Annotated in this window: 100 protein-coding genes (1 of these 100 cut by a window edge); 50 read left to right on the top strand and 50 right to left on the bottom strand. The window is 69.6% G+C overall.

From position 1 onward, the window contains the following. The 5 genes from N5095_RS12680 to N5095_RS12700 form a co-directional block, all read right to left on the bottom strand. Nucleotides 1–196 carry the 5' end (the start) of an NADH-quinone oxidoreductase subunit B gene (locus N5095_RS12680; RefSeq protein WP_267623252.1) on the bottom strand. It extends 506 nt beyond the left edge of the window, so only the first 196 of its 702 coding nucleotides appear in the window; the start codon lies at nucleotides 194–196; its stop codon lies beyond the left edge, outside the window. Then, nucleotides 193–606, bottom strand: coding sequence for an NADH-quinone oxidoreductase subunit A (locus N5095_RS12685; RefSeq protein ID WP_267623253.1), 414 nt, complete (start codon nucleotides 604–606; stop codon nucleotides 193–195). Before N5095_RS12685 ends, N5095_RS12680 begins: the two co-directional genes overlap by 4 nt. Nucleotides 607–858: 252 nt before the next feature. Further along, the gene (gene purE, locus N5095_RS12690) at nucleotides 859–1473 is read right to left on the bottom strand and encodes a 5-(carboxyamino)imidazole ribonucleotide mutase (RefSeq protein WP_267623254.1); all 615 of its coding nucleotides are present in this window, start codon (nucleotides 1471–1473) and stop codon (nucleotides 859–861) included. 140 nt (nucleotides 1474–1613) lie between these two features. Beyond that, nucleotides 1614–2840, bottom strand: a complete 1227-nt coding sequence (locus N5095_RS12695; protein WP_267623255.1) for a 5-(carboxyamino)imidazole ribonucleotide synthase — start codon at nucleotides 2838–2840, stop codon at nucleotides 1614–1616. Between the two features lie 274 nt (nucleotides 2841–3114). Next, a complete protein-coding gene (locus N5095_RS12700; RefSeq protein WP_267623256.1) occupies nucleotides 3115–5160 on the bottom strand; it encodes a flippase activity-associated protein Agl23 in 2046 nt (681 codons plus the stop codon). Between the two features lie 164 nt (nucleotides 5161–5324). Between N5095_RS12700 and N5095_RS12705 the strand changes: the two genes are divergently transcribed. From N5095_RS12705 to N5095_RS12720, 4 genes are all read left to right on the top strand, one after another. Beyond that, nucleotides 5325–5963 carry a hypothetical protein gene (locus tag N5095_RS12705; protein WP_267623257.1) on the top strand — a complete coding sequence of 213 codons (639 nt, stop codon included), beginning with the start codon at nucleotides 5325–5327 and terminating at the stop codon, nucleotides 5961–5963. A gap of 476 nt (nucleotides 5964–6439) precedes the next feature. Continuing rightward, nucleotides 6440–6727: a hypothetical protein gene (locus N5095_RS12710; RefSeq protein ID WP_267623258.1), complete on the top strand. Its 288-nt coding sequence runs from the start codon at nucleotides 6440–6442 to the stop codon at nucleotides 6725–6727. A gap of 131 nt (nucleotides 6728–6858) precedes the next feature. Beyond that, a complete protein-coding gene (ribH, locus tag N5095_RS12715) occupies nucleotides 6859–7263 on the top strand; it encodes a 6,7-dimethyl-8-ribityllumazine synthase (protein ID WP_267623259.1) in 405 nt (134 codons plus the stop codon). Next, nucleotides 7260–8414, top strand: a complete 1155-nt coding sequence (locus N5095_RS12720) for a pyridoxal phosphate-dependent aminotransferase (protein WP_267623260.1) — start codon at nucleotides 7260–7262, stop codon at nucleotides 8412–8414. The genes ribH and N5095_RS12720 overlap by 4 nt, the downstream gene beginning before the upstream one ends. Nucleotides 8415–8438: 24 nt before the next feature. Here N5095_RS12720 and N5095_RS12725 read toward each other — a convergent pair whose 3' ends face one another. From N5095_RS12725 to N5095_RS12735, 3 genes are all read right to left on the bottom strand, one after another. Continuing rightward, entirely contained in the window at nucleotides 8439–8777 is a 339-nt protein-coding gene (locus tag N5095_RS12725) for a hypothetical protein (protein WP_267623261.1), read from the bottom strand. An 89-nt stretch (nucleotides 8778–8866) separates the two neighbouring features. After that, nucleotides 8867–9241, bottom strand: a complete 375-nt coding sequence (locus N5095_RS12730) for an AzlD domain-containing protein (RefSeq protein WP_267623262.1) — start codon at nucleotides 9239–9241, stop codon at nucleotides 8867–8869. Then, nucleotides 9238–10020 carry an AzlC family ABC transporter permease gene (locus N5095_RS12735; protein ID WP_390203443.1) on the bottom strand — a complete coding sequence of 261 codons (783 nt, stop codon included), beginning with the start codon at nucleotides 10018–10020 and terminating at the stop codon, nucleotides 9238–9240. The genes N5095_RS12730 and N5095_RS12735 overlap by 4 nt, the downstream gene beginning before the upstream one ends. A 204-nt stretch (nucleotides 10021–10224) precedes the next feature. On the opposite strand from N5095_RS12735, the gene pyk reads away from it, so the two are divergent. The 5 genes from pyk to N5095_RS12760 all read left to right on the top strand — a co-directional run bounded on the left by pyk (nucleotide 10225) and on the right by N5095_RS12760 (nucleotide 15140). Next, nucleotides 10225–11988 carry a pyruvate kinase gene (gene pyk, locus N5095_RS12740; RefSeq protein ID WP_267623264.1) on the top strand — a complete coding sequence of 588 codons (1764 nt, stop codon included), beginning with the start codon at nucleotides 10225–10227 and terminating at the stop codon, nucleotides 11986–11988. Between the two features lie 100 nt (nucleotides 11989–12088). Continuing rightward, nucleotides 12089–12334 (top strand): DUF7312 domain-containing protein, encoded by a 246-nt coding sequence (locus N5095_RS12745; protein WP_267623265.1) that lies wholly within the window; start codon nucleotides 12089–12091, stop codon nucleotides 12332–12334. A gap of 84 nt (nucleotides 12335–12418) precedes the next feature. Then, a complete protein-coding gene (locus N5095_RS12750) occupies nucleotides 12419–13066 on the top strand; it encodes an NfeD family protein (RefSeq protein WP_267623266.1) in 648 nt (215 codons plus the stop codon). Between the two features lie 126 nt (nucleotides 13067–13192). Then, entirely contained in the window at nucleotides 13193–14449 is a 1257-nt protein-coding gene (locus tag N5095_RS12755) for an SPFH domain-containing protein (protein WP_267623267.1), read from the top strand. Between the two features lie 58 nt (nucleotides 14450–14507). Further along, nucleotides 14508–15140, top strand: a complete 633-nt coding sequence (locus N5095_RS12760) for a winged helix-turn-helix transcriptional regulator (protein ID WP_267623268.1) — start codon at nucleotides 14508–14510, stop codon at nucleotides 15138–15140. 17 nt (nucleotides 15141–15157) lie between these two features. On the opposite strand, the gene N5095_RS12765 is transcribed toward N5095_RS12760, so the two are convergent. From N5095_RS12765 to N5095_RS12785, 5 genes are all read right to left on the bottom strand, one after another. Beyond that, nucleotides 15158–15829, bottom strand: a complete 672-nt coding sequence (locus N5095_RS12765) for an HAD family hydrolase (protein ID WP_267623269.1) — start codon at nucleotides 15827–15829, stop codon at nucleotides 15158–15160. Nucleotides 15830–16081: 252 nt separating this feature from the next. Further along, entirely contained in the window at nucleotides 16082–16345 is a 264-nt protein-coding gene (locus tag N5095_RS12770; RefSeq protein WP_267623270.1) for a DUF7123 family protein, read from the bottom strand. A gap of 197 nt (nucleotides 16346–16542) precedes the next feature. Further along, nucleotides 16543–16962 carry a DUF7575 domain-containing protein gene (locus N5095_RS12775; RefSeq protein ID WP_267623271.1) on the bottom strand — a complete coding sequence of 140 codons (420 nt, stop codon included), beginning with the start codon at nucleotides 16960–16962 and terminating at the stop codon, nucleotides 16543–16545. 107 nt (nucleotides 16963–17069) lie between these two features. After that, nucleotides 17070–17762 carry a type I 3-dehydroquinate dehydratase gene (locus N5095_RS12780; RefSeq protein WP_267623272.1) on the bottom strand — a complete coding sequence of 231 codons (693 nt, stop codon included), beginning with the start codon at nucleotides 17760–17762 and terminating at the stop codon, nucleotides 17070–17072. A 219-nt stretch (nucleotides 17763–17981) separates the two neighbouring features. Next, a complete protein-coding gene (locus N5095_RS12785; protein WP_267623273.1) occupies nucleotides 17982–19151 on the bottom strand; it encodes a DNA-methyltransferase in 1170 nt (389 codons plus the stop codon). Nucleotides 19152–19394: 243 nt separating this feature from the next. Between N5095_RS12785 and yjjX the strand changes: the two genes are divergently transcribed. Beyond that, on the top strand, nucleotides 19395–19949 hold the full coding sequence (gene yjjX, locus N5095_RS12790) for an inosine/xanthosine triphosphatase (RefSeq protein ID WP_267623274.1): 555 nt from the start codon (nucleotides 19395–19397) through the stop codon (nucleotides 19947–19949). Nucleotides 19950–19965: 16 nt separating this feature from the next. Here the strand turns inward: yjjX and N5095_RS12795 are convergent, their stop codons facing one another. Continuing rightward, nucleotides 19966–21855: a flippase-like domain-containing protein gene (locus N5095_RS12795; protein WP_267623275.1), complete on the bottom strand. Its 1890-nt coding sequence runs from the start codon at nucleotides 21853–21855 to the stop codon at nucleotides 19966–19968. A gap of 186 nt (nucleotides 21856–22041) precedes the next feature. On the opposite strand from N5095_RS12795, the gene N5095_RS12800 reads away from it, so the two are divergent. From N5095_RS12800 to N5095_RS12810, 3 genes are all read left to right on the top strand, one after another. After that, complete coding sequence (locus N5095_RS12800; RefSeq protein WP_267623276.1) at nucleotides 22042–22569, top strand: FlaD/FlaE family flagellar protein; 528 nt, start codon at nucleotides 22042–22044, stop codon at nucleotides 22567–22569. A gap of 109 nt (nucleotides 22570–22678) precedes the next feature. Next, the gene (locus N5095_RS12805) at nucleotides 22679–23797 is read left to right on the top strand and encodes an actin-like salactin (RefSeq protein ID WP_267623277.1); all 1119 of its coding nucleotides are present in this window, start codon (nucleotides 22679–22681) and stop codon (nucleotides 23795–23797) included. A 13-nt stretch (nucleotides 23798–23810) separates the two neighbouring features. Further along, complete coding sequence (locus tag N5095_RS12810) at nucleotides 23811–24839, top strand: hypothetical protein (RefSeq protein ID WP_267623278.1); 1029 nt, start codon at nucleotides 23811–23813, stop codon at nucleotides 24837–24839. A gap of 54 nt (nucleotides 24840–24893) precedes the next feature. Here the strand turns inward: N5095_RS12810 and N5095_RS12815 are convergent, their stop codons facing one another. Continuing rightward, nucleotides 24894–25697: a sugar phosphate isomerase/epimerase family protein gene (locus N5095_RS12815; protein WP_267623279.1), complete on the bottom strand. Its 804-nt coding sequence runs from the start codon at nucleotides 25695–25697 to the stop codon at nucleotides 24894–24896. 65 nt (nucleotides 25698–25762) lie between these two features. On the opposite strand from N5095_RS12815, the gene N5095_RS12820 reads away from it, so the two are divergent. Both N5095_RS12820 and N5095_RS12825 read left to right on the top strand, forming a co-directional pair. Beyond that, complete coding sequence (locus N5095_RS12820) at nucleotides 25763–26275, top strand: DUF8048 family protein (RefSeq protein ID WP_267623280.1); 513 nt, start codon at nucleotides 25763–25765, stop codon at nucleotides 26273–26275. Nucleotides 26276–26371: 96 nt separating this feature from the next. Beyond that, nucleotides 26372–26905, top strand: coding sequence for a GNAT family N-acetyltransferase (locus N5095_RS12825; protein WP_267623281.1), 534 nt, complete (start codon nucleotides 26372–26374; stop codon nucleotides 26903–26905). Here the strand turns inward: N5095_RS12825 and N5095_RS12830 are convergent, their stop codons facing one another. The 3 genes from N5095_RS12830 to N5095_RS12840 all read right to left on the bottom strand — a co-directional run bounded on the left by N5095_RS12830 (nucleotide 26906) and on the right by N5095_RS12840 (nucleotide 28838). After that, a complete protein-coding gene (locus tag N5095_RS12830) occupies nucleotides 26906–27127 on the bottom strand; it encodes a hypothetical protein (RefSeq protein ID WP_267623282.1) in 222 nt (73 codons plus the stop codon). A 49-nt stretch (nucleotides 27128–27176) separates the two neighbouring features. Continuing rightward, nucleotides 27177–28316 (bottom strand): acyl-CoA dehydrogenase family protein, encoded by a 1140-nt coding sequence (locus N5095_RS12835; RefSeq protein WP_267623283.1) that lies wholly within the window; start codon nucleotides 28314–28316, stop codon nucleotides 27177–27179. 240 nt (nucleotides 28317–28556) lie between these two features. Then, entirely contained in the window at nucleotides 28557–28838 is a 282-nt protein-coding gene (locus N5095_RS12840; RefSeq protein WP_267623284.1) for a HalOD1 output domain-containing protein, read from the bottom strand. Between the two features lie 275 nt (nucleotides 28839–29113). Here N5095_RS12840 and N5095_RS12845 point away from each other — a divergent pair, with 275 nt between their 5' ends. After that, on the top strand, nucleotides 29114–29938 hold the full coding sequence (locus tag N5095_RS12845; protein WP_267623285.1) for an RIO1 family regulatory kinase/ATPase domain-containing protein: 825 nt from the start codon (nucleotides 29114–29116) through the stop codon (nucleotides 29936–29938). A 57-nt stretch (nucleotides 29939–29995) separates the two neighbouring features. Here N5095_RS12845 and N5095_RS12850 read toward each other — a convergent pair whose 3' ends face one another. From N5095_RS12850 to N5095_RS12860, 3 genes are all read right to left on the bottom strand, one after another. Next, nucleotides 29996–30454 (bottom strand): DUF4112 domain-containing protein, encoded by a 459-nt coding sequence (locus N5095_RS12850; protein ID WP_267623286.1) that lies wholly within the window; start codon nucleotides 30452–30454, stop codon nucleotides 29996–29998. A gap of 88 nt (nucleotides 30455–30542) precedes the next feature. Then, nucleotides 30543–31643 (bottom strand): NAD(P)/FAD-dependent oxidoreductase, encoded by a 1101-nt coding sequence (locus N5095_RS12855; protein ID WP_267623287.1) that lies wholly within the window; start codon nucleotides 31641–31643, stop codon nucleotides 30543–30545. An 80-nt stretch (nucleotides 31644–31723) separates the two neighbouring features. Further along, nucleotides 31724–33139: a hypothetical protein gene (locus tag N5095_RS12860; RefSeq protein ID WP_267623288.1), complete on the bottom strand. Its 1416-nt coding sequence runs from the start codon at nucleotides 33137–33139 to the stop codon at nucleotides 31724–31726. 136 nt (nucleotides 33140–33275) lie between these two features. Between N5095_RS12860 and N5095_RS12865 the strand changes: the two genes are divergently transcribed. Continuing rightward, nucleotides 33276–34814 carry an aldehyde dehydrogenase family protein gene (locus N5095_RS12865; protein WP_267623289.1) on the top strand — a complete coding sequence of 513 codons (1539 nt, stop codon included), beginning with the start codon at nucleotides 33276–33278 and terminating at the stop codon, nucleotides 34812–34814. 282 nt (nucleotides 34815–35096) lie between these two features. On the opposite strand, the gene N5095_RS12870 is transcribed toward N5095_RS12865, so the two are convergent. Further along, entirely contained in the window at nucleotides 35097–35759 is a 663-nt protein-coding gene (locus N5095_RS12870; protein ID WP_267623290.1) for an FxLYD domain-containing protein, read from the bottom strand. Between the two features lie 215 nt (nucleotides 35760–35974). Here N5095_RS12870 and N5095_RS12875 point away from each other — a divergent pair, with 215 nt between their 5' ends. Continuing rightward, entirely contained in the window at nucleotides 35975–36646 is a 672-nt protein-coding gene (locus tag N5095_RS12875) for a hypothetical protein (RefSeq protein ID WP_267623291.1), read from the top strand. Between the two features lie 605 nt (nucleotides 36647–37251). Here N5095_RS12875 and N5095_RS12880 read toward each other — a convergent pair. The 4 genes from N5095_RS12880 to N5095_RS12895 all read right to left on the bottom strand — a co-directional run bounded on the left by N5095_RS12880 (nucleotide 37252) and on the right by N5095_RS12895 (nucleotide 39157). Further along, the gene (locus N5095_RS12880) at nucleotides 37252–38061 is read right to left on the bottom strand and encodes a carbon-nitrogen family hydrolase (protein WP_267623292.1); all 810 of its coding nucleotides are present in this window, start codon (nucleotides 38059–38061) and stop codon (nucleotides 37252–37254) included. Next, nucleotides 38058–38489: an SRPBCC family protein gene (locus tag N5095_RS12885; protein ID WP_267623293.1), complete on the bottom strand. Its 432-nt coding sequence runs from the start codon at nucleotides 38487–38489 to the stop codon at nucleotides 38058–38060. Before N5095_RS12885 ends, N5095_RS12880 begins: the two co-directional genes overlap by 4 nt. 149 nt (nucleotides 38490–38638) lie before the next feature. Beyond that, the gene (locus N5095_RS12890; RefSeq protein ID WP_267623294.1) at nucleotides 38639–38863 is read right to left on the bottom strand and encodes a DUF7123 family protein; all 225 of its coding nucleotides are present in this window, start codon (nucleotides 38861–38863) and stop codon (nucleotides 38639–38641) included. Between the two features lie 114 nt (nucleotides 38864–38977). Then, nucleotides 38978–39157 (bottom strand): DUF7525 family protein, encoded by a 180-nt coding sequence (locus N5095_RS12895; protein WP_267623295.1) that lies wholly within the window; start codon nucleotides 39155–39157, stop codon nucleotides 38978–38980. A 146-nt stretch (nucleotides 39158–39303) separates the two neighbouring features. Here N5095_RS12895 and N5095_RS12900 point away from each other — a divergent pair, with 146 nt between their 5' ends. Together N5095_RS12900 and N5095_RS12905 are read left to right on the top strand one after the other, a co-directional pair. Further along, nucleotides 39304–40500 carry an LEA/WHy family protein gene (locus N5095_RS12900; protein ID WP_267623296.1) on the top strand — a complete coding sequence of 399 codons (1197 nt, stop codon included), beginning with the start codon at nucleotides 39304–39306 and terminating at the stop codon, nucleotides 40498–40500. A gap of 136 nt (nucleotides 40501–40636) precedes the next feature. Next, on the top strand, nucleotides 40637–41101 hold the full coding sequence (locus N5095_RS12905) for a DUF7528 family protein (protein WP_267623297.1): 465 nt from the start codon (nucleotides 40637–40639) through the stop codon (nucleotides 41099–41101). A 413-nt stretch (nucleotides 41102–41514) separates the two neighbouring features. On the opposite strand, the gene N5095_RS12910 is transcribed toward N5095_RS12905, so the two are convergent. From N5095_RS12910 to N5095_RS12935, 6 genes are all read right to left on the bottom strand, one after another. Beyond that, nucleotides 41515–42549: a phosphate signaling complex PhoU family protein gene (locus N5095_RS12910; RefSeq protein ID WP_267623298.1), complete on the bottom strand. Its 1035-nt coding sequence runs from the start codon at nucleotides 42547–42549 to the stop codon at nucleotides 41515–41517. A gap of 138 nt (nucleotides 42550–42687) precedes the next feature. Continuing rightward, on the bottom strand, nucleotides 42688–43821 hold the full coding sequence (locus N5095_RS12915) for an ATP-NAD kinase family protein (RefSeq protein WP_267623299.1): 1134 nt from the start codon (nucleotides 43819–43821) through the stop codon (nucleotides 42688–42690). A 484-nt stretch (nucleotides 43822–44305) separates the two neighbouring features. Next, nucleotides 44306–45004: a competence/damage-inducible protein A gene (locus tag N5095_RS12920; protein ID WP_267623300.1), complete on the bottom strand. Its 699-nt coding sequence runs from the start codon at nucleotides 45002–45004 to the stop codon at nucleotides 44306–44308. A 90-nt stretch (nucleotides 45005–45094) separates the two neighbouring features. Further along, nucleotides 45095–45913 carry a DUF5803 family protein gene (locus tag N5095_RS12925; RefSeq protein WP_267623301.1) on the bottom strand — a complete coding sequence of 273 codons (819 nt, stop codon included), beginning with the start codon at nucleotides 45911–45913 and terminating at the stop codon, nucleotides 45095–45097. Between the two features lies 1 nt (nucleotide 45914). Next, nucleotides 45915–46592 (bottom strand): DUF2110 family protein, encoded by a 678-nt coding sequence (locus tag N5095_RS12930; protein ID WP_267623302.1) that lies wholly within the window; start codon nucleotides 46590–46592, stop codon nucleotides 45915–45917. Then, nucleotides 46592–47125 (bottom strand): transcription factor, encoded by a 534-nt coding sequence (locus tag N5095_RS12935; RefSeq protein WP_267623303.1) that lies wholly within the window; start codon nucleotides 47123–47125, stop codon nucleotides 46592–46594. The genes N5095_RS12930 and N5095_RS12935 overlap by 1 nt, the downstream gene beginning before the upstream one ends. 158 nt (nucleotides 47126–47283) lie before the next feature. Between N5095_RS12935 and N5095_RS12940 the strand changes: the two genes are divergently transcribed. Then, complete coding sequence (locus N5095_RS12940; RefSeq protein WP_267623304.1) at nucleotides 47284–47556, top strand: hypothetical protein; 273 nt, start codon at nucleotides 47284–47286, stop codon at nucleotides 47554–47556. An 83-nt stretch (nucleotides 47557–47639) separates the two neighbouring features. Here N5095_RS12940 and N5095_RS12945 read toward each other — a convergent pair whose 3' ends face one another. Further along, nucleotides 47640–48614, bottom strand: coding sequence for a PhzF family phenazine biosynthesis protein (locus tag N5095_RS12945; protein ID WP_267623305.1), 975 nt, complete (start codon nucleotides 48612–48614; stop codon nucleotides 47640–47642). 307 nt (nucleotides 48615–48921) lie between these two features. After that, the gene (locus N5095_RS12950; protein ID WP_267623307.1) at nucleotides 48922–49365 is read right to left on the bottom strand and encodes a nucleoside deaminase; all 444 of its coding nucleotides are present in this window, start codon (nucleotides 49363–49365) and stop codon (nucleotides 48922–48924) included. A 129-nt stretch (nucleotides 49366–49494) separates the two neighbouring features. Between N5095_RS12950 and ppsA the strand changes: the two genes are divergently transcribed. From ppsA to metG, 9 genes are all read left to right on the top strand, one after another. Further along, a complete protein-coding gene (gene ppsA / locus N5095_RS12955) occupies nucleotides 49495–51837 on the top strand; it encodes a phosphoenolpyruvate synthase (protein ID WP_267623308.1) in 2343 nt (780 codons plus the stop codon). A gap of 168 nt (nucleotides 51838–52005) precedes the next feature. Further along, a complete protein-coding gene (locus N5095_RS12960) occupies nucleotides 52006–52767 on the top strand; it encodes a CPBP family intramembrane glutamic endopeptidase (RefSeq protein ID WP_267623309.1) in 762 nt (253 codons plus the stop codon). A 152-nt stretch (nucleotides 52768–52919) separates the two neighbouring features. Further along, nucleotides 52920–53774, top strand: coding sequence for a CPBP family intramembrane glutamic endopeptidase (locus N5095_RS12965; protein ID WP_267623310.1), 855 nt, complete (start codon nucleotides 52920–52922; stop codon nucleotides 53772–53774). 117 nt (nucleotides 53775–53891) lie between these two features. After that, a complete protein-coding gene (gene mfnA / locus N5095_RS12970) occupies nucleotides 53892–54995 on the top strand; it encodes a tyrosine decarboxylase MfnA (protein WP_267623311.1) in 1104 nt (367 codons plus the stop codon). Nucleotides 54996–55070: 75 nt separating this feature from the next. After that, entirely contained in the window at nucleotides 55071–55967 is an 897-nt protein-coding gene (locus N5095_RS12975) for a GIDE domain-containing protein (protein ID WP_267623312.1), read from the top strand. 219 nt (nucleotides 55968–56186) lie between these two features. After that, the gene (locus N5095_RS12980) at nucleotides 56187–56705 is read left to right on the top strand and encodes a YqaA family protein (protein WP_267624475.1); all 519 of its coding nucleotides are present in this window, start codon (nucleotides 56187–56189) and stop codon (nucleotides 56703–56705) included. Nucleotides 56706–56793: 88 nt separating this feature from the next. Beyond that, entirely contained in the window at nucleotides 56794–57471 is a 678-nt protein-coding gene (locus tag N5095_RS12985; protein WP_267623313.1) for a LiaF transmembrane domain-containing protein, read from the top strand. Between the two features lie 203 nt (nucleotides 57472–57674). Next, on the top strand, nucleotides 57675–58490 hold the full coding sequence (locus N5095_RS12990) for a DUF4397 domain-containing protein (RefSeq protein ID WP_267623314.1): 816 nt from the start codon (nucleotides 57675–57677) through the stop codon (nucleotides 58488–58490). A gap of 290 nt (nucleotides 58491–58780) precedes the next feature. Beyond that, on the top strand, nucleotides 58781–60922 hold the full coding sequence (gene metG / locus N5095_RS12995) for a methionine--tRNA ligase (protein ID WP_267623315.1): 2142 nt from the start codon (nucleotides 58781–58783) through the stop codon (nucleotides 60920–60922). A gap of 230 nt (nucleotides 60923–61152) precedes the next feature. Here metG and N5095_RS13000 read toward each other — a convergent pair whose 3' ends face one another. From N5095_RS13000 to N5095_RS13010, 3 genes are all read right to left on the bottom strand, one after another. Continuing rightward, a complete protein-coding gene (locus tag N5095_RS13000; protein WP_267623316.1) occupies nucleotides 61153–61539 on the bottom strand; it encodes a DUF2267 domain-containing protein in 387 nt (128 codons plus the stop codon). A 65-nt stretch (nucleotides 61540–61604) separates the two neighbouring features. Continuing rightward, nucleotides 61605–61838 carry a hypothetical protein gene (locus N5095_RS13005; protein ID WP_267623317.1) on the bottom strand — a complete coding sequence of 78 codons (234 nt, stop codon included), beginning with the start codon at nucleotides 61836–61838 and terminating at the stop codon, nucleotides 61605–61607. 85 nt (nucleotides 61839–61923) lie between these two features. Further along, the gene (locus tag N5095_RS13010; protein WP_267623318.1) at nucleotides 61924–62172 is read right to left on the bottom strand and encodes a hypothetical protein; all 249 of its coding nucleotides are present in this window, start codon (nucleotides 62170–62172) and stop codon (nucleotides 61924–61926) included. Between the two features lie 100 nt (nucleotides 62173–62272). Between N5095_RS13010 and N5095_RS13015 the strand changes: the two genes are divergently transcribed. Next, the gene (locus N5095_RS13015; protein WP_267623319.1) at nucleotides 62273–63235 is read left to right on the top strand and encodes a carbohydrate kinase family protein; all 963 of its coding nucleotides are present in this window, start codon (nucleotides 62273–62275) and stop codon (nucleotides 63233–63235) included. A 57-nt stretch (nucleotides 63236–63292) separates the two neighbouring features. Here the strand turns inward: N5095_RS13015 and N5095_RS13020 are convergent, their stop codons facing one another. Continuing rightward, nucleotides 63293–64654 (bottom strand): MFS transporter, encoded by a 1362-nt coding sequence (locus tag N5095_RS13020; protein ID WP_267623320.1) that lies wholly within the window; start codon nucleotides 64652–64654, stop codon nucleotides 63293–63295. A gap of 200 nt (nucleotides 64655–64854) precedes the next feature. Between N5095_RS13020 and N5095_RS13025 the strand changes: the two genes are divergently transcribed. Next, on the top strand, nucleotides 64855–66486 hold the full coding sequence (locus tag N5095_RS13025) for a uracil-xanthine permease family protein (protein WP_267623321.1): 1632 nt from the start codon (nucleotides 64855–64857) through the stop codon (nucleotides 66484–66486). A 263-nt stretch (nucleotides 66487–66749) separates the two neighbouring features. Here N5095_RS13025 and N5095_RS13030 read toward each other — a convergent pair whose 3' ends face one another. Further along, a complete protein-coding gene (locus N5095_RS13030) occupies nucleotides 66750–67070 on the bottom strand; it encodes a hypothetical protein (protein WP_267623322.1) in 321 nt (106 codons plus the stop codon). Nucleotides 67071–67229: 159 nt separating this feature from the next. On the opposite strand from N5095_RS13030, the gene N5095_RS13035 reads away from it, so the two are divergent. Further along, a complete protein-coding gene (locus tag N5095_RS13035; RefSeq protein WP_267623323.1) occupies nucleotides 67230–67601 on the top strand; it encodes a methylglyoxal synthase in 372 nt (123 codons plus the stop codon). Between the two features lie 57 nt (nucleotides 67602–67658). Next, nucleotides 67659–68048: a DUF7332 family protein gene (locus N5095_RS13040; RefSeq protein ID WP_267623324.1), complete on the top strand. Its 390-nt coding sequence runs from the start codon at nucleotides 67659–67661 to the stop codon at nucleotides 68046–68048. Between the two features lie 33 nt (nucleotides 68049–68081). On the opposite strand, the gene N5095_RS13045 is transcribed toward N5095_RS13040, so the two are convergent. Continuing rightward, nucleotides 68082–68888 (bottom strand): endonuclease III domain-containing protein, encoded by an 807-nt coding sequence (locus N5095_RS13045; protein ID WP_267623325.1) that lies wholly within the window; start codon nucleotides 68886–68888, stop codon nucleotides 68082–68084. Nucleotides 68889–68963: 75 nt separating this feature from the next. Next, nucleotides 68964–69377, bottom strand: a complete 414-nt coding sequence (locus N5095_RS13050; RefSeq protein WP_267623326.1) for a DUF371 domain-containing protein — start codon at nucleotides 69375–69377, stop codon at nucleotides 68964–68966. A 319-nt stretch (nucleotides 69378–69696) separates the two neighbouring features. Here N5095_RS13050 and N5095_RS13055 point away from each other — a divergent pair, with 319 nt between their 5' ends. From N5095_RS13055 to N5095_RS13070, 4 genes are all read left to right on the top strand, one after another. Continuing rightward, nucleotides 69697–70608 carry a coiled-coil protein gene (locus tag N5095_RS13055; RefSeq protein ID WP_267623327.1) on the top strand — a complete coding sequence of 304 codons (912 nt, stop codon included), beginning with the start codon at nucleotides 69697–69699 and terminating at the stop codon, nucleotides 70606–70608. A 378-nt stretch (nucleotides 70609–70986) separates the two neighbouring features. Next, nucleotides 70987–71931 (top strand): signal peptide peptidase SppA, encoded by a 945-nt coding sequence (gene sppA, locus N5095_RS13060; RefSeq protein WP_267624476.1) that lies wholly within the window; start codon nucleotides 70987–70989, stop codon nucleotides 71929–71931. A 136-nt stretch (nucleotides 71932–72067) separates the two neighbouring features. Further along, entirely contained in the window at nucleotides 72068–73201 is a 1134-nt protein-coding gene (locus tag N5095_RS13065; RefSeq protein ID WP_267623329.1) for a DUF373 family protein, read from the top strand. Between the two features lie 69 nt (nucleotides 73202–73270). After that, nucleotides 73271–73861, top strand: coding sequence for a hypothetical protein (locus N5095_RS13070; protein ID WP_267623331.1), 591 nt, complete (start codon nucleotides 73271–73273; stop codon nucleotides 73859–73861). A gap of 118 nt (nucleotides 73862–73979) precedes the next feature. Here the strand turns inward: N5095_RS13070 and N5095_RS13075 are convergent, their stop codons facing one another. Then, nucleotides 73980–74741, bottom strand: coding sequence for a hypothetical protein (locus tag N5095_RS13075; RefSeq protein ID WP_267623332.1), 762 nt, complete (start codon nucleotides 74739–74741; stop codon nucleotides 73980–73982). 161 nt (nucleotides 74742–74902) lie between these two features. After that, nucleotides 74903–75733: an aldo/keto reductase gene (locus tag N5095_RS13080; RefSeq protein WP_390203172.1), complete on the bottom strand. Its 831-nt coding sequence runs from the start codon at nucleotides 75731–75733 to the stop codon at nucleotides 74903–74905. 206 nt (nucleotides 75734–75939) lie between these two features. Here N5095_RS13080 and N5095_RS13085 point away from each other — a divergent pair, with 206 nt between their 5' ends. The 7 genes from N5095_RS13085 to trxA all read left to right on the top strand — a co-directional run bounded on the left by N5095_RS13085 (nucleotide 75940) and on the right by trxA (nucleotide 80279). Next, nucleotides 75940–76449, top strand: coding sequence for a macro domain-containing protein (locus N5095_RS13085; protein ID WP_267623333.1), 510 nt, complete (start codon nucleotides 75940–75942; stop codon nucleotides 76447–76449). 48 nt (nucleotides 76450–76497) lie between these two features. After that, nucleotides 76498–76947, top strand: coding sequence for a DUF6069 family protein (locus N5095_RS13090; protein WP_267623334.1), 450 nt, complete (start codon nucleotides 76498–76500; stop codon nucleotides 76945–76947). A 38-nt stretch (nucleotides 76948–76985) separates the two neighbouring features. Continuing rightward, nucleotides 76986–77297 carry a DUF8145 family protein gene (locus tag N5095_RS22250; RefSeq protein ID WP_303651728.1) on the top strand — a complete coding sequence of 104 codons (312 nt, stop codon included), beginning with the start codon at nucleotides 76986–76988 and terminating at the stop codon, nucleotides 77295–77297. Nucleotides 77298–77590: 293 nt separating this feature from the next. Continuing rightward, complete coding sequence (locus N5095_RS13100) at nucleotides 77591–78949, top strand: oxidoreductase (protein WP_267623335.1); 1359 nt, start codon at nucleotides 77591–77593, stop codon at nucleotides 78947–78949. Between the two features lie 62 nt (nucleotides 78950–79011). Beyond that, entirely contained in the window at nucleotides 79012–79392 is a 381-nt protein-coding gene (locus N5095_RS13105; protein ID WP_267624478.1) for a winged helix-turn-helix domain-containing protein, read from the top strand. Then, the gene (locus N5095_RS13110) at nucleotides 79392–79700 is read left to right on the top strand and encodes a DUF7521 family protein (RefSeq protein WP_267623336.1); all 309 of its coding nucleotides are present in this window, start codon (nucleotides 79392–79394) and stop codon (nucleotides 79698–79700) included. Before N5095_RS13105 ends, N5095_RS13110 begins: the two co-directional genes overlap by 1 nt. A gap of 129 nt (nucleotides 79701–79829) precedes the next feature. Next, nucleotides 79830–80279, top strand: a complete 450-nt coding sequence (gene trxA, locus N5095_RS13115; protein ID WP_267623337.1) for a thioredoxin — start codon at nucleotides 79830–79832, stop codon at nucleotides 80277–80279. Nucleotides 80280–80300: 21 nt separating this feature from the next. Here the strand turns inward: trxA and N5095_RS13120 are convergent, their stop codons facing one another. From N5095_RS13120 to N5095_RS13130, 3 genes are all read right to left on the bottom strand, one after another. After that, on the bottom strand, nucleotides 80301–82292 hold the full coding sequence (locus N5095_RS13120; protein ID WP_267623338.1) for a DEAD/DEAH box helicase: 1992 nt from the start codon (nucleotides 82290–82292) through the stop codon (nucleotides 80301–80303). A 99-nt stretch (nucleotides 82293–82391) separates the two neighbouring features. Continuing rightward, on the bottom strand, nucleotides 82392–83057 hold the full coding sequence (locus N5095_RS13125) for a DedA family protein (protein WP_267623340.1): 666 nt from the start codon (nucleotides 83055–83057) through the stop codon (nucleotides 82392–82394). Between the two features lie 117 nt (nucleotides 83058–83174). Continuing rightward, entirely contained in the window at nucleotides 83175–84593 is a 1419-nt protein-coding gene (locus N5095_RS13130) for a geranylgeranyl reductase family protein (RefSeq protein ID WP_267623341.1), read from the bottom strand. A 144-nt stretch (nucleotides 84594–84737) separates the two neighbouring features. Here N5095_RS13130 and N5095_RS13135 point away from each other — a divergent pair, with 144 nt between their 5' ends. Together N5095_RS13135 and N5095_RS13140 are read left to right on the top strand one after the other, a co-directional pair. Next, a complete protein-coding gene (locus N5095_RS13135) occupies nucleotides 84738–85409 on the top strand; it encodes a DUF6517 family protein (RefSeq protein WP_267623342.1) in 672 nt (223 codons plus the stop codon). 42 nt (nucleotides 85410–85451) lie between these two features. Further along, entirely contained in the window at nucleotides 85452–85748 is a 297-nt protein-coding gene (locus N5095_RS13140; protein WP_267623343.1) for a hypothetical protein, read from the top strand. A 194-nt stretch (nucleotides 85749–85942) separates the two neighbouring features. Here N5095_RS13140 and N5095_RS13145 read toward each other — a convergent pair whose 3' ends face one another. Together N5095_RS13145 and N5095_RS13150 are read right to left on the bottom strand one after the other, a co-directional pair. Further along, nucleotides 85943–86809: a 2-oxoacid:ferredoxin oxidoreductase subunit beta gene (locus tag N5095_RS13145; protein ID WP_267623344.1), complete on the bottom strand. Its 867-nt coding sequence runs from the start codon at nucleotides 86807–86809 to the stop codon at nucleotides 85943–85945. 3 nt (nucleotides 86810–86812) lie between these two features. Beyond that, nucleotides 86813–88573, bottom strand: a complete 1761-nt coding sequence (locus N5095_RS13150; RefSeq protein ID WP_267623345.1) for a 2-oxoacid:acceptor oxidoreductase subunit alpha — start codon at nucleotides 88571–88573, stop codon at nucleotides 86813–86815. 130 nt (nucleotides 88574–88703) lie between these two features. On the opposite strand from N5095_RS13150, the gene N5095_RS13155 reads away from it, so the two are divergent. Both N5095_RS13155 and N5095_RS13160 read left to right on the top strand, forming a co-directional pair. Continuing rightward, nucleotides 88704–89351: an FAD-dependent oxidoreductase gene (locus N5095_RS13155; protein WP_267623346.1), complete on the top strand. Its 648-nt coding sequence runs from the start codon at nucleotides 88704–88706 to the stop codon at nucleotides 89349–89351. A 92-nt stretch (nucleotides 89352–89443) separates the two neighbouring features. Beyond that, nucleotides 89444–89941, top strand: a complete 498-nt coding sequence (locus N5095_RS13160) for a LabA-like NYN domain-containing protein (protein WP_267623347.1) — start codon at nucleotides 89444–89446, stop codon at nucleotides 89939–89941. Nucleotides 89942–89984: 43 nt separating this feature from the next. Here the strand turns inward: N5095_RS13160 and N5095_RS13165 are convergent, their stop codons facing one another. Then, nucleotides 89985–90905 (bottom strand): DUF7847 domain-containing protein, encoded by a 921-nt coding sequence (locus N5095_RS13165; RefSeq protein ID WP_267623348.1) that lies wholly within the window; start codon nucleotides 90903–90905, stop codon nucleotides 89985–89987. A gap of 196 nt (nucleotides 90906–91101) precedes the next feature. On the opposite strand from N5095_RS13165, the gene N5095_RS13170 reads away from it, so the two are divergent. Then, complete coding sequence (locus N5095_RS13170) at nucleotides 91102–91629, top strand: PUA domain-containing protein (RefSeq protein ID WP_267623349.1); 528 nt, start codon at nucleotides 91102–91104, stop codon at nucleotides 91627–91629. A 30-nt stretch (nucleotides 91630–91659) separates the two neighbouring features. On the opposite strand, the gene N5095_RS13175 is transcribed toward N5095_RS13170, so the two are convergent. Next, a complete protein-coding gene (locus N5095_RS13175; RefSeq protein WP_267623350.1) occupies nucleotides 91660–92742 on the bottom strand; it encodes a presenilin family intramembrane aspartyl protease PSH in 1083 nt (360 codons plus the stop codon). Nucleotides 92743–92852 lie beyond the last annotated feature (110 nt).

Here is a 92852-nt window from a genome sequence, read left to right on the forward strand (position 1 = left end):
ACTGCAGCATGAACATCGACGACCCCCGCACCCAGTTCATGAACTTGTCGAACTTCGTGAGGATGAACGGAGAGGAGCCGAACGCTTCGCGAAGCTTCGAGTTGAAGCGGTTGTCCTGCCCCGTAATGCGGGAATCGCGGGTCTCGGTCTGTACTCGTGTGGTGTCTGCGACGAACGTATCTTTGTCGCTGCTCATGATTCTCCCTCTACTTTCCGGCTGGTCGCGCGCGGGCTCTTGACCCACTCGACCGCGCCGTTACGCCACGCCCAGACGAGAGGCATAGTCAAGATCCCGATGAAGAGAAGCATCGGGAAGAGAACTTTCCCGAGCCCGACGCCGCTCTCCAGTGCGGACCGGTAGATGACGGTCCACGGGAAGATGAGGACGGTCTCGATGTCGAAGATGACGAACAACAGCGCAACCATGTAGTACTGGATGTTGAACCGGATGCGCGTCGTCCCCGTCGGAATCTCACCGCTCTCGTAGATGGCGCTCTTTCCTTGTTCGGGTACGCTCGGACGTAGGATGGCCGACACCGCCATCATCCCTAACGGGATGCCGACCCCCATCACCGCCAGAGCCCCGATGGCTATCCATGGATTCATAACCGTAAGTCTCCGTAACGTCCGCCGGTTAGAAGCGCTCCCCTATAAACGTTGATTGTTTCTCGCCCCGCCGAATTCGGATGTTTGAGGGCTTCTCGTGGCCGTTTTCGGGAGGGGTCGGAAAGGAAACCAGTGCTTTATCCTGTTCGGCCGCAGACAGCCGTCTCGACACCGATTTCGGTGACGACAGCGACCCCTGTCGTCATCGGGGCGCCTTGATATGACAGGGCCGACCCGCGACGGCACCGCTCGCTACTCGCGGTCGGCTCGGAACCCCTCGACACCGCGGTCGTGGAGGGCCGCCGAGACTTCGGCCACGTCGCCTCGGAGGTCGTCGTGGGACGCGACGAGTCGCTCGCGGAGGACGTCGTGTTCTCGCGCGAGTACCTGCACCGCCGACAGCGCGGCGTTGAACGACTTGCCGGCGTCGACGGCGACGATGGGCGCCCCGGTCGGCATCCCGATGACCGAGTCGACGGATTTCTCCTGGACCGGGACGCCGATGACGGGCAGCGGGTACGCGAGCGAGGCGGTCATGTTCGGGAGGTCCGCGGACTTCCCGCCCGCGCCGGCGACGAGTACGTCGAGCCCGCGGTCCGCAGCGGTCTCCGCGTACGCGTACATGAGGTCGGGCGTTCGGTGGGCGGAGACGACGTACGTCTCGTAGGTGAACCGCTCCTCGGGCGGGTCCTCGAAGTCGGTCTGTTCGGCGAACCCCAGTTCGTCGAGCGCCTCGTGGGCGCCGCTCATCGCGTCGAGGTCCGAGTCAGAACCCATGATGATTCCCACGTCGGGGGTCGTCTCGGGGTCGCGGTGCTGGTCGGCTTCCGATTCGAGTCTGTCGATGAGGTCGGTGACGGTGGTCATGATTTGTGGGTTCTAGAAGGGCTGGCGACGGCGGTACGGTGATTCCCTACGGAAGCCCCACCCGATGTGGGTCGGCGGCGCGGCCGTCGCTCCGGCGGATTCTCGATGGGGGTCCGTCTCGCCGGCTGGTTCGACGCGCATCAGTCGGTCCGGAACGTCATCCGGTCGCGAACCTCCCGCGCCCGAGCGAGCAGGTCGTCGCGGGCGCTCTCGTCCTCCGGGTCGGCGTCGGCCGTCGCCGTGATGTGGCCCATCTTCCGGAGCGGGCGGGCCTCGCGCTTGCCGTACCAGTGGAGGCTGACGTTCTCGGCGGCGAGCGCGGCGTCGACACCCCGGAGTTCCGCCGTTGTGGGCTCCTCCACGTCGCCGAGGATGTTCGCCGAGACCGTCGGGGCACGCAGGGCGGTCGACCCGAGCGGCCAGCCGAGCACCGCGCGGACGTGCTGTTCGAACTGGGAGGTTCGGGCGCCCTCGATGGTCCAGTGCCCGGAGTTGTGCGGGCGCGGGGCGATTTCGTTGACCAGAATCTCGCCGTCGCTGTCTCGCGGGCCTCGCCCGCTCGACGTTCCCGAGCCGCGTTGTGGCTCGCACTCGAACAGTTCGATGCCGAACACCCCCCGACCGTCGAGCACGGCGAGCACGTCCTCGGCGACTTCGTGGGCGCGCTCTGCGACCGCGTCGCTCGTCCGGGCGGGGGCCACGGTCTCGCGCAGAATCTCCGCCTCGTGCACGTTCTCCCCGAGCGGGAACTGTCGGGTCCCGTTCTCGCCGCGGACGCCGACCACCGACACCTCGCGTTCGAAGTCGATCAGTTCCTCGGCGACCGCGGGGGCGTTTCCGATGTCGGCGAGCGCGGCCTCCGGGTCGTCGCCGGGCTCGACCGGAACGTTCCCCCGACCGTCGTAGCCGCCGGTGCGGGCCTTGAGCATGACGCCGCCGGACGGCGCGAACGCCTCGAGCGCCTCCCGGAGGTCGTCGGCGTCGTCGACGCGGCGGTAGCGGGGGACGGGCACGCCCGCCTCGTCGAGCGTCTGTTTCTCGAGGAGCTTGTCGCCGGTCGTCCGGAGCGCCTCGGGAGAGGGGTGGACCGGGACGTCGTACTCCTCGCGCACGCTCGCGAGCAGGTCGGGGTCCGCGAGCTCGATTTCGAACGTCAGGGCGTCGACGCGCTCGGCCAGCGACCGGACGGCGTCCGCGTCGTCGAACGCCCCGGCGACGGCGTCGGCGACCCGTCCCGCCGGCGGCTCCGGCGTCGGGTCCAGCACGACCACGTCGACTCCGAGCGGCGACGCCGCCTCGGCGAGCATCCGCCCGAGCTGGCCGCCGCCGACCACGCCGAGGGTCGGACCGGGTACGGATATCGTCACGCGCGACGGTACCGGACGAACCTGCATAAGAGTTGCCGTCGGCGACCACTCGATATGCACGTCAATGCATACACTGCAGCCTGAAGCAGCGACGGCTCTGACGGAACCGAACCGGTTCCGAGTGGACTCCGGACCGGCCCCGACCAGAACCGACACCGACTCCGGCTCCGAATCGGCTTCGGGCCGGCTCCGAACCAACTCCGAATCGGCTTCGGGCCGGCTCCGAACCAACTCCGAATCGACTTCGGACCGACTCCGACCGACTTCGGACCGACTACGCCGACGCCGCCCGCCGCGCCGCGACCGCCGAGGGCCGAACGACGTCGGCCGCTCCGGGAGCGGTAGCCACACTCCCGGGAGCGCCGATTACACCCCCGGAGATGGACTGGCGGCCGTCGTCGGGAGCGTCGCGGTCGGTCCGCGTCGACGCCCGCAACGCGGACCGGTCGACGAAGATTACGACGTGCTCCCCCCAGAGCTTGAACCGGTGTTCACGCTTCTCGTACCCCGGGAGGTGCGGTTCGATATCCGACGCGTTCCACCGGTAGGCGACCACGACCGGCGGGGCGTCGTCGAGCACCGCCGCGGTCGAGGCGTTCGGGTGCGAACTCGTCACGTTCGCGCCGTAGGATTCGAAGTACCACGGGATCGGGAGCCGGCTGTGCCAGGCGGGACCGCCGGGTGGCATCCGCTGGAGGCTGGATTCGTCTTTCACGTAGAACAGCGCGTCACTCATGTCGGACCGGTCGCAGGCTCCACCCGCGGGGTTGCAGGTGCCGAAGAACAGCACGTCCTCGCCCGGGTTGGTCCGGGAGACGCGCTCGACGTCCGCCAGCGTCTCCTTCAGGTCGTTCTCGGGCTGGGCCCACTGGAGTAGCTCCTTCTGGTCCTCGCTCGCGGCGTTCACGTAGGTCGCGTTGGCGCCGACGACCCCGACCATCGCGGCGAGAACGACGAGTGCGGCGATACCGGTGCCGACCGCGTCGTCGACGGAGAGCGAACGCCGGGCGACCCGGTAGACGTACCCGCCGCCGACGCCCGCCGGGATGGCGAAGGCGACGACGACGTGCACCGCGGCCCACGGCGCCTGGATGTCGGTCGCGATGGGGTAGCCGACGAGCGAGGCGACGCCCCAGTACATCGAGAACGCGACGAGGTCGCGCGGGCGGTCCTCGCCGTACCCGTCGGCGACGAACCCGATGAGCGCGAACACCAGCAGGACGCCGGAGCCGTACACGAGCGTCTCGACCAGGTCCTTCGCGTAGGGCGCGTAGTCGTGGCTCTGGTGGGTCCCGGACGCCCACGTCGAGTAGAACTTCTCCCACGAGCCGACGGTCGCCGTCTCGAACACCCCGGGCAACTGCGTGGGGTTCGCGAGCGCCGTCCACAGCTCCGGGCGCGGGGCGTAGAAGAAGACAGTGACCGCGAGGAACGCGAGCACGGCCCCGACGGAGTAGACGCCGACGAGGCCGACGCCCGTCCACAGGTCGCCGGCCCACGCCGACAGCCGGCGCCTCGTCCGCCGGAGTTCGCCCGCGAGGACGGCCCTGACGTTCAGGAGCGGCTCCGTCTCGGATTCGGCCTCCCCACCCCAGTCCGCGTCCGCGCTCGGGCCGGCGTCCTCGCCTCCGTCCGGAACCGACGGCGGGGTCGATTCGGCAGCGTGGGTCGGGGACCGACGTGACTCCGACGCCGACCTCGCCTCGCGCGTGCGTCGGACGAGGTAGTGGTCGAAGAGGAGGACGCCCGCGCCGGCGAAACAGGCCAAGTAGAGCAGGCCGTTCTCCTTCGCCGCGAGGCCGGTCGCGAAGGCGGCGCCCGCCGGGACGAAGTAGGCGGGGTTGCGCCGGTCGATGCCGCGGACGACGAAGCCGAGCGCGAACACGGAGAACACGGCGACGATGACGTCGCTGCGCATGAACCGCGAGTAGTAGACGAGCAGGGGGTCGGCGGCGAGAAACAGCGAGAGCGCGACCGTCTCGGCATTTCTGAGCCGGTCACGGAAGAGGAGGGCGGCGAGGGGGAACAGCCCACCGACGACCGCGACGACGAGGCGGGCGCTGAAGTCGGTCGGCGGGAGGACCGTGAACACGTAGTCGTTGACGACCGGGAGGAAGGGTCCGTGGATGATGGGTCGGTAGAAGAACTCCCCGTTCTCGTGGTACCGGAGAATCCAGTAGCCGACCCGACCTTCGTCCCAGTGCATGACTCGCGCGCCGAGGCCGACGAGGCGGACGGCGAGGGCGAGTGCGGCCACCGCGAGCACCCCGAGTGCGGTCGCATCGAGGCCGCCGCGGGAGCCGACTCCGTCGGTTCGCATACCCGGTACCTCCGGACCGACGACTACAACTCTTGTGCTCTGCGTCGGCGAGAGCGGACGGGGATGCGCCTCCGACACCGTCGCGTCGCGCAGACCGCCGTAGCGGCCTCGGACGGCGCTTAGCCGGTGCATAGTAAACCCCGACGCGCCGGAACCGTCGGTGCATGCGAAGACGCCGCCTCCTCGGAGCCCTCGGCGCACTCGTCGGACTGGCCGGCTGTGGTGCCGGTACCGACGGTGGGTCGACGGTCCACACCGTCGGCCCGAACGCGACGAGCGACACCGACGAGGGCGCCGCCGACGCCGGCGCCGAAGGGACGACTGCGGACACGACCGCCACCGCGACCGGGACGGACGGGTCGAGTGGGACAGACGAGACGAGTGGGACGGGCGAATCGAGCGGGACGAACGGGACCGGCGGCGCGGGCACGGGTGACGGGTCGGCTTCCGACGGCGCCGCTGGTGCGAGCGGGAACGGAACGGGGAACGGAACGGGCGGAGGCGGACCCGACGAGAGCGGCGGCGGCCCCGGGAACGGCTCGGGGAGCGGTGCAGGCGGGGGCCCGAACGGCACCGGTGCCGGAGGCGGTACCCGGACCGGGGCGAACGGGACCGGCGCCGCCGACGGTGGTGGGACGAACAACGGGACGACGGGCGACCGGGCGCTCGGCAACGGGACGAGCGACGGAACAGTCGGCAACGGAACGGCCGGTAACGGAACTGGGGGCACCGCCGGAGGGAACGGGACCGGGGACCGGAGCGAAGACGACACCGGGAACGGCTCGAGCGGCGGCGCGTTCTAGTCGGCCGCGGTCGGGGACGGTGTGGGATTCGCCAACAGACATATGCCGACCCCCGCCGTACCGTAGGTTGCAACCTGAGACGTACGCTTCGTCTACGATGGAGCGGTCGTCGGGTTGCGGCATTCCGGCACTCGCCCCCCGGCGGGTGTTTTCGAGCGCGTCACACCCCTCAGATACGTATATATCGATGCCCTTCGTAGAGGACGCCGTCTGCTCAGTCACTGGGCAGACATCGGAATGCCGCAACCCTTCGCGGGGTTTTCCCGAGCGGGGCGGCTTCCGCGGAATGTAGGCAGTTACCGTCCGCCACGCGGGTGGTATCGCGCCTGCACTCTGTCACGGACTCCGAGCCCGTGCGAACGCACGTCTCGTACGCCTCGAGCGATGCGACTGGTCGGTGGATTACTGAGGACTCCCGGACGGTTTCCCGACGACCACCGGAACCGATTCCCACCCCGGCCCCGACTGACGGCACGATGAGTGACCACGACGAGCACGGCACCGGCGAGGACTCGACGGACGTGGACGCTGAAGCGCGCGACCAGGCCGGCGACCTCGAGTCGGTCGCGCTGCCCATCACGGTGTCTGTCGACGTCGCCGAGACCATCCTCGAAGAGCTCGAAGCCGGCCGGTCCGTCGAGGCGGAGCTGGACCCGGAGCTGATGCCGCAGCTCGCGGAGCGAATCCGGTGGCAACTGGCGCACGGCCGACGAATCACGGAGCTCGTGGCCGAGTACGACGACGAGCGCGAATCGGAGGAGTAGGTCGCGAGCGGGTCGGCCCCGGCGGACGGCGAGGGCGAGCCGACCACGCCGGGTCGGCGACCTGTCGCCGACCCGGCATCCGGATTACGGGTATGGAACCTTTCTTTTAGCGGGACCGTGAACCGACGCGCATGGTCGCACTCGGACTGGTGGTCGCGCGCTTCAACGCGTCGGTCACCGAAGAGATGGAAGCATCGGCTCGCGACGCCGCTCAGGACCGCGGCGCCGACGTGGTCGAGACGGTACACGTCCCGGGCGCGTACGACGCCCCGCTCGCCGCGGACCGCCTCGCCCGCCGCGACGACGTCGACGCCGTCGCCGTCGTCGGCGCCATCGTCACCGGCGATACGAACCACGACGAGGTCATCGGACAGGCCGCCGCCGACGCGCTCACGCGAGTGAGCCTCGACCGCGACAAACCGGTCACCTTCGGCGTGAGCGGTCCCGGTCAGAGCGGCGCTGAGGCCCGGGATCGCGTCGGGAAGGGCGCCGAAGCGGTGGACGCCGCCGCCGACCTCACGGAGGCCCTGCCATGAGCTTCGAGTTCGACTTCGCCGAGCGCGTCGAGCGCGTCGAGCCGAGCGCGACGCTCGCCATCAGCAACGCCGCGAACGAACTCCGGGCGCAGGGTGAGGACGTCGTCGACCTCTCGGTCGGCGCCCCCGACTTCCCCACCCCGGAGAACGTCACGCAGGCCGGCAAGGACGCCATGGACGCCGGCCACACCGGCTACACCTCCTCGAACGGCGTCCCCGAACTGAAGGAGGCCATCGCCGAGAAACTGCAGGGTGACGGCGTCGACGCCGCGCCCGGCGAGGTCATCGTCACGCCCGGCGCGAAGCAGGCGCTGTACGAGACGGTCCAGACCCTCGTCGACGACGGGGACGAGGTCGTCCTGTTCGATCCAGCGTGGGTCTCCTACGAGGCGATGGTCAAGCTCGCCGGCGGGTCGCTGAACCGCGTCGACACCGCGCCGTACGACTTCCAGCTCGAACCCGCCCTCGACGACTTCGCGGAGGCCGTCTCCGACGACACCGAACTCGTCGTCGTCAACTCCCCGTCGAACCCGACGGGCGCGGTGTACTCCGACGCGGCCCTCGAAGGCGTGGCCGACCTCGCCGTCGACCACGACTTCGCCGTCATCTCCGACGAGATATACGAGAAAATCACCTACGGCGTCGAGCCGACCAGCCTCGCGACGTTCGACGGGATGAGAGAGCGGACGGTGACCATCAACGGGTTCTCGAAGGCGTACTCGATGACGGGGTGGCGCCTCGGCTACCTCCACGCGCCGGAGGAGCTGATTTCGCAGGCCGGTAAGCTCCACTCGCACTCGGTGTCGTGTGCGACGAACTTCGTCCAGCGCGCGGGCATCGAGGCGCTCCGCAACACCGACGACGCCGTCGAGGAGATGGTCGGCGCCTTCGAGGAGCGCCGGGACCTGCTCGTCGACCGTTTCGGCGACCTCGGCGTCGACGTGGCCGTCCCCGACGGCGCGTTCTACATGATGCTCCCGGTCGACGAGGACGACTCGGCGTGGTGTGAGGAGGTCATCGAGGAGGCCCACGTCGCCACGGTTCCGGGGAGCGCGTTCGGCTCTCCCGGCTACGCGCGCATCTCCTACGCCGCGAGCACCGAACGGCTGAACGAGGCCGTCGACCGCCTCGACGCGGGCGGCTTCTTCTGAGCCGGTAGCTCCCCGTTTTCGACGTCAGCGACCGACCGAGCCGTCGCCGCCGTCGTCGCTCTCGACGGTGGTGTCGCTACCATCGGCACCGACGTCGGCCGTCCGGTCGCCGCCGAGGTCGGTCGTCCGGTCGCTGCCGAGACCGCTACCGTCTCGCCGCCCGACACGGGAGGCGAGCCCGTCGGCCCGCTCGCGCACGCCCCAGGACTCCGAGCCGAGGTCGTCGCGACCCCAGTAGCGGTAGCAGGCGTAGACGAGCAGCGGGATGCCGACGAACTGCGTGACCAGCGGAATCGGGACGAAGAGGACGAGCACGCCGAGCGCTCCGACGGCGAACGTCAGCTTGTCGGGTCGGTGTATCACGTCGACATCGAGACGGGCCGAACGGGTAAACGACGTGGCGGAGTTCGAAACGCGGGGGTCGGGGAGCCGAGAGTAGCGGGCCGACCGACTCAGCCCAGCGCCTGTACGACCCACAGCGCGACCATCCCGACGCCGATGGTCGCGAGCACGTTCTCCGTGCGCCACGCGACCAGCGCCGCGACCGCGCCGGCGACGAGCTTCGGCGTCTCGAAGTCGAGTCCGAGGCCGAGGCGGGACACCGCCACCGGCGCCGAGGCCGGGTCGGCCGACAGAGCGAGAAACGCGGGGGCGACGAGCGCCGCGAGCACCGCGGCGGGGACGAACCTGAGGAGGCCGACGACGCGGTCGGGCACCTCGTCGACCCGGCCGAACAGGAGGACGAACGACAGCCGGAGGGCGAACGTCCCGAGGCCGGCGGCGAGGACGACGAGCCAGATTTCGCCTGCGGTGTAGGAGGTGCTCACCGGCTCTCACCGCCGTTCGTGTGCTCGGCGGCGCCGCCGTCCGTTTCGGGCCGGTCCTCGACGGCCGACCCGCCCTCGACCGTGGGGAACGTCCCCCGCCGGAGTTCGAGGGCCGCCCCGGCGACGACGCCGACCAGCGCGCCGGCGACGAGCCCGAAGTTGAACGGGAGCGGCGCGGCGACGACCCCCACGAGCGCGCCGACGACGGCGGCGACGGCGGTCGCTCGGTCGTCGAGCGCGTGAAAGAGGAGCGCCATGAACGTCAGCGGCACCGCGAACTCGAGCGAGAGCCCGTCGGGGACGCGGGCGCCGAGGAGGGCGCCGAGGACGGTCGTGACCTGCCAGACGACCCAGAGGGTCGCCGCGGCGCCGAAGTAGTACCACCAGCGACTCCGGGTCTCGGGGGTCGTCTCGCCGTACTCGGTGACGGAGAGCGCGTACGCATGGTCGGTGAGGACGTACGCCGCGAGCCACTTCGCCCCCGCCGAGAAACGACGGAAGTGCGGGGCGATGGAGGCGCTGTACATCACCAGCCGGAGGTTGATGACGAGCGCCGTCGCGACCGCGACGACGACGGGCGCGTCCCGTGAGACGAGGTCGATGGCGGCGAGTTGGGAGGCGCCGGCGAAGACGACGACCGACATGGCGACCGTCTGTACGACGGAGAGTCCGGCGTTCACCCCGGCCGCGCCGGCGACGAGCCCGAACGGAGCGATTCCGAGGAGGATGGGGGCGACCGCCCGCGCGCCGGCGAGAAAATCGTCGCGGCCGTCGCTCACCGGCTCCTCCCCGGTGCTCTCTCGCGGCTCCGCCTTCCGCACGTGACCCGTCGTCTGAACACGGCGGTTGTTGGTCGACGCCCGCCATGAACGCCTCGGAGTCGGCTGGACTCGCCACGTCGCTCCCGAGCCACCCCATGAGATATTTACTCGCACAGGCGTAGCACCGCCGGGCTTTTTGAATCGGTGCGCGTACCGCCCGACATGAGAAACGCGAAAATCGTCTGTACGCTCGGGCCCGCCTCGGACGACCGGGGGACGATTCGGGACCTCGTCGACGCCGGCATGTCGGTGGCGCGGCTCAACGCCAGCCACGGGACGCCGGAGCACCGCGCCGAAGTCATCGACCGCATCCGCACCGTCGACGCGGCGACGGAGCCGCCGGTCGCCGCCATGGTCGACCTGCAGGGACCGGAGGTCAGGACCGCACCGCTCGACGAGCCCATCCACCTCGACACCGGCTCCGAGGTGCGCTTCGTCGAGGGCGACGACGCCACCTCCGAGGAGGTCGGCCTCTCGTACTCCATCTCAGCGGCCGAACGGGGCGACCGCATCCTGCTCGACGACGGCCGCATCGAGGCGACCGTCGAGCGCGTCGACGGCGAGACCGTAATCGGTACCGTCGTCTCCGGCGGCGACCTGGGCGGCCGGAAGGGCGTGAACCTCCCGGGCGTCGCGCTCGACATCGACCTCATCACGGAGAAAGACTGGAAGGAACTGGAGGTCGCCGTCGAGAAGGAGGCCGACTTCGTCGCCGCCTCGTTCGTCCGGAGCGCCGAGGACGTGTACGCCATCAGCGACGCGCTCGACGAGCTCGGCGACGGCGGGGTCGACATCCCCATCGTCGCGAAAATCGAGCGCGCCGGCGCCGTCGACAACCTCGACGGCATCGTCGACGCCGCCTACGGCGTGATGGTCGCCCGCGGCGACCTCGGCGTCGAGTGCCCGCTGGAGGACGTGCCGATGATTCAGAAGCGCATCATCCGCAAGTGCGTCGAGACGGGAACGCCCGTCATCACGGCCACGGAGATGCTGGACTCGATGGTCCACGCCCGCCGACCCACCCGCGCGGAGGCCTCAGACGTGGCGAACGCCGTCCTCGACGGCACCGACGCGGTGATGCTCTCCGGCGAGACGGCGGTGGGCGACCACCCCGTCCGCGTCGTCGAGACGATGGACCGCATCGTCCGACAGGTCGAGGACAGCGAGGAGTACTACGAGTCCCGCGAACAGCGCGTCCCGACCGCCGGCGAGGACTCGCGAACGGAAGCGCTCGCGCGTTCCGCCCGCTATCTCGCCCGCGACATCGGGGCGTCGGCGGTCGTCGCCGCCTCCGAGTCCGGCTACACGGCCAGGCGGACCGCGCAGTTCCGTCCGCCGGTGCCGGTCGTGGCGACGACGCCGAACGACCGCGTGCGGCGTCAGCTCACCCTCTCGTGGGGCGTCGCGCCGCGGTACGCCGAGTACGCCGAGGGCGTCGACTCCATCATCGAGGGCGCCGTCGACGCCGCGATGGACGGCGGCGTCGCCGAGAGCGGCGACACGGTCGTCGTGCTCTCGGGGATGATGACCGAACTGGAGGGGACGAACTCGACGAACATGCTGAAGGTCCACGTCGCCGCCGAGTCCATCGCCCACGGGCGGAAGATCGTCGGCGGCCGCGTCGCCGGCCCCGTCTTCCGCTCGACCGACGGCGACCTCTCTGCCGCCCCGAAGGGCGCGCTGCTCGTCCTCCCCGCGGAGTTCGACGGGGAGTTCGACGGCGACGCCCGGAAACTCGGCGGCATCGTCGACGCCCGCGCCGGCATGACGGGCTACCCGGCGCTCGTCGCCCGCGAACTCGACATCCCGATGGTGAGCGGCGCCCCGCTCCCCGACGAACTGCGCGACGGCGAGACCGTCACCCTCGACGCCGAACGCGGCGTCGTCTACGAGGGCGACGTGCTGACGCCGGGCCGGGGCCGGTAGTCGTCGCCGCCGACCACGCGGTGTCGTGTCGGCCGACGCGTCGGTGACCGCGTCGCGAGACCCCGGAATCCCTTTGTCGTCCCCGCGGATACGAACGAGTATGAGCGACAGGAGCGGTCGGCGCCGCGACGGGCCGAGCGCCGGCGACGGCGACGGGGACGGCGACGGCGAGGGCGAAGAGGGGGAGTGGCGCTTCGGACTCGACGAGGTTGGCGAGGACGCCGAACCGGAGCGCGAGCCACGAGAGCCGCTCGAACCGGAGTCGGTGTCGGTCGAGAACGCCTTCTTCGTCCTCGTCGGCGCGCTGGCGACGGTCCTGCTGTTCTGGGCGCTGGCGATGCCCTGAGCGGGTCAGGGCGGACGGTCGGCGGCGGGCGGACCGCCGGGGTCCGTCCAAAGGGTTAATCGGTCGGCTTCCCTACCCGTCGACATGGACCGAGCGCGTGCCATCGTCCTCCAGTCGGGCCTCGTCGGTCCCGACACCCTTCCCCTCCTCCTCGTCATCGCCGGCATCGGCCTCTCCATCGCGGAGGCGTTCGCCCCCGGCGCCCACTTCATCGTCGTCGGCGTTGCCCTGCTGGCCGCGGGGCTCGTCGGCCTCCTACTGGGCTCGTTCGCGAGCCCCATCGTCCTCGCGCTGCTCGTCTTTCTGTTCGGCGCGCTGGCGCTGTACGGCTACCGCGAGTTCGACCTCTACGGCGGGAAGGGGACGGGCCAGACCTCCGACTCCGACTCGCTGACGGGGAAAACCGGCCGCGTCACCGAGCGCGTCACGCCCACCGAGGGACAGATAAAGCTCGACGAAGGGGGGTTCAACCCCTTCTACGCGGCACGGTCGGTCGACGGCGAGATTCCCGTCGGCAACGAGGTGATGGTCGTCGACCCCGGCGGCGGCAACGTCGTCACCGTCGAGTCCCTCGACGTCGTCGAGCGCGACGAAATCGACCGCGAGCTGGCGCGAGAGCGCGAGCGGTCGGCCGCCCGAAACGGGGACGACGGCGAGGCGGCGTCGGAAGACGCCGGGACGGGCGGGGACGAGTCGGAGCGCGAAGCCGAAACCGAGTCCGAGCGCAACTGAAGCGCTCGAGGGTCGCGCCGGCGTGGCGACGAGAGCCACCGAGGCGCCCGAAACGGGCCGTTTACTCCTGTCGACCGCCCGACGCGCAGGGGAAGTATTATCCCTGCGACATACCAAGCGTCCGATATGGCCCCCGTATCAGCCATCGTGCCGTTGCAGGCCCTTGGTATCGGCGTGGCAGTCGTCGGACTGCTGTTGCTGATCCTCGCGGTCGTCGTCGTGTTCTCGATGGTCGAGATCGTGAACGCCTACGAGAAGCGTGCCCTCACCGTGTTCGGCGAGTACCGGAAGCTCCTCGAACCCGGCATCAACTTCGTGCCGCCGTTCGTCTCCCGGACGTACCCCTTCGACATGCGCACCCAGACGCTCGACGTGCCGCGTCAGGAGGCCATCACCCGGGACAACTCGCCCGTGACCGCCGACGCCGTCGTCTACATCAAGGTGATGGACGCGAAGAAGGCGTTCCTCGAAGTCGAGGAGTACAAGGTCGCCGTCTCCAACCTCGCTCAGACCACCCTCCGTGCCGTCCTGGGCGACATGGAACTCGACGACACGCTGAACAAGCGCCAGGAGATCAACGCCCGCATCCGCCGCGAACTCGACGAGCCAACCGACGAGTGGGGGATTCGCGTCGAGTCCGTCGAGGTGCGCGAAGTGAACCCGAGCGCCGACGTCCAGCAGGCGATGGAGCAGCAGACCTCCGCCGAGCGCCGCCGGCGCGCCATGATTCTCGAGGCGCAGGGTGAGCGCCGCAGTGCCGTGGAGTCCGCGGAGGGTGAGAAGCAGTCGAACATCATCCGCGCCCAGGGTGAGAAGCAGTCCCAGATTCTGGAAGCGCAGGGTGACGCCATCTCGACCGTCCTGCGTGCGAAGTCCGCCGAGTCGATGGGCGAGCGCGCCATCATCGACAAGGGGATGGAGACGCTCGAGAACATCGGCCAGTCCGAGTCGACGACGTTCGTCCTGCCCCAGGAGCTCACCAGCCTCGTCGGCCGGTACGGCAAGCAGCTCTCCGGCAGCGACGTACAGGAGAAGGCCGGCCTCGACTCGCTCGACTTCGACGAGGAGACCCGCGAGCTCATCGGTCTCGACGACATCGAGGAGATAATCGGACAGATAGACGAGGCCGCCGAGATGGACGTCGAACAGCTCGAACAGGAGGCCGAAGCCGTCAAGGCCGGCGAAGGTGCCGACATGAAGAGCGCCGAGGAGGTCATCTCCGAGGCGAACGAGGAGGACGGTCTCGGCGACGGGTCGACCGCCGGCGGGAGCACGGCCAGCGCCGACGACACCGGTACCGCCACTGCCGACACCGCCGACGGCGCCGCCGCGGACGGCGAATCGGCCGCGACGGACCGCGAGCCCGAGCCCGAGACGGAGTAGCGGCCGGGCCGACACGCAGCCGAAGCTTTTTCTTCACGAGCCGTCTACCCCGAAGCAGATGCCACGGGGGGAGGACTCGTCCGTCGACGAGGGGAAGCGGGCTACGCTCCGTCGGTTCGCGGCGCTCGGAGCGGCGACGCCGCTGGTCGGGCTCGGCGACGCGAAGGATGCCGACGGCGACGGCGCCGACCGTAGCGACGCCCGCGACGCCATCGTCGGCTACCTCGCCGCGACCCCCGGCGCGCACTTCTCGAAGATTCGCGACGACCTCCAACTGGGCACCGGTGAGACCCAGCACCACCTCCGGCGGCTGGGCTCGGCGGGAGTGGTCACGTCGCGCAAGGACGGCGACTACAGCCGGTTCTTCCCGACGGGTCGCTTCTCGGAGTACGAGCAGGTCGCGCTGGGGTACCTCCGGCGTTCGACTCCCCGCGGGATGCTCATCGAACTCCTGCGGGACCCCGACGCGACCGGGAGCGACCTCGCCGACGCGCTCGACGTGTCGCGCGCCACCGTCTCGAACTACGCCGCCGACCTCGACGAGGCGGGGCTGATGACCCGCGAGGACGGGTACGCCGTCGCCAAGCCGGAGGTCGTCATCACGCTCCTTCTCAGGTACGCCGACTCCTTCGGCGCCGACGCCGCGACGTTCGCGGCCGAGGCGGACCGGTACATTCGGTTCGATCCGTAGCCGGTCCCACCAGCCCGTCAGCCCGTCGGACGTAACTCCGTCAACGCCGTCAGCGACTCGACTTCGTACGTCGGCTCCCGCTCCAACGTCACGTCCCGATTGTGCGAGCGACGAACGAACGCCGCGTCCATCTCCGCCCGGTCGGCGGCGACCACGTCGCTCTCGCGGTCGCCGACGTACAGCGAGTCTTCGGCCGCGACGCCGAGGTCGTCGAGCGTCTCGCGGAGGTAGTGCGGATCGGGCTTCTTGCGTTCGTACCCCTCGACGGTCGGGTCGCGTCCCCGGAGCACCGACGCCGACTCGGCGAACCCGACCCAGTCGGCGACGAACTCGACGGTCGCCTGTCGGTTGTTGCTGACGACGGCGATTTCGTGCGTCTCGGCGAGCGTCGAGAGGACCGCGGCGTCGTCGTAGGGGGCGCGGTCGCCCGCGTCGAGGCGCTCGTGTTCGAGTTCGCTCGCGCGCGCCTCCCGGTCGGCCCAGAAGGCGTCGGGGTCGAGTCCCTCGGCCGCGGCGGCGTCGAGGATGTCGCAGTGAGCGCCGTCGTGGTGGTCGAGGAGGTCGTCGGGCACGTCGGTGACGCCGGCGTCGGCGAACAACTCGCGCGTCGCGTCGTGGTAGAGCGTCGGGTCCGTTCCACGGCCGTCGAGCAACACCCCGTCCATGTCGAACAGAATCGCGTCGTACATTCGAGCGCTCGCGCTTGGGGAGGCGAGAGCAAACCGTTTCCGGGGACTGGGCGGGGTCCGGTCGAGGCCGGTGCGAGGTCTGGACCGGCCGCTGTCGACGTCACGTCCGAGTCGAGCGCTGGTCCGGACGGGGCGGAGGGCCACCGGCGAGTGACTGGGCGGTGGGACGATGCCAGCCCAGTGCGGTAACGCCGGCCCGGTGGGGCGATACCGGTGGCCGACTCGGTGAGATGACGCCGAGGCGAGCGGCGGTCAGACCGTAACCTTCCAGGTCGTCCCCGAGGAGTAGCCCCACTTCTCGACGGACACGTCGAACTCGCCGTCGAGCAGAGGCGACATGTTGGCACCGACCTCCTTCGCCGTCAGGTCGAGCTCCTCGGCGATGAGCCGGGACTTGAAGTAGGTCTTCGTCGCCCCCTCCTCGCGGAGGTAGGCGAGGATTCGACGCTGTTTGTCGGTGAGGTCGGTGGTGGGGTCGGCAGCGGTTGCGGCGCCGGTCGCGGAAGTCGCGCTCATACATCTACGGAGGAGAGTATCTCCAAAAGGGGATTTGGTACGGGAGGTTAACACGGCGCCGTCGAGCGGTTTTTGCGTCGTGTGAAGGACGTGACCGGTGTGGCACCCCCGCCAGCGGACGACGACGAGGTCGACAGGTACAGTCGGCTAACGGGCCTGACGGTCGAGAGAGCGGGGGAGCGTGGCTGGCGACGGGGTCAGTGGTGTGGCTCGTCGGGACGCGGGTCCTCGAACTCGAGCGTACACCAGTGACAGAACCCCATCTCGGGGTCGACGGGCCGGGCACAGGCGGGGCAGGTCGGTCCCTCGGTCCCCGCGTGACTCCGCCGGCCGAGGACGTACGCGTCGAATATCGAGAGCGAGAGCAGCACGAACAGTGTGACGACGACCCACCGGGGCCACTGCTGGACGTCGAGCAGGAACCCCGGCTCCATGAGTCGGGCCGGGTCGAACGCCATCGTGAGGAGTACCAGCGAGGCGCCCGCAGAGAGCGCGAACCAGGCGACGGCGCGTCGCCACTCGCGTAGGAAGAGGTGGCCGAGGCCGGCGACGCCGACGACGGCGCCGATGGCGCCGATCATGGCGGCCACGAACGCACGACGGCTCGTATCGGTCATTGCACGTCCTACGAACCGGATGTGGGATAAAGACCGGGGGTCCGAGACTCGAAACTGATACTGCCAGGGGTCGGCGGCGGCGCCGTCGACAGCCGCGACGCCGTCGCTCAGTCGCCCCCGAGCAGGTCCACCAGCGTCCGGAGCGTCCCGAGGTCGTACTGGCCCGGCGCGGTGGCGTCGGCCGGGTCGACCGGCGCGTAGCCGATTCGCGACCCGTAGACGGGGGCGACGGCGCGGGTGTGCCGTCCCGGCTCCCCCATCGCCATCGTGGCCGGCGTCCCGCCGTCGGCCGCGACCGCGTAGGTCGCCTGCAACAGCGCGAGCGCGTCGCCGCGGTCGGTCGCCGTCGTCGCGAGCTTCCCCACGTCGCCGGCGTCGCAGGCGGCCGAGAGCTGTTCGCGGAGCGCGTCGGGACGCGCCGTCCCCTCGAAGTCGTGGACCGAGGCGACGACGGCGACGCCCGACTCCCGGGCGTGCTCGCGCAGCGCGTCCGCCTCCGCCGCGTCGACGCCGCCCCGTCCCTCGAAGCAGGCCGCTTCGACGTCGACCGCCTCGACGGCGTCGTGGTCGACCGCCTCGGCGAGGACGGCGAGTCGCCCCTCGTCGTCGGCCTCGCCGCCCTCCCACGTCGCCCGGTTGGTCGCGAGAAGCGGCAGCGTCCCGTCGTAGTCGTCGAGCGCCGCGAGCGGGTCGTCCGCGAGGTCCATTCGGAACTCCACGGCGTCAGCGTCGTCGCGGGCGGCGGCCTCGTCGTCGAGGTCCGCCGTCGAGGCCGCGAGCACGAACGAATCGAACTCCATAGTCCGACCTCCGGCGCCGGCGACAAAACGCTGTCTCACCCGCGCGGACGAAGCGCCGGCGCGGGACGGGGTGGGAAGCGGGGAAGAAGGAAAAGAGAAGAGCGGAGGGAATGGGAGGAAAGCGGACAGGGAGGAGAGCAGAGGGGAGGAAAGCGGACAGGGAGGAGAGCAGAGGGGAGGAGAGCAGAGGAGAGGAAAACGGAGGGGATACCGGGCGCGTCACCCCTCGAAGGGGGTGTAGTCGACGCGGTACCGACGGGCGGGTGCGGTGGTCTCGCGGGTGCCACCCTCGCCCGAGTCGGTGTCGTCGATGCGGTCGACGCCGTCGACGGCGTAGAACCGGATGCGGCGCTCCTGCTTCGTGACGACGGGCACGTCGTAGTGGACCGCCTCGTAGTTCGGGTCGCGGTCGCGGTCGGCGAGGAAGTCGCGGTGTCGCTCGAGGCGGGCGCTGAGGTGCCGGTCGGAGCGCTCGGCGAGACCGCTCCGGCGGTCGTCGAAGGCGGCGACGAAGTCGGGGTCGAGTTCGTAGCCGACCGAGTCACGAGCCGCGAGCATCGCGGCGAGGGTCGTCGTCCCCGTCCCCCAGAAGGGGTCGAGGACGGTGTCGCCGTACGCGGAGTACATCCGAACCAACCGGAGCGGGAGTTCGAGGGGGTACGCCGCAGAGCGGTCGCGGACGTCCGTCGCCCCCTCCGATTCGGTCGCGTCGTCCGCGTCACCCGCTCCCCCGGTGCCCCCCGCTCCGGTGCCGGCTCCGCTGTCGGCCGCGTCCTCGCGGTCGGCGAGCGTCTGCGTCGTCCCGCCCAACTCCCACAGGTCGGAGAACCAGCGGTTGCGCTCCTCCCAGAAGAAGGCGCTCTCGTAGCGGGCGTCGTCGCCGGGGGGGAACCGGCGGGTCTCCCCCTTCCGGAAGACGAGGACGTACTCGTGTTCGAGCGTGACGTAGGCGTTCGAGGGGAGCATCCCCGAACCCATGAACTTCGTGAGGCTGTTGGTCGGCTTGCGCCAGAGGATATCGGGGAGCGCTCGTAGGCCCCGTTCACGGAGGGCGGCGAGGACGCGGGCGTGATTGGGGTACTGCCGGAACCCGTCGTCGAGCGAGCGGGTCGCGTCGCCGACGTTGACGCAGGCGATTCCCCCCGGCGCGAGCACCCGAACGACCTCGTCCCAGACGGCGTCGAGCGTCTCGTGCATCCGCTCGAACGCCGTCTCCCCGTCGCCGCGGTCGAGCGCGTCCCGGACCGCCGGCTCCTGCTCGGCGAACAGGTCGTCCCACATCTCTATCATCGGGTACGGCGGGGAGGTGACGACGAGGTCGACGGCGCCGTCGTCGACGGCGGCCATGTCGGCGGCGTCGGCGACGTAGAGGCGGTGCTCGGTTCGCACTGCGTAGCGGTTGGTGTGGAGGGTACTAGTCTTTTCGCCGAGTTGGGGGGTACTCTGAAAACGGCGGCGTGTCGACGGAGACGGAACTGTACCGGCGTCCCACGGAGGCCCCCGCTCCCTTCCGGAGCTTCACCCTACGTCGGCTGGCCGGTTAGTCGCCGTTGGCGCCACGAACGGTGAGTCGTCGCTCGCAGTCGCGTCCGGTTCCGACAGCCCGATGTGGGTCGGCGTCGGACCGCGACCATGACCACTCGAGTCGGCGTCGGCAGCGGCAACCCGGTGAAGCGACGGGCGGTCGAAGCGGTGTTGAACGACGGGAACGGCGGCTTCGCCGAGGCGTCGGTGGAGGCCGTCCCGGTCGACTCCGGCGTGAGCGAACAGCCCGAGGGCCACGCGGAGACCCTCGAAGGCGCCGAGAACCGCGCGCGGGCCGTCGTCGAGGCGGGGTCGGACCTCGGAGTCGGCGTGGAGGGCGGCGTGGCGACGTTGGACGCCGGTGCCGGAGACGCCCGAGGCGACCTCTACCTCGTCATGTGGGCCGCCGTCACCGACGGCGACCGCTGGGGCCGGGGGTCGGGGCCGGCGCTCGCGCTCCCCGCTGACGTCGCCGAGCGCGTGCGCGACGGCGAGGAACTCGGCCCGGTGATGGACGACACGCTCGGCGAGGAGCACGTCGCGCGAAAGCAGGGTGCGGTCGGGGCGTTCACCGGCGGTCGCGTCGACCGCGCGGACGCGTTGGCGACGGCGGTCGCGGGGGCGCTCGGACCGTTCGTCACGGACCACTACCGAACGCGCTGACGGACGCCGCCGGGACTCAGTCCTGGGCGGACTCCGCGCCCTCGACCCGCTCTCCCACGTCCGCGGACTCGTCGACCGCGGTGGTGAGCGAGACGTTGAGCGACGCCATCGAGACGACCCCGCCGGCGAGGGTGACGAGGTTCTTCACGGCGTGGTCGACGAACGCGGCGCCGACCACGACGGCGGGAGAGATGGCCGGGACGAGGACGACGACGAGCACGGTGAAGGCGGCCTCGTACAGTCCGATGCCGCCGGGCGACAGCGGGAGCACCTTCGCGAGGTTGCCGACGCTCACCGCGAAGAAGGAGACGGCGAGCAGGTAGCCGAGCGGGACGCCGGCGGGGATTCCGAACGCCAGCAGGACGAGGAACGCGGTGAGCACGTCGAGCGTCCAGATGGCGAGACTCGACAGGCCGACGCGGGCGAACGCGCCGGGCGTGCCGGCCGCCCGCTGGAGGTCGCCGACGAACCGCTCGACGACCCCGGCGACCATGTCCGCGTAGGAGTCGTCACTGAGGCGAGCGACGACCGGGCGCACGAGGTTGCGCTCGGAGCGCGCGGAGGCGACGATGGCGACGACGGCGCCGACCGCGGCGACGCCGACGAACGCGGCGACGCCGGCCGCGACGCGAGCCGCGTTCTTGTCCACGTCGCCGACGGTGCCCGAGCCGGTGATGCCGACGATTAGCTCCGTGGTGCGGCCGGTGGCGACGAGTCCGACGAAGACGAGGCCAGCGAGTGCGACCAGCGAGAGCAGGTCGAACACCCGCTCTGCGGCGAGGGAGGCGAACCCGGAGGCGTACGGGATGCGCCGGCGGGCCTTCACGACGTACGCGCGCACGGCGTCGCCGGCGCGGGCCGGGAAGACGAGGTTCCCCGTCTGGCTGATGAAGATGGCCCCCGTCAGGAAGCCGACCGACTCGCGATACCCCAACTCGGAGAGGATGTCGCGGTAGCGCGTCCCCCGGAGGGGCCACGAGAACAGGTAGACCAGCGCCGCGCCGGCGATGAGCGCCGGGTCGGCCTCGCTGGCGCGGGCGACAACCTGCTCGAAGTCGATGTACAGCGTCATCAGCCCGACCGCGACGACCGTCATCAGGATGCCGACGGCCATCGAGACCTTCCGAGTGATACGGGGTTGAACCGACAGCTCCCACCACGTCCGGAGAACCTGACTCCCCATCCCGAGCACGTCGCGGACGAGGTCGACTTTCGTGTCACCCTTCGGCGTCCAGTCGACCGGGAACTCGGCGACGCGGTACCCCCGACGCTGAGCGCGCACGAGCAGTTCGGTGTCCCAGAACCAGTGGTTGTCGCGGATGTCGTGGTGGAGCACCTCGAACGCCTCCCGCGAGACGGCCTTGAATCCGCACTGGTGGTCACGTAGGGAAGACCGGAGGAAGAGCCGCACGAACCCGTTGTAGACGCGGCTCGGGACGCCCCGTTTCGGCGGTCGGTCCGCGGTGCGGCCGGGCATCCAGCGCGAGCCGGTCGCCACGTCGGCCTCGCCGGAGCGCACCGTCTCGACGAGCTCCTCGAGGTGACGCATGTCGGTCGCGAGGTCGGTGTCGAAGTACACCAGCACGTCGCCGTCGGCGGCGGCGAAGGCCCGCTCCAAGGCGCCGCCGCGACCGAGGCGCTCGTCGCTGTGGAAGTGTCGGACCCGGGCGTCCTCGGCGGCGAGGCGACCGGCGATGTCGGGCGTGGCGTCGTCACAGCCGTCCTCCGCAACCATCACCTCGAAGCTCCCGCTCGGAAGGAAGCGTGAGAGCGTCGACAGCGTCTCGCGGACCGTCCCCTCAATGGTCTGCGCCTCGTTGTACGCGGGGAGGACGACGCTCACCTCGACGCTCGCGGGGGACCGGCGAGCCTCAGGTGCGTCGGCCGCGGCGGCCGGGCCACTCATTGGGAGCCTCTCACCCCGGCGAGTGTAAGAACTTTCTGTCTCGCCGGAGGTCGGCCGTCTCCCGCTCCGAGATGCGCTGTGGCGACGAGACGCTCCGTCCGGACGGTTCGACCCCGAAAACCAGTTGTCCAGATTATCAATCAGTACGCCGAACATTTTTCACGGTGGACTGTGAGAGGCCAGTCGATGAGCCTCGACCCGCGCGACTACGACCTCACCGAGCTCCGGTCGGTTGCCGGCGGCGAGTTCGTCGCCGACCCCGACGCGAGCGGCGACGAACCCACCGACGAGAGCACCGTATCGCCGGGTGAGCGGCTCCGCCGCCGGGAGCGCGACCGCGAACTGCTGACGCTCGCGGCCGCCGACGGCGACAGCGTCGAACGCCCCTTCGTCGACCGAATCCCGGTGTCGCGGGCCGCAGAGCGGGTCGTCTTCGACTGGCTCGACTTCCTGCTCACCGTCGGCGGCGAGACGGGTGCACGCGACGCCCTCACCTACTACGAACGCGTCGAGTGGCTCGGCACGTCCGCCCGGGAGTCCCTCGAACGCTACTTGGACGGGTTCCCCGAGGCCCACCGCGGCGGCGAGGGCCGCGTCACGCTCGACGACCATCGCGAGAGCCTCGCCTTTGTCGCCCGTATCCGCGCCTTCGACGCGCCGCGCCGGCGACGCGAGGCGCTGCGAGACGCCCGCACGCCGGCCGACGGCGAGTAGTCCCTCGGTGGTCGAGCGGCGCCGAATCCTGTCACCGAGTTGTATTCAGATATTTACCAGTGATAAATTGAAAGTCAGGTTTTTCAATAAGGAGTGGGTCGGCCCTCGTATGGCACCCGAAACCGAAACGGACGCAGCCCCGAACGCAGCCGCGGACGACGCCGAGGCTTCGAGTTCCGACGCGGCGTTCGGCGACGAGTCGAGCGCCGCCCAGCGAACCGCGGTCGGCGTCAAACTCGGCAGTACCCGGACCGTACTCTCGATGGGTCGCGACGAGGAACGACGCGTCGTGAAGACGCTCACCTGTCTCGCCACGTACGAGGACGCCCTCACGGGCGACGAGCGCGTCCTCTACGGCGAGACGGCCGCCGCCGAGTACCCCGACCGCGTCCAGTACATGCTCCGCTCCGGCCTCCCGGAGGACGACGAGCGCGCCGAACTCACCGAGCGCTTCTTCGCCGAACTGCTCCGTTCGGAGTCGGTTCCCGAGGACAGCGGCGTCGTCTACGCCATCCCGACCATCGACAACGAGCCCGGGCTGGAGAACCTCGGCGCGGTCGTCGAGGACAGCGAAATCGGCTCCGAGGGCGTCCGTTCGTACCCCGAGTCGCTCTGTGGCGCCATCCCGGCGATGGGCGACGGCCTCGAAGCCATCAACGACATCTTCGTCTCCATCAACCTCGGCTCGACGAACCTCGAGGCCTGTGCGTACCGCCGCGGCGAGCAGCTCGCCCCGTGGGCGACGGGCGCCGTCACCGGCGTCGGCGTCGACCGGGCCATCACGGGCTACGTCGAGGAGGAGACCCAGCGCCGGGTCACCGTCGACCAGCAGACCGCCCGCGAGTACAAGGAACAGCACGCCGACTTCGTCGACTACGAGCCGTTCACGGACATCGTCCAGCAGCCCGGCGGCGGCTCCCACGAGTTCACCATCGAGTGGGCGGTCATGGACGCCGTCGACGAGTTCGTCGACGCCGCCGTCGAGGCCGTCGCCGACGACTTCCTCCCCGGCGTCGCCCAGGAGCACGTCCGCGTCTACCGCCGCGCCCTCGACCGACCCATCGTCCTCACGGGCGGGATGGCCTGCATCCCCGGCCTCGTCGAGGAGTTCGAGACCCGTCTGAGCGAGACGCTCGACCGCGAGGTCACCTGCGTCGCCCCCGACGACCCCGAGCTGGCGGCCGCCGAGGGCGCCCAGCGCATCGCCGAGCGCCTGCTCGAGAACTGAGCTGAACCGACCGATGGCCGCCGGCGCCGACGGAACGGACGGTCGTCACCCCGCCGAGAGCGACGCCGGCGGGGCCACCGGCGGCGACGCCGACGACGGTACCGACGCTACACCGGTCTCCGGTCCGGAGCGGTGGTGTTACGCCGGCGAGAAGCCCGTCGAGACCGTCCCGGTCGCGGACGGGTGGGCCGCCGTCACGACCCACCGACTCCTCCTCTCCGACCCGAGCGACGGCGGGTCGAACCTCCTCGCCGTCGACCGGCCGAACGTGACCGACGTGCGCGTCGACGCGGCCGGCACGACGCGGTACCTCGAACACCTCCCCGACCTCGTCGTCTACACGCTCGTCCTCCTCGGCGGCCGGGCCGGGCTCGCCTTCGTCGACTTCGGTTCGACGCTGTCGACGAGCATCCCGTCGGGGACCGGAATCGGCGGGCTCTCCTCGATGCTGTCGATGTTCCAGACGGGGTTTCGACTGCTCTCGACCGGCCTTCTGGTCGGCGGGGTCCTCTGTGGGGCCGCGGCGCTGGCGCTCGGTGGGCTCTACGTCCGCTCGCGGGAGCGGCGACTGGTCGTCGACCGCGCCGGCGACGAACCGCTCGAACTCCCGCTTCCGGACGGCGCCGTCGACGCCGGACGGCTCCGGGCGGCGCTCGGGCTGGACACCGACGCTCAGGGCGCCGGACCGAGCGCGCCGGACGAACCCAGCGCGAGACCTGTCGGCGCGAGCGGGACCGACGCCGCCGACACGCCGACCGGCGCCGACACGCGGAACGTCACTGACACGCGGAACGTCACCGACGTACCGACCGGCGTCGACACTCCGAACGTCGCCGACACTCCCGAGACTCGGACGGCTTCCGACGTCCGTGCAGACCCCGACCGTCGTCCCCCCGCCGACCGGGACGCCGCACCCGGACCGGACGCGCCTGTCGCCGGTCGGGACGAGGAGGGCTCTGACGAGCCGTTCGACCTGAGCGAGTTCGAGCGGGCGGAGGCGTACGACTCGATAGAGTCGATTCCGCCGGACGAACGGCTCTGAGACGGCGTCGACCCGGTCGCAACTCTCGGCTCCACCTGTCGGTCGCTCGCCGGCTCACAACAGTTCGTCCAACCGCTCCTTGCTCGTCCCGACGTAGTCGTAGTTCAGCGTGTACACCTCGAGCGAGAGCGTCCCGTCCCACTCGGCGGGAAACGCCTCGAACACCTGCTCGAAGTCGATGGTGCCGGCGCCGAAGGGGAGGTGTTCGTCCTTCGACCCGCGGGTGTCGTTGAGGTGGACGTGCGAGATGCGCTCCCCGTGGTCGGCGACGAACGAGGCGATGCCGCCGGAGTCCCGCCCGTCCATCCGGGCGTGACCGGTGTCGAGGGTCATCGACACCTCCGTATCGGCGAGCAGTCGGTCGAACTCGTGGGTCCGAAAGACGCTGTAGGGGACGTTCTCCGCGCAGAGTTCCACGTCGCGGTCGGCGGCGTACGCGTCGAGCGTCCGAACCGACTCGACGACACCCTCGCGAACCGTCGAGCGGTCCCACGCGGCGCCCCAGGCGTGGGAGTCGGGGTGGACGACCGCCTTCTCGACGCCGATGTCGGCGGCGAGGTCGAGGTACGCCTCCAGTTCACGGACCGTCCCCTCCCGAACCCGTTCGTGCGGGGAGCCGAGGTCGAATCCGCCGAAAGGGAGGTGTGCGAGCACGGAGAGCGCCCGACCCGCCGGTCGGTCCGTGTTCACCGCGTCGACGGCGTTCCGAACCGACGCGGGGTCGAGTCGGCTCCGGGCGCCCGCTCCGTCCAGCATCAACTCGACGAAGTCGAACCCGAAGTGGTCGGCGGCCTCGACAGCCTCGTCGAACGCCATCCCCTGTTGCGTGACGAACCCGGTCCGGACGTTCGGGTTCACGATTGCCTCATGGCCCGTCGTTCGGACCGTGCGCGTTTATCTCCGTGGGTGACCCCGAGACCTCCGTGGGTGGCCCCGAGGCGGACGCCGTCGTCGCCACCTGCGCCGCCGCCCCCGCTGTCGCCGTCGAATCGACCGACGGCGGCCCACGAACGTCCGCCGTAGCCGGACTCCTTTTGCGTCTGCCGGTCCAAGAGCCGGCGATGAGCGACGACCGGGACCCGCTCGCCGTCTTCGACGACGCACTCGTCGCCGCGGTCGCCCAGGAGCGCAGCCTCGACCCGACCGCCCTCAGGACGCTCGTCCGCCGCCACCAGGAGGCCGTCCGGTCGCTCCCCGGCGTCGACGGCCTCGTCTACGAGTGGCGGAAGGCGTTCGCCAACGACCCCCTGCTCGAACGCCGGCCGGAGGCGTACTTCCTCGCGCTCCCGGGACACGTCTGGATAGAGTTCGCCTCGACCATCGAGGCCGACGGGGACGAACTCGCCGCCGTCCGCGACGTCCACGAGCGGTTCCTCCGACGCGAACTCGGCGACGTGCTCGACGACCGCGAGGCGATGGTGCTCGTGCGGCCCTGAGGCCACCGGAGCCTCGCTCGTCGGTCCCGGTTTCGGTTCGACAGTCAGTACCACGGCACGGAAACGTTCACCTTCCAGCGCCCGGCATTCGGAGGTATGCCCGGTGCAGTGTTTCTGGAGAACGAGACGGTCGAACTCCGAACCGTCGAGGAGGAGGACCTCGAGTTCGTCCGCGACAACGTCAACGACCCCGAGGTCTGGCGCACGCTCGGTATGTCCCGGCCGAACAACATGAAGGATGAGGAGCAGTGGCTCGAGCGAATCTCCGAGGAGGACGACGACGTGCACCTCCTGATGGCCGACGACGGCGAACCGGTCGGCTCGGTCGGCCTCCACGTCAATCAGGAGTGGGGCGTCGGCGAGTTCGGCTACTGGGTCGCCGCCGACCACTGGGGCAACGGTTACTGTACCGCCGCCGTTCGCCTCCTCAGCGGCTACGCCTTCGACCACCTCCGGCTCCACAAGGTCGCCGCCGGCGTCTACGACCACAACCCCGGCTCGGCGAAGGTGCTCGAGAAGGTCGGCTTCGAGCGCGAGGGCGTCCGCCGCGAGGAGGCGTTCGTCGACGGCGAGTACCACGACGTGTTGCGGTACGGACTGTTGGCCGACGAACTGGAGCGCGAGCAGTAGTCAGAACAGCGCGAACGGCCCGCCGACGGAGATGCTCAGGCCGACGGCGACAAAGACGACGCCGAGGACGCGCGTGAACGTCGTCCGCGCGCCCGTCGGCTCGACCGTCGCGGTCGACCCGTCGCTACCGGCGATTCTCCGGGAGGCGGACCGTAGCTGTCGCTCTCCCGTCGGAAATGAAGAACGCTGTGGTCGGGTGTCGGAGCCGACCCCGTTAGCCATCCGAATCCGCCTGGGAGGCCGAGCTGTCGCCCCTGGAGGCTCCACCAGGTTACAGTCCGAGTTGGCGGCCGATGACGAGGTGCTGAATCTCGCTCGTGCCCTCGCCTATCTCCATCAGCTTCGCGTCGCGGTAGAACCGCTGGGGCGCGAAGTCGGTGGTGTAGCCGTAGCCGCCGAGCACCTGCACGGCGTCTTCTGCGTTCTCGCGGGCGGCCTCGCTGGCGTCGAGCTTGGCGAGCGCGGACTCGCGGTTGACCTCGTTGCCCTGGTCGTACGTCCAGGCGGCTTTGTGTGTGAGGAGGCGCGCGGACTCGACCTTGCGGTGCATGTCGACGATTTTGTCCCGAATCGCGTCGAACTTCGAGATGGGCTGGCCGAACTGCTCGCGCTCACCTGCGTACTCCTTCGCGTGGTCGTAGGCGCCCTGTGCGAGCCCGGTCGACAGCGCGGCGATGGAGATGCGCCCGCCGTCGAGGGTCTTCTTCGTCTGCTCCCAGCCCTCGCCCTCCTCGCCGAGCAGGCGGTCCTCGGGGACGCGCACGTCGTCGAGGGCGATTTCACAGGTCGGCGAGCAGTTGAGTCCCATCTTGTCCCAAACGGTCGTGACTTCGAACCCGTCGTCCTCGGGGTCGACGATGAACGTAGAGATGCCGTCGTAGCCCGCACCGGGCTCGGTGACGGCCTTCACGAGGACGGAGCCGGCGACGGAGGCGTTCGTGATGAACTGCTTGGTGCCGTTCAGGACGTACTCGTCGCCGTCTCTCTCCGCCATCGTGTCCATGTCGCTTGCGTCGGAGCCGGAGCCGGGTTCGGTGAGCGCCCAGGCGCCCATCGCGTCACCGGAGGCGAGCGGCGCGAGCCACTCCGCTTTCTGTTCCTCGGTGCCGAACATCTCGATGGGTTTGGAGGCGAGGGAGACGTGCGCGGCGTAGGAGAGGCCGATGCCGCCGGAGACGCGACCGAGTTCCTCGGTGACCAGCGCGTACATGAGCTGGTCGCCGCCGAGACCGCCGTACTCTTCGGAGACGGGAACGCCCATCACGTCGAGGTCGGCGAGCTGGTCGAACACCTCCTGCGGGAAGCGGTGCTCGTCCTCGATCTCCTGTGCGATGGGGGCGATCTCCTCCTGACAGAACTCCCGGACGGTGTCCCGAATCATCCGGTGTTCCGCGGGCAGCTCGAAGTCCATGTCCGACCTTACAGCAGGCCACGCATAAAGACAGCGAACGACCGTGAGGAACCGCGTCCGCGGGGCGTTGGTGGGGGACGAGGCGAAGCGAAACGAAGCGAGGCGAGGCGAAGCGAGCCGGGACGGACCCGAGGCGAAGCAAAAGCGGAGTGACCGACGCCGGGCGGGCCGGTCGGTCCCGGCGCTCGAAGAGTGAAGCGGAGAGAGAGAGAGCGGGAGTGAAACGGGGGTGGGTCGGAGCTACGGCGGAGTGACGACGACGCGACCTTCGCTGTAAACCGTGACCTCGCACTCGGCCAGTTCGAACGTGAGTCGGCCGCCGGTCCTGATGGCGCCGTCGGCCTTCTTTCCGAACACCTGTTCGAGCCCGTCCGGGTCGACCACGTCGTACAGACGCGTGTCGAGTTTGAGCGGGTCGATTCCGGTCGCTTCGGCCACCGCCTCTACGACGGCCGTGCCGAGTCGCTCCCCGTGGGCGAACCGTTCCACCGTCTCCACCTGAGTTCCGTGCGTCCCTCCCATCCCTGACTGGTGAGAGGACCGTGTTTGAGTCTTAAATATCTATGGGTGAATGAACGGTTCACCCCCGCCAATGAACGGTTCACACGGTGTCTGCGGGCGAGAGGGGGTCGTCGTAGGAAGTCACAGTCGACGGGGAGGAGTCGGTGCGGAGATGTCGCGGTCGGTGTCGAGGTGTCGCAGTCGACGCGGTGTTGTCGCGGTCGACGGGGGGGACGGCCCTCGAGGCGCCCGCCGGCCGAAGGGTATTATGCCCGCCCCGCTCTTACCGCCTGTCGATGGATTTTCGCCGGTTCGTTCGTGGCGCGGTCGACTGGCCGCGTCTCGAAGCCGTCGCCCGCGAACTCGCGCGACGCTACGGTCGCGAGGAGCTTCACGTCCGCTACCTCGAAGCCGACAACTGGCTCTCCACGCCGATGGTCGTCGACGACGAGTGGTTCGTGAAGGTCGTCTCCAGACAGAACTCGGTCGTCCACGCGCTGTTCACCACGGGCCGGAACCTCGGAGCGTTCTCCTCGGGCACCGAGGGGTTCTTCGAACACTTCGGCACGCCGCTCGACATGGCCGAACACGAGTTGGAGGCGACCGAACGGATGCGCGAAATCGGCGTCAACGCCCCCGCGCCGGTCGAGGCGTTCGAGGTCGACGGGCTCGGCGTGCTCGTCCTCGAGTACCTTCCCGCGTTCCGCTCGCTCGACCAACTCGACCGCGAACGGGAACGCGAGGTCGCGCCACAGCTGTTCGAGTCGCTTCGTCTACTTCACGAGAACGGGCTGGCCCACGGCGACCTCCGGGCCGAGAACGTCCTCATCTGTGACGGCGAACTCTACTTCATCGACGCGACGAGCGTCAGAAAGGACGCCGCCGCCGACGCGCGGGGGTACGACCTCGCCTGTGCGCTCGCGGCGCTCGAACCCCTCATCGGGACGCGTGCCGCGGTCGAGGCGGCCCTCGGCGTCTACGACAGCACCGAACTGCTCGCCGCCCGCGAGTTCCTCGACTTCGTCAACATCCGTCCGGACCACGACTTCGACGCCGCCGCGCTGAAGGGTGAAATCGAGAAGCGCGCCACCGACTCGGGGTCGGGCCACGGCGTCGCCTGAGCGTCGGGGCGCCCGCGTCGGCCGGTTACGAGCCGACTCGGCGCGACCGACGCGACGTTACTCCTCGTCTTCGCTCTCGTCGTCGATGTCGATGGTGACCGCGTCGGTGTCGGGGTCGGAGCCCTCCGTCGTCTCGGCGCGTTCCAGGTGCTTCTCGATGGTATCGACGTTCCACAGGTTCGACCGCCAGAACGTGTCGAACACCGTACCGACGACGGGAATCGAGCCGACGCCGAAGTCGATGCCGGTGAGCAGGAGCATCTTGGCGAGTTCCTCCTTCGGGACGCCCGCACGGGCGCCCTCCGCAACGATGTACAGCGACATTCCGGCGCTGACCGCGTCGCCGCCCACGGGGAGGATGCCGAGGATGGGGTCCAGCCCCACCTCGATGTCGGTGCCGGGGACGGTGAAGGCACTGTCCATCAGGTTCGCGACGTAGCGGGCGCGTTCGAGCGCCGCTTCGGGTGTCGGGTCGGTCATCGACGGGAAGCCATCCGACGCGTCGGGGTCGTCCATGTACCCCTACTGCGCGCGGCGGGAGCAAGTCGTTGGCGGCCGCTTCGTCTCCCGAGCCGTCGGCTCACCGGCCGGGGGTCGCCGCCGTTTACTCGTCGGGACCGAATCCGCTGTCGGCTCCTCGGTCGCGTACCCGTCGCATCGTCGCCCGGAGGTCGTCGGGGACGGCCGGCGCGTCCGGGGCGGACCCGTGGCCCGCGTCCCTCCGGCCGTCCCCGCGCTCGGCTCCTTCGGTACCCTCCGCCGGTCGCGGAAACGCTCTGAGGGCCTTGTGGACCGCGATACCCGTCCGCGCGCCGTCCCCGATGGCGATGGGCGTCTGGTTCTGGCCGTGCGTGAGGTCGCCGGCGGCGTACACGCCGTCGACGCTCGTCCGGCCGACCTCGTCGGCCGCGACGGAGCCGTCCGCGTTCAGGTCGCAGCCGAGGTCGTTTGCCAGCCCGCTCTCGAACGTCCGGCCGTACATCGCGAACCCTCCGAGGTAGTCGCGGCGCTCGCCGTCGGCAAACGTCAACCCGCCGAGCCACAGCTCGTCGCGGTCGTCTGCGGCCTCGTCGGTCGCGTAGGCCCCGTCGACGATGCGGTCGTCGACGGTCACCGAGTAGGCGTCGAGCTGTGCCGCGACCTCGTCGCTCCAAGTCGGGTCGGCGCCGTCGGGAAACAGGTCCACGTCCGCCGTGAAGTTCAGCATCGTCAGCGCCACGTGGGCGGCGTGGTCGTCGTGGCCGAGGACGAACACCGGGCCGTCCGCGAGCCCGTAGGCGTCGCAGTGGAGGCAGTAGTGGAGCCCGCGGCCGGTGAACCGTTCGATTCCGGGGACGCCGGGGTCCTGGTCGCTGAACCCCGTCGCCAGCACGACGGCGTCGGCCCGTACCGTCGAGCGGTCCCCCCGGAGTTCGAAGCGTTCGGGGACGGCGTCGCCCGGCCGTTCGACGGTCTCGACGCGCTCCTCGTACACGTCGCCACCGTACTCGTCGAGCTGTGCTTTCGCCTCGGCGCTCAGTTCGGCGCCGCTGGTCGCCTCCGAGAGCCCGATGAGGTTGTGGACGTGGCTCGCCGACTCGTGACGCCCGCCGACGCCGTCGACGAGGGCGGTCCGATGACCGAGACGCGTCGTGTACAGGGCCGCGGTCGCGCCGGCCGGCCCGCCGCCGACGACCGCGACCTCGTAGGAGGGGTTCCGTCTCACGTCCCCTGGTCCGACGGGCGGACGGTTCCGCGTTGGGGCAGGCGTCGGCCGGCCCGAGTGATCCTCCCCGAAACACTCGCCTACCACCGCTCGACGACGGTCGCGTCCCCGCCGACGGCGACGATACGCTCGTCGCCGGCCGCGACCCCGAACAGGTCCGCCTCGGTCGGTACCGGCACCGCCGTCCACGAGCCGTCGCCCTCGTCGAGGACGACCGTGCCGCCGTCCCCGACCGCGACCCCGAGTCGGGTTCCGGCGTCCCTGTCGACGCCGGCGAGCGTCGACTCGGCGACCCGCTCGGGCGTCCAGACGCCGTCCGCGTGTCGGTGGACGCGGCCGTCCGCCGCGGCGACCTCGACATCGGCTTTCGCGACGGTCGCGTCGCGAAGCGCGTCGGCACCGTCGATGCCGACCGTCTCGAACGTCCCGCCGTCGCCCTCGGCGAGGAACACCGAGCCGTTCGTGTCGCAGGCGACGACGCGTCCCGTGCCCGGGTCGGCCACGACGGCGCTCAGACTCGACCCGCTGCCGGGTTTCGTCGGCTCGTCCCACGTCGGTTCGGCGTCGCCGTCGGTCCGCGACCCCCGCATCACCGCGCCGGAGCCGTTCACGAGGTACACCGTCTCTTCGCCGGCGTCGCCGACGACCGCCACGTCGTTCCAGGTGCTCGTCCGGTCCTCGGGCGCGGAGAGGTCGACGTGTCGCCTCCGCTCGGTGTCGTAGACGCCGAGCGCGCCGCCGTCGCCGGCGACCCAGATGGCCCGTCCGTCGTCGCTGAGGTCGACCCCGCGGAGGGTCTCCCCCTCGGCTCCGGGTCCGTGGCCGAGAATCGACTCCCAGCGGTCGTCCTCGCGAGCGAGGAGAACGCCGCCGTCGCCGACCGCGTAGGCGGCGCCGTCGGCGACGGCGACGGCGTTGAGTGCCGCGTCGGTGGGGACGGTCGCCGTCGTCCACTCGGCCGACGTGACGTCCGCGTCGGCGTCGCGGTCGGTGTCGGTATCCCCGCCCCTGTCGGCGTCGCTCTCAGCGTCGGCGTCACCGTCCGTGTCGACATCCTCGCCCGTATCGGTATGTTCGTCTCCGTGCGCCGACGTGGCGTCGTCGACCCCCGTCGTCGGCGCCCCCTCGGCGGGGTCGGCCGGGTCGGTCGCGGCGGTCGTCGCGTCCGGTTCGCCGCGTTCGTCGGTGGACACAGCGGCCCGTTCGTCGGGAGCGGAGTCGGTCGCGGACCCGTCGCGTGCCGGGTCCGTCGACCGGGAGTCGTCGCCGGTGTCGGCCCCGGTTCGTCGGCTCCCCCGAGTCGCGTAGAGGTACGCCGGCGGGAGGACGTAAATCACGATGCCGGCGACCGCGAACGCCGGGTTCCCGGCGACCGAGTAGAGCAGTGCGAACAGCGTGAGCAGCGCCGCCGCTCCGGCGTGAATCCCCGACCGCCCGTACCGACGGAAGAACGACACGAAATCGTCGCCCTCGCGTCCGGTCGTCTCGGTAGCCATTACCCGGCCGTTCGCCGGTGAGACGTTTCAGGCTTGTCGCCGTCGCGGATACTGTCGCGGCCGCGCGACGTGTCAGGCGTCACCCGGCGTCCAACCACCTGGATTTTTCTCCCCCGCTCTCGCAAGTTTTACCGACATGAGTCAGCAGACAGCCGAGGTCTATCAGCACTACATCGGCGGCGAGTGGACCGACGGCGAGGGAGAGGAGACGTTCGAGAGCGAGAACCCGGCGACCGGCGAGACGCTCGGGGAGTTCACACGCGGCACCGAGGCGGACGTCGACCGCGCGATGACTGCGGCCGACGAGGCGTTCGAGGAGTGGCGCGCGCTCTCGCGAATCGAGCGCGCCGAGTACCTCTGGGACATCTACCAGGAGCTCAAAGACCGCCACGACGAACTCGGCGAGGTCGTCACGAAGGAGTGCGGCAAGGAGATTTCGGAAGGGAAGGCCGACGTGGCCGAGGCGTGGCACATGGTCGAGTGGGCCGCCGGCGACGCCCGCCACCCGAAGGGCGACGTGGTACCCAGCGAAATCGCCGAGAAGGACGCGTACATGCGCCGCAAGCCCCGCGGCGTCGTCGGCTGCATCACGCCGTGGAACTTCCCGGTCGCCATCCCGTTCTGGCACATGGCCGTCGCCCTCGTGGAGGGGAACACGGTCGTCTGGAAGCCCGCCGAGCAGACGCCGTGGTGCGGGCAGATAATCGCCGAGATGTTCGAGTCGACCGGCATCCCCGACGGCGTGTTCAACATGGTTCAGGGCTTTGGTGACGCCGGCGCCGCCGTCGTCGACGACGAGCGCACCGCCACGGTCCTGTTCACGGGGAGCGCCGAGGTCGGCCACCAGGTCGCCCAGGAGGTCGCCCAGAAGCCCGGCACGCTCGCGGCGTGTGAGATGGGCGGGAAGAACGGCATCGTAATCACCGAGAACGCGGACCTCGACATCGCCGTCCACTCGGCCATCATGTCGAGCTTCAAGACGACCGGCCAGCGCTGTGTCTCCTCGGAGCGCCTCATCGTCCACGAGGACGTGTACGACGAGTTCAAGGAGCGCTACGTCGACATCGCGAAGGAAGTCTCCGTCGGCGACCCCCTCGACGAGGGGACGTTCATGGGGCCGCTCATCGAGGCCGAGCACAAGGAGAAGGTCACGAAGTACAACCAGCTCGCCGAGGACGAGGACGTGAACGTGCTCGTCGACCGCACCGAACTCGACGAGAGCGAGATTCCCGACGGCCACGAGGGCGGTCACTGGGTCGGCCCGTTCGTCTACGAGGCCGACGCGGGCGCCGACCTGCGCTGCACCCACGAGGAGGTGTTCGGTCCGCATGTCGCCCTCCTCGAATACTCCGGCGACGTCGACGACGCCATCGAGATTCACAACGACACCGAGTACGGCCTCGCCGGCGCCATCATCTCCGAGGACTACCGGCAGATCAACCGCTTCCGCGACCGCGCCGAAATCGGCCTCGCGTACGGCAACCTCCCCTGCATCGGTGCGGAGGTCCAGCTTCCCTTCGGCGGCGTGAAGAAGTCCGGCAACGGCTACCCGAGCGCCCGAGAGGTCATCGAGGCCGTCACCGAGCGCACCGCGTGGACGCTCAACAACTCGAAGGACATCCAGATGGCCCAGGGGCTGTCTGCCGATATCAAGACGAGCGGGCAGGACGACTAAGCGCAACGACGCCGGGCAGTCTCGGCTGCCTGGCCATCACTGACGCGGTAGTGCAGGTGGCCGAACGCAACGGCGCGGGTGGGCTCGTCCGTCTGCGACTCGCCGAAGCGACCGCGTGACGACTCGGGTTCGGGACGACCGGTTTGCGGCTGCTGACCGAGTTACCGACGCGACAACGCGAGAATCACGACGGAGCGTAGCGACCCCGGCGCGGCCGCTGTGAGGGTGATTTTCAAAGAAAGTCGATGTGAGTCGGACGCGAACTGAACGCCGTTCGGCGCGTCAGTTCGCGGTCGTGTTGCCGGCCGTCGAATTACCCATCGTCTCGTTGCCCATCGTCGTGTTTCCGGTCGCGTTGCCGCCCGAGAGGTTCCCCTCGTCGCCGGCCGTCTGTGCGACGTCGCCGTCGAGGTTGACCGTGTAGTTCGTCACTTCGGCCATCTGGGCCTCCTCGAACACGACGTCGAAGTCCCAGGACTCTCCCGTCGGGAGGCCGGCGGTCTGGGCCTCCTCGGTTTCGTCGACGAACTCGTAGAGGACCTCACCTTGGTCGTCCTGGAGCGTGACCTCGGCTTCGACGGTCTCGTAGGCCTGCTCACCGGTGTTCTCGACCGTCCCGCGGAGACCGACCTCGCCGTTGGTCTGGTAGAGTTCACGGGTCGTGACCTCCAGACCCTCGGGCGAATCACCGATTTCACCGTCGACGTCGACGACGTCGCCGTCGGTCCCTGCGGCACTCTCGTTGCCGCCGGACTCGTTGCCGGCCATCGACTCGTTACCCGCCATCGACTCGTTGCCGGCGGTCCCGTTGTCGGTGGCCTCACTACCGCTCTCGTTCTCTGCGGAGGCGTTCTCGCTCCCGCCACCCGACTGTCCGCCACAGCCGGCGAGCGCCATCCCGCCGGCGACCGCGCCTGCCGTCTTCAGCAGTTTGCGTCGATGCATCACGTCCACGTGCTCACGAAACGGGGTTACCGAGTGAGGCTGTATTTACAGCCCTTTTTCCGACGGTCGGGGGACCGCCGGGGCAACGCCCCCACCGCGAGAGCGTTTGACACGGTCCCGTACGGGTTCGGCGCCCTCCCCGGTTCCCTGCCCATAATCGTTTTGCGCACACGGTCCTTCCCTGCGGACGAGTAGCTCTCCTCCAGACCCCTACCATGACTACCGACACCGTCTCCGACACGTTCGCGGGGAACGCACTGCGTATCCGGGCGGCCGGCGGCGCTAGCCTGCTCGGCGCCCTACTGATGACGTTCGCCGTCCTCCGCCGGGCCACCGCCGACTTCACCAACTTCGGGCCGGTCGACGACGGCGTGCTGTTCGACGTCCAGCGCGTCGTCTTCCGCGTCGACAACGGCGTGCTCGTGCTCTCCATCGCCCTGCTGTTCATCGGGCTTCTCGGGCTCTGGACCCGCCAACAGTGGGTCTCCGGCTGGCTGTGGAACGCCGGCATCGCCGCCACCGGCGGCGGGTTCATCCTCGCTCTGCTCTCGGCGGTCGCCCAGACCGCCTTCGTCGGGAGCGACACCGCCCTCGGCGGCGTCGTCGGCATCGGCTTCGCCCTCGGAAACTTCCTGTTTTTCATGGGCGGGCTCCCGCTCGGTCTCGCGCTGTACCTGCAGGCCGAACCGGCCATCCTGAAGATAGCCGGCCTCGCACTGATGGGCGCCGGCCCCTCGCTGTCGATGGCCGCGATGTTCTACACCGTGAACACCGTCCTCGGTGCCCTGCTGTTCGTCGGCCCCATCGCCACCGCCTGGGGGCTCGTCGGTTACTACCTCGTCGCCGAGGGGACCGGGGCCCCGATGCCGCTGCGCGGTTGGGCCTGAGCACTCCCTGTTCGACGTTCGACCGTCGTCCGACGCTCAACTTTCGGCTCGCCGCGTCTCCAATACCGACCCCGATACGGCGCGGACCCTCCGCGCCGACCGTCGATGACAGACGGCCGACACCGACGGCTCACGGTGGACGGTCGACGGTGAACGCACCGTGGTCGGCGCGTGCGAGAATCGGGAATGCCGACGCGTCGCTCGGGGGCGGGGTTCGAGTCGAGAGGACGACGTCGGTACGGGTCGACTCCACGGAGCGAGGCGCACGAGCGGAGCGCCGTCGCTCCCTGGAAGTTGGAACGCCCCTGCCGGGCTCAGGGGCGGGCGTCGTCACGCCTTGAGTCGGCGGCTGTCCGGCCGCCGGTCGCGGTACCACAGCGGACCCCTACGCCGTGGATGTGCGCGGTTTCGTGCCGGAATGACGAGAAAAGCGTCAATCACCGGCATCAGTTCGTTGCGCTCCCCCTTTAATAAACCCTTCGACCGCGAGTACGCGACGTCGTCACACGCTCACGTGTCCGGGAGCGTCGCTCCCGGCGACCGGAGTGGGACCGAGCGGTCGTGGGTCGCTCGGGGCGGCCGTGGTTCAGTCGGGGGGCTGTCGTTCACTCCCGACGGTCGCCGAGCGCCGGGAACTCCTCGCGGACGGCGTCGACGCGCTCGGGGTCGACCTCCGCCGTGACGAGCGCGGGGTCGTCGCCGGCGCTCGCGAGCGTCGTCCCCCACGGGTCGTAGACGGTGGAGCGCCCGAGCAGCGTCGCCGACTCGAACTCGGTTGCCCCGTTGACCGTCGCGACGTAACAGAGGTTCTCGATGGCGCGGGCGCGCGGGAGCGTCGTCCAGTGCTCCACCCGGGGGTAGGGCCACGCGCTGGGGACGAGCACGAGCGTCGCGCCGGCGTCGGCCAGTTCGCGGTACAGTTCGGGAAAGCGTAGGTCGTAGCAGGTGGTGACGCCGACCTCGAACCCCTCGAAGCGCGTCGTCTCGACGGCGTCCCCGGGGGTGAGCAGACGCGACTCGGCGGATTCGTAGCCGAACAGGTGATGCTTGCGGTAGACCGCTCGGCGTTTCCCGTCCCGGTCGTAGAACACCGCCGTGTTCGCGAGCCCCTCCGCGGCGGGGACGTCGACGCCGGCCTCGGCGCTCTCGGCGAGGTCCTCGACGTGGCTCCCGGCGAGCAGGCCGACGCCGTGGTCGGCGGCGAGGTCGGCGAGGCGGGAGAACGTCGGTCCGTCGAGCCCCTCGGCGTCGCGGGCGTACGACTCGAAGGCGAAGTAGCCGACGGTGAACAGCTCCGGGAGGGCGACGAGGTCGGCCCCCCTGCTCGCGGCGTCCGCGACGGCCGCGGCGGCGCGGTCGACGTTCCCCTGCACGTCGCCGGCCTCCTGGTCGAGCTGTGCGAGTGCGAGCTTCATGCTTTCAGTTCCAGGTCGCGCCGGAGCGCCGCCTCGAGGTTGTCGAGCTCGCGGTCGAGATTGCGCTTGAAGAACTTCTCGACGCCGGGGAGTTTCCCGTCGACGACGAACTCGTTCTGTAGCGTCGTCCCCGACTCGGTCGACTCGATGGTGTGCTCGCCGGTGACGCGCATCGCACGGGAGCGCCCGACGAACTTCACGTAGCGGGGCTCCTCGCGGGTCACGTCCTCGGTCTCGACGGCGACCGTCGAGGAGATGAGGGGGATGGGGAGTTTCACGTGCCAGGTGGCCGTACGACCGTCGTCACCGACGTCGTACTCGTCGACGACGCTGATGGCGGCGGCTCGTTTCTCGGGGTCGGCGATGAACGCCCAGACCTCCTCGGGGTCGGCGTCGAACTCGAAGGTCCGGCTGACGCGGACAGTCATGAACGAGGGTACGGACGAGAGCGGTAAAAGCGTGGTAGCTCGCGGACGCTATCGTACATCGTCTATCGTCTGGGTCCGTCGACGACTCCCGTGGTCGGTCTCTCGGGACACGGGGACGGTGGCCTCGGGACACGGAGAGGAGGTCTCGATTAGCTGAGCGTGACGCGCCAGGTCGTCGAGCGGGCCCGACCCCACTTCTCGATGTCGACGTCCTCCGACTCCTCTGCGAGCCGCGGCAGCCGGGAGCCGACCTGCTTCGCCGAGAGCCCGATGGCTTCGGCGATGTTCTTCGCGCGGAAGTATCGCTCGCCACCGGTTACGCTGTCGTGGAGGTAGGAGAGGATGCGTCGGTCCTCGTCGCTCATTTCGCTCATTCCCGGCGACGATTGGAGCGTGAGGATATTAACGGTTGTCGCTTACCAGTATGCTTGCTTGTCGGGACCGGTCCGCCCGGCCCGCTCGGTCTACCAGTCCGGCGGTCCGACGGGCTACCAGTACGCCTGCGCACCGACGACCGCGAGCGCGGCCGCCGTCATCGCCGCGGCGAACCCCCACGCCGCCGTCGACTGGTCCCCCACGAGCATCACGACCGCGCCGCCGAGCGCGAGCACCGAGCAGACGACGGCGAGGCCGACGCCCATGTCCGAATCCGCTGTGGCCGTTTCCATACCCGGAGGTGCGCCGGGCCGACCTAATACGTTGTGTTCCTGTCCGCTCCGGGGCCGACGCGCGTCTGACACCCCCGTCGGCTCCCCCTCGGCGCCGCTACCTCGAGCCGCGTGAGATTTATACGATTGTATGACTGTCTCCGATTATGGATAGAATTCGGGCACTGCTGTCGGGCACTCGTCGGTTGGTGACCGTCGCGGCCGTCCTCGTCCTCGTCGCCGCCGGCGTGGCGGTGGCGACGGGCGTCTTCGGCGCCCCGTCGGTGGCGGGCGTCGACAACCGTTTCGGCCCCGTCGACGACGAGACGACCGCCGTCGAGACCGACCTCCACGTGTCGAACCCGAACCCACTCGGCGTGTCGTTCGGGGACGCGACGGTCGACTACGCGGTGTCGATGAACGGGGTCGGGATGGCCGAAGGGACGAAGTCGGGCGTCGCGCTCGACCGCGGAGCGTCGACCCTCGCCTTTCGCACCGACATGCACAACGAGCGCATCCCCGACTGGTGGGTGAGCCACGTCCGAAACGACGAGCGGACGACGCTGACCGTCGACGCGTCGGTCTCCTCGCCCCTCCTCGGCGGAGCGGGCGTCGACGCGCCGGCGGTCGAGCGCGAGGTCGAAACGGACCTCGTCGGCGGGTTCGCCTCGAACGAGACGCGGCCGGTGAACGCGAGCCGGCCGCTCGTCTCGGACCCCGTCCTCTACGTCAACGAGACCGACGCCGCGTGGGGCGAGGTGAACGACTCCGCGACGCCCATCGACACGAACTTCACGCTCTACAACCCGAAGCCGGTCCCCGTCGCGCTGACGGAGGTCGGCTACACCGTGACGATGAACGACGTGACCGTCGGCCAGGGGGCATCCGACCGCACGTACGTCGTCCCGAGCGGGGAGGCTCGCACGCTGGAGACGACGACGCGAATCGACAACTCGGAGCTCGACGAGTGGTGGGTCAGCCACCTCCAGCGGAACCAGACCACCGACCTCCGCATCGAGTTCTACGCGACGCTCCGAGTCGGCGGCGACTCGATTCGCGTCCCGCTGGACTCGCTGACCTACGAGAAGACGTTCGAGACGGACGTGTTCGGGACGAAGGCCGACGGGGGCGAGGTCGCGAACGCGAGTGGAGGGTCGACGACCGCGACCACCACGGCGACCGACGGCGAGTCGGGGTCCGAGGGGACGACGGGTACGACGGCCGGCGGGTCGACGACGACCGCGACCACCACGACCGACGCCGGCGGTCTGTTCGGAGGCGGCGACGGGAACGGGAGCGCCGGCGACGGCGGCGGACCGGGGACGACCACGACCGACGACGGCCTGCTCGGCCTCCGGTCGTAGCGAGGTCGCGACGCTCTCCGTCGCGGGCGGCGATGGCTTTTTCACCCGGTGTGTCATACGACCACGTACATGTCCCGGAGTACCCAGTCTCCTGGTCGAGTTCTCCTCGCGTGATGAGGAACCCGACACGGTAGACGTGACTGCGGACGGGGAATCGATTCTGCTGACGGTCGACGGTACGGAGCACGAGCTCTCCAGAGCCGACGCCGCGGGGTTGCAGGAGGCGCTGGGGACGGCGCTGACCGAGAAGCGCGAGTTCTTCCGCACCGCCGGCGAGTACCGCGAGGACGGCAGCTACGTCGTCTCCCGGCGCGGCGCCGACTCGACGGGCAACGCCAAAGTGTTCGACTCGTTCGACGCTCTGCGCCGACTGTTCGGCCGCCTGCCCGAGGAGTTCACCGCCGAGGCGGTGGGCCGTTCGGGTATCACCGGCTCGCGTCGACACATGGTGTTACAGCACTTCGCGGAGCATCCGGCGTTCGACTGCGAAATCAGCCACCGGAACCCGATGACCGCGCGGAAGACGGGCGAGTCCGTGAGCGAGGTGGCGCCGGTGGCGACGGTCGAGAACCAGACCGAGCCGGAGGTGCCCGCGGACTGAGTCGGAGTCGGAGATAGTAGGCCGGAGTTCTCTCCCGACGGCGGGCAAACCGAACGCGGTGAGCGTCGAGACTACCGAGTCACAACGAGACGCCACATCCTCCCCAGCCGACTGCGATGCTCGCTCGCTGCGGTCGCTGCGCTTCTCGTCCCTCGCACGGCCTCGCTCGCCGACGAACCGGCTCGCGGCGCGCGCCTCGTGTCGCCCGCGGCACGAGCGTTCGTGCGAGGGATGGCTGAGCGACCGAGTGAAACGAGGGAGCGAAGGAAACGGTTGGGGAGGGTGTGGCAATTCGCTGTGACTCGGAAGTCGCTCGACACCCCGCGGTAGCAGGCGCCACGCGCTTCCGACTACCTGTAAAAGATGAAAGAATCCGAAACGAAGCGCGCCCGAAAACGACTACAGCCCAGAACTCACCTGATGGTGACGTGCTCGTTCTCCTCGTTGAGCGCGAGGTTCGCCGCGATCTCCGCGTTGCGCATCGCGTACTGGGCGGTCTGCTGGAGGCTGACGAGCACCTCCCGCACCCGTAGCAGGGCCCGGTTGTCCATCTCGGGGAGGTCGTTCAGAATCTCGGACTCCCGGTCGCCGATCTGCCTGAACAGGTGACGCACCTCGATGGTCTTGTCGTAGTCGCGGTCGACGACCGCCTCGACGGCCTTCACCGTTATCTCGTCGACCTGGTCGGTGAACTCCCGGATGCGTCGCATCGTCCCCGAGTCCACGTCGAGGGTGTGGCCCTCGGTCTCCAGGACGATGTCCGCGATATCCTCCGCGTTGTCGGCGGTGAGTTCGAGGTTCTTCGCCACGGAACGGTAGCCGATGAGCGGGAAGCCCGACTCGAGCCCCACGGCCCGGCAGAGGTTCGGGTTCTGGTAGGCGGTGAAGATGAGCCGCAGGAGGAGGACGAATATCTTGTTCGCCTGCCGCTCCCGGTTGAGCGCGCGCTGAGCGAGGTCGGGGTTGCCGTGAGCCAGCGCCTTGACCGCCTCGCCCCGCATCGTGCTCCCCGTGCTCTCGAGTCGCTTGAGGAGGTTGTCGAGCGTGAAGTCCTCAGGGTCCACCGAACAGCGGATGGCGATGTTCTCGGGTGTCTCCTCGATGACGCCGAGCCCCATCAACTGCGTCTCGGCCTTGTAGACGGCGTTGATCTGCTCGCTGTCCAGGGCGCCCTCGTCGGACTGGACGTGGATGACCCGCCGACCGAGGACATACTGGGCGAGGATGGCCCGCTCGAGGGAGTTTGCGTCGAGGTTGTCCGCGTGGAGGATGGCCTCGGAGTCCTCCGTGCTCGCCGACTCGGGGAGGACGGTGAGGGTACCCTTGCCGCCCATCCGAATCGACACCTCGTCGCCCTTGTTCACGCCGTGTTCCTTCGCCCACTCCGCGGGTAACGTCATCGCAAGCGTCGAAGGCCCCAGCCGCTGGACCTTGCGCGTCTCGACCATGGCACTCGGTACCCCTTGTAGGACCTTAATCTTGCCCCTCCAATCCTTATATGTTCATAATGAACGTCCGGCCGGCGGATGCGCCCCGGTCTCGGCCCGCGGCACGGGCTCGGTCCTCGGGGGAGGCTCGGTCCCCGCCTACTCGACCCGCATCATCCGGCGCTCGAAGCGGCCGACGCGGACCTTCGTCCACCCGCGGAGCGCGGCGTCGAGTTCTGGGTCGTCGGTGTCGACCCGGAGGCTGTCCAGCCCGTCGAGCTTCGCGCGGGAGGCGACGACCTCCACGTCGCAGCGTCGGATGACGGCGGGGGAGAGCTGTGGGTTCCCCCGACCGAAGACGAACCCCTGCCCGCCGATGGGGGAGACGACGATGACGTTCCGGTCGCCGAGGGCGTCGAGAATCTCGGTCTCGCTCCCGTCGCGGACCAAAAGCTCCCCGCGACGAGAGCGCCCCTCGCTCTCGTCTGCTCCCGAGTCCTCGTCGGACTCGGGGACGACTCGCCACACGTCGACGCCCAGCGGCGACCCCTCGAAACCGAGTTCCGCTTTGACGGCGCCGACGGTGCTCCCCGGGCCGAGCACGTAGGTGACACCGGGTTCGACTGCGTCGGCGACGCCCTTCGCGAGCGCTTCGACGGTCCCGCCCCCCAACTGTTTGGAAGACTGGAGGTCGTCGGCGACGGGCACTCGAACCACGGCACGGAGTTCGGGGTGGACCTCCCCGGAACGGTACTCGTCCTCGTCGATGTCCATCACCTCGCGGCTCTCGGTCCGGTCGAAGGTGGCGGCGACCTCGCCGGCGTCCTCCGGAGAGACGGCGAACACCGAGGAGTAGACCTTGACGCCCGCCGGCACGCCGAGCACGGGAACCTCCCCCTCGGCACCCGTCGCGTCGAGCGCGTCGGCCACGTCCGCGGCGGTGCCGTCGCCGCCGACGAACAGCACGAGGTCGACGCCGGCGTCGGCGAACCGCTCGACGGCCGCGCGGGTGTCGGCCGCGCTCGTCTCCCCGTCTTCGAGGCTCGGGTCGCCGACGACTTGGGGGTCGAAGCCGGCCGCGCGGGCCTCGGCCTCGCCCATCGGGTCGCCGTAGGTCAGGAGGGTGACCCCGGGCGCGGCGTCGGAGAGTGCGTCAAGCGCGCGCCGGGCGCGGTCCGGTGCGCGGGGGGCTGCGCCCCGCTCGCGCGCCTCCGCGACCTTTCCGTCGGTCCCCTTCAACCCGACCCGTCCGCCCATCCCGGCGACGGGGTTGAGCACGAAGCCGATTCGCATACCGGGAGCGCGGCCCGCTCGGAGAAAGTCGCGTCGGTTCACGGGAAGGGGGTTAACTGTTTAGGCGCCGGGGTTAGGTGACCCGACCCGATAGCACGGATGCGGACGGGACGGACCGTCGACTGACCGACCGAAGCCGGTTCGCGTCAGGTCGAGAGCGACGCCGTCCGCCCCGAAGCCGGAATGCCACGCCACGCCGGGCCACCAGTCCCGGACCGACCGGAATGCCGACCGACGCGGCGGGCCGAGAGCCGACCCCGGCTCGGAGGCCCGCTTCGAAGATTCTCTCGCCGAGCCCCGCCGCCGGAACTCGAAGCTTGAAGTGCCGGGCCGCGGAAGGGCGGGTATGATGCTCGCAGAAGCAGGCGAAGTCGCCTTCGACCCGAACCTGAGCGGCGGCGTCGTCCTCGTGGTCAGTCTCCTCATTACCGTCGGCTGGCTGGCCTACCTGTACCGCTGAGCCGCCGTTACTCCGTGTTTGGAGTTACTCCGATTGCGTAGCGACGTCCACGCGCTCGCGAAGCCACGCGACCGCCGACTCCACCTCCGACTCGTCGGTTCCCGTCAGCTTGAGCCGGACGCCCTCGCCCGGGTAGCTCCCGACCCGCACGTCGAACGCCTCGCGGACCCCCTCGATGCGGTCGAGGAGGGCCGACTCCGGCTCGTCGGCGAGCAGCGTCCGGACGTACCGCGGCTCTCCCGAGAACTCCGTCTCGATGGCCGCGAACATCGCCTCCATCTCGTCCGGGACGCCCGGGAGCACGTACACCGACTCGACGACACAGCCGGGGGCGACGCCCTCCGTGTTCGGGAGGAATCGCGCGCCGGCCGGGAGGTCGGTCGTCCCGGCCGCGAGGTCGGAGGCCGAGTAGCCGCCGTGTTCGGTGAGCCAGTCGAGCGCCTCGTCGTGCGGTTCGAGGTCGCGGCCGAACGCCGCGGCGACGGCCGCCATCGTCAGGTCGTCGTGAGTCGGGCCGAGTCCGCCGGTGACGAGGACTGCGTCGTACTCGGCGTGGTACTCGTTGACGACGCGGGCGATGTCGGCGACGCGGTCGGGGAGCGTGATCACGCGTTCGACGTCCACGCCCCGCTCGGCGAGTCGGGCACAGAGCCACGAGGCGTTCGTGTTGACGGTGTCTCCGGCGAGAATCTCGTCGCCGACGGTGACCACGGCTACCTGCATGGTCGGGGCGAGGCGTGGGGCGAGTAAAAGCGCGCGGGTCGGCGGGAGCGTTGCCGTCGTCGACTGCCGATGCGGGTTCGGGGTTCCGCCTCAGCCCATCCCCGGCGGCGGGTCGTCGCCGAAGTCGTCGTCCTCGAGTTCGGCCTTCCCGCCCATCTCCTCGCGGCGTTCCCGCAGTTCCTCGATCTGTCGGCGGTAGTACACCAGCCCGACCAGCCCGACCAGCAGGAGCGCGGCGGCGATGCCGCCGAAGACGTACACGTCGCGCTGGAGGTAGTACTGGACCGAGACGGAGCCGGCGGTCACGTCGGACCAGACGATGCGCACCCGGTCACCCTGGTCGCGGGCCTCGTAGCCGCCCGGCCGGACGTTCCCGAAGACGGGGAGGTCGACCGAGCGCTGGGGCGGGAGCACGACCTCGTAGCTGGTGCCGCCGACCCAGTCGTACGCCGGGAGCGAGAATCGCTTCGGCGTCGACGAGGAGGTGAACGCCAGGCGTCCGGGCTCGCCGGACGTGCCGTTCGGCAGGTCGACGACGACCTCGTCGCGGGTCTGCCTGACGCTCCCGCCGTAGTCCTCGAACTCGCCGCCGCTGATGGTGGTCCCGTTCGGATACCGATAGCGCACCGCCGAGACGTCGATGGCGTTCGTCCCGCCGAAGCCGTCGTTGCGGTAGAGGGTTATCTCGGAGCGGTTCGCGGGCACCTGATAGACGGCGAGGAACCGGGCGTTCTCCGTCAGCGTGAAGTGCGCCGCCCGGTCGGCGTCCCACTCGTACTCGTAGCCGTCGGGTGGCGCCTGGTCCAGACGCTCGTCGTCGACCGGCTGCGGGCCGCGGAAGAAGCCGAGACAGCCGGAGCTGAAGACGAGCAGACAGAGGGCGACGGCGGCGAGGACCTTCCGGTTCATATCAGTCGGTCACGACGCAGGACAGTTCGGCCGGGAGGTGACGCCCGATGCTGGCGAGCAGCCCCGGCGGGTCGGTGGAGTCCTTACAGACGATGCTGTGTTCGAGCAGCCCCAGCCGCTCGACGGTGACGATGTCCTCGGCGTGGCCCGCTCGGTTGACGGTCGCGCGGACCTCCGCGCGCGTCGAGCTGTTGACCGTCACGCGGCCGGCGCCGCGCGACCAGTCGTACAGGCGGTCGCGCTCCGTGTCGGCCAGCCGTGACGGCTCGCCGTAGACGAACCGCATCGGCAGGTGCTGGACGAGCCCGAAGCGCTCCTTGACCTGCGTGGCGCTACCGGGGCCCAGCCCCAGTTCCTCGCTCGGAATCCGGACCTCCCGGCCCACGTCGAGGGTGAACCCCTCGTCGTCCCAGGACTCGAGGGTGCCGACGTACGCCTCGCCGGGGACGAGGTCCTCGTCGGCGGCCGGGAGTTCGCCCCAGCGTTCGCGCAGGAGGTTGCGCGCGACGGCGGCGTCGTCGCCCTCGACGGTGACGATGACGAAGTCGTCGTGGCGAACGCCGACCTCGAAGTCGACGTCCAGGTCGCCGAGTTCGTTGTCGACGATGGAGCGCAGGCCGTCGAGCGCCCGGTCGCGGGCGTCGCCGGTCACGTAACACTTGGTTGCGAGGACGACCATCAGGCGGCGTCGACGTTGGCGTCGACGTTCAGTTCGTCACGCAACTCGTTCAACCGGCGCTCCATCGAACCGACGAGTCGGTTGTTCTCCATCGCTTCGAGGGGGGAGCCACACTCGGGACACTCGAAGCCGAAGTCCATCGCCTCGCCGAACTCGAAGCGGATTGAGTCCACCTCACAGAGGTAGAACTCGTGGGTCCGCTCGTACTCCTCGCGGTCCTCCAGCGCCTCGAGCAGGCGGTACATCTCCTCCTCCAGGTTCTCCGGGATGTTCTCGTACTCGAAGGTCCACAGATAGGTGAGCCAGCCGGAGTCCTCGTCGCGAACCCGCCGGTAGGAGGCGAGGTCGTTCTCGTACAGGATGAACAGCGCGCGGCGGACGTCGTTGAGTTCGAGCTGGAGTTCCTCGGCCAGCTCCTCGTCAGTCACCTCACCGTCCGGCGGCGCGGCGGCGACCGGCATCCCCGTCGGCCCTACCAGTTCGTGCAGGTACTTCTGGATGACAGGGTCGTTCAGCAGCTCCTCAAAAGCCATTGGGAGTATCTGCGGCCGAGAGGCGTTTAAAAGCACCGGAACTGCCGCTCAACGGACGGTTCGCGCCGGCCTCGGCGTCTCGGCGAGGGCCAGCCCTCCCGGCTCGGGCCCGCCCCGCCGCCAACGGGGTCTTGCCCGTCGAGTACCTACCCCGGCCCATGGCGCCCGACTCGGAGACCGAGAGCGAAGCCGGAGAGGAGACCGAGATGGAAGACGGGACGGAGACCGGAAACCCGACCACGGACGCCGCGCCGACCCCGCCCGAGCCGGTGCGCGAGTTCGTCTCCCGCGTGCTGTCCGAGGACGAGGTGCGCGAAACGTTCGAGGACACCGTGGTCGACGTGCCCTCGCGGTTCGACCGGCCCTCACCGACGGCGCGCTGGCGGTTCGACGGGACGCTCACCGTCCGCGTCGCCGACGCCGGAGAGTAGTCGCGAGAGCGGTTGCCCGGACCCGCCGTCGCGAAGAGCCGTGGAACGCCGCCGAGCGACGGCTCGACGACTTCGTCGTCGTCCTACGCCTCGATGATGTCGTCGCCGCCGTCGTCGGGTGCGGGCACCGTCACCTCGCCGTCCAACGCGGTGACCGCCCTGCCGCCGACTCGAAGCCCGTGGTCGCGGTCGCCCGCCGCGCCGGCCGCTCCCTCGGCGTCCGCGTCGTCGACGAACTCGACGTCGACGTAGCCCGGCCGGTCGACGAAGTGGCCCTGCTCGAAGCGGAGCGTCGACGGCGTCTCCCCCTCGAAGGCGTCGACGTACCGGAGGTACGCCGCACACGCCCCGCTCGCGGTGCCGGTCACGGGGTCCTCCGGGATGCCCGCGGCCGGCGCGAACATCCGCCCGTGGAGCGTCGACTCGGATTCGAGCGTGTCGAAGGTGAACGCGTAGACGCCCGTGAGGTCGAACTCCTCGGAGAGGGCCTCGATGGCCTCGTGGTCCGGGTCGGCTCCCGAGAGATGTTCGAGAAAGTTCACCGGGAGGAGCAGGTAGCGGAGGCCCGTCGAGGCCACTGCTGGCGCGAGGTCGGCGCCCACGTCCTTCAGCGCCTCCGGGTCGATGCCGAGCGCCCCGCCGAGTCGGTCGTAGTCGGGTGTCACCGGCTCGACGCTCTCGAAGGTCTGGTGCATCCAGACGGTGCCGTCGGACTCGACATCCACGTCGACCGCCCCGGCGTTCGTCGCCGTCGTGGTCGTGTCGGCGTCGAGGTCGCCGACCTCGTGGAGGTGCGCGTGGGCCGCCACCGTGGCGTGTCCACAGAGGTCGATTTCGCGCGTCGGCGTGAAGAAGCGTAGGCGGCGGTCGGCGTCCTCGTCCTGATTTTCGACCGGGAGGACGAACGCCGTCTCGCTCGCGCCGAGTTCGCGGGCGATCGCCTGCATCGACGCCTCGGAGAGTCCGGCGGCGTCGGGGACGACACCGGCGGCGTTGCCGGCGAGGGGCTCGTCCGTGAACGCGTCGACGAGAAGGACGCGGCGCGTGTCCGTGTTCATACCCGGCGGTTGCGGGGCGGAGGTATGAAAGTTCGTGGGCCGTACGTCGAAGCAGTCGAGACGTGCGGTCCCCCCGAACCGGTTCTCGTCAGGACGACTCCCGGAAGCCCCCGCCCGCTCGCCGCCGCTCGACTCGCTGCGCGCTTCCCTCGCTCCCTTCGGTCGCTCGGTCCAGTGCTTACGTCGCGAGCGACGGCGACCGGCCGGCCCCTTCCGGAACCCCACCCTGCGGATAGCCGGTCGGTCGCCGCTCGTCCCGAACCGTCGGTCGTCGCTCGTCCCAGCGACGATTCGCTCCGCTGTCGCCCTACCAGTACGCTTCGTGGACCGCGAGACCCTCGTCGAGCAGTACCGGCCCCTCGACCCTGTCGTCGCCGAGTACCGTGGCGGCGCGGGTGTGCGGCTCGGTCCCGCGGAGGTCCGCGAGTGCGGGGTGCGAGACGCTGTAGACCACCCCACCGAGCCCGGCGAGGCGCATCCCGCCGGAACACATCGGACACGGTTCGGTGCTCGTGTACATCGTCGTCTCGGCGCGGGCGTCGGCGTCGAGTTCGCGGGCGGCCCACCGGGCGAGTTCGAGCTCCGGGTGGGCGCGGATGTCGTCCTCGGTGTGGACCCGGTTCAGTGCCTCGCGAATCACCTCGCCGTCGCGGACGAGCAGGGAACCGAACGGCTCGTCGCCGGCGGCGGCCGCCTCCCGGGCGAGGTCGAGACAGCGCCGGAGGTGGCGCTCTGTCGCGGCGTCTTCCATGCCCTCCCCGACGTGCCACGCCGACCAATAAGTTCCGCCCAAACCGTACTCGTAACCGAGTGAGGATATTTTCACACTCGCACCTGTCGGAAGCTACTTAACGTCGTTCGCCGACGGTTCAGGTGCGAAATGGCTGTACTCTGGCTGGACGAAATCAGGGCTTCGGACCTGGAAACGGTCGGTGGCAAAGCCGCGTCTCTCGGTGAACTGACCGCCGCCGGACTCCCGGTTCCGCCGGGGTTCGTGGTGACCGCCGGGACGTACCGTGCGTTCATCGAGGACGCCGGCATCGACGACGAGCTCTTCGAGGCGGTCGACGTCGACCCCGAGGACTCGAAGGCGCTCTCGAACGCGCAGGAGCGCGCCCACGAACTCATCATGGGCACCGAGATGCCCGAGTCCGTGCGCGAGGAGATTCTGGAGTCCTACCGTACCGTGGGCGAGGACGGCGAGAAGGCGTTCGTCGCCGTCCGCTCCTCCGCGACCGCCGAGGACCTTCCCGACGCCTCCTTCGCCGGCCAACAGGAGACGTTCCTCAACGTCCGCGAAGAAGCCCTCCTCGAACGCATCAAGGAGTGCTGGGCCTCGCTGTTCTCCCAGCGCGCCATCTACTACCGGAACCAGAAGGGGTTCCCCCACGAGAACGTCGACATCGCCGTCGTCGTCCAGCGGATGGTCGACGCCGAGAAGTCCGGCGTGATGTTCACGAGCCACCCCTCTACCGGCGAGCCCCGCATCATCATCGAGTCGGCGTGGGGCCTCGGCGAGGCCGTCGTCTCCGGCGCCGTCTCCCCCGACAACTACGTCGTCGACCGCGACTCCGGCGAGGTCGAGGAGTTGACCGTCGCCGACAAGAAGCTGATGCACGTCAAGGACCCCGACACCGGCGAGACCGTCGAGGTCGACGTGCCCGACGAGAAACGGGAGGCCCGCGTCCTGAGCGACGAGGAAATCTCGAAGCTCGTCGAACTCGGCGTCAAGGTCGAGGAGCACTACGAGACGCCCCAGGACGTGGAGTGGGCCGTCTACGACGGCGAGATATACATGCTCCAGTCCCGACCCATCACCACCATCCGCGAGGGCGGCATCGAGGACGCCTCCACCGACTCGCCGGAGGCGACTGCCCAGGCCAACGGCGGGTCGGAGGCGGCCGCCAACGGCGGCTCCGTCTCGAAAGGGAAAGGCAAGGGCGACGAGGTCATCATGCGCGGCCTGGGTGCGAGCCCCGGCATCGCCTCCGGCCCCGTCCGCATCATCTCGAAGCTCGACCAGCTCGACAAGGTGAGCGATGGCGACATCATGGTCACCGAGATGACCATGCCCGACATGGTGCCCGCGATGAAACGCGCCGCCGGCATCATCACCGACGAGGGTGGCATGACCAGCCACGCCGCCATCGTCTCCCGCGAACTCGGCGTCCCCGCCGTCGTCGGCACCGGCTCCGCGACCCGCCAGTTGGAGGACGGTCAGACCGTCACGCTCGACGGCGACAAGGGGACCATCCGCGAGGGCGAAGCCGACACCTCGACCGGCGAGGAGCAGCGCGAGCCCGTCGAGGAGGTGCGCCCGAAGACGCCCGTCAAGCCGATGACGGCCACCGAGGTGAAGGTGAACGTCTCCATCCCGGAGGCCGCAGAGCGTGCGGCGGCGACCGGCGCCGACGGCGTCGGCCTGCTCCGCATGGAGCACATGGTGCTCTCGCTGAGCAAGACGCCCGAACGGTTCATCCGCGACGAGGGTGAGGAGGCGTACGTCCAGGAGATCGTCGAGGGCATCCGCCACGTCGCCGAGGAGTTCTACCCCCGTGCCGTGCGCGTCCGGACCCTCGACGCCCCGACCGACGAGTTCCGCGAGATGGAGGGCGGGGAGGACGAACCCCACGAGCACAACCCGATGCTCGGCTACCGCGGCATCCGCCGCAGCCTCGACCGGCCCGACGTGTTCGCCCACGAGTTGGAGGCGTTCCGCCGCCTCTACGAGATGGGGTACGACAACGTCGAGGTCATGTTCCCGCTCGTCAACGACGCCGAGGACGTCTACCGCGCCAAGAAGCTCATGCAGGAGGCCGGCATCGACCCCGAGAAGCGCGAGTGGGGCGTGATGATAGAGACGCCCGCCTCCGCGCTCTCCATCGAGTCGATGGCCGAGGCCGGCATCACGTTCGCCTCCTTCGGGACGAACGACCTCACCCAGTACACCCTCGCGGTGGACCGCAACAACCCGAACGTCGCCGACCGCTTCGACGAACTCCACCCGGCCGTCCTGGAGCTCATCGGCTCGACCATCGAGACCTGCCGCGAACACGACGTGAAGACCAGCATCTGTGGGCAGGCCGGCTCGAAGCCGAAGATGGTGCAGTTCCTCGTCGACGCCGGCATCTCCTCCATCTCGGCGAACATCGACGCCGTCCGCGACGTGCAACACGAGGTCAAGCGCGTCGAACAGAAGCTCGTCCTCGAGTCGGTGCGGTAGTCCGGCGACGGCGCCCCGGCCGCTCGATTCGACGGCCCCACCGGCATCGTCCCCCGCCCACACCCGACTTCGCCGTTCTCGGACACCGAGAGTCGCAGTCTCGTTTATGCTCTGAGCGACCGTACACTGAACTGTCCCTCCCGAGCCGCCGCTCGGGGAGTTACCATCATGTCGACGTACACCCCTACCCCAGACCCGGCCGCCGGTGGCGCCGGGAGCCGCCGAGTAACCACTCGTGACCAGCTACTCGCGATTCTCGTCGGCGTCGGACTCGTCGTCCTCGCGCTGGCCGCGAACGTCGTCTTCACCATCCCGGTCTTCCTCACGGTTCCGGACTTCGACTCCACGACGTTCCTCCTCGCGGGCCTCGTCGCCGGCCAACTGGCCTTCCTCGTGGTCGGCCTCGGCTACGTCCTGTGGCGCCTCGGTCGCGAGGCGGTCCCGTTCCGGACCCCCAGCCGCCGCGAACTCCGCTGGATAGTCGGCGGGCTGGTCGGCGCGCTCGCCGTCGCCTTCGGCGCCGGCGCGCTCGGGCAGTTCCTCGGCGTCGAGACGACGACGAGCGTGCTCGAACCCTACATCGTCGCCGACCCGGTCGTCCTGCTCGTGCTCGGCGTCCTCTCGGTGTTCCTCGTCGCCCCCGCCGAGGAGATGCTGTTCCGCGGCGCCATCCAGACCCGGCTCGGACGGACGTTCGGGCCGGTCGTGACCGTCGGGCTGTCGAGCCTGCTGTTCGCCTCGCTGCACGTGTTCAACTTCGTCAGCGGCCTCTCGGGCGTGCTGTTCGCCACGGCGACCATCTTCGCCGTCGGCCTCGTGCTCGGGACGGTGTACGAACGCACCGGGAACCTCGCGGTCCCCGTCATCGTCCACGGCATCTATAACCTCATCCTGTTCGGAGTGTCGTACGTCGCGCTGACGATGTTCTGACCGGGGGCGGGATTCGCCTCTCACCGAGTCGGTGACGACGGCGACGGTGATTACCTCGCAGTCGCGTCCCAACCGACGCCTCACGTTCCGACTTATTTCCACGAACCGCCTACGTTCCGCCGTCCTCCGAGCAGTCGCCCGGAGGGGTCACTATGAGCACCGAATCCACGTCGTCGGCCGCGAGCACCGAACCCGTGTCGTCGGAGTCGAGCGGGCGCCCACTGGGCGACGAGACCGAGATGAGGTCCGCGACCGAGACCCGTCGGCCGCCGGGGTCGCTCTCGCCCGCTCGGCCATCCCTCTCAGGCCGGTCGCGGACCGTCCTCGGCCGCGGGGTCGCGCTCCTCGTCGCCGTCTCGCTCGTCGTCGTCGCGGCCGGATTGGGTGCCGCCGTCGTCGCCGGCCTCGTCCTCGCGGAACTCGTCCCGATGGACGCGTCTGCGGTCGTCTACGCCGCCGTCGTGACCCGACTGGCCTTCTTCGGCGTCGCCTTCGCCTACGTCGTCCGCCGGCTCGACGGGGTCGACCTCCGGCTCCCCACCCGGGCCGAGCGGCGCTGGACCCTCGGCGGCCTCCTCGCCGCGCTCGTCCTCGTCTTCGGCGCGCTCACGGTCGGCCGGTTCACCGGCGTCGACACGGCCACGACCCTGCTCCGCCCGTTCGTCGTCGCCGACCCCTTCATACTCCTGTTGCTGGGCGTCGCCTCGGTGTTCGTCGTCGCCCCCGCCGAGGAGCTTCTCTTCCGCGGGGCGGTGCAGGGACGGCTCGGCCGCTCGTTCGGCCCGACGACCCGAATCGTCCTCGCGAGCGCGCTGTTCGCGGCCGTCCACGCGCTCGGGTTCGGCTTCGACCCCGCGACGGCGGCGTTCGGCCTCGCGGTCGTCTTCGCCGTCGGGGTCGTGCTCGGCACCGTCTACGAGGGGACCGAGAACCTCGCCGTCCCGGTGTTGGTCCACGGGCTGTACCAGGCGGCGCTGTTCGCGGTCGCCGTCCTCGTCGTGGTGTGAGCGACGACTGCGGGCGCCGTTCTCGACGCGGCGCGAGCGACGACCGAGAGCGTCGCGGCGCCGGCGACGGCGGGGAATCCAGAACCGATAAACGGCGGCCGTCGGTAGATGTCGGCGATGCAGCAGGCCGTCCCGGAGCCGCAATCGTTCCGCCGCGTCCTCTCGTCGATGTGTACGGAGCCCCACCCGGCGGCGCGTGAGGCCGCGGTTCGCTTCCTCGCGACGAACCCCGGCGACCCTGGGACCTACGGCGCCGCCGCCGAACTCGAGGCGCGCGCCGTCGACGCGCTCGGGGAACTGGCCGGGCTCGCGGACCCTCACGGGTACGTCACGAGCGGCGGGACGGAGGCGAACATCCAGGCGGTCAGGGCGGCCCGGAACCGCGCCCGCGACGAGTGGACGTCGCCGCCCGAGAGCCCGAACGTCGTCGCCCCCGAGAGCGCGCACTTCAGCTTCGCCAAGGCCGCAGACGTGCTCGGCGTCGACCTCCTCACCGTCCCGACCGACGGCGACGGGCGGGCCGACGTGGACGCCGTCCGCGCCGCCGTCGGCGACGACACCGTCGCCGTCGTCGGCGTCGCCGGGTCGACGGAGTACGGCCGCGTCGACCCGATTCCGGACCTCGCCGGGGTCGTCGAGGCCGCCGGGGAGTCGACCCCGGGCGGCGACCGACCGCTCCTCCACGTCGACGCCGCGTGGGGCGGCTTCTACCTCCCCTTCACCGACCACGAGTGGTGCTTCGAGCACGCCCCGGTCGACACGCTCACCGTCGACCCCCACAAACTCGGCCAGGCGCCGGTGCCCGCCGGCGGACTCCTCGCCCGGGACCGGGCGACGCTCGACGCGCTCGCAGTCGAGACGCCGTATCTGGAGTCGACCTCGCAGGCGACCCTGACCGGGACGCGCTCGGGCGCCGGGGTGGCGGGCACCGTGGCCGCGTTCGACGAACTGTGGCCCGCGGGGTACCGTGAGGCCTACGAGACGGCGACGGCGAACGCGTCGTGGCTCGCCGACGCCCTCGACGACCGCGGGTTCGACGTGGTCGAGCCCGACCTGCCGCTCGTCGCCGCCGACGTTCCCGAGTCGGTGTTCGAGGCGCTCCGCAAGCGGGAGTGGCGAATCTCCCGGACCGGCCGCGACGAGCTGCGGGTCGTCTGTATGCCCCACGTCACGCGGCGGATGCTCCGCGAGTTCGTCGCGGACGTGGACGACCTGCGCTGAGCCGACCCCGACGACCGGCCAGATGTCAAACCGTCGATAGAGCTATCTCCCGGCTTCGAGAACGACGGTCCAGCGATGGACACGGAACTCGTCCTCGGGGGCCTCGGCGGCTGCCTCTTCGGCCTCCTGCTCCTGTGGGACGGACTGAGCCGGCGGAGACAGCATCGGCTGGTCACCCGCACCGAGACGACCGAGATACGGCAACTGACCGAGACGGGCCGCGTCGAAATCGAGGGCGAGGTCGTCGGCCCGGCGGACGGGAGCGAGACGTTCACCTCGCCCGTCGGGGAACGACCCGGGACGGTGCTCGCGGGGTGGGCGGTCGAGGAGTGGAGCGAGCGGGGGAAGCGCCAGCGGTGGACCACCCTCGCGTCGGGCGTCTACTCCCGGCCGTTCGTCGTCGACGACGGGACCGGCCGGGTTCGGGTCGCACTGGACGACCGAGTCGTCGGAGGCGAGAGCGTGCTGTCCACCCTCCGGTCGGTCGCCAGCGACGGTACGGCCAGCGGCCGGGGTGTCGCCGTCGACGGCGGGGTCACGGTCGACGGGGTCGTCTGTGAGTTCGAGTTCCTTCCGACGGTCGAGGTCGGTGCCGGGTCGACGCCGCCCGACCACATCCGGCGGTTCGTCGCGGGCGAGCGCCGGCTCTCGGAGGGGACCGACTCGCTCACGAACCTCGTCGACCTCGGCCACGCCCACGGCGACCGGCGATATCACGAGGGGACGCTCGCCGTGGGTGACGACGTGTACGTCCTCGGCCACGCGACCGCCGACGCAAAGGCGACCACGCCGCTCCGAGCCGAAGACGTGGTCGTGACCGCGGTCGACGACGAGCCCTTCGTCGTCTCCGACCGCCCCGAGGCGGCGCTGGCCGACCGGCTCGAGGACTACGAAGGCCGGCTCTTCGTCGGCGCCGTCGTGCTCCTGTTGGGTCTCGGGTCGGTGGCCACCGGCGCGACGGACCTACTCTGACCGCCGACCGACTATCGACCTGCCATCCCGCCGACGGAAAACTCAAAGCTTACAACACGGGACGGCCGAGGGGCGGACGTGCCAGTGGCCTCCTCGCTCCCCGGCGTCGCAGGCGCGGCCCTCGGGGCGACGACCGGCGTCGGCGTCTCGCCCGCCGAGTTCGTCGAGTTCGCCCGGCTCGCCGCGACGTTCCTCGCGGAGGGCGGCGACGGCGGCGGCGTGTTCCCGTGGCTCGAACGGCTCGTCAAGACCGCGTCGGGCTGGTGGGGGCTCGTTCTCATCTGGATATACTCCTTTCTCATCGCCTTCGCGCTCCCGGGCGTGAGCGAGGTCGTCCTGCTGGCGGAGCTCAACCTCGGCCTCTCGGCGGCGACGACGACGGCGCTCATCGTCTTCGTCAGCGCCTTCGGGAAGTCCGCCGGCAGCGTCTTCGCGTTTCACATCGGCCAGGAGGCCAAGGAGTCCGGCCCCGTCATCCGCTTCCTGCGGAACTCCCGCTTCGACGTCATCGAGTGGTCCGAGAAGAAGACCGTCACCATCGCCCAGAAGTGGGGGTACGCGGGGCTCGCGGCCGCGCTCTGTGTCCCGGGGTTCCCCGACACGCTCTCTATCTACGCCTTCTCCGTCCTGGAGGAGGACTACGTCAAGTTCGCGCTCGCGACGTTCGTCGGGAGCGCGGGTCGACTCATCCTCTGGCTCGCCGGCGGGCACGCGATTACGTCCGCGTTCGGGCTCTGACTCCGGAGCGGAGCATCCCCTGGCTCGGACTCTCACCGGCTGAGAACCATCGTATCTCGATTTTCGTCTCCCCGCCGTACTAGCTACCATGGCCTACAGACGCATCTCGAATCAGACCCTACTCGGGGGTGTCGTCGCCCTCGTCGGCCTCGTACTGCTCGCGAACACCACCGGTCTCTACGACACCGGGGCGCTCCTCCGGTACGTCCCGTCGCTGTTCGTCCTCGTCGGCCTCTACGCCATCGTCGCCAGCGGCTTCCGCAACGTCGCGGGACCGCTAGTCGTCGTCGCGCTGGCCGGAGCGTCCCAGCTAATCGCGCTCGACCTCGTCGCCGCCGAGGAGTTGGTCGTCCTCTGGCCGGTGGTCGTCGTCGCCTTCGGCGCGGCGCTGGTCGCCGGCCGCGTCCGGTCGCGGGTCCGCGACGTCGACGCCGACCGCGTCGACCTCGTGGCCGTCTTCGGTGGACGGAACGACCGCGTCACGTCCTCGTCGTTCGTCGGCGGGGACGTGACGGCCATGTTCGGCGGCGCCGAACTCGACCTGCGGGACGCGACGGTGCCGGTCAAGCCCGCCCGCGTGAACGCCACCGCGCTGTTCGGCGGCGTCGAGGTCGTCGTCCCGCGCGACTGGCGCGTCGAGGTCGACGTCCTCCCCGTCTTCGGCGCCGCCGAGGACGACCGGCCGCGGCGTGCGGAGGAACACGAGGAAGTGGACCTCGTCGTCACCGGCTTCTGTGCGTTCGGCGCGGTCGAAGTGACGGACTGACGGCCTCCCGTCCTCCGTTCTGGACATGGTGAAGGCGGCCGCAACTCCTCCCGTAACCCGCGACCGTCCGACGCCGGCGGACACGGCTCGGCTAGCCAACCCGCCATTGGGAACCGAACTGACACCCTCCCTGTAGGGTAGGTCGTTCAATGCCGTAGCGACTATTGTACTATCCGATGGTAGAAAGAAACCGCCGAAGTTTCGTGAAAGCGACAGGCTCCGCCCTCCTCATCAGCGCCCTCGCCGGCTGTGGCGGCCAGAACGGCGAAGGGACGGAGACCACCGCGTCGGAGACGACGATGGGCAACGAGACCACGTCGATGGGTAACGAGACGACGATGGGCAACGAGACGACCACCGAGGGCAACGAAACCACGGACGGGACGACGACGGACGGCGACGGGGAGGCGAACCTCCGCGTCGTCCACGCCTCGCCCGACGCCCCGAACGTGGACGTGTACGTCGACGACGCGGAGGCGCTGACGGACGTGCCGTTCGGCACGGTGAGCGACTACCTCCCGCTCTCGACGGGGAGCCACGCGGTCCGAATCACCGCCGCCGGCGACCCGGACACGGTCGTCTTCGACGAAGAGGTCGAACTGATGGCCGCGGACTACACCGCGGTCGCGCAGGGCGAACTCGAAGAGGGCGCCGAGAACGCCTTCTCCGTGCAGGTGCTCGAAGACGACGCCGAGGCGCCCGGGAGCGACACGGCCGCCGTCCGACTGGTCCACCTCTCGCCCGACGCCCCGGCGGTCGACGTGACCGTCGAGAGTAGCGGCGACGCCATCTTCGACGGCGTCGCGTTCGGCGAGACGGCGACGGCGGAGGTCCCCGCCGGGGACTACACCCTCCAAGTCCGCGGGGACACCGATGGCAACGACGGCGACGTGGCCGCCTCCTTCGACGTGACCGTCGAGGGCGGGAGCGAGTACACCGCCTTCGCCGTCGGCTACCTCACTCCCGACGACGAGCCGGCCGACGCCGGATTCGACCTGCTGGTCGCCGAGGGCGCCTGAGACGGCCGACCGGCCCCACACCGGCGAACCTTTTTTATATCGCAGTCGACTCCGTACGAGCGTGAACTCGGTCCACCCGCCGCTTCGTCGCGGCCCGCCGCACGACCGCGGCACCACGATGCGCACGCGCACCTAGTGAGCGATGGGTGGACCCCGCGTCGCGGCCCGGGTCGATAGGACGGCCCCGCCGCGTCGCGAGCGAACCTCGACGCGCCCTTCTTCGGCTGACGTACCGTGGAGACGACCGAGACCGGCGGGCTTTAGGCCCGCATCCGAGAACCCAAAACAGAATGAGCCACGAGGAGTTCCCCACCGAGAACCCGGCGGTGGTGACCTGTGGGCTGCCGTACGCCAACGGCGACCTGCACGTCGGCCACCTCCGAACCTACGTCGGCGGCGACGCCTACGCCCGCTCGCTCAGGAAACTGGGCCAGCAGACCGCGTTCGTCTCCGGCTCAGACATGCACGGCACCCCCGTCGCGGTGAACGCCGAGAAGGAGGGCGTCGACCCCGAGGAGTTCGCCCTGCGCTGGCACGACCAGTACGAGGCGACGTTCCCCCGGTTCAACGTCGACTTCGACAACTACGGCCACACCCACGACGAGACGAACACCGAACTCACCCAGGACATCGTCCGCACCCTCGACCAGGAGGGCCACGTCTACGAGAAGGTCATCAAGGTCGCCTACGACCCGGACGCCGACCAGTACCTCCCCGACCGCTACGTCGAGGGCACGTGTCCCTACTGCGGCGAGAAGGCCCGCGGCGACGAGTGCGACGAGGGGTGTCAGCGCCACCTCGAACCCGGCGAGGTCGAGGACCCCGTCTCGACGATTACGGGGAACCCCGCGCAGTACCGCGAGCGCACCCACAAGTTCTTCCGCGTCTCCGCGTTCCAGGAGTACCTCCAGGAGTTCATCGACCGGTTGGAGGGCACCTCGAACGCCCAGAACCAGCCCCGCGAGTGGATAGAGGGCGACCTGCAGGACTGGTGTATCACACGCGACCTCGACTGGGGTATCGACTACCCCGAGGTCGAGGGGGGCCAGAGCGAGGGGGAGGCCGAGGACGACCTGGTGCTCTACGTCTGGGTCGACGCCCCCATCGAGTACGTCGCCTCCACGAAGCAGTACTCCGAGCGCGTCGGGAGCGAGGCGTACGACTGGGAGCAGGTGTGGAAGGAGGCGGGCGAAATCGTCCACGTCATCGGCCGCGACATCATCCAGCACCACACTGTCTTCTGGCCGGCGATGCTGAACGGGGCCGGCTACGAGGAGCCCCGCGCCGTCATGGCGAGCGGGTTCGTCACCCTCGGCGGCAAGGGGTTCTCGACCTCGCGTAACCGCGCCGTGTGGGCCGACGAGTACCTCGACGAGGGGTTCCACCCCGACCTCCTGCGCTACTACATCACGACCAACGGCGGGTTCCAGCAGGACGTGGACTTCTCGTGGGCGAAGTTCCGCGAGCGCGTGAACGGCGAACTCGTCGGCACCGTCGGCAACTTCGTCTACCGTTCCCTCCTCTTTGCCTACCGGAACTACGAGGGGACGCCGGACGGCGAGGTCAGCGCCGAGGTCGAGGAGCGAATCGAGGCCGCCGTCGCCGACTTCGGCGAGGCCGTCAACGAGTACGACCCGAAGGCGCTCGGCGAGGCCGCGGTGTCGCTGGCGCGCTTCGGCAACGAGTACATCCAGCGTAACGAGCCCTGGAAGCTCACCGACGACGAGCCCGACCGGGCCGCGCAGGTCATCTACGACTGCGTCCAACTCGCGAAGGCCGTCGCCGTCCTCCTCTACCCCATCGCGCCCGAGAAGTCGGCACAGCTGTGGGGCGACGTTGGACCCGCGGACGAGGACCTCGCCGAGGTCACCACCGACGCCGCGCTCACCCCGCCCGCGACGACGTTCGAGGAGCCGACGGAGCTGTTCGAGAAGATCGAGGAAGAACGCGTCGAGGCGCTGAACGAGAAGCTGGAGGCGCGCGTCGCCGAGGCGACCGCCGACGAGGGAGAAGCGGAGGGCGAAGGCGACGGGTCGGACGCGGAAACCGAAAGCGACGACACCGACGCCGCCGAGGACTCGGACGTGAGCGACGAGTTCGAACCCATCGTCGAAGAGCGCATCGGCTTCGAGGAGTTCCAGGACGTCGACCTCCGGGTCGGCCGGGTCGAGAGCGCGGAGGGCATCGAGGGCGCCGACAAGCTCGCGAAGCTCACCGTCGACATCGGCGTCGAGACGCGCCAAATCGTCGCCGGCATCAAACAGCTCCACGACCTCGGCGAACTGCCGGGGAAGAAGGTCGTCGTCGTGGCCAACCTCGAAGGGGCCGAACTGTTCGGCGTCGAGTCGAACGGGATGGTGCTCGCCGCCGGCGACGAGGCCGACCTGCTGACGACACACGGCGACGCGGAGCCGGGGACGCGCGTTCGGTAGGCGGCTCGGGTCTGCGGTTTTCGAGCGTCGATTCGACTACTTTTCACGAGGTGTCGGCAGATTACGACGCCAACGCTGTGACAGGAGAGGTGTTCGAGGCTTCCATGTCTGAGTGGATTTCCACCGCGTCGACGAGTCGGCCGGCGACAAGCGCCGACCGTCGTGGCGCCTACGCGTAACACTCCGGCGTCAGCGAGTAAGGTGCGCACGAGGCGTGCCCGTCGTGGCGTCTACGCGTACAACTCCCCGTACTCGGGCGGCAACTGTGATACGGCGTCGGTCCACTCCTCGTGCTGTAGTTCGTCACTCAGCGCCGAGAGGACGGCGCGGACGTGCGTCGGCGCCTGCGACGGGTCGAGGTCGCCCATCGACTCCTCGCGGTCCGATACGCGGTCGACGAACGTTCCCACGCCGAACCCGTCGGCGTCGCCGTCGGCCCGCGTGACCGCCGAACCGAGTGCTTCGGGGAGTTGGTCGGCGAGGGTCGCCGCCTGACCCTCGGTGATTCGGTGGCTCAACACCGATAGCACCGCCTCGGACGCCGAGAACACCTTGGCCTCCGAGTCGAGGTCGACGCTCGCCTCCTGAACTTTGCGTACGTACGAATCCGTGTTCATCGTGTGTGTCGTTGGGCGGGTTATGGGGTCGGCCTTCGGGTTGTAAATACAGGTCCGCTGCGGCCTCAGAAGTCGGCGTTGAGCCGGACGGTCTCGTCGTCGACCGCGGCGATCTGCTCGGCTTCGAGCGTGAGCCGGTCGTCGTCGTCCTTGCTGATTCCGGACTCGATTTCGGCGGAGACGCCGGTCTTCGCCTTCAGGATGGCCTTCCCGCCGTCGACGGCGGTAATCTTCCCGAGGTCCTCGCCGTTCGGTCCCTCGACGTGCTTTCCGACGACCTCCTCCGTGATGTGCTCCATACCCGGCAGGAGGGCGTCGTTCGTCAAATGCCTGCGGGCCGACGCCGTCCTCGGGAGACGAGGTCGACGTCGGCCCCCCGCCGTCTCATCCGGCGGGGTCGGACGGCAACCACCAGAGGTGGCCGACGCCCCGTATCTCCAGATGTTCGACGGCTCCCTCGTCGGCGAGACGGTCGAGCAGGGCGAACACCTCGCCGTGGGGACGGTCGATTCGTTTCACGAGGTACCCGGTGTTGACGGCGGGCTTCGGGGCGGTTCGGAGTGCTTCGACGACTCGGGCCTTCCCCTCCCTGTCGTCTCCCCGTTCGTCGTCTGTCGGGCGGGCAGGCGTCATCGGAGAACGTTGTTCCTGCGCGAACTTGTACTGTCAGGCGGTGACCGACAGATTGCCACCGACCACGGGAGTTTTGCCCCCCGTGTCCGACCACACGGCCATGACGGACATTCTCGTGGCCGGCGAGACGCTCGTCGACTTCATCCCCGACGCGGCCGGCCCGCTCGCCTCGGTCGAATCGTTCTCGCGGCGCGCCGGCGGTGCGCCGGCCAACGTCGCGGTCGGCCTCGCCCACCTCGACGCCGACGTCGGGTTCTGGACGCGACTCGGCGGCGACCCGTTCGCCGAGTTCCTCGCAGAGACGCTCGACGACCACGGCCTCCCCGAACGGTTCGTCGAGCGCGACCCCGAGGCGAAGACGACGCTCGCGTTCGTCAGCCTCGGCGAGGACGCGGACCGGGAGTTCAGTTTCTACCGCGAGGACGCCGCGGACGCGCGGATGGAGGTCGGCGGCGTCTCCGACGACGAGTTGGCCGACGCCTCGTGGGTCCACTTCGACGCGCTGTCGATGGACGCCGAACCCTCCCGGAGCGCAGTCGTCGACTTCGCCGAGCGGGCGGGCGACGCCGGGGCCGTCGTCTCCTTCGACCCCAACGCCCGCCCCGAGCGATGGGGGGAGTTCACCTACGCCGACTCCGTCGAGCGCGGCTTCGGCCTCGCGGACGTGGTGAAGGCGACCCCCGAGGACCTCGCGGAGATGGGCGTCGAGGGCGACGCGCCGGAACTCGCGCGGGAAATCTGCGAGCACGGCCCGCACACGGTCATCGTCACCCTCGGCGGCGAGGGCGCCTACGCCTACGCGACCGCCGACGCGCCGTGGAGCGAGGGGCGGGAGACCGAGGTGCGCCACGACGGGTACGCGGTCGACCCCGTCGACACCACCGGCGCGGGCGACGCGTTCACCGCCGGCGCGGTGCGCGCCCTCTCGAACGGTGTGGGCTTGGAGGAGGCCCTCGCCTTCGGCAACGCGGTGGCGGCGACGACGACGACCGCCGAAGGCGCGATGACGGCGCTCCCGACGCTGTCGGCGGTCGAGTCCTTCAGAGCGGAGCGGGAGAACTGAATTCGGCGGCCGGGAGCGGAGCCCGAGAGCCGTCGGGCGAGGGCGGGCGTCGGCGAGTCAGTCCGCGGTTTCGGTCCCCTCACACTGGGACGGTGCGGCGTTCTCCGCCCGACTGTCGGACGCGACCAGCCCCGCCGCCGCCAACACGAGGAGCGCCGCGGCGACGAACGCGCCGAGGTAGCCGACGCCCTCGGCCGCGACGCCGCCGAGTGCGCTCCCGACCCCGCCGCCGACGCCGCCGACGGCGGTGTACGCGCCGAGAGCCTCTCCGCGGGTGTCGGCGGGTGCGAGTCGGCTCACCAGGCCGGTGCCCGTCACGGCGATGACGGCCCACGTGACGCCGACGACGGCGAACAGGGCGCCGACGCCGACGAGGCCAGCCGTCCCGAGTCCCATGGCGCCGACGACCGCGACCAGCGGGAACGCGGCGGTTCGGACGACGAGCGCGGCGGTCTGGAGCCAGCGTGGGTCCCGACGGGAGGCGAGGTCGCCCGCGACGCCGTAGGCGACGGCCGACCCGGCACTGGAGAGGACGAAGAGCGCGAACACCTCGCCGGTGGCGTAGCCCGCGTCGGCGAGGTACGCCGGGAGCGGGCCGAAGAACGCGGAGAACCCGACGAAGAAGAGCGTCGCGGCGAGGAGGTAGCGCCCGAGCGGGCCGGCGAGTCGCTCGCGGACTGCGGCGAGCGGGGGTCGGTCAGCCGACCCGTCTCGAGGCCGAGACGACCGGAGCGACCGGAGCGCCCAGTAGACGCGCCCGGGTCCGAACGGAATCGTGCGGACGTACCGTCCCGCGCCCCAGGGACGACGGTGGAGCTCTCGGCTGACCCGGGCGAACCGCTCGGGGTCGGTGGTCGGCGACGGCGGGTACCGGGCGCGGACGACGACCAGCCCGGCGGCCGCGGCGGCGGCGATGAGGTAGAAGAACAGTCGCTGAGCGGCCGCGGCGCCGAAGACACCGGGCGCGAGGGCGTTCCAGACGGCGCCGGCGAGCAGGCCGCCGAGCCACCCGTACCCCTGATAGCTGTTCAGACGGGCGAACTGTCGGTCCCAGCCGTCGCTCGGGACGCCCTCCACGACGACGAGGTTCAGTACGGGTGCGGCGGCGCTCACCACGAACCAGAGCGCGGCGTTGGCGACGAGCAGCGGCCACGGCGACGCGATGGCGGGCACGACGGCGAGCACGCCCGCCGTGGCGCCGAGCGCGACGAGGACCAGTGGTCGGCGGCGGTGTGTCGCGGCCGCGAGCTTCCCCCACAGAATCGCGCCGGGGACGCCAGCAAACGCGGCCGTGGAGGCCATGAGTCCGACGAGCAACGGGCCGGCACCCAGCGAGAGCGCGTAGAGCGGGAGGAGCAGCGACGCCGCGCCGACGGCGGCGTACCCCAGCCCCCACCCCACGAGCCAGCGGTCTTTCATATCGACGGAGTGAACGGTCGTCGAAAAAACTGTTTCGTCGCGGTCCGTCACGTGTCTCGTCGTCCCACCTGAGTCGGCGTCGGACCGTGTCGACGGGCCTTTGGAGCGCTTCCGTCGACGTGGCCCCGCTTTCGACCCCCAGTTCGCGCCGGCGGACCGAGAGCGATAAGTAGCGCAACGGGGGATGCTCTCCACAAGCAATGGGTCAGGCCGAGTCGGACACCGATGCTGATTCTCGTGGGGCCTCGGACTTCGTCGAGTACGGTGTCGAGGACCGCCCGCCGTTGGGGACCGCGGCGCTCCTCGGCGTGCAACACTATCTGACGATGGTCGGGGCGAACATCGCGGTGCCGCTCATCCTCGCCGGGGCGCTGGGGATGCCCTCGGAGGTGATTCCTCGGTTCGTGGGGACGTTCTTCGTCGTCTCCGGGGTCGCGACGCTCGCCCAGACGACGTTCGGGAACCGTTACCCCATCGTGCAGGGGGCGCCGTTCTCGATGCTCGCCTCGGCGCTGGCGGTGGTGGGTGTGGTTACGGCCAGCAACCCGGCCGGTCCGGACTGGCAGGCGGCCCTGCTTCAGTTACAGGGAGCCATCGTCGTCGCCGCGCTGGTGGAGGTGCTCGTCGGATACTTCGGCCTGTTCGGTCGGCTCCGGGGGTTCGTCTCGCCGGTCGTCATCGCGCCGACCATCGCGCTCATCGGGCTCTCGCTGTTCTCGACGCCGCAGGTGACCGCGGCGACGAACAACTGGCCCCTCCTCCTCCTCACCGTGCTCCTCGTCGTCCTCTTCTCACAGTACCTCGACACGCGCTCGCGGGCAGCGCGGCTCTTCCCGGTCCTGCTCGGCGTCGTCGGCGCCTACCTCGTCGCGGTCGCGCTGTCGCTCTCGGGCGTGTACGCCCCCGGTTCGCCCGGCTACGTCGACGTGTTCTCCGTCTTCGACGCGCCGCTGTTCGTCGCCATCTACCCGCTCCAGTGGGGGGTCGCCGGCGGCGCGAACACCGTCTCGGTGGCGCTCCCGCTCGTCGGCGACGTGCTCTTCGGCGTCCCGCAGGTGACGACCCCGTTCGTCGTCGGGATGCTCGCCGGCGTCGCCGCCTCGATGGTCGAGAGCTTCGGCGACTACCACGCCGTCGCCCGGCTCTCCGGCATGGGCGCCCCCAGCGAGAAGCGCATCGACCACGGCATCGGGATGGAGGGCGCGATGAACGTCTTCGCGGGGCTGATGGGCGCCGGCGGTTCCACCTCCTACTCCGAGAACATCGGCGCCATCGGCATCACCGGCGTCGCCTCGCGCTACGTGGTGCAGGTCGGCGCCGCCATCATGCTCGTCGTCGGCTTCGTCGGCTGGTTCGGCCAGTTGGTCGCCACCGTCCCGGACCCCATCGTCGGCGGGCTGTTCGTCGCCATGTTCGGCCAAATCGTCGCCGTCGGGCTCTCTCAACTGGAGTACGTCGACCTCGACTCCTCCCGGAACACCTTCGTCGTCGGCTTCGCGCTGTTCGCCGGGCTCGCGATTCCGGCCTACATGGGAAACGTCGGCGACGCCGCGACGTTCCGCCAGGGGATGGCCGGAGTCTGGCTGCTCGGTCCGGTACTCGGCTCGAAGCTCGTCGCGGACGTGGTATTCGTCATCGGCTCGACCGGGATGGCCGTCGGCGGGCTGTGTGCGTTCGTCCTCGACAACACCATCGCGGGGACGCGGGCGGAGCGCGGACTCGACGAGTGGGAGGCGTCCGCCGAGGAGAACGAGGAGTTCGTCTCGTTCTACGACCGGGTCGTTCGCGGGCGCGACGACGGGTCGGGGTCGTCCGGGTCGCGGGCGGATTAGGCCCGGTTCTGAGTCCCGTTTACCCCGATTCGGGAGCCGGACGGAGGCTCCTACGGGGATGCTTCCGAAACCTTACCCGACTGCACGGCATCCGCGACCTCCCCAGCCGGCTCCGGTGCTCGGCCCGTCCCACTCGTTGTGGCCCCACCCCTCGCACGGGGACTTACGACCACGAGGGCCGCTCGGCGCCCGCCGGTACGACAGCCCCCGGAAACGGCCGTCCCACTCGGCAGGAAACAACCAGTGTTCACGACCCGGGCGACTCACTCCGCGACGGCGACGAGCCCCCACTCCGCGTCCGACACCCGCACGCTCGCCACCTCCTCGCGGTCGCCGAGGAAGCGGAACTCGAACCCGTCGTCGAGGCGTTCGAACTGGAGGGCCGTGTCTATCACGTCCGCCGTGACCTCGCACTCGACAGGGTCGGGACCGCTCTCGCCGCTTCCCTTCCGTGCCAACCCGTAGTCGTCGTAGGAGAGCCGCGTCGTCTCCACTATCGACCCCGACTCGTCGAGCACGTCGGCCGCGAGCCCCTCGTGAGCCTCGTTCTCCGCGACCCGGAGCGTATAGGTCTCCATAGACATACCGAGACGGTTCGCCCGGGCCCCGTTTGAGATTACGGGCCGAGGTCACGGGGGCGACAGTCGCCGACGGCGCGACTCCGCATCGCGACCGGTCACGACCCGACGCGAACCCTGCCGAGGGCGTCGGGGTTCAAGTCCACACGCCCCGCAGAACGACACATGCGAATCGCGCTAATCGCCCACGACGAGAAGAAGCCGACGCTCATCGAGTTCGCACAGGAGCACGTCGAGGACCTCGAACGCTGGGAGTTGGTGGCGACGGGGACGACCGGGAAACGCCTCCGGGAAGAGACCGGTCTCGACGTGGAACGCAAGGCCTCCGGGCCGCTCGGCGGCGACATGCAGATCGGCGCCGAGGTCGCGTCGGGCGACTGTGAGGCCATCGTCTTCCTGCGGGACCCGCTCACCGCACAACCCCACGAGCCGGACATCTCGGCGCTGATGCGTATCTGTGACGTCCACGACGTGCCGCTGGCGACGAACCTCGCGACGGCGGACGCGCTACTCGAGAGCGTTACCGGCGACGGTTAGTAGTAAATATAGAATTTCTGGGAAACAGTTATGTCTGCCCCCTGAGTGGAGATGTCCATGCGACTCGTTCGGGGGTTCTTCGCGTGGGTGGTGGTCGTCTCGACGCTCGTCACCGGCGGCGCCGCCATCACGCCGGCGGAGGAGCGCAGTTGCCTCCCGGCCGGCGGTCACGCGTTCACCCTCGAGTCGGACACCTCGACGCTCACGGTCACGGCCCACGCCTCGCTGTACACGCGGGACGGGGCACCGGGCGCACTCGGCCTCGGCGTCGACGGCGTCTCTCACGACCAGACGACGCTCGTCTACCGCACCGGAGTCGTCCGCGACCCGGGGACGGGGTTCTCGTTCGCGTTCGACGCCGGGGCGCGCTTCCCGACGAAGGGGTCCGAGCGCGCCATCGACGTCGACCACGGGCGCGTGGACGGGACCATCGATCCGGCGTGTTGACGACGGTCGGAAGTTGCCCGTAACACCCGAGACTCAGTCCGCCGCCTCCGCCGGGTCGACGACGCTCTCAGCCACCTCGTCCACGCCGACCCGGTCGCACAACTCGTACAGCGGGCACGCCTCCGGCCCGTCGAGGCAGGCGGGTTTCCGCGCCGAGCAGTACTCCCGGCCGAACTGAATCATCGCGGTGTGGCCGAAGCCGCACTTCTCGGCGGGCACGTCGCGTTCGAGATGCTCCCGGACCGCCTCGTGGTCGGCGTCGGGCGGCGCCAGCCCCATCCGCCGGGCGATGCGGTGGACGTGGGTGTCGACGGGGAAGACGCCGCCCCGGCCACCGGAGAAGAGGAGCACGCAGTCGGCGGTCTTCGGGCCGACACCGTGAATCTCCAGCAGGCGCTCGCGAACCTCGTCGGGTTCCCCATCGCGGACGAACTCGTCGAACCCCGCTTCGCTCCCGAACTCCGCCAGAATCTCCGCTGCGGCGCCGACGATCATCTCGGACTTCTGGTTGTAGAGGCCGGCAGATTGGATGGTCTCGGCGAGTTCGGACTGCTCGGCGTCCGCGAGGGTCGCGGCGAGGTCCACGTCGTCGCCGCCGTAGCGGGTCATCAACTCGTCGTGAGCCGGCTGGCTGGCCACGTCGCTCGTGTTCTGGCTCAGGATGGTGCGGACGAGACACTCGAATGCGTCCTGCCCGCCGTAGGCCTTCCGCCAGTAGCGCTCGCCGAGGGCGTCGACGACGGCTTCGGCGCGGGTGTCGGCCTCGGCAGGGTCGAAGTCGAGTGCCTCGCCGGCGCCCGAACTGATGTTGTCCGCGGGCTCCTCGGGCTGGTCGGACATTCGGTTCGAACTAGGGACCGTCCCCGCATAAGAACTCTCGCCGTCCCCGGGGTGCCCACGTGGGCCGACGGCCCCTCACTCCACCCGGAACGTCACCGTCACCTCGGCGCCGTCGGCGAGGTCGGCGACGAGGTCGCGGTCGAACTCCCCGGCGGCTCTGTCCGCGCCGACGACGACGGTCCGCTCGTCGACGTAGTCGCTCGTCCGGCCGACGGCGCTCCGGTCCCCGTCGAACGTCAGGTCGGGGTGGCCGTGACCCGTGACGACCTCCTCGTGGTCGTCGGTCGCGACGGTAATCGTGATTTCGGCGTCCTCGTCCCGACAGGCGTCGACGAACGCGGGGTCGAAGTCGGCGGGAACGCGGTCGGCGTCGACGGCGAGGATGCAGTCCCCGGCGGGGGTGAGCCAGTCGTCGCTCGTGACCTCGAACGTGCTCGCGTGCTCGGCGGACACGTGTTCGTGCCCGCGGGCGTGGACGACCTCTTCCATGTGGTGACGGGGACGACCCACGCATAAGGGGCTACCCATCCCGGCTGGAGGACTCCAGCCGTTTATATACGGGGAGCTACCGCTCGGTAACCCGGTTTCGTCCGCGCGCCGGTGATTCGGGTGGTGTGGTAGCTATTTTCACATCCCCTCTCACCGAAGTATTTATATGCGTAAGGGAATTAGATGGGAGCACCAGGACGCCACCGGCGTCCGGCGGCATCGCACGTAGAATGATCGGGAATTCTTATCCACGGCCGGTCGGACGACGACGAGCAGCCGCCACACCCGGTGTGCAGATGGTATCGAGGACTGATTACGTATGGCAGTAGCGAAAGAACACGACGTCGAGGAACTCGACGAGAGCGACAACGTAGAGCTCACAGACGACAAACTCGAGAACGGCTCCAAGGGCCAGCTCATCAAGCTCGCCGGTCAACTCCGTGACCGACGAAACGAGCTGAACCAGATGGCCTCCGAGCGCGCCTCCAAGCGCGACGACCTCAACGCGAAGACCCGCGAGAAGGTCGACGAGGCCCAGGAGCACCGCGAGAAGCGCGACGAGCTCAACGAACAGGTCCAGGAACACAAGAACAAGCGCAACGAGCTCAACGCGAAGGCCAACGAGCTGTTCGACGAGGTCGACGAGATGAAGGAGGACCTCGAGCTCGACGACGGGAAGGACCTCGAGGAGCTCAAAGAGGAGATCGAGCAGCTCGAGTTCCGCCAGCAGACCGAGGTGCTCTCGACCGAGGACGAGCGCGAACTCATCGAGAAGATCGAGGACAAGCGCGAGCAGTACCGCAAGAAGAAGGACAAGGTCGAGGACTCCGGCGAGCTCGAAGGGCTCGTCGAGGAGGCCGAGGAGGTCCGTTCCGAGGCGTCCCAGCACCACCAGAAGGTGACGGAGCTCGCGGACGAGGCTCAGGAGCACCACAACGAGATGATCCAGGCCTACCGCGAGGCCGACGACATCCGTGACGAGGCCGACGCCATGCACGAGCTGTTCGTCGAGGCCCAGGAGGCGGCCGACCGCCACCACGAGGACTTCGTCCGCGTCCAGAAGCGTCTGCGCGAGCTCGACAAGAAAGAAGAGGAGAGCCGCAAGGACCAGCGCGAAGCGAAGCGCGAGGAGGCCAAGGCGGAGGCCGAGGAGATATACCAGAAGTTCAAGGAAGGCGAGACCCTCGATACCGAGGACCTGATGAAGCTCCAGAAGACGGGGCTGCTCTAAGCCGAACGTTCTCTCTCTTCGGGGCGGCGCTTTATCACGTTTCCACCCCGAGCCACGGCTATGGCTGACGACCGACCGCGGGACGGGAGCGATTCGGACGCCTCCGACGACCGGGGCTCCTCCGAGCCGAGGCGAGATGTCGGGGACGGCTCCGCCGCGACCGACGACGGGAGCGACCGCGAGTGGAAACCGCGACGCGAGCGCGACGAGTACGACGAGGTGAGCGCGCCGGGGGCGAGAGGTGTCGGCGCCGACGGCGACGTGACACAGGAAGCGACGACCGCGTCCGCCGGAGACGGCCGGTCGCCGAAACGCGGTGGCGGCGACGACACGGACGGGGGCCGGGCGGTTCGCGTCCTCACCGTCCTCGGGTCCGGACTGCTCGCCGCCGCGGCCGCGTGGCTCCTGTTCGTGCTCCTCTCGGGCACCCTCGCGGACGTGGTCGGCTGGCTGTTGGTGCTGGTCGCCGCCGTCGTCGGCGGCCGAATCGGGCGGCGAGTCGTGGCGTCGCGCTTCCCGGACTACAACGTCGCCGAGGTGGCCGTCGAGGGCCCCATCTCGCGCGACGGCGGGCCGGGTCGGTTCCCCACCGGCGGGCTGGGCGCCGGCGCCGACGACATCGTCGACCTCGTCGAGGCGGCCGACGAGGACCCCCACAGCGAGGCGCTCCTCCTCCGGCTCAACACCCCCGGCGGCGAGGTGGTGCCGAGCGACGACATCCGGCGGGCCGCCCTGGCCTTCGACGGCCCGACCGTCGCCTACGCGACCGACACCTGCGCCAGCGGCGGCTACTGGATCGCCAGCGGCTGTGACGAGCTGTGGGCCCACGACGCCACCGTGGTCGGGAGCATCGGCGTCATCGGCTCGTCGGTGAACGTCCACGAACTCGCCGAGGAGCTCGGCATCACGTACGAGCGCTACGCCGCGGGCAAGTACAAGGACGCCGGCCTCTCGCTGAAGGAGACGACCGACGACGAGCGCGCCTACCTCCAGGGAATCATCGACGACCTCTACGACGACTTCGTCGAGCGCGTGGCCGAGGGCCGCGACCTCGACCCCGAGTTCGTCCGCGACACCGAGGCGCGGGTGTACCTCGGCGACCGCGCGCTCGACCTCGGGCTGGTCGACGAGTTGGGCGCCCGTGACGACGTGGAAGCACGCCTGGAGGAGCTCATCGGCGCGGAGGCGTCGGTCGCCGAGTTCGAGCCCCAGCGGTCGATGCTGACGCGACTCCGCGGCGGCGCGAGCACCGTGGCATACGCCTTCGGCGCCGGCGTGGGGAGCGCCGTCGCACCCGAAGACGGGTTCGAGCTGAAGTTCTGAACACGGCGGGCCGGCGGCGACCGTTCGGTGTCGTTCCAGCCGGACCGCCGTCTCACGTCCCGGCTCCGGGCTCCAGTCGTGTGAGTCGACCGTATCGACCGGGAGGGTTTTACCGGGCGGCGTACTCGCTTCGACCGTGACGACGCTGGTCCTCTGTGTCGACCGCTCGAACGACATCGGGCGCAAGACCGGCATCCGAGCGCCGGTGGCCGGCTGGGAGGCCGTCCGGTCGCTCGTCACCGAGGTCGGACTCGCCGACCCGGAGGACTCCGGCGTCAACTCCCTCCTCGAAGCCCTCCGAGTCGCCCGAGAGCTACAGGACGAGGGCGAGGAGGCGGTCGTCGCCGTGGTCTCGGGGGCGACGGACTCGCAGGTCGGCGCCGACCGCGCCGTCGCGGGTCAGTTGGACGAGCTGATCGCCGAGTACGCCCCGGAGTCGGCCGTCGTCGTCGTCGACAGCGCGACCGACGAGCGGGTCGTCCCCATCGTCGAGTCCCGGCTCCGGGTGGACTCCGTCGACCGCGTCGTCGTCCGACAGGCCCGCGACATCGAGTCGACCTACTACCTCCTCAAGCAGTTCCTCGGCGACGAGGAGCTCCGCACGACCGTCCTGGTCCCCCTCGGGGTCGCATTGCTGCTGTTTCCCGCGCTGCTGTATCGGTTCTCGGCGGCGGTGGCGTTCGCCGGGCTCGCCGCGCTCCTCGGCATCGCCCTGCTGTACAAAGGGCTCGCCGTCGACGAGCGCCTCTCGGGGGTCGCAGAACGCGTCCGAACCGGACTCTACTCCGGGCAGGTGTCGGTCGTCACCTACGTCGTCGCCGCCGGGCTGACGCTCGTCGGCGTCTTTCTCGGCGTCCTCGCGGTGTCGGAGGCGACGCCGACCGAGCCGCTGCTCGTGCGCTCCGCGCGGTTCACCTACCGGAGCGTCCCGTGGTTGGCGCTCGCGGCGTTGACGGCGAGCACCGGCCGACTCGTCGACGAACTCATCCGAGCCGAGGGGGCCCGCCGGCCCTACCTCAACCTCCCCTTCGGCGTCGTCGCCACCGGACTGGTCGTGCGGGGGTTCTCCGGCTGGTTCCTCGAACGTGAGGCCGGGCTCCCTCACCTCGAGCTGTTCGAGGGGGTGCCCCTCCTCTACGTCGAGTTCACTCCCACCCAGCGCCTGGCGCTGTTCGTCGTCTCCGGACTCCTCGTCTCGCTCGTCGGCGTCCGCGTCGCTGCCGCGATGAGCCGGGAGACGGAGACGCTCGAAGAGCCCGTCGAGCAGTAGGGCATCGGAGCCATCCCCGGGCCGTGGTGCGCCGAACGGGTTTTGTCGTGCCGAGACGTACGTTACCGTATGTCTAGCGACGCCCCCTTCCGGGAGGTGCAGCAAGCCCGGCGGCCGCGGTGGCTCGCGACCGTCGCCGGGACGACGGCCAGCCTACTCCTGGTCGCGTACGAGGCGGAGTCGGCGCTCTTCGGTGCGTTCGTGCTGCTGCCGGGTAGTGGATTCTTCGCCACGCTCCTGTACCTCCGCCTGACCGTCGAGGTCCGACCGGAGGGACTGTTCGTCGAGTACCGCCCCTTCCACCGGGGACGGTTGATTCCGTACGCCCGCATCGAGTCGGTCGAGGTCCGCGAGTACCGACCCGCGACCGGGTTCGGACGCCGGGGGCTCCAACTCGGCTTCGACCGGCCGGTGTACAACGTCTCCGGCGACGATGGCGTACTTCTCCGCTACGAGGGAGACGACGGCACGAACCGGGAGATGGTCGTCGGGTCGAACCGGGCGAGCGCGCTGGCCCACGAGATCAGGGTGGCCCGTCGGTCGTGGCGCCGCGCCCGAGAGACGGACGGGGAACCGGACGCCACTCGGGACCCACCCCTGGGGCGCGAGCTGTTCGACCCTCGCGAGCACGAGCCCGGTCGGCGGACGCAGTCGGCGTGAGCGCTTCGGCGGTGCGAGAGTCGGTCACGCGACGCGAGGCGACAGACCGGTCCGGGGCGGTCGCTTCCGACGGAGTAGGAGTGAGAACGGGGGTTCGAACGCGAGGTTCGGGCGCGACTCAGTCGTCCGATTTCGGCCGAATCACGTCCGCCAACGTGACGACCAGGCCGAGCGCCCAGCCGACGGGGACGGCGATGCCGAACCACATGCCGACGTAGGCGAACCCTTTGAGGTCGAACTGCGCGCGGAGGATTTCGGCGATGCCACCGACCGACAGGACGTTGTCGAGGAGCCAGATGGCCAGCGAGACGCTGTTGGGGAAGATGATTCCGGCGAGCGTCTGTGAGTAGAGCGCGGCGACGACGGGCGGCAGGAACAGTGCCGTCACGCCGGCGGGGTACGCAAAGAGGACGCTGACGCCGCGACCGCCGACCCGAGAGAACGCCACCGCGAGGACGGCGGCGAGCGTGGCGACGACGCTGGCGGCGAGCACGGCCAGGACCCCCTCTATCGAGAACGACCCCTGGAGCTGTCGGAGGTACGTGACTGCGGTGAGCGCCCCCCAGACGACGACCGAGGCGAGGACGACGCCGACCGTCCCCAGTCGCGCCGTGGCCGTGTTCAGCTTCTCGGCGTAGAACCGCGTCATGAAACCGAGCAAGAGGAGCGGGTAGCCGACCAGCACGAGCGGGAGCCCGAGCGCCGCCCAGAGGTAGTAGCCGACCTTCTGCGGGGCCGTCTCCGGTTGCCAGCGACCGAGCACACGACTCGGGTTCAGCTGTCGCGGGAAGAGGAGCTCCATCCAGGTAGCGTGTAGACGCCCGATATCGACGCGGACGCCCCCGAGCACCCCCGGACTCGTCCGTGAGCTATATGCCATTGACCGTGACTGTCACGTCGACTACCGTAAAGCTGTGGTATCCGGGGGGAAAGGGCGGACGGTGACCCGACGGTGAGCGGGTAGTGAACGAAGAGTGAGTGGAGGGAAGCGAGTGGGCGAGGAGTGAGTGGAGGGAAGCGAGTAGACGAGGAGTGACGCCCCTACCAGGGGGCGAAGTCCGGGTCGACGCGGCGGTCGTGTTTCTCGATGTCGTCGATGCGCTGAATCTCCTCGTCGGAGAGGTCGAGCGCGACCGACCGCCAGTTGTCCTCGATGTGGTCCTCGCTGGAGGCTTTCGGGATGGTGGTGACGCCCTTCTCGCGGAGCCACGAGAGGCTCACCTGCGCCGCGCTGGCGCCGTGGTCGTCGGCGATGTCGGTGAGCGTCTCGTCGTCGAACACTTCCCCTCTCGCGAGCGGCGAGTACGCGACCGGCTGGATGTCGTGTTCGTCGAGGGTCGAACGGAGCTCCTCCTGGGGGAGGAACGGGTGCATCTCGACCTGGTTGGCGAAGATGGGCGCGTCGCTGACCTCGACGGCCTCCTCGACGTGCTCGGGTTCGAAGTTGCTGACGCCGATACGCTCGATGAGACCCTCGTCGTACAGCTCGTTGAACGCGCCGAGGGTCTCCTCGGCGTCGTACTCGCGGGCCGGCCAGTGGACGTAGAGGAGGTCCACCGAGTCGACGCCGAGCTTGTCGAGGCTCTCCTTCGTCGTCTCGACGACGTCGTCGTGGGCGAGGTTGTCGATCCACACCTTCGTCGCGAGGAAGACCTCCTCCCGGTCGACGTCGGCCTCGGCGATGCCCTCGCCGACGTACTCCTCGTTGTCGTAGGCCTGTGCCGTGTCGACGTGTCGATACCCCATCTCGAGGGCCGTGCTCACGGTGTCGACACACTGGCTCGCGTCCGTGTTCTGCCACGTCCCGAGTCCGAGCATCGGCATGCCGTTCGCGCGGGGCACGTCGTCGGGTGAGAGAGACTGCTGACTCATTGCACTCGCCGGTAGGAGCGTCACGGGTAAACGCGTTGGGAAAGGGGGGACGGAATTGCCGTTTCCCGGTCCGCTAACGTACGTTTCGTGGGAACGAGGGCCACGGGAGGCCGTCATCTCCGAACGACTCTCGCTGTCAGCAGTCGGAAGCCGAGGGAGCTTCGACTGGCCGAACCGCTTTGTCACCGGCAGTTCCATATCACGACATGAAGTTTACCCTCGTCCAGGGTGACATCGCCGCACAGTCCGCGGACGCCCTCGTGAACGCGGCTGGAACGTCGCTCCGGATGGGTTCGGGCGTCGCCGGCGCGCTCAGGCGAGCCGCGGGCGGCCCGATCAACGAGGCGGCGATGGAGCAGGGACCGGTCGACCTCGGCGAGGTCGCCGTCACGGACGCGTACGAGCTCGACGCCGACTACGTCGTCCACGCCGCAGCGATGCCGCACTACGGCGACGGAGCGGCGACGGAGGAGAGTATCCGCGACGCGACGCGAAACGCCCTCGTCGCCGCCGACCGACGCGGCTGTGAGTCGCTCGTCCTCCCGGCGCTCGGCTGTGGCGTCGCCGGGTTCGACCTCGAGGCTGGTGCTCGACTCGTCTGCGAGACGATTCGTGACTACGAGCCCGACCGTCTGCGGGACGTGCGCTTCGTCGCCTACTCCGACGAGGAGTACGAGACGGTCACGCGGGTCGCCGACGAGGTACAGGCCGGCTGACACGTCCCACACGAGCGTTATCGGCGCTGACGACCTACCTCCCACATCATGGCAACGTCCACGTCCGTCAGTCGAAGCCGAGCGCGTGTCCCCCGGACCCGGCTGGTTCGCGCCGGGGTCGCCGCCACGCTCGCGGCGCTCGTCGCGGTCCTCGCCGCCCGCAGTCTCGTCGGTGCGCTGTACGCGGTCGACCCGACGCTCGACCCCTTCCGGTGGGCGCCGATTATCGGCAGCACGGTCGCCTCCGGCGTCGGTGCGACCGTCGTCTACGCCCTGCTCGACCGCTATACGGAGCGTCCGGTGCGGAACTTCCTCGCGGTCGCGGGAGCGGTGCTGCTGGCCATGTTCGTCCCGCTCGTGACGGTCGCGCCGGCACTCGGCGTCGACCCGACGGGGCAGATTCTGCTCGGCGTCCTCCACGTGGTCGTCGCGGCCACCGTCGTCGCCGTGCTCCTCCGGCTGGCCGTGCCGGGGGCGACCGGCTCGGAGTACTCGTAGCCGAAGGGTTCAGTCGCCTGTAGCTCCTCCGTTCGTCTGTGGCTCCCGACGACTCACGAGCGGCCCGTTGTCCGGTCTGTGACCGCGCGTACGACTCGCTCTCGGAGCACACGGGCGGCTTGATGGTGAACCTCCTCGCGAACGCCCGCTACCGACGGGTCTGTTTCGACCCGGCGCTCGTCGAGGGGGAGGCCCGAGTCCGCTTCTACCACCATACCCACGACCAGGCGGGGACGGAACCGGAGGCGCCGGCGGGACGAGACGAGCCGGTCAGCAGAGAACCGGCCGGTGAGGCGCCACGAAGACGCTCGAGCCCAGAATCCTCCAGTCCGACCGACGGCGGGCGGTGACCGTCCGGGGATGCACAGTCCCCACAGTCGCCCGGTTCGGGCGACGGTGGAAGTGACTCGTAGCGCGGATACCGCACCTCGCCGAGAGCGACCTCCGCGTCGGAACGGAACAGCTCCGGCCTCGACCGACGTTCGAGCGCCGAATCGGACTCGAGCGGCGGTTTCGAGGCCCTCCCCGAGACGCTCCCGTCGTGGTGAACGTCCGGAGAATCGAGACTGATAAATCGCATCCCGCGATATAGAATCGTGCCGACGGCGGTAGCGGTAAGTTCGGTGGCTCCTACGGGCACGCCATGCCGCGACTGGAGGACTCCCTGGAGCTTGGCGGGCTGACGGTTCCGAACCGCCTCTACCGGGCGCCGTTACTGGAGTGTGCCGGCACTGGCCCCGACGCCGCCGACCGACTCGTCGCGGACCTCGAACCCGCGGCCGAGGCGGGGGCCGGCCTGCTGTGTCAAGGGGCGACCATCGTCCGCGAGGGACCGGGTGGCTGTGCCGCCCCGAACATGACCTACGTCGACGACCCCGATTTCGTCTCGTCGCTCTCGGCGCTGACGGAACGGGTCCACGACCACGGCTCACGCGTCGCCATCCAGCTCGAACACGGCGGCCTCCGGAGCATGGAGACGTGGAACGCCGCCTACCGGGCCGAACACCCCGGAATCGAACAACTCGCCGTCTCCGACCCGCCGCTTCCCCTCCGGCTCGCCGACCGGGTCGGGCTCCTCTCGCTCTCGCCGCACGTGATGACCACCGCGGAGGTGTACGAACTCGCCGCCGACTTCGGCCGCGCGGCGGAGCGGGCGGTCGACGCCGGCTACGACGTGATTCACCTCGCAGGGGCGAACATGGGCATCGTCCACCAGTTCCTCTCGCCCTTCTACAACCGTCGCGACGACGAGTTCGCCGACGGCGTGCGCTTTCTCGAACTCGTCCACGACGAGGTGCGCGAGCGCGCCGGCGACGTCCCGCTGGTGACTAAAGTTCCGGCCGAGACGGAGGTCCCTCCGGTGATTCGCCGACGCCTCACACACCGGGACGCCGTCGGCGTCTGCCGGCGACTCGCGGACTACGGGTACGACGCGCTGGTGCCGGTCAACGGCACCGTCATCTGGGATATGAGCATCGTCCGCGGCGAGTTCCCGAGTCGGGCGTGGGACGACGAGACGTTCGAGGACGCCTACGTGGGGACGTTCGGCGGACGGCTCCGGCGGATGCTCGTCGAGTTGGGGAACCGCGCCGAGTCGTTGGTCTTCGGGTTCGAATCCACCTGGAACGCCGACCTGGCCCGAGACGTGCGGCGGGTGGTCGACGTGCCCGTACTGCTGGAGGGCGGCGTTCGAGAGCGCGGGGAGATGGACCGACTGCTGGGCGACGCCTGCGACATGGTCGGGATGGCGCGCCCGTTCTACGCGGAGCCACGCCTCCCGGCCCGTCTGTTGGCGGCGGGAAGCGGTACCGACGACCGGGACGCCGACGCGAGCACGAGGGTCGACCCGGGCACGCGGACCGTCTGTGAGAGCTGTAACAACTGCACGGTTCCGCAGGCGGTCGGAGCGCCGGGCGTCTGTCGGACACCGTCGGTACTCAGACGTGCGGGAGAGCTCCGTCGGCGAGGCGCGTACGAGACCGCCGGACGCAACCCGGACTGACCGCACGGACACCGACAATCTACCCCGGTAGTTTATCAGCGATGCGGGAAAACCTCGGGACGATGGTGCAGGAGTGGTCGCCGCGAGAGGAGATCGACCTCCAAGTGGTCCTCGACGCGCTCGACGACGAGAGCGCCCGCCACATCGTCCTGACACTCACCGAACCGATGACTGCCAGTGAACTCTCCGAGGCCTGTGACATCCCGCTGTCGACGACGTACCGAAAGCTCGACCTCCTGACGGAGGCGAAACTGCTCGACGAACGGACCGAAATCCGGTCGGACGGTCACCACACCACGCGATACGTCGTCGACTTCGAGGCGGTGACCGTGGCGTTGAACGGGAGCGAGTCCCGCGAGTTCGACGTGGAGATCAGTCGACCGCCGAAGTCCCCGGACGAGCGCCTCGCGTCCATCTGGGAGCAGGTCCGGAGGGAGACCTGATGGTCCACGACAGCGGCGCCGGCGTCACGACTGCCATCGTCGTCGTCAAGACCGGCGTACTCGTGTTCGGGGGCCTGATTACGTACTTCGCGCTGAAAGCCTACCGGCGGACCGGTGCACCGGCACTCCGGTCGCTCGCCATCGGCTTCGGCGTCATCACGTTCGGGTCGCTCGTCAGCGGCCTCCTCGACCAGATGCTCCCGCTGCTGTTCGGGATGCACTCGACGCTCGGTCTCACCGTCCTCCTCGACGGGGCGTTCACGTTGATAGGGTTCGTCGTCATCACCTACTCGCTGTACGCCGAGTGACCACACGGCGGCGTCGTCACGGTCCCGGATTCCCCGTTACCCGCCGCCCTCGTGCGTGCTCGTCCGCCGAGCCCGATATTGTTCGAAATCTGCAAAACTGTTAAGCACACCACGACCGTACTCTCGCGTATGAACGACGACGAACTCGCGGAGATTCGCCGACGAAAGCGCGACGAACTCGAGTCACGCCTCCGAGACGGCGAAGCCGATTCGGCGTCCGTCTCGGGCGCCGAAGACACGCCGGCTGTGGAAGAGACACCGACCGAGCCGGTTCGGGTCGCGGGACGTGACGAGCTCACCGCGCTCGTCGTGGAACACGACGTGGTGCTCGTCGACTTCTACGCGGACTGGTGTGGACCGTGCAAGATGCTCGAACCGACAGTCGAGGCGTTGGCTCGGGAGTCGGACGCGGCCGTCGCGAAAGTCGACGTGGATGCGAACCAACCGTTGGCGGCGGAGTACGGCGTTCGGGGAGTGCCGACGCTCGTCGTCTTCGCCGGCGGGGAGGCGGTCGAGCGAGTGAGCGGCGTCCGCACGAAGGCGGAGCTCGCCGGGCTACTGGAGCGACACGGGGCCTGACTCGGGGTCGTACTCGGGAGTTCAGAGTCGCGCCCGGAGCGCGCCGATTTCCGGCCGGTCGATGTCGAGGAGCGTCGCGAGCGCGTCGGTCGCCCCGAGGAGCCACTCGGCACGCTCGATGCGGGACTCGAGGTCGCCCGGCCCGATGCGGTAGCGTTCGACGAGCGTCTCCACGTCGGCTCCCTCCGTCCACTCGTAGAGGATGCGGGCCGTCTTCACCGACTCCAGCCATCGCTCGAACTCGTCGGCCTCGCCCATCGCGGTCGTGAACTCGGCGGCGTGGCGCGTCGCGAACTGGTACATGTCGGCGCGCTCGCGGTTGCCGAGGTAGGTGTCCTGCATATCCGGGGAGTCACAGACGAACTCGAGAATCGTGAGCCCGGTCACGTTCCCTTCGTCCATCTCGGCGGTCGCCTCCAGCCCCTCGACGAGCCGGACGCCCGTCTCGGGGGTGACGTACTGTCGCGAGACCTGCGAGCCGAGCGGCGTGGCCGCGAGTCGGTCCTGGGCGTCGTCGCCCTCCGCGTCGTCCCCCTCACTCGAATCGACCTCGACCATCCCCATGTCGGTCAACTCGGCGACGACGGCGTGGACGACCCCGGAGAGGTCGTCTTCGGGCGTCTGGTGGGCGTAGAACGTCGCCCCGAGGGCGTCGCGGACGCCGCGTCGGGTGTCCGCGAACCCCGCCGCCACGGTCGAGAGGACGTGTGTACGAAGCGCCGCCCGGTCCCGGAGTTTGGACTCGACGGCCTCCGGGTCGGCGCCGACGTAGCGCTCCCACAGGTCGTCCTTGGTCGAACCGTCCCCGACCAGCACCGCCTCGCCGAACGGGTCGAGATGCGGTCGACCCGCGCGGCCGCACATCTGGTGGACTTCGAGGACCGGGAGGGGCGCCATCCCGCCGTCGGTGTAACGCTCCTGGTCGCGGACGACGACGCGGCGGGCGGGGACGTTGACGCCGGCCGCGAGCGTCGGGGTGGCACAGATGACCGCGAGTTCCCGGTCGCGGAAGGCGTTCTCGACGGCGACGCGGTGGTCGCTCCCGAGACCGGCGTGGTGGAAGGCGACGCCGTCCTCGACGCAGTCGGCGAGCCGTCGGCCGGTCGTCGTCCCGTCCAACTCGCGAAGCTCGTCGGCCACCCTCTCGGCGGCGCCGAACGGCTCCCGGGCGAGGCGCTCGGCCAGCGACTCCGCCTCGCGCCGCGAGCGGACGAACGCGAGCGCCTGTCCCCCGGCTTCGACGGCGTCGACGACGAGCGCGGCGGTCGCCTCGGTGTCCGTGTCCGCGTCGGCGCCGGCAGCCGGGACGCTCCCGCCGTCCGCTCCCACGGTGTCGGCCCCACGGTCGAGGTCGACCGGGAGCTCCGTGCCGTCGTCGAAGTCCACGACGCCGTCGGCGTACACGCCCGTCCTGAGGTCGACCGGGCGCCAGTCGGTCTCGACGAGGTCTGCGTCGAGCCACGCCGCGACCTCGTCGGGGTTGTCGACGGTCGCGGAGAGGGCGACGAGTTGGAGTCCCGGCGCCCGCCGCCGCAGGTTCGCCAGGGTGACTTCGAGCGTGGGCCCCCGCCCCTCCGCGCCCAGCAGGTGCACCTCGTCGACGACACAGCAGGCGAGGTCGCCGACCCACGAGGCGCCGTTTCGGATGGCCGAGTCGACCTTCTCGCTGGTGGCGACGACGATGTCGTACGCCGCGAGGTCCTCCGCCGGCGAGTCGAAGTCGCCAGTGGAGATGCCGACGTCGACGCCCGGGAGTTCGGAGAACGTCTCGTACTTCTCGCGGGCGAGCGCCCGGAGCGGGACGATGTAGAGGGCGGGGCCGCCGGCGGTGAGCATCGCGAGCTCCGCGATGAGCGTCTTGCCGCTGGCGGTGGGGATGGCGGCGACGAGGTTCGCTCCCTCGGTGACGCCGGCTTCGACGGCCGCCCGCTGTGGCGGGTACAACTCCTCGACCCCCTGTGACTCGTAGTGGTCTCGGAGCGCCGCCGACAGCGGGAGGTCCCGAACGCGCATTACCCCTCTCTGGGCCGTCGTGACCTAAAAACCCTCGCCGGGCGGTGGTACTGTGACCGACACCGCGGTCGTCGACGGAGCCGGGTCGTCCGCCCCGGCTCACTTCGAGACGCGCTCCTCGCCGGCCCCGTCGGCGCGCGGGTCGAGCCACGACCACGGGTCGGTGCGCTCGGCGGCGTACCAGAGCGTCAGGAGCGCGAGTGCGCCGACCCCGGCGACGACGGGGTGGTCGGTCAGGTAGGCGACGGCGACGTGGTAGACGGACTGCTGCTTGCCGTAGAAGACGACCGCGGCGACGGCCGTGTTGAAGACGAACGCGCCGACGCCGGTGTAGACGCCGAACTTCAGGCGGTCCATCCCCGCCATCCCGGCGGGAATCGAGATGACCGAGCGGAGGAAGGGGAGCAGTCGACCCCACAGCACGCTGTGTTCGCCGTACTTCTCGAACCACTTCGTCGCGCGTTCGGTCTCCGCGTCCTCGACGTGGAGGAGGCGCTTGGCGCGGTCGAGCAGGCGGCTCGTTCCCCCGCCGAAGGCGTAGTAGGCGACGTAGCCGCCGACGACGGCGCCGGCTCCCGCGGCGACGCCGAAGCCGAGCATCGAGGTGACGCCGGTGACGACCACCCCGGCGGCGAACGGGACGACGAGTTCGCTCGGGAGGAACGGAAACAGCATCGAGGTCTCGAGAAAGAGGAAGACGAACACCGCGATGTAGCCGTACTGGCGCACGAGACCGTACGTGACGTCGAGCAGTCCTTCGAACACGGGTGTCGGTCTGTCGCGGGTGTAGGGGCTCGGTCCTCTCAGTGCTTCCGGCCGGCGGGAGAGGAACTAAATTCACGCCCGGCCGGGCCGCCCGACGACGTCGCGTCCGGTCCCCGCTCAGTACTTCGGGTCGGCGCCGGAGATGGCGTACACGTCCTCGAGGATGCCGTCACGGACCTCGGCCCAGGCGTCGAACGCCTCGGGGGACTGCGGGTAGCGGTCGTAGTGGTCGCGTATCTCCGCCGCCTTGCGCTGGACGCGGTACAGCTCCGAGAGGGTGTCCCAGTGGCCGACCGTCTTCAGCGCCGTCTTCAGTTTCAGCCCGAGCTTCATCGAGGAGCCGGTGCCGCGGCCGAGCGCGTCGGCGAGTTGTTGGCCCGGGACGGCGGTGACGACGCCCGTGAGGTCCTCGACGTCGTGGGCGCTCCCCCAGATGTTGTAGAGGTCGATGCCGGCGAACTTCTTCCCGAAGTCGGTCATCACGTCGTGGTTGTACGACCAGAGCGCCTCCTCGGTCGCCCCGCCGTCGGAGAGCGCTTCGACGACGCGCTCCATCGCCCAGTGGGCGGACTTGGCGGCGCCGGGGATGCCGCCGCCGGTGGTCGGGTTGACGTGGCCCGCCGCGTCGCCGACGGCGACGAAGCCGTCCGCGACGGCGGAGTCGTAGGGGCGGCGGGTCGGGAGCGCCCCGCCGAGTTTGTCGACGACGGTCGCGCCCGCGAACTCCGCGCGGCTCTTCACGTCGCGTCTGAGCGCCTCGACGAGCTTCATCGGCGGCTTGTCCATCTGGAAGCCGAGGCCGACGTTGATGCGGGTCGGAGAGCGCGGGAAGTACCAGAGGTACCCCAGTTCTTCGGTGGGTTTGAACACCAGCGCGTCGTCCCAGTCGACCGGCTCCTCGACGTCGATGACCTCCCGGTACGCCGAACAGAACTGCGAGTAGGAGACGTTCGTGTCGAAGCGGGAGCGGGAGAAGTCCGCCTTGTCCTGCAGAATCGACAGGGAGCCGGCGGCGTCGACCGTCACCTCGGCCTCGTAGGTCACGGCGTCGCCGTCGTGTGTCGCGCGGACGCCGGTGACAGTGCCGTCCGCTTCCTGTACCACGTCCTGGACGACGGTGTCGAAGTGGAGGTCGACGCCGAGGCGGTCGACCTCCTCCAAGAGCACCTCGCCGTAGCGCTTGCGGTCGAGCACCGCGCCGGTCGTCCCGAGCGGGATGTCGACGGTTTCGCCGTCGGCGGGGTTCTCGAACACGGCGCGGGTGATGCGCTGGTTGGTGAACGACTCCTCGCGCAGGTAGTCGAGGTCGACGACGTCCGGGAAGGCGTTCTTCCCCTTGATGGCGTCGCCACAGGCGATGTGACCGGCGTCTTCGGCGGACTTGCGCTCGACGAGTACCGTGTCGAGTCCCGCCTCTGCCGCCGTCGCCGCGGCGAAGGCCCCGCCCGTCCCCCCACCGACGACGACGACGTCGTAAGACCGTGTCCCCCTCCTCGACGCACCCCGCGTCCCGTCGTCGTACGACTCCGCTGACATAGTACGGGCTATCTCGGGGACTTCATAAAAACCTCCCACATCGCCGGCTCGGGGGCGCGACGGGGGAACACGGGTCACGGCGGACGGTCCGTCGCTCGTCGCGGCCGACGAAACGGTCATCGTATCAGCGCGCGTGTCTCTCTCATGTACGCGACCCGTCCGGGAGCCGCGGCGCTCCTCTTCGCCGCCCTCGTCGTCCTCGCCGGCTGTACCGGCACGCTCGTGAACGCCGAGGCGTCGCCGGCGACGATACCGACCGAGGCCCACGAGGCCGTCGGCTACGTCCACGGGAACACGACCGCCGTCCCGCTCACCTACCCCATCGGCGTCGCCGGCGTCAGCCGCGACGTGACGGTCACGAGCTACGTCTCCGGCTACTCGAAGACCGTCGGCGCGACCGAGGGGTCGCCGGGAGACGTCGCCGCGCTCCTCGTCGTCAGTACGCCGAACGCCCGTGTCGCCGGCCAATCCGCGAACCCGTTCGCCCACGCGACCAACGCCGAACTCACCGAGCGCGCCTTCGCGCTCCTCGACCGCGCGAAGGCGCTCGGCGGGACCGAGTACGAGGACCTCGGCGACGTCCGCGAACTCGCCCGCGAGGAGCGGACGGTGCTCGGCGGGTCGGCCGAGGTCGTCAGCTTCGCCGCGACGGCGACCGTCGACGGAAACCCCACCGAGGTGCGCCTCCACGTCGTCAGCGTCGAACACGGTGACGACGTGGTCGTCGCCCTCGGCGTCCACGAAGTGGGCTTCGACGAGTCCGCGGCGCTCGCCGGGATGATGGAGCGAATCGAGCACGCCGCCGGGGAGAACTGAAGAAAAAACCTACAACCGGACGCGCAGGACGGCCTGTATCAGATGTCGATTCCGCCGGGACCCGGGTTCGGGTCGATACTCGCGGTCGTGCTCCTCCTCGCGGTGCCGGTTGCTCTCTTCCGTCGCCAGCAGGGGCAGTCCGTCGGCCACAGGTGGCTCGTCCTCGGTTTCACCACCGCAGCCGTCGCGTTCGTCTCGTCGGCGTTCCACTTCGGGTTCGTGTTCGGTGCAGAACTCGGAGACGGGGTCGGTGAGGGGTACTATCGGGCGCTCCCGCTGCTCGGCGTCGAGGCCGCTATCGTCGGGGTGTTTCTCGTGCTGCTGTGGCTGGAGCAGTAGAACGGTGCTGTGGCCGGAGCGGTAGAACGGTGCTGTAGCTGGGTCGTGTGCTGTCTGGGCTGTGCGGTCAGTCCAGCGCCGTCGACCGCGAGCGAGGGCCGTCAGGCCCGAGCGAGCGGCCTTTTTGGTCGAGCTTTTTCGAGGAGAGGTGCGCGAGCGAAGCGAGCGCACCCGACGAAGAAAAAGGTCGGGGTTCAGTAGAACTCGCGGACCAGGTCCGTCGCGTTCTCGGGGGCGCCGTCCGGAATCTCGGACATGTTCGTGTCGAGACCGTGCTTCTGGCCGTACGGTACGGAGTCGGGGTTCTGGTAGATGACGCCCTGGTACTCCTTCGAGGCGTCCAGAATCTTGTCCTTCGCGGCGTCGTAGTCGGCGGGGTCGTGGTCCTCCTCGTCGCCGAGGTCCACGAGGTTGTCGCGGAAGTAGTCGTAGGTGTCGACGTCGTTGAACGTCACACACGGACTGAAGGTGTTGACGAAGCCGAACCCATCGTGTTCGATGGCCTTCTGGACGATCTCCTGATGGCGCAGCGCGTCACTGGAGAACGACTGGGCGATGAACGTCGCGCCCGAGGCGAGCGCGAGCGCCATGGGGTTGACGGGCGGCTGCTTCGGCCCCTCGGGCGTCGTCGATGTCTCGAAGTCCTCGCGCGAGGTGGGCGAGGCCTGTCCCTTCGTGAGGCCGTAGATGCGGTTGTCCATGACGACGTAGGACATGTCGACGTTGCGGCGAACGGCGTGGACGAAGTGGCCCGCGCCGATGGAGTAGCCGTCGCCGTCGCCGCCAGCGACCATCACTTCCAGGTCGGGGTTCGCCATCTTCACGCCGGCGCCGACGGGGAGCGCGCGCCCGTGGACGCCGTGGATGGCGTAGCTGTGCATGTACGTGCCGATTTTGCCGGAACAGCCGATGCCGGCGACGACGAAGGTGTTGTCGGGGTCGTTGCCCGTCTCTGCCAGCGCCTTCATCATCCCGTTCATCGTCCCGAAGTCGCCGCATCCGGGACACCAGGTCGGCTGCTTGTCCGACTTGAAGTCGGTGAATCTAACTTCCGAGCTCATGATTTAGGCCTCCGCCTCCGCGGCGAGAGTCTCCTTGATATCGTCTGCGAGTTCGTCGGCCTTGAACCGCACGCCGTTGTACTTATTCACACGCTTGACACGACGCAGGGCGTCGTGTTCGAGCACGTCCGCGAACTGACCGGTCTGGTTGCACTCGACGACGATGACGTCGTCGGCGTCGTTTATCTCCTCGCTCAGGTCGGGACGCGGGAAGATGTAGGGCACGGAGAGGAAGCGCACGTCGATGCCGTCCTCCTCGAGGAAGCGGACGGCTTCGACGAGCGCGCCCTCGTTCGACCCCCACGAGAGCACGAGCGTGTCGGAGTCGGGGTCGCCGAACTCGCGGGGCGACCAGTCCTCTCGTTCCGTCGCGGTCTCGACCTTCCGGTTGCGCTTGTCGACCTGTTCGATGCGCATGTCGGTGTCCTCGGTCCGGCGGCCCATCTCGTCGTGTTCCAGGCCGGTAGACATGTGGGCGCCGCCGTCCGTGCCGGGGAACGCGCGCGGACTGACGCCGTCCTCGGTGAGTTCGTGGGGCTTGAACTGGCCCTTCTCGGTCTGGTGCTCGCCGATGTCGTTCTCGTCGACGACGAAGCCGCGGTCGATCTCGACGGCGTCCATGTCGAACGCCTCGGGCGAGAACGTCTGCTCGGTGACCGCCATCGCGAGGTCCGCGAGCAGGAACACGGGCGTCTGGTACTTCTCGGCGAGGTTGAACGCCTCGACGGTCTTCCAGAAGCACTCCGAGACGGTGGTCGGCGCGAGCACGAAGCGGGGTATCTCGCCGTGCCCGCCGTAGAGGGCCATGTTGAGGTCGCCCTGCTCCTGCTTGGTCGGCATCCCCGTCGATGGGCCCGAGCGCATCACGTCGGCGATGACCAGCGGCGTCTCGCTGGTGGCAACGAGCCCGAACGTCTCGGTCATCAGGTCGATGCCGGGACCGGAGGTGGCCGTCATCGACCGGGCGCCGGCGCGGGCGGCGCCGAGCGCGAGGTTGATGGCGGATAACTCGTCCTCCGCCTGCACGACGTGGCCGCCCCAGTTCTCGATGCGGCCGGTCAGGTACTGCATCACGTCCGTCGCGGGCGTGATGGGGTAGCCGGCGTAGTAGCGACAGCCGGCGGCGATGGCGCCCATGCCGATGGCCTCGTCGCCGTTGAGGAGGACGTAGTCCTCGTCGGTGGTCTCGAGGTCGTAGTCGTCGAAGTCGTGGTCGTACTCCTCCTTGACGTAGTCCTGGCCGGCGCGGGCGGCCTCCATGTTGTTCTCGACGAGCTGCTGGCCCTTGCTCTTGAAGCGCTTCTCGAGGGCGGAGTCGAGGTTCTCGATGGGGAAGGAGCCGACCTCGCAGGCGGCCCCGAGCGCGACGACGTTCGCCATGATGGCGCCCCCGGCGTCCTCGGCGAGGCGCTTCAGGGGGACGGAGAGGCCGACCATCCCGTCGGGAATCTCGACGTCCTGCATCTGCGTGCGCTCGCCGTCGTAGATGATGACGCTCCCCTCGTGGAGTTCGTCGAGGTTCTCGTCGATGGTGCGCTGAGTGAGTGCGATGAGCACGTCGAGTCGGTCCACGACGCTCTGGACCTGGTCGACGGACGTGCGGACCTTGTACGCGGTGTACCCGCCGCGGATACGCGACGCGAAGTCCTTCGAGGTGAACACGTGTCGACCGGCTCGCGAGAGCGCCTGAGCGAAGATCTTCCCGGTGGAGTCGATTCCATCGCCGGCTTCGCCGCCGATGGCCCAGTTGAAGTCCGCAGGCATACTGTTTCGCAGATTCCGCTGGCCGCATCAAAAGCCTTCTGAAAAGGGGGACCGGAGGGAACTGGACGAACGTCTACCCCGGCGCGACGGGATGGGAAAGCCCTTGAGACCGACCCCCCAACGGCGGTGCATGGAGACAACCCTCACGGTGACCGCCGCCGAATCGGTCGGTCCCGACACGGTCGCACTCACTTTTCAGTCGCCCGAGACGTTCGACGCCCAGCCCGGTCAGTTCGTGAAACTGTCCGCGACGGTCGACGGCGAGGGGTACGCCCGGTTCTACACCCTCTCCTCGCCGAACGTCACGGACACCTTCGAGGTGACCGTCGGCGTCAGCGAGGACGGCGGGCCGTTCAGCCGGCACCTCGCTCAACTCGAACCCGGCGACGAACTCGAGGTCGACGGGCCGTACGGCTCGGACCACTACGAGGGCGAGGCCCGCGTCGTCGTCCTCGCCGGCGGCCCGGGCGTCGGCCCCGCGGTCGGCATCGCCGAGCGCGCGCTGGACGACGGCAACGAAGCCGCCGTGGTGTACCGTTACGACGGCGACGCCCCGGCCCACGAGGCGCGCCTCGACGCCCTCCGTGAGCAGGGTGCCGACGTGACGGTCGTCGGCCCCGACGGGGACCTGACGGACGCCGTCGCCGACGCCCTCACCGGCGACGACGGCGAGCAGACCTTCGTCTACGGCTTCGCCCCCTTCGTCGACGAGGCGCTCGAAGCGGTGCGCGAGGCCGGCGGCGCGGACGAGACCGCGAAGGTCGAGAACTTCGGCTGAGCCGGAGCGAGCGCGAGCGCGGCGTGGTTGGCGACCGGGGGCCGCCCCGGACAGACGACACGCCTAAACCCCTGCCTTCTGACCTCCCACCCATGACCGACATTCACCCGGGTCAGCGCGTCGCGGTGCTCGCGGACGCGCAGAACCTCTATCACTCCGCGCAGTCGCTGTACTCGCGGAACGTCGACTACTCCTCCCTGCTGGAGAAGGCCGTCCAGGACCGTACCCTCGTTCGGGCCATCTCCTACGTCATCCGGGCCGACTCCCCGGAGGAGGAGACCTTCTTCGAGGCGCTCCAGGACATCGGCTTCGAGACGAAAATCAAGGACATCAAGACGTTCGGCGACGGGTCGAAGAAGGCCGACTGGGACGTCGGGATGAGCCTCGACGCCGTCACCCTCGCCGACCACGTCGACGTGGTCGTGCTCTGTACCGGCGACGGCGACTTCGCGCGTCTCTGCTCGCACCTGCGTCACGAGGGCGTCCGCGTCGAGGTGATGGCCTTCGAGAGCTCGACGGCCGAGGAGCTGGTCGAGGCGACGGACACCTTCCTCGACCTCGGCGGGCGCGAGGACACGTTCCTGCTCTGAGCGGGTCGCTCTGCTCTTCGAGTCGCGAGAGACGCCCAGAGAGTCAGTCGTCCAGCGACGCCGACCCGCCGCTCGCGGGTGCCGACGACGCGGCGCCGTCCACGCCCGCGTCCGACCGCCGGTGGTCGACGAAGAACGCCGTCGCGAACGCCCGCTGGAACGGGTAGACGACCGTCGTCCACAGGACGGCGTACGCGCCGAACGCGAGGGCGGTCGTCGCGTCGACGTCGAACGGGTTCGCCGCCGCGCCGGACCCGGGTGCGGGACTGGTCGCCGGGTCGACCCCGCCGCCGGCGAACAGCAACCCGACGGTCGGCACCCAGTTCAACAGTCCGACGAGGAACAGGAGCACCGAGTAGCCGAGCGTCGGGAGGAGGTTCTTCCGAACGAACCCGACACTCCGTCGGAGGCTGCCGACCGCGCCGGTGTCCTCGACGACGGCCGCGACGCCGTAGAACTGGAGGAACATCCCGACGAGGAGGACGACGAGGAGGAACAGCAGATACACCCCAACCATCAGCACCAGCATGCCGACGCCGAGTGCGGAGCCGAACCCGTCGCCGCCGGTTCCGGACGCCACTCCGAGGACGCCGACGCCGACCACGGCGGTGGCGACGAACGTCGCGATCATCCCGGCGACCACGACGGTGGCCATCACCGCGACCTGACCGATTTCCGCGAGGAGGACGGTGACGTACTTGTGCCGACCGACGCGCCCGAACTCCCCGAGCGACGTGTGTCCGGTTCGCAACGCTTCGTACGCCATCCCGACCGTTCCGGCCAGGAACAGCGGGGCGACGAGCAGGGTGACGATCTGGTAGCCGTTCGACAGCAGCGTCCGGCCGGTGAACAGGAGCGCTATCGGTGGGAGACCCAGTAGTGCGAACAGCAGCGCCGGGACGAACATGGAGGGGTTGCCGACGACGGCACCGACGCCGCGCCGGAGGGAGCGGAGGACTGACACGTTGGTCCGTCGCCAGCGTACGAACAAGTATCTGACCATTCAGTTCGAAAACCATTCTCGCAGACAGTGGGTAGGGAGACGACGAAGTGGAGTCCGAATCGGAATCCCGAGTTGAATCCGTATCCGAAGTCGAATCCGGACTCGAACCCGAAACGGAAGCCGAAGCCCTTTCGCTCCTCGACCGAAACCCCGGAGCATGAGCGACAACGCGGAACTCCCCGACCTGCGGACGGTCGCGGACTACCAGTTCGGCGCCGGCGCCGGGGTGGCGCTGTTCCCGGCGGACGAGGACGTGCGCATCTCCCGGTCGACGAGCGGTCGCCCGCGGCAGATTCACGCCGAGGGTGCGCCCGTCACCGGCGCCGAGCAGGCCGACGACCGGGTCGTCTCCTACAGCACCGACGGCCGGTTCACGCTGGGTCTCGCCGGCGGGCGGCGACTCGCCGCGGCGCTCGACGCACCGGCGGGCCGGGTCGTCGTCGGCGACGAGAGCGAACCGTTCGTCCGCGAGGGGAAGAACGTCTTCGCGAAGTTCGTTCGCGCGGTCGACCCCGACGTGCGGCCGGGCGACGAGGTGGCCGTCGTCCGCGGCGGGGCGGCGAGCGACGAGGGTCGGGAGGAATCGGTGCTCGGCGTCGGTCGGGCGGAACTGTCGGCCTCGGGGATGCTCGACTTCGAGACGGGGATGGCGGTGAAGACTCGGCAGGGCGCCGGCGACGACTGACGAGCGGCGGGGGTCTTCTCGGTTCCGCGTTCAGAGGTACGGTGCGAGCCCCAGCGCCGTCAGCAGCGGGACGCCCGCCAGGGTGGAGCCGACGAGGTAGCCGGCGATGGTGCCGCCGTTCAGGAGCGGGAGGCCGGCGTGGGCGGCCCCTTTGAGCACCATCCGGAGGAGGATGACCAGGCCGACGAAGGTGCCGACCATCGCGAGCAGAGCCGGGAGGTTGAGCGCGGCGAGCCCCGGAACGCCGAGACTGGCGGCCGGCGAGAAAAACGCCGCGCTGGCGACGAGGACGGTCGGCATCACGGCGTCGCCGAGCCCGACGAAGAACACGTCGCGGTCGACGACGACCTCCCGGTCCCCCTCGCCGGCGTCCTCGCTCCCGGCGTGGTCGGTGTCCGTATCGGTGTCGGCCCGTTCGCTCTCCACGCCCTCTTCGCCTTCGGTCGGCTCGCCCCCATCGGCGGTCGCGGCCTCGCTCTCTCCGGCGTCGTCGCCGTCGCCGTCACCGTCGTCCGCGCTCCCGACCCCGACGAAGTCGTCGTCGAGCAGGGAGTACGACAGCGTGAGCGGGATGACGAGCACGACCGGGATGCGGAGGTCCATCACGCCCTCGGCGAGGTCGAGCATGTGTTCGGTGCCGTAGACGGAGATGGCGTCGTAGACGGCGAGGACGGTCAGGAGGACCAGTGCGGGGAGGATGCCGAAGCTGATGCCGAACAGGCCCGCCGCGCCGGCGCCCATCACCACCCCGGCGGTGTCGATGACGTACCACTCCGGGTACGCGAGCAGGGCGACCGCCACGGCGCCGGCCGCGACGAGGCCGAACGGCGACGGGAGGACGGCGGAGAAGACGTACCACGCGAGCATCCCACCGGTGCCGACGACGACGTAGCGCACGACGAAGTCGAGGTCGAACTTGAACGCCGCGAGCATCAACACGGTCATCACGAGGATGGCTCCCACGTACAGCAGGCTGTTCGCCGGGTCGCTCGGGTCTTCGACGGTCTGGTACCCCTCGCTGTAGAACGTCGGCACGAGCGCGAGCGCGCCGAGTTGCACGAGGAGGAATATCAGGACGGCGAAGGCACCACCCCAGTACGCGCGGGTTCGCATTGGCGTTGCTTTCGGCCCCGGGGGTTTGGCCGTTGCGCTCTAGTTCGTATTCGTCTCCGGGACTGTGGCTTCGAGAGTGAGAGGAGGGACGACCTTTGAAAGCCCCCGGG

The organism is Halobium salinum, from assembly GCF_026586625.1.
GTDB classification, from domain to species: Archaea; Halobacteriota; Halobacteria; order Halobacteriales; family Haloferacaceae; genus Halobium; species Halobium salinum.

Bases quoted from the DNA above. Each gene is read 5' to 3' on its own strand.
- N5095_RS12835 (WP_267623283.1), bottom strand. From the start codon at position 28,316: ATGGACTTCGAGCTGCCCGCGGAACACCGGATGATTCGGGACACCGTC.
- N5095_RS13120 (WP_267623338.1), bottom strand. From the start codon at position 82,292: ATGCGCGTTCGGGACCTCCCGCTGTCGGCGGCGCTCCGAGACCACTAC.
- N5095_RS12885 (WP_267623293.1), bottom strand. From the start codon at position 38,489: ATGACTGTCCGCGTCAGCCGGACCTTCGAGTTCGACGCCGACCCCGAG.
- N5095_RS13100 (WP_267623335.1), top strand. From the start codon at position 77,591: ATGCCGCGACTGGAGGACTCCCTGGAGCTTGGCGGGCTGACGGTTCCG.
- N5095_RS12910 (WP_267623298.1), bottom strand. From the start codon at position 42,549: ATGGTCGAGACGCGCAAGGTCCAGCGGCTGGGGCCTTCGACGCTTGCG.
- N5095_RS12750 (WP_267623266.1), top strand. From the start codon at position 12,419: ATGGACCGAGCGCGTGCCATCGTCCTCCAGTCGGGCCTCGTCGGTCCC.
- ribH (WP_267623259.1), top strand. From the start codon at position 6,859: ATGGTCGCACTCGGACTGGTGGTCGCGCGCTTCAACGCGTCGGTCACC.
- N5095_RS12950 (WP_267623307.1), bottom strand. From the start codon at position 49,365: ATGGAAGACGCCGCGACAGAGCGCCACCTCCGGCGCTGTCTCGACCTC.
- N5095_RS13005 (WP_267623317.1), bottom strand. From the start codon at position 61,838: ATGGAGCACATCACGGAGGAGGTCGTCGGAAAGCACGTCGAGGGACCG.
- N5095_RS13000 (WP_267623316.1), bottom strand. From the start codon at position 61,539: ATGAACACGGATTCGTACGTACGCAAAGTTCAGGAGGCGAGCGTCGAC.
- N5095_RS13090 (WP_267623334.1), top strand. From the start codon at position 76,498: ATGGCAACGTCCACGTCCGTCAGTCGAAGCCGAGCGCGTGTCCCCCGG.
- N5095_RS12830 (WP_267623282.1), bottom strand. From the start codon at position 27,127: ATGGCTAACGGGGTCGGCTCCGACACCCGACCACAGCGTTCTTCATTT.
- N5095_RS12840 (WP_267623284.1), bottom strand. From the start codon at position 28,838: ATGGGAGGGACGCACGGAACTCAGGTGGAGACGGTGGAACGGTTCGCC.
- N5095_RS12850 (WP_267623286.1), bottom strand. From the start codon at position 30,454: ATGGACGACCCCGACGCGTCGGATGGCTTCCCGTCGATGACCGACCCG.
- N5095_RS12900 (WP_267623296.1), top strand. From the start codon at position 39,304: ATGGATAGAATTCGGGCACTGCTGTCGGGCACTCGTCGGTTGGTGACC.
- N5095_RS12870 (WP_267623290.1), bottom strand. From the start codon at position 35,759: ATGCATCGACGCAAACTGCTGAAGACGGCAGGCGCGGTCGCCGGCGGG.
- N5095_RS12700 (WP_267623256.1), bottom strand. From the start codon at position 5,160: ATGCGAACCGACGGAGTCGGCTCCCGCGGCGGCCTCGATGCGACCGCA.
- N5095_RS13035 (WP_267623323.1), top strand. From the start codon at position 67,230: ATGCGAATCGCGCTAATCGCCCACGACGAGAAGAAGCCGACGCTCATC.
- N5095_RS13070 (WP_267623331.1), top strand. From the start codon at position 73,271: ATGTCTAGCGACGCCCCCTTCCGGGAGGTGCAGCAAGCCCGGCGGCCG.
- N5095_RS13170 (WP_267623349.1), top strand. From the start codon at position 91,102: ATGAGCGACAACGCGGAACTCCCCGACCTGCGGACGGTCGCGGACTAC.
- N5095_RS13085 (WP_267623333.1), top strand. From the start codon at position 75,940: ATGAAGTTTACCCTCGTCCAGGGTGACATCGCCGCACAGTCCGCGGAC.
- N5095_RS13145 (WP_267623344.1), bottom strand. From the start codon at position 86,809: ATGAGCTCGGAAGTTAGATTCACCGACTTCAAGTCGGACAAGCAGCCG.
- N5095_RS12975 (WP_267623312.1), top strand. From the start codon at position 55,071: ATGGACACGGAACTCGTCCTCGGGGGCCTCGGCGGCTGCCTCTTCGGC.
- N5095_RS13105 (WP_267624478.1), top strand. From the start codon at position 79,012: ATGGTGCAGGAGTGGTCGCCGCGAGAGGAGATCGACCTCCAAGTGGTC.
- N5095_RS12865 (WP_267623289.1), top strand. From the start codon at position 33,276: ATGAGTCAGCAGACAGCCGAGGTCTATCAGCACTACATCGGCGGCGAG.
- trxA (WP_267623337.1), top strand. From the start codon at position 79,830: ATGAACGACGACGAACTCGCGGAGATTCGCCGACGAAAGCGCGACGAA.
- N5095_RS12810 (WP_267623278.1), top strand. From the start codon at position 23,811: ATGGCCGCCGGCGCCGACGGAACGGACGGTCGTCACCCCGCCGAGAGC.
- N5095_RS12965 (WP_267623310.1), top strand. From the start codon at position 52,920: ATGAGCACCGAATCCACGTCGTCGGCCGCGAGCACCGAACCCGTGTCG.
- N5095_RS13160 (WP_267623347.1), top strand. From the start codon at position 89,444: ATGACCGACATTCACCCGGGTCAGCGCGTCGCGGTGCTCGCGGACGCG.
- N5095_RS12685 (WP_267623253.1), bottom strand. From the start codon at position 606: ATGAATCCATGGATAGCCATCGGGGCTCTGGCGGTGATGGGGGTCGGC.
- N5095_RS13135 (WP_267623342.1), top strand. From the start codon at position 84,738: ATGTACGCGACCCGTCCGGGAGCCGCGGCGCTCCTCTTCGCCGCCCTC.
- N5095_RS12765 (WP_267623269.1), bottom strand. From the start codon at position 15,829: ATGTACGACGCGATTCTGTTCGACATGGACGGGGTGTTGCTCGACGGC.
- N5095_RS12915 (WP_267623299.1), bottom strand. From the start codon at position 43,821: ATGCGAATCGGCTTCGTGCTCAACCCCGTCGCCGGGATGGGCGGACGG.
- N5095_RS13140 (WP_267623343.1), top strand. From the start codon at position 85,452: ATGTCGATTCCGCCGGGACCCGGGTTCGGGTCGATACTCGCGGTCGTG.
- N5095_RS12945 (WP_267623305.1), bottom strand. From the start codon at position 48,614: ATGAACACGGACACGCGCCGCGTCCTTCTCGTCGACGCGTTCACGGAC.
- N5095_RS13150 (WP_267623345.1), bottom strand. From the start codon at position 88,573: ATGCCTGCGGACTTCAACTGGGCCATCGGCGGCGAAGCCGGCGATGGA.
- pyk (WP_267623264.1), top strand. From the start codon at position 10,225: ATGAGAAACGCGAAAATCGTCTGTACGCTCGGGCCCGCCTCGGACGAC.
- N5095_RS12940 (WP_267623304.1), top strand. From the start codon at position 47,284: ATGGCGCCCGACTCGGAGACCGAGAGCGAAGCCGGAGAGGAGACCGAG.
- N5095_RS12720 (WP_267623260.1), top strand. From the start codon at position 7,260: ATGAGCTTCGAGTTCGACTTCGCCGAGCGCGTCGAGCGCGTCGAGCCG.
- N5095_RS12800 (WP_267623276.1), top strand. From the start codon at position 22,042: ATGAGCCTCGACCCGCGCGACTACGACCTCACCGAGCTCCGGTCGGTT.
- N5095_RS12805 (WP_267623277.1), top strand. From the start codon at position 22,679: ATGGCACCCGAAACCGAAACGGACGCAGCCCCGAACGCAGCCGCGGAC.
- N5095_RS12825 (WP_267623281.1), top strand. From the start codon at position 26,372: ATGCCCGGTGCAGTGTTTCTGGAGAACGAGACGGTCGAACTCCGAACC.
- N5095_RS12985 (WP_267623313.1), top strand. From the start codon at position 56,794: ATGGCCTACAGACGCATCTCGAATCAGACCCTACTCGGGGGTGTCGTC.
- N5095_RS12780 (WP_267623272.1), bottom strand. From the start codon at position 17,762: ATGGAGTTCGATTCGTTCGTGCTCGCGGCCTCGACGGCGGACCTCGAC.
- yjjX (WP_267623274.1), top strand. From the start codon at position 19,395: ATGACCACTCGAGTCGGCGTCGGCAGCGGCAACCCGGTGAAGCGACGG.
- metG (WP_267623315.1), top strand. From the start codon at position 58,781: ATGAGCCACGAGGAGTTCCCCACCGAGAACCCGGCGGTGGTGACCTGT.
- N5095_RS12895 (WP_267623295.1), bottom strand. From the start codon at position 39,157: ATGGAAACGGCCACAGCGGATTCGGACATGGGCGTCGGCCTCGCCGTC.
- N5095_RS13130 (WP_267623341.1), bottom strand. From the start codon at position 84,593: ATGTCAGCGGAGTCGTACGACGACGGGACGCGGGGTGCGTCGAGGAGG.
- N5095_RS12935 (WP_267623303.1), bottom strand. From the start codon at position 47,125: ATGGCTTTTGAGGAGCTGCTGAACGACCCTGTCATCCAGAAGTACCTG.
- N5095_RS12760 (WP_267623268.1), top strand. From the start codon at position 14,508: ATGCCACGGGGGGAGGACTCGTCCGTCGACGAGGGGAAGCGGGCTACG.
- N5095_RS12890 (WP_267623294.1), bottom strand. From the start codon at position 38,863: ATGAGCGAAATGAGCGACGAGGACCGACGCATCCTCTCCTACCTCCAC.
- N5095_RS13010 (WP_267623318.1), bottom strand. From the start codon at position 62,172: ATGACGCCTGCCCGCCCGACAGACGACGAACGGGGAGACGACAGGGAG.
- N5095_RS12770 (WP_267623270.1), bottom strand. From the start codon at position 16,345: ATGAGCGCGACTTCCGCGACCGGCGCCGCAACCGCTGCCGACCCCACC.
- N5095_RS12775 (WP_267623271.1), bottom strand. From the start codon at position 16,962: ATGACCGATACGAGCCGTCGTGCGTTCGTGGCCGCCATGATCGGCGCC.
- N5095_RS12755 (WP_267623267.1), top strand. From the start codon at position 13,193: ATGGCCCCCGTATCAGCCATCGTGCCGTTGCAGGCCCTTGGTATCGGC.
- N5095_RS13040 (WP_267623324.1), top strand. From the start codon at position 67,659: ATGCGACTCGTTCGGGGGTTCTTCGCGTGGGTGGTGGTCGTCTCGACG.
- purE (WP_267623254.1), bottom strand. From the start codon at position 1,473: ATGACCACCGTCACCGACCTCATCGACAGACTCGAATCGGAAGCCGAC.
- N5095_RS13055 (WP_267623327.1), top strand. From the start codon at position 69,697: ATGGCAGTAGCGAAAGAACACGACGTCGAGGAACTCGACGAGAGCGAC.
- N5095_RS13030 (WP_267623322.1), bottom strand. From the start codon at position 67,070: ATGTCTATGGAGACCTATACGCTCCGGGTCGCGGAGAACGAGGCTCAC.
- N5095_RS12860 (WP_267623288.1), bottom strand. From the start codon at position 33,139: ATGGCTACCGAGACGACCGGACGCGAGGGCGACGATTTCGTGTCGTTC.
- N5095_RS12705 (WP_267623257.1), top strand. From the start codon at position 5,325: ATGCGAAGACGCCGCCTCCTCGGAGCCCTCGGCGCACTCGTCGGACTG.
- N5095_RS12960 (WP_267623309.1), top strand. From the start codon at position 52,006: ATGTCGACGTACACCCCTACCCCAGACCCGGCCGCCGGTGGCGCCGGG.
- N5095_RS12930 (WP_267623302.1), bottom strand. From the start codon at position 46,592: ATGGTCGTCCTCGCAACCAAGTGTTACGTGACCGGCGACGCCCGCGAC.
- N5095_RS13050 (WP_267623326.1), bottom strand. From the start codon at position 69,377: ATGGAAGAGGTCGTCCACGCCCGCGGGCACGAACACGTGTCCGCCGAG.
- N5095_RS13015 (WP_267623319.1), top strand. From the start codon at position 62,273: ATGACGGACATTCTCGTGGCCGGCGAGACGCTCGTCGACTTCATCCCC.
- ppsA (WP_267623308.1), top strand. From the start codon at position 49,495: ATGGCTGTACTCTGGCTGGACGAAATCAGGGCTTCGGACCTGGAAACG.
- N5095_RS12875 (WP_267623291.1), top strand. From the start codon at position 35,975: ATGACTACCGACACCGTCTCCGACACGTTCGCGGGGAACGCACTGCGT.
- mfnA (WP_267623311.1), top strand. From the start codon at position 53,892: ATGCAGCAGGCCGTCCCGGAGCCGCAATCGTTCCGCCGCGTCCTCTCG.
- N5095_RS13080 (WP_390203172.1), bottom strand. From the start codon at position 75,733: ATGAGTCAGCAGTCTCTCTCACCCGACGACGTGCCCCGCGCGAACGGC.
- N5095_RS13020 (WP_267623320.1), bottom strand. From the start codon at position 64,654: ATGAAAGACCGCTGGCTCGTGGGGTGGGGGCTGGGGTACGCCGCCGTC.
- N5095_RS13075 (WP_267623332.1), bottom strand. From the start codon at position 74,741: ATGGCATATAGCTCACGGACGAGTCCGGGGGTGCTCGGGGGCGTCCGC.
- N5095_RS13155 (WP_267623346.1), top strand. From the start codon at position 88,704: ATGGAGACAACCCTCACGGTGACCGCCGCCGAATCGGTCGGTCCCGAC.
- N5095_RS13025 (WP_267623321.1), top strand. From the start codon at position 64,855: ATGGGTCAGGCCGAGTCGGACACCGATGCTGATTCTCGTGGGGCCTCG.
- N5095_RS13045 (WP_267623325.1), bottom strand. From the start codon at position 68,888: ATGTCCGACCAGCCCGAGGAGCCCGCGGACAACATCAGTTCGGGCGCC.
- N5095_RS12925 (WP_267623301.1), bottom strand. From the start codon at position 45,913: ATGAACCGGAAGGTCCTCGCCGCCGTCGCCCTCTGTCTGCTCGTCTTC.
- N5095_RS12745 (WP_267623265.1), top strand. From the start codon at position 12,089: ATGAGCGACAGGAGCGGTCGGCGCCGCGACGGGCCGAGCGCCGGCGAC.
- N5095_RS13175 (WP_267623350.1), bottom strand. From the start codon at position 92,742: ATGCGAACCCGCGCGTACTGGGGTGGTGCCTTCGCCGTCCTGATATTC.
- N5095_RS12880 (WP_267623292.1), bottom strand. From the start codon at position 38,061: ATGAAGCTCGCACTCGCACAGCTCGACCAGGAGGCCGGCGACGTGCAG.
- N5095_RS12845 (WP_267623285.1), top strand. From the start codon at position 29,114: ATGGATTTTCGCCGGTTCGTTCGTGGCGCGGTCGACTGGCCGCGTCTC.
- N5095_RS12795 (WP_267623275.1), bottom strand. From the start codon at position 21,855: ATGAGTGGCCCGGCCGCCGCGGCCGACGCACCTGAGGCTCGCCGGTCC.
- N5095_RS12710 (WP_267623258.1), top strand. From the start codon at position 6,440: ATGAGTGACCACGACGAGCACGGCACCGGCGAGGACTCGACGGACGTG.
- N5095_RS13110 (WP_267623336.1), top strand. From the start codon at position 79,392: ATGGTCCACGACAGCGGCGCCGGCGTCACGACTGCCATCGTCGTCGTC.
- N5095_RS12920 (WP_267623300.1), bottom strand. From the start codon at position 45,004: ATGCAGGTAGCCGTGGTCACCGTCGGCGACGAGATTCTCGCCGGAGAC.